Here is a 108,965-nt window from a genome sequence, read left to right as displayed (position 1 = left end):
GTGGCGCAACCGTGTCAGCCTCGCCCAGTACGATCGACACCGGCTGCCTCAGCGAGGACAGCTGTTCCGGCGCGAATGCCTGCACGATTGCTGGCGCCAGCAGGAATACCGCGCGCACGCCGGGGATCGCGCGCGATTCATTGGCGTGGGAGATCCATGGCGACAGTTCCGGCGAGCTTGCAGCGGCAATACGAGCCTCCATCGTGTGCGTGACGGCTTCCCGCTGGGGCCGGCAGACGCCGTCATCCGGATGCGCTTGGCAGAAGGCCAGAAGCCGCTGCAGATCGGGGCGTGCACCGGCGGCGAGCAGTGCGGTGTAGCCACCGGCGGAGAACCCGGCCACACCCAGCCGTTCGCGATCGACGTGTGGACCGAGCACGGGATCGGCCTGCACCGCCGCCAGCGCGGCGCGCAGATCATCCGCACGCAACCAGCTCAGCATGCTACCGGGCAGGGTCATCTCCTCCACGCCGTTGTTGCCGGGATGATCGACCGCGATCACCAGGTACCCGGCGTGTGCCAATGCCGTACCCAGCCAACCCATCATGCGCGCGCTGCCGCCGTTGCCGTGGGAGAGCAGCAGCGTTGGCAGGCGTGCACCCGCGACCGGCGCATCCAGTGCCGCGCGGCCGACGTCGAACAGCGGTGCATCGGGCGGACCGATTGTCAGGGCGGTTTCCCTGCTGCCAGCGGGCGCCGGATACCAGACCGTGTAGCGCAGGGCGTCGCGGTGTTGCGCATCGCGCACCACGGCGCTGGCCACCGTGGTGGTGCCGTGGCGTTCGCCTGCTTTCCAAGGCTCGCCAGCGCTGGCGCCCCCCGCGGAGGCCATCAGCATCATTCCCATCACAGTGGCTTTCATGCGCATCCTCAGCTCCTTGTCAGCGTGGGCGTTCGTCCACCGGCAGCCAGATCTCCACGCCGCCGTTGCCGGTGTGCTCGTCGAAGCGGGTGTCGTAGCGTTCCAGGTCTGGTGCATCGGCCAGGCTGAGGCCGGAGCTGGGCAGGTAATGATCCAGCAGCCAGAACCAGGTCGAGCGGATGGTCGAGATATGTCCGCCGTGCCAGGCCACAAGATAGCGACGCGCCGGCACGTCCACTCGTTGCCAGTGCGCCGGCACGGTCGGCAGCGTGCTGGCGGGCAGTGCGGCGATGTAATCAAAGCCGCCATCGTCGTCGCTGTTGCAGCACACACCGAAACTGATCGGTGCCGGCGTCGGCCATTCGCGGTTGAGCTGCGCCCATTGGCCGGGAATCGCACCGCCACTGTCGCGGGTATGCCGCATACCGATGCCCGCCACCTGGAAAGCGGGCGTGTCGAGCAGTCGCGGCGCCTCACCGCAGGCAGCCGGCGCATCCTCCACGCGGATCGCCTGTACCAGCGCCAGTCCATCGGTGCCCTGTTCGCGTACGCGCTCCGGCGTCTGCCCGAACTGTTCGCTGAAGGCGCGGGTGAACGCCGCATGGGTGGTGTAGCCCGCGCCCAGCGCGACCTGCAGGATGTCACCGGCCCCGTTGGCCAACCGCTGCGCAGCAGCGGTCAGGCGCCGTCCCCGCAGATAGCGCACCACCGAGGTGCCGGTGCGGGCCTGGAACAGGCGTGACAGATGGAACGGCGACAGCCCCGCTACGGCGGCGATATCGGCCAGCGCCAATGGCTGGTCCACATGGGTTTCGATGTACCACAACGCCTTGCCTGCCGCGCTCATCCTGCCGTTCCCCGATTCCGATGCCGGGCACAGTAGCGGATCCTCAGGCAGGGCGTTTAGCAGTTCTTGCGCTGCCGGGGCCTTGCGTCTGCCGGCGTACCGGCAACAATGTGCGCTTCATGGATGTGAGGGAGGGCAGGGAGATGCGATCGACGACGTGGGATGCCCGACCAGCGGAGCCAGGCCCATGATGGAACTGGTACTTGTCTACCTGGTGCTGCCCGCGGTGCTGACACTGGCCTTGCTGGTGCTGATGGTGAAGCGCGCGTCGCGCTGGAAGGGCAATCCCTGGCTTTATCGCGCCGGCTTCGCGTTCCTGGCCGGGTTGCTGTCACCCACGTTGCTGATGGGCGGTCACGGTGGGCTTCCCGGCCCGACCATCGGTGGGCTGGTGATGGTGCTGACGCGGTTGGAATGGATCGGTGACCTGCGTGCCAGCTTCATCGGGTTTGGCAGCAAAGACTTCGGGTTCCTGTCCGCTCCCTTCCTGGTGGTGTTCGCCCTCGCGATGTTTGTTCCGCTGCGAACGGCACGGCCGGCCCGCTTCGGTTTCGACGACGACAGCAACGGCTGACGCCGTGTGCGTGGCCATGAGGGACCGGGCGTGGGTCGGCGTTGCCCATCCACGCACGGCGTGGATCTACGGATGGGCTCTGGTAGCGCTCAACCCTGGTTGGCGCATCAAGTTGTCGCACTGACGTCATGGCTCCTTCACAGATCGCACCGAGACTGCGCGCCTTGTCCAGCCCTGTTGTTTCCGAACAGGTGCTGGCCCTGTCGCGTCCTCCCGGAGCCCTGCCGTGCATCGTTCGAAGCTTTCGCGTTCCATCCTCCTTGCCCTTTCCATGGCCAGCGCAGGAGGCGCGATTGCAGCGGAGGCCGATGCGGTCGATGCCATGGCGGGCAGCCGAGCGGCGCCCACCCAGCTCGATGCGATGCTGGTCACCGGTACCCGCGCCTCCAACCGCACCCAGTTCGAAACGCTGGCGCCGGTGGACGTGTTCACCAAGGAAGACATCACGTCGGTGGAATCCACCGACCTGAAGGACGTGCTGGCGCAACTGGTGCCGTCGTTCGTGGTGCAGCGCCTGCCGATGGCGGACGGCCAGGTGTTCGTGCGCCCGGCCACCCTGCGTGGCCTGTCGCCGGACCAGACCCTGGTACTGGTCAACGGTCGTCGCTTCCATCGCAGCGCGCTGCTCGGCAACCGCGGGGCGCAGGCAGCCGATCTGGCACAGATTCCGACCAGTGCGATCAAGCGCATCGAAGTGCTGCGCGATGGTGCCTCGGCGCAGTACGGCTCGGATGCCATCGCCGGCGTCATCAACATCATTCTCGAGGATGGCCCCGGCACCGAGATCACCGCCGGCTATTCGCAGTACGCACAGGGCGATGGCGCGTCGCGTGATTTCAGCGCACGTACCGGCTGGTCGCTGGGTGACTACGGCAGCCTGGTACTGTTCGCCGAATCGTCGAATTCCGACGCCACCTCGCGCACCCGCCAGCGCCCGGATGCGATCGCCTTCCAGGCCGCGCATCCGGATCTGGATGTGCCCAATCCGGTACAGCGCTGGGGCCAGCCGGAACTGGAAAGCCGCCGCGTCGGCTTCAATGTGAAGGCCAATGCCAGCGACACGCTGGAGCTGTATGCGCTCGGCCTGTACAGCCACAGCGATGGCGTCAGCGATTTCAACTGGCGCAACCCGGACACCACCACCGGTGCCTACCGCACCACGGCGATCTTCCCCGGCTGGAACCTGCGTTCGATCTATCCGGTGGGCTTCAGCCCGCAGTACGGCAACGTCCAGAACGACCTGCAACTGGTCGGTGGCCTGCGTGGCGAGATCACTCCGAAGCTGCGCTGGGATGTCAGCGCGTCGTATGGCCGCAACGCCATCGACTACAGCTTGAAGAACTCGATCAATGCCTCGCTCGGCCCGGCCAGCCCGACCGACTTCGATCTTGGCCGCCTGACCCAGACCGAGAAGAACGCCAACGCCGACTTCAACTACGAGTGGGAGGTGGGCGCGCTGTCCAAGCCGATCAACGTCGCCTTCGGTGGCGAGTTCCGCCAGGAGACCTACCAGGTGCGTGCCGGTGATCCGGCCTCGTACGCGGTGGGCCCGGGCGCGGCCGCGGGCCTGGAGGCCAACTCCAACGGTGCACCGGGCTTCTCGGCCAGCCAGGCCGGGCAGTGGAGCCAGCGCAGCAAGGCGGCCTACGTGGATATGGAAGTGCCGCTGGGCGAGCGCTGGAGCATCGGTGCGGCCAGCCGTTACGAGGACTTCTCCAGCTTCGGCAGCACGCTGGACGGCAAGCTCTCGGCGCGCTTCGCGATCACCCCGGACGTGGCCCTGCGCGGCACCGTGTCCACCGGCTTCCGCGCGCCGACGCCGGCGCAGCTCAACACCACCAGCACCACCCAGGGGTTGGATACGCGCACGCTGCAGATCTTCACCAGTGGCCGCCTGTCGCCGAACGATCCGCTGGCGCAGCTGCTCGGTGCCCGGCCACTGAAGCCGGAAGAATCGCGTACCGCGTCGCTGGGCCTGACCTGGCGCACCGACCTGGGCCTGTCCGGCTCGGTCGATGTCTACCAGATCAAGCTCACCGACCGCTTCAGCCAGTCGGCCAGCTTTGCCATTCCGGCAGGCACGCCGAATCCGCTGGGCTATACCTCGGTGAACTACTTCACCAACGATTTCGATACCACCACCACCGGCGTGGACGTGATCGGCAACTACCTGCGCGATCTCGGCGCCGGCCGCATGACGCTGACCCTGGCCTACAACTACAACCGTACCCGCGTGGACAAGGGCAGCACCTCGGTGGCCACCAATGAGACCCAGCGCGTGCTGTTCGAAGATCGCCTGCCCGAGCACAAGGGCAGCCTCACCGGCAGCTGGGACATCGGTGCCTGGTCGCTGATGGCGCGCATGCGCTACTACGGTGCCTGGACCGACTCCAGCGGCAATGCGGTGGGCGATATCTACCAGCGTTTCGGGGCGATGAGCTTCCTCGACCTGGCCGTCGGCTATCGCATCAACGAACACCACAGCCTGCGCGTGGGCGCGGACAATGTGTTCGACCGCTATCCGGACGAAGCCACCTTCCAGGCCAGCCGCGGCCTGGTCTACTCGCGCAACGCGCCGTACGACACCGACGGTGCCAACCTGTACGCGCAGTACCGGCTGAGCTTCTGATGGACAGCCGCCGCCGTAACCTGTTGCGTGCCGGCACCTTGCTGCCGGCCGCAGCTGCACTGTCTTCACTGCCCGTCATGGCCGCCACGCGTTACGCTGCGCCCATGCAGATTCCCGCAACGACCGTAGCGCCGGACGTGCTGGCCCGCGATGAAGGCTACTGGACCGCCGTGGCCAGCCACTTCGACATCACCGATGAAGTGAACCATCTGGAGAACGGCTACTGGGGGGCGATGGGCCGTGAGACGCTGGCCAGCTATCAGCGGCACACCGCCGAGGTCAACCGTGGCAACGCGTGGTATGGCCGTCGCGAGTTTCCGGCGCAGTACATGGCGGTGCAGCGGCAGGTGGCCGAGTTGCTGGGCGTGGGCGCCGACGAGATCGCACTGACCCGTGGCGCCACCGAGGCGATGCTGGCGCTGATCGGTGGCTACAACCGCCTGCAGCCCGGCGACCAGGTGCTCTACGCCGACATCGACTACGACAGCATGATCGGCGCGATGCGCTGGCTGCAGCAGCGTCGCGGCGTGCAGGTCGAGCGCATCGCGCTGCCGGCCGTGCCCGACCACGCGCAGATCCTGCAGGCCTACGAGGCCGCATTCGAGCGGCTGCCACGCCTGAAACTGGTGCTGCTGACACAGGTCAGCCATCGCCATGGGCTGGTGCTGCCGGTAGCGGAGATCGCCGAGCGTGCGCGTGCGCGCGGCATCGATGTGATCGTTGATGCGGCCCATGGGTTTGGCCAGATCGACTACGTGGTGCCGCAGCTGAAGGCCGATTTCGTCGGCATCAACCTGCACAAGTGGATCGGTGCGCCGGTCGGTGTCGGCGCGATGTTCGTGCGCAAGGGGCGCGTGGCCGACCTGGATCCCTACATGGGCGAAACCGACGATGGCCGGGTGGGCAGCCGTGTGCATACCGGTACGGTCAACTTCGCCGCCTACCTGGCACTGCCGGACGCCATTGCCCTGCATCAGCGCATCGGCGTGGCCAACAAGCAGGCGCGCCTGCGCTACCTGCGTGAGCGCTGGACCGTGCCGGCGCGGCAGATGGCACATATCGAAGTGCTGTCCTCGCCGGACCCGGCGCTGGCCAGTGCGCTGGCCAGCTTCCGCCTGCGCGGGCGCACCAGCGTGGCTGACAACCTCGCGCTGCAGAAGCGCCTGCTGGATGAGCATCGCGTGTTCACCACCCACCGCGACGGCCTCGATTCCGGCGCCTGCGTGCGGGTGACGCCGTCGGTGTTCACCCGACCGGAGCAGATGGATGCGTTGGTGAAGGCGCTGGTTGCATTGGGGTAGTGCCGGCCGCTGGCCGGCAACCTCATGATCCGTGCACGCCGTTGCCGGCCAGCGGCCGGCACTACCAGGCCTACCGTTCGATCGCCGGCAACGCATCCGACAACAACAAGCGGTCAATCCGCCGCAGCGCACTTTCCAGCTGCCGGCGGTCCGCCGCCAGCCCCAACGACAACCGCACGCCGTTCTGATGCACTACCCCCGGCGGGCAGAACGCCGATGACGGTGCGATCGCCAGGCCCTGCAGCTGTGCGGTACGCACCAGCGTGGCATCGGTCCACGGCGCCGGTACCCGGCACCAGGCATGCAGGCCCTCGGCACGCTGCAGCAGCGACGGCGCCAGCAGATACCGCGCCATGCGCATGCGCTCGCGTGCCTCGGTGCGCACCTGCGCCAGCAGTGACTGTGCCGAACCATCCAGCAGCAGCTGGCTTGCCAGCGCCGCCACCAGCGGATGCCCCATCAACCGGGTGGCGCGCAGGGCCGACACCATCGCCTCGGCATGCGCGGCGCTTGGGCAGCGCACGAAGGCGGTGCGCAGGCCGGGGCTGATCACCTTCGACAGCGTCGCCACGTGGAACACATGACGCGGTGCCAGCGTTGCCAGCGGTATCGGCGTCTCTTCGGCAAGGTGCCAGTACGGATCGTCTTCGATCGCCAGCAGGCCTTCGCATTCCAGCACACGTGCCAGCGCTTCGCGCCGCTGCAACGACAGGGTCAGCGCGGTTGGGTTCTGGCAGGTGGGATTGAGATAGACCAACCGCGCGCCACTCCCGCGAGCCTGCCGCACCAGCGCCTCGGGGCACATGCCGTGCTCATCGCATTCCACCGGTACAAGCCGCCGGCCGAGGGCCCCCGCGGCCTGCAGCAGCCCCGGGTAGACCAGCGTGTCGCACAGGATCGCGTCGCCATCGCGACCCTGGCTGACCAGGATGGCGGCCAACGCCACCTGCGCGCCTTCGGTCAGCAACAGACTGGCATCGTCCACCGCGCCCAGCATCGGCTGCAGCCAGCGCGCTGCCGCGTGGCGGTCGGTCGGGTTGCCGCCACCCAGATGGTAGGTCATCAGGTTCGGTGCGTTGCTGCGCGCAAGCACGGCGGCGGCACCGCGGCGCAGGGTCTCGGCCAGCGCATCGGCGTCGGGCACCGGCGGCACGTTCATGCTCAGGTCCACCACCTGGTCGAAGCCGGCCTTGGGCGGTGCGATGAAACTGCCCTGCGGACCACGCGCCTCGATCAGGCCGCGCTTGCGTGCTTCATCAAACGCCCGCGTCACCGTGGTCAGATCGACGCCAAGCTGCTGCGCCAACGCGCGCTGCGAGGGCAGGCGTTGCCCCGGTGCAAGACCACCGCGGCGCACCGTGCGTTCCAGCGAATTGACGATGCGCAGATAGATCGGCCCGTTGTGCGCGAGCACGTCCTGCACCCATTCGCGGGCTGCGACATCCGGTCGCGGCATGTACGGAGCATGTCGGGGCGTATCGTTGCTTCCAACGGCGGGAGCCTGTCCATAACCATCGGTCGGTTCGGACAGGTGACCGCCGTTGTTGTTTGCAGCGGCCGCACCGGCCAGCATCAGTGATGTCATTGCGCGTCCTCAGCGCTTGGCCTGCCAGGGGCAGTAGCAGCCCACGGCAAGCAGTCCTTTCGGGCGCACGGTTTCGCCGCGCACCAGTTTGTCCAGCAGTGGTTCGACGAAGCTGTTGGCTGAGTTGCAGACCATGCCGATGCTGTAAGGGCCGGCGTAGGCCAGATGGCCCTGCCGGTCCCAGATAGCGACAGCAGGGCTGGCCGGGATGTGTTCGATGCCATCGATGGTCGGCAGGTTGATCACCTTGTTGCGCAGCGGCGCGGGCAGCTCGCCCTGGGTACCCGGGCGGCGGATCGCATAGAAGTCGATGCCGGCGCGGCGGTACATGCTGATCAGGTAGCTCAGGTGCGCACCGGTCTCGCGGTTGCACACGGCGCAGGCCGGGTCCCAGAAATGCACCACGCGGATGCGGCCGGTGTCACCGGCGAGATCGGCCGGCAGGCGCAGCTGCGAGTCGTCGAAGACGATGGCCTGCTCGGTGAAGGTGGACTGCGCGCTGTAGCCGAAGTACTGCCACAGCGCAGCCGCGACGCCGGCCATGAACAGGCAGGCGAGGGCGATCATCGTCCGCAGCAGCCAGCGGCGACGCGGCGCAGCTGCGCCCATCAGGAATCTTCCCGGCCGAACTTGTGCACGTACTGCTTGCGCATCTCACGGCAGGAATCGGCCTGTGCGCGGCGCTGGATCTCGCTACGCGATGGATCCTCGCTGCGCTGCACGCACTGTTCGATGGCGTGGCGCTCGGCGGCCTGCACGTCCACGGTCTGCGGCTGCAGGCAGACCCAGGCCAGCGCAGCCAGCATCAGCACCACAAAGCCGCCACAGCCGGCCATCACCAGGTGGAACTTCAGTTTCTCGGCGCGCATCGGGGCACGTCCCTTCATCCATACATTGCATACAAAATATCATCTTGTATGGATGAAGTGCCATGCACCCGGTTCAGACGATGGCGTTGTGCCGTGCCTCGGGGGCCTCGGACAGGATCTCGTTCAGCTTGGCCAGCGCCCCGGCCAGCGCGCCCTGGTCGACCGCGCCGCCCAGCGACAGGCGGATCGCGTTGCCCGGCGGTGGCTCTTCCACGCTGAAGGCATCGGAGCTGGCGATGCCCAGCCCCTGTTCCTGTGCGGCCTGGATCAGCCGGTACTGGTCCAGCCGCGGCGGCAGTGGCAGCCACACATGCAGGCCGGCCGGATGCGCCTGGGCACGGGCCGGCAGGTAACGGGCGGCAATCGCCTGGCGCTCGCGCAGCTCCTGTTGGAAGCGCCGCACCATGTCCTCGGCCTGGCCGCTGCGGATCCATTGCGAGGCCACCGCCACCATCGACTGCGTCGGCATCAGCGCGATCGCACGCAGCGCGTCCAGCACCGGTTCCATCGGTTCGCCGGCCGGCACCACCAGGTAGGCGGTGCGCAGGCCCGGTGCCAGGCACTTGGACAGGGTGGAGATGTAATAGACCGGGCAGCCCGCATCGCGGTGTGCGGCCAGCGGCGGCGCGGCGTCTCCGGCCAGCAACCAGTAGGGATCGTCTTCGATCACGGTCAGGTCGTGGCGCTTCGCGACCGCCAGCAGCGCCTGCCGACGCTGTGCCGACATCGTCGCCGTGGTCGGGTTCTGGATGGTCGGCACCAGGTACAGCAGGCGCGGGCGACGCAGCTGGCAGGCCTCTTCCAGCGCTTCAGGCAGCATGCCTTCGGCGTCCATCGCCACCGGCACCACGCCCCGCTGCAGCACGCGCGCGGCGGCCAGCAGGCCCGGGTAGGTCAGCTGCTCGGCGGCGATCAGCTCGCCCGGCTGGGTGCGGGCCAGGATCAGCGCGCACAGCGCGGTCTGCGCGCCGGGGCAGATCACCACCTGGTCGGCGCCGACCGTGCCCAGCATCGGCGCCAGCCACTGCACGGCGGCGGCGCGGTCCTCGCGGGTGCCGGCACCGACGTGGTAGCTCATCAGTTCGCCCTGGCCCAGCTGCTGGCCGACGTGCTGGAGACCGGCCTCCATGCCCTGCGCGAACGGCGCGCTGCCCAGCAGCGGCGGGATGTTCATGCTCAGGTCGACCGAGGTGCTGCGGTTGCCGGCCGACAGTGCGATGAAGGTACCGCCGGCGCCCTGCGCATCGAGCAGGCCGGCCTGGCGCAGCTCGGCGAAGGCGCGGGTGACCGTGGTCAGGTCCACGCCCACCTGCTGGGCCAGGTCGCGCTGCGGCGGCAGGCGGTCGCCCGGGCGCAGCACCCCATCGTCCACCGCCTCGCGCACCTGCTGGGCAATCTGCAGGTACAGCGGGCCGGCGCCCTCGCGGAACGGGCGAACCCAGGTGCGATTGGGGTGCTTCAGGCGGCGGCCGGCGGCAGGTGGCGTCATCGGTCAGTTTTTTCCATACGTGCAGATGCACAAGTCCATACAATGATGTATCTTGTATGGGCTTGATTGGAGTGGTTCGCTTTTTTGTAGGCGACCTCGTACCCACAGTGTAGCCGCTCCACGCCCGGGCGCTGCGCGCAGGCGAGCCGGTCAAGCGCGCTTCTTCAACAGGGTTGACCTCCAATGAATATCTGCTGGAACCGCATCCGCCTGGCGCTGGTCGCCCTGGCCTGCGTCGGCCTGTCGGGCTGTGACTGGGTGCTGCTGGATTCGAAGGGCATGGTCGGGCTCGCCCAGCGCGACCTGATCCTGATCTGCATCGGCGTGATGCTGATCGTGGTGATACCGGCCATCGTGCTGACCTTCGTGTTCGCCTGGCGCTTCCGTGCCGGCAACACCAAAGCGAAATACACGCCGGACTGGTCGCACTCCACCAAGGTGGAGATCGTGGTCTGGGGCGTGCCGCTGCTGATCATCGCCGGTCTGGCGGTGATCGTGTGGAAGTCGACCCACGAGCTGGACCCGTACAAGCCGCTGGACGTGGCCGGTGAACCGCTGCACGTGGACGTGATCGCCACCGACTGGAAGTGGGTGTTCGTATACCCGGACCTGGGCATCGCCACGGTCAACCAGCTCAACTTCCCGGCCAACCGCCCGCTGGCGTTCAACATCACCTCCAACTCGACGATGAATACCTTCTTCATCCCGCAGCTGGGTGGGCAGATCTACGCGATGGCCGGCATGCGCACGCAGCTGCACCTGATCGCCAACGAGCCCGGCCAGTTCCGTGGCATGTCCGGCAACTACAGCGGGCATGGCTTCTCGAACATGAAGTTCATCGCCACCGCCAGCAGCAACGAAGAGTTCGAGCGCTGGGTGGCCGAGGTGCGCAGCGCACCACAGGCGCTGGATTTCAACCAGTTCAAGGCGCTGGCCGCACCGTCGAAGAACGCACCGGTGCAGCACTTCTCCAGCGTCGAACCGCTGCTGTTCAAGAAGGTCATCGACCAGTTCATCGGCGTCGGTGAGAACACCGCTGCTGCTACCCCGGCGGGTGCTGCCGGCGGTGCCCAGGTTTCCCAGGAGTAACGAACATGTTGGGTAAATTGACGTGGGAGGCCGTGCCGCTGCACGAGCCGATCGTCGTGGTCACACTGGCGGCCATGGTGCTGGGTGGCCTCGCGCTGCTCGGCGCGGTGACGTACTTCAAGCTGTGGGGCCCGCTGTGGCGTGACTGGTTCACCACCGTGGACCACAAGAAGATCGGCATCATGTACGTGGTGGTGGCGCTGGTCATGCTGGTGCGTGGCTTCGCCGACGCGCTGATGATGCGCGCGCAGCTCGCCGCGGCCGGGCCGGGCAGTGACGGCTTCCTGCCGCCGGAGCACTACGACCAGATCTTCACCGCGCATGGCGTGATCATGATCTTCTTCGTGGCCACCCCGTTCGTGGTCGGACTGATGAACATCATCGTGCCGCTGCAGATCGGCGCACGCGACATGGCGTTCCCGTTCCTCAACGCTTTCAGCTTCTGGATCTTCGTGGTCGGCGCCGCGCTGATGATGATCTCGCTGGGCGTTGGCGAATTCGCCATGACCGGCTGGGTGGCCTATCCGCCGCTGTCGGGCATCGAGTTCAGTCCAGGGGTCGGTGTCGATTACTACATCTGGGCGTTGCAGGCTTCGGGCATCGGCACATTGCTGACCGGCGTCAACCTGTTCATCACCATCCTGCGCATGCGTGCGCCGGGCATGACCCTGATGAAGATGCCGGTGTTCACCTGGACCGTGCTGGTCACCAGCGTGATCATCATCGCCGCCTTCCCGATCCTGACCGTGGCGCTGGGTGCGCTCACCCTGGACCGCTACCTGGACTTCAACTTCTACACCAACACATTGGGTGGCAACCCGATGATGTACGTGAACCTGGTGTGGGCCTGGGGCCATCCGGAGGTGTACATCCTGGTGCTGCCGGCGTTCGGCATCTTCTCTGAAGTCACCGCCACGTTCGCGCGCAAGAAGCTGTTCGGCTACAAGTCGATGGTCGGTGCCACGCTGGCGATCGGCATCCTGTCGTTCATCGTCTGGCTGCACCACTTCTTCACCATGGGTTCCGGTGCCAGCGTCAATGCCTTCTTCGGCATCATGACGATGATCATCGCCATTCCCACCGGCGTGAAGATCTTCACCTGGCTGTTCACCATGTACGGCGGCCGCGTCGAGTTCAGCGTGCCGATGCTGTGGACCATCGCATTCCTGGTCACCTTCACCATCGGTGGCATGACCGGCGTGCTGCTGGCCATCCCGGGCGCGGACTTCCTGCTGCACAACAGCCTGTTCCTGGTCGCGCACTTCCACAACACCATCATCGGCGGCGCGCTGTTCGGCTACCTGGCCGGTTTCGCCTACTGGTTCCCGAAGGTGTTCGGCTTCACCCTCAACGAGCGCCTGGGCAAGTGGTCGTTCGCCTGCTGGGTGATCGGCTTCTACCTGGCCTTCATGCCGCTGTACATGCTCGGCTTCATGGGCATGACCCGCCGCATGAACCAGTACGACAACCCGGCGTGGACGCCGTACCTGATCGCCGCCTTCATCGGTGCACTGTTCGTGTTCGCGGGCATCATCCTGATGCTGGTGCAGATCTACGTGAGCGTGCGCGACCGCAAGCGCAACCTGGACCTGACCGGCGACCCGTGGAATGCACGCACGCTGGAATGGGCCACGCCGTCGCCGCCGCCGTTCTACAACTTCGCCGTGGTGCCCAAGGCCGATGAGCTGGATGCCTTCCACGAAGCGAAGAAGCGTGGCCTGCCGCCGCCGCCGAAGAAGTACGCGCCGATCCACATGCCGAAGAACACGGGCGTGCCACTGATCCTCAATATCTGGATCCTGGTGTTGTGCTTCGCTCTGGTCTGGCACATCTGGTGGATGGCCGCGGCCAGCTTCATCGCGATGATCGTCACCCTGATCGTGCGGTCCTACGACGAGGACGTGGACTACTACGTCAGTTCCGAAGAGGTGGCGCGCACCGAAGCGGCCAGCCTGGCCAAGTTGAAGGAGGTACGCGCATGAACCTGTTGACCCGCCCGGAGCTGGCCAGCGACACGCAGGCGCAAGAGGACCACCACGAACACGACCATGGCCACGAACAGGGCGGCATGAAGGTGTTCGGCATGTGGGTCTACCTCATGTCCGACCTGGTGCTGTTCGGTTCGCTGTTCGCCTCGTACGCGGTGCTCAGCACCGCCTACGCCGGCGGCCCCACCGGCAAGGAGCTGTTCTCGCTGCCGTTCGTGATGGCCGAGACCTTCCTGCTGCTGGTCTCCAGCATCACCTACGGCCAGGCCGTGCTGGCGATGCATCGCCACGACACCTCGGCAGTGCTGCGCTGGCTGGGCGTGACCTTCGTGCTCGGTGCCTCGTTCATCGGCATGGAGATCTACGAGTTCTCGCACCTGATCCACGAAGGCGCGGGCCCGAGCACCAGCGCCTACCTGTCGGCGTTCTTCGCGCTGGTCGCCACCCACGGCCTGCACGTGGCCAGCGGCCTGATCTGGATGGCGGTGGTCATGCACCAGGTCTACCGCCGTGGCCTGACCCCGACCAACATCACCCGCGTGTCGTGCCTGAGCCTGTTCTGGCACTTCCTGGACCTGGTGTGGATCTGCGTCTTCACCTTCGTCTACCTGATCGGAGCCTTCTGACATGGCCCACGTCGAAACCTCGCGCGCCGGCAATGCGCACGGTTCCACCAAGTCCTACCTGATCGGCTTCGTGCTGTGCGCGCTGCTGACCGTGGTGCCGTTCGCACTGGTGATGAACCCGGTGCTGTCGCGGCCGCTCACGCTGTTCCTGCTGGTCGGCTTCGCGGTGGCGCAGATCCTGGTGCAGCTGGTCTATTTCCTGCACATGGACCGCAAGTCCGAAGGCGGCTGGAACCTGGCCAGCTTCGTGTTCACCCTGGTGATCCTGTTCATCGTCGTCGCACTGTCGGTCTGGATCATCTGGAGCATGCACTACCACATGATGATCAACTGAGCCTGCGAACCGTGAAAGGCATTGCGTTCCCCCAACGTGGCCTGCGGCTGGCCGCAGGCCTGCTGCTCGGCCTGCTGGCCGGCTGCAGCGCGCAGTCGCGCATGGACTTCTATTCCAAGGACATCGCCTGCGAAGAACTCGGCCAGCACTGGTCGATGCCCGACAGCCACGGCACCGTGCGTGGCCCGAACGACCTGCAGGGGCAGGTGACCTACCTGTTCTTCGGCTTCACCAGCTGCCCGGACGTGTGCCCGACCACGATGGTCGAGCTGAGCCAGGTGAAGCACCTGATGGGCAAGGATGCCGATCAGCTGCAGGTGGTGTTCGTCAGCGTCGACCCGGCCCGCGACACGCCGGAGGTGGCGCGTACCTATGTGGAAGCGTTCGACCCCAAGGCGATCGCGCTGGTCGGCAACGAAGCGCAGCTGGCAGCGATGGCCAGCGACTTCAAGGCGTTCTACGAGAAAGAGCCCGGCCAGGTACCGGATACGTACACCATGAGCCACATCGCCGGTGGCTACGTGTTCGACCGCCAGGGCCGCCTGCGCCTGTTCGCGCCGTACGGCATGCCGGTGGACAAGCTGTTCTCCGACGTGCAGCGCCTGCTGCTCGAGCCCGGCCACCCGGCCGCCGGCAACGGTCCGCTGGCCAGCTGCAGCCCAAGGCACAGCGACACACTCGCCGCCCGCTGACGCCACCTCTGCCGCGGTGGGTGCCGACCGTTGGTCGGCACACCCTGACATCAATCCCCCGGCCGGCCAGGAGAGCCAACCGGCCAGGGGCACCACTCAACGCCTTACTTGGTCTCTTCCCACTGCACCACGTCCGGCTCGGTGGCGCGGATACCGGCGGTGGACAGCAGCTTGGTGCTCGCATCCAGCGCCGCGTTCACCGACGGGTACTCCACGATGGCCTGGCCCGAAGCCTTCGACACCTTCACCACGGTGCCACCGGTGGCGGTGGCCGCGCGCTGGGCCGAGGCTGCATCGGTGAAGAACACCTTGACCCGCGACGTCGCCACCACCGGCGCTCCGTCACGGGAGACCGCCGCCGCGAACTTGCCGGCACCGGCATCAGCAGGCGCGGCCGCCGCGCTATCCAGCGAACGCTTGGTACGCGAGCTGGTGGTCGCCGCCGCCTGCGGGGTGATCGTGAACTGGCCACCGCTGGCCTGCTTCACCGTGGTCGAGGGAGACAGCTGGAAGCGCGTGCCGCCCACATCGAACGAGCGGCCCGTAGCGGACGCCTTCAGTTCCTGCGCATCCACGGTCGACAGGGTCCTGGCCGGAGGAGTCTGCCCCGAGCTCTGTGCCCAGGCAGGGGAGGTCATCGCCGCGAAGGCGAGCGTGCTCAACAGAATGGTCGTCTTCATCATCAGTGCCCCAGAACGCGGATCTTGAAGAATTCGAGGTTGCCGCGCGATGCTGCGGTCGCGGCCTGCCCCATGTCGGTCACTTCCAGCGTCCAGGTGCCGCTGGCATTCTCATCCAGGAAGGCATTGCTGGACAGCAGGTCCCAGCTGGTGAAGTTGCTCTGCGCGCCACCCGTGCCCGAACCGATCGCGGTGAACGCCGGTTGCACCACGCTGCGGGTACCGCTGGGCGACACCAGCACGAACTGCAGCTGGCGCGTGTTGCGGTGGTTGACCCGGAAGCCCAGCTGCACGCTTTCGATGTTGCGCGCGCCGTTGGCCAACTGGAAGGTCAGGCGTGCGGCGGCAGCCGAGGTGTTGCCGATGGCCACGGTACGCGTCGTGTTGCGCCAGCCACTGTCGACCAGCGGTCCCAGCGACTGGAAGTTCTCGGCGACCTGCACTGCACGCGCAGCGTTGACCACACCGAAGCCGTACCAGTTGCTGTAGGCACGGTTGGCCGCATTCACCGTCCAGCCCGGCACCAGCGTGCGCCCATCGGCCAGCGTCACCGCCGGCTGGTTCGGGTGGTTGCGGGTGGCGGTGGTGGCCAGGATGTACTTCACATCGCGATAGGACAGGTTCGGGTTGGCTTCCAGCACCAGTGCCGCCACGCCCGAGACCATCGGCGCCGACGCCGAGGTGCCGTTCATCTTGGCGGTGTAGTTGCAGGTGCTGTCGATGGCCGACAGGTTGCTGTCCAGCGTGTTCTGGCGGTTGGTGTTCTTGTTGCTGCCCTGCGCGCACCCGGTCACGTCGGTGGTGACGATGGCCGGGTCGTAGGCGCGTGCCACCAGGCCGGGGGCGTACTGCGCCTGCAGGCCGTACTCGCCGCCAAAGGCCGACACCCACAGGGCCGAGCCGGTGGAGGAGTACGACGAGCGCACGCCATCGGCGCGCACCGCGCCTACGGTGATCACGTTGAACAGGTTGTTGCGCGGATCGCGGCCGGCCGGCACGCAGCCGGTGTTGCGGTTCTTGGTGTCGGTGGTGCAGACATCCTGGGTCTGGCTGATCGAGGCATTGTTGAAGTTGTTGCCGGCCGACTTCACGTAGATGCCGCCGCGGCCACCACGCGTGCCTGACAGTGCCTGCTCGTACGAGCGAATCGTGTTTTCGCTGTACGCCAGCGGCAGGTTCGGATTGCCCGGGCCGGCGCCCCAGCTGTTGTTGAACACCTGCACGTCGGCCGATTCCGCGCCGTCCCACCAGGCGTACTCGATGTTGCTCTGCTGGTTGCCCAGGGCTGAGCGCGAAATCGGGTTGAAGCCTTTCAGTGTCGCCGCCGGAGCCACGCCGCGCACGCCCAGGTTGTTGGCGCCCACCGCACCGGCGATGCCGCCGACCATGGTGCCGTGGTTGTCGACATCCGGGTTGGTCGGGGTGGGGTTGTTCGAACCATTGGTGAAGTTCTTGCCGGCCACCGCCGCCACGTTGGCGGCCAGGTCCGGATGCGCGATCTGCAGGCCGTCATCGACGATGGCGATGGTGACGCCCTGGCCGCGGATGCCGTTGCGGAACAGGCCATCCACGTTCAGATCGTTGCCGGCCACCGGCAGCGTGTCGGCCGGGACCGTCTGCCCGGTGTTGAGCAGGTGCCACTGGATGCCCGCCAGTGGATCGGCCTGTTGGGCCTGGGCGGTGGCGGCCAGGCTGCCCAGCACCAGGGCAGTGGCAAGGGCCAGGCGCGCGGAGCGCGGAGGCGCGGAGCGTTGCGTGTGTCGCTTCATACACGAATCCTTCTGTTGTGAATCGGCATGGCAGGACGGCGGGGCGGGACTGCCCCATCGCAACGAGCCAAACGCGACACAACGAACAACCCCCTACCTCTTCACATAGGCAATCTGCAGATGTGCCAATTGCGTCACAAACACTTAGTACGTCTGGTTATGACAGTGCACACAAACATCTTCACGCCATCTTCGCGCGGTTGAATTTGAGTAGTGGGGAACAGGGAGAACTACTTGCAGATGACCACACACATGAAGAACGAACGGCAGCGCGGCCGTGCGCGCGCAGACCAGACCCAGCTCTCGGTCGCCGCCATCCGCAAGGTGGTGCTGGCCGTGCATACGCGCAGCCACGACTATGGCGACGATGCCGATATCGCCGAGTTGCTGCCCGAACTGGCAGCATTCGGCATCACCACGGTGAAGCCGCTGCGCCTGTTGATGAAGAAGCACCGTCGCGCGCTGCTGCAGGAGGAGCGGATCGTCATGCGGCGCGCGGAGACGCTGCATCTGCGCGCCGAATGGCGGCCCGGTGGCATCGACGTGCATGCCAACACCAGCCGCTACGCCATCGGCGGCCTGGTCCGCACCAGCATGGAACACGAATTCGGCTTCGAGACGATGCTGCCCTTCCACGAGGTGCGCGAGGACCAATCCACGTAGCGCGGTGCCCGTCCGGCGGGCGTGGCAGCCCCATCCCGGCGTCATCGCGCGCCCTCACATCGCGCTGTGCTACTACAGCCCGTGCACCCTTCCGCACGGAGCACGATGATGGTCAATCCGCTCGCCCAGGCCCATCGCGGCCTCGGCACCACGCTGTTCAGCCTGTTGAACCCGATACCCTTCGGCTTCTTCGTCGGCGCGCTGATCTTCGACGCGATCTATCTCAACAGCGCCGAGGTGATGTGGGGCAAGGCGGCCGCCTGGCTGATCACCTTCGGCCTGCTGATCGCCATCATTCCGCGCCTGATCAACCTGTTCGCGGTCTGGCGCCGCAACGGCACCGCCACCCGCATCGACCGCATCGACTTCTTCCTCAACCTGGTCGCGGTCGTGCTGGCCATCTGGAACGCCTTCGTGCACAGCCGCGATGCCTATGCCGTCGCGGTGCCGGGCACGATCCTGTCGGCGCTGACCGTGGCCCTGATCGCCCTGGGCCTGATCCTGCTGTCGATGCAGCCGCCGGTGCTGCAGGGAGGTCGTCATGGCTAAGCACATCCTGCCCACCGTGGGCGCCCTGGCGCTGGCCGTGATGCTGTCGGCCTGTGCCGGCAAAGCCGAATACCATCCCGCTGACCAGTCCGGTGCACAACCGCCGTTGCCGGCACCGAAGAACTTCCTGATGCCGCCGATGCAGGTGCCCACGGGCGTCGGCTGGGCCGAGGGGCAGTCGCCTACGGTGGCCGAAGGCCTGAAGATCGAGCGCATCGCCGCCAACCTGCTGCATCCGCGGCGGCTGCTGACCCTGCCCAACGGCGATGTACTGGTGGTGGAAGGCAACGGCCCCGGCGAAGAACCGGTCACCACGCCCAAGCAGTGGATTGCCGGCAAGGTGAAGGCACGCTCGGGCAAGGCCGGCAAGGGCGGCAACCGGGTCACCCTGCTGCGCCGCACGCCGGGCACGAACACCTGGACCCAGCACGTCTACATCGAAGGCCTGCATTCGCCGTTCGGCATCCAGCTGATCGGCGACACGCTGTACGTGGCCAACACCGGCAACATCGTGCAGTACCACTACGTACCCGGTGAAACCCGCATGTCCGACAAGGGGCGCGAGTTCACCGACCTGCCCAGCACCATCAACCACCATTGGACCAAGGAACTGCTGGCCAGCCGTGACGGCAGCAAGCTGTACGTGGGCGTGGGCTCCAACAGCAACATCACCGAGAACGGCCTGGCCGTCGAATACCGCCGCGCGGTGGTGCTGGAAGTGGACGTGGCCACCCGTGGCAGCCGTATCTTTGCGTCGGGCATCCGCAACCCCACCGGGCTGGATTGGGAGCCGAGCACCGGGAAGCTGTGGGCGGTGGCAAACGAACGCGACGAGATCGGTGCCGACCTGGTGCCGGACTACCTCACCTCGGTGAAGGAAGATGGCTTCTACGGCTGGCCCTACAGCTACTACGGCCAGCACGTGGACGAGCGCGTGCAGCCGCAGCGGCCGGACCTGGTGGCCAAGGCGATCGTGCCGGACTACGCCATCGGCTCGCACGTGGCACCGCTGGGCCTGCTGTTCTACTCCGGCCAGGCACTGCCGGCGCAGTATCACGGCGGCGCCTTCATCGGCGAACACGGCAGCTGGGACCGCTCGCCGCTGAGCGGCTACGAAGTGGTCTACGTGCCGTTCAAGGACGGCAAGCCGACCGGGCGGCCGCAGACCGTGGTCAGTGGCTTCGCCTCGAAGGACGAGAAGACGCTGATGGGGGCGCCAGTGGGTATGGCCATGGATGCCGAAGGCGCGCTGCTGGTGGCCGACGACGTGGGCGACGTGGTGTGGCGGGTGTCGGCACGATGAAGGCCGCTGGCCGGCACCGGATGAGCCGATGCTGGTCATTTCGTTACGATGCTCCCCGTCGATAGGGAGCATCGTATGAAGTTGAATCATGAAACGTCCAACGTGGCCGCGTTCAGCAGGAACCTGGAACGCGAGCTGGAGAACCTGGGGCATAGTGCCTACATCGCGCCAACCGACCATCAGGATGTTCGGCTGGGTGCGGACGTGCTTGCCTCAGATGGCCGGAACTTCTCGCTGATAGAGTTCAAGGATGAGAAGCGCGATGCAGTCACTGAAGCAAGAAAGCCGCGCAGGAAGAAGCTGTGCCGCCTCCTGGATGGGTGGTCTGACATCCATGCAAGCTGCCATCTGATCGGCTGGCGATCGACCCAGGGGGCCAATATCGAGTTTCCCGTGAGGAGCTACGGAACCTATGTCTGTACTCCCGAGATCATCCAACTTCCTCAGGCTGATATCACCTTCAGCAGCTCCATCTCCATCCATTGCGAGACGGTCCAGGCGTTTGCACAGGCGATGGTGTCGCAGAAGGTCGGAGTCGACTTTCAGAGTTTCAGGGACTACGTGCGATGGCTGCTGTCACTGGACGATGACACCGACGATAAAGGCGAAAGTGACGATGCCGACGACGTCGAACTGCTGATGTGTTGTGTCGTCGGCGGTAAGCTGTACACCAAGGAGTTCGCAAACCTCGCCGAACTCAAGCTCTGGATCGACAACGCGCCCGGCCCCAGCCCGCGTAGAACCTTTGTGATGTGATGTGACGTGCGTCCGCGCCCACCGTGGCGCGGCCTTGCCCGTATGCCCGACCCCGCAGCCGAGTATCAGATTGAGTTGCCACGCAGCCCGCTGAACACCGACTCGGCAGCAAACCCCACGCCGCCCAGCAGTACGCCGAAATACACCACCGTGGCCGCGACGAAGCCATAACCGGCTGCCACCGCCGCGCCATCGCGCTGGATGAAGCCAATCGCAAACGACATCAGCGCCAGCGCCGGCAAGGTATTGCTGAACGGAATCGGCCCGGCCGGCGCCATCAGCAGCAGGGTCGCGAACACCAGCATCAGGTTGTTCAGACGCATCATCTTCTTCGAGCGCACCATCACCGCCAGCCGCATCGGCCGCGACAGCCGCTCCATGCGGTGCACCCATTTCAGCGCACGGCCCAGGTTGGCCTTCAGCTTGTCGGTGGCGATCTCGCGGCGCGCCAGTTTCTGCGGCACCCACAGCGGGCGGTTGCGCACGCGGCTCAGGCCGATCAGCAGGATCGAGGCGCCAAACACCGTGCTCAGCCCGGGAATCGACACCGGAATGATGAAGATGGCCGAGAGCAGGATCACGATCAGCAGCAGGCCTTCATCGCCCAGCGCGCTAAGCAGGGTGCCGACGCGCACCTGGTCGCCGGGCAGCTCGTCGATCATCTGCTCGATCTGCTGGGCCAGGGGCGCGCTGTCATTGGTTTCGGGGGCACGGTAGGTCATGCGTCGCAAGGTTCTCCAGGGAAGGGCGGTCAATGGGCCGTCCTGCGGTGGGGGACGCACAGGCTCCCGCAGTATCCCGGCCAACGTGGGCAAAGAGGTGAACCGGGCATGAGGGGTTAAACTGGCGTGCCCCGCACGAGTTGAACGCAATGGACATGGGCCGCAGGCAATCGACCATCGAACTGGTCGCCATCGACATGGATGGCACCCTGCTGGACCCCAGCCACACGCTCACCGCGCGGGCCAAACAGGCGATCGCGCAGGCGCGCGCGCTGGGCGTGCACATCGTGCTGACCAGTGGCCGCCCGGTTCCGGGCCTGGAACCATTCCTGCACGAGCTGGGCATCACCGGCGACGACGACTACTGCATCGCCTGCAATGGTGGCCTGGTGCAGCGCATCGGTACGCGCGAAACCGTGGTCGAGTATCCGCTCAGCTTCGACGACTTCCTGTTCTGCGAGCAGGTGGCCCGCGACCTGGGCGTGCACTTCCAGGCGCTGGACAGCCAGCGCATGTACACGCCAAACCAGGACATCAGCTACTACACCGTGGCCGACTCGCATCTCTCGCGGATGCCGCTGTCGTATCGCCGCGTGGCCGACATGGACCCGTCGATGTCCTTCATCAAGCTGATGATGATCGACGCGCCGGACGTGCTGGATGCCGCCATCGCGCGCCTGCCCAGCGAGCTGACCGAGCGCTTCGCGGTACTGAAGAGCGCACCGTTCTTCCTGGAAGTGTTCGACCACCGCGCCGGCAAGGGGCCGAGCCTGCAGAAGCTGGCCGAGCACCTGGGCATCGAGCGCGCCAACGTGATGGCCATCGGTGACCAGGAGAACGACCTGACCATGCTGCAGTACGCCGGTACCAGTGTGGCGATGGGTAACGCCATCGATGCGGTGAAGGCGGTGGCGCGGTTCGAAACCACCAGCAATGCCGATGACGGCGTGGCACGCGCGATCGAGCGCTTCGTTCTGCAATGATCCGGCCTACATCATGAGCTGGACGTTGATGATGTTTGCCCAGTCCTTTGTCAATGAGCGGATGTCGGCACAGGTTTTCTCTCAGTCCTACATTGAGCTATGGAAGGTCGAGCGCGATCTTGACTTGCTGGCTTTGGATGACGCAGCGCTTTCAACGTGCCTGTCCAGCATCTTCTGTGCTGCCGACATGTATTGCGACGAAGAGGTAGATCGCCATGCGTATGAGCTTGATGCCGCCCAGCTGCATGCTGCCGTTGTGGCTCAGATCGATGAGTGGAAGCACTCCACGACTGCTCTCTAGCCTGACTTCGATGTATACCTGCGTATAGCCAATACATCCCCATCGCCATCGGCGCTGTACCACGGCGCAATGGCGAATGCGGCAGTGCGATGCAAGAATTTCGCACGTCGAAATCACCCCGCCGAATCCCGCAGCAGATGATCGTCCTCGTCTGCTGACCGGCGCGCACTGCGCCGTCGCTCCCTCAACGCAATCGCATCGCCAGCCAGGGCGCCGATACCGGTGCTGCAACGCGCTGGGCGTGCGCTTGCGCCGCTCTCTCCCTGCACCTGGATCTGCCGATGAACACCCCACCCACGACGCGCCTCGCCCTGGCCATCATCACGGCCATCACCGCACCTGCGTACGCCGCAGAAACGCACGACGCAGCACATGACACCCCCACCACCCTGAACGCCCTGCAGGTCATCGCCACCCCGCGCGGTGCGGCCGTTGCGCCCACCCAGGTGGTCGGTCCAAACCGCTACATCATCAAGGCCGAAGACCTCGACGCCATGGTCACCGGCAACAACGGCCTGGCCATGCTCAAGCAGGTGCCGGGCGCCAGCTACACCGCCACCGACGGGCTGGGCCTGGATATCTCCGCCACCAGCCTGTTCGTGCGCGGCTTCCGCATGAACGAAATGGGCATCACCTTCGAAGGCGTGCCGCTGAACGACAACGGCTTCCTCTCGCTTACCGGCACCAGCGTGGTGAACGTGGGCGTGCCCGATGGCATCGGCGCGATCACGGTCAGCCCCGGTGGTGCACCGGTCAGCGTGTTCTCCAGCAGCGTCAACGGCGGCAGCCTGGAATACCGGCTGCGCGAGCTGCAGGACACGCCCAGCCTGCGCGTGAAGCAGGGCGTGGGCAGCAACAGCACGCTGGTCACCACCGTGTCCGGCCAGAGCGGCCAGCTCGGTGAGCACGGCCCGAAGGTGCTGGTCGACCTGCAGCGCGTGTCCGCCGACAAGTACCAGGGCGAGGGCACGCAGAACTTCCTGCGCGGCGACCTGAAGCTGCAGCAGGACGTCGCCTGGGGCGATTTCACCGTGTTCCTGTCTGACAGCAAGGCCAAGGTCTGGGGCTACAACAACATTTCCTTCGACATGATCCGCAAGCTGGGCTGGAAGGTTGACATCTTCTATCCCGATTATGCGTGGGCGTGGTACGTGGCCTCGCCGGAGAATGCGGACAAATCCTGCGGTGCCTACACCTGCGGTGAGCTGTCCGAACTGATCCCGTACGACACCGGCCAGATCACCCGCGATCGCGTGTCCTCGATCAACCATCGCTTCCAGATCAGCCCGGCCCTGAGTGGCAACGTGCAGCTGTACAACGCCAACAGCCACACCCAGGCCACGCTCACCGACCCGACCGTGCCGTCGCCAAACGGCGCACCGTTCTCCGAACAGGTGCAGACGCCGCGTGTGAATCGGCTGGGTGGCATGTTCAACCTGCAGTTCGAGACCGGCGCGCACACGTTCACCGCCGGCTTCTGGCAGGAGAAGAGCAAGGCCGCGGCCAAGACCGAGTGGTACCAGCAGCCGCTGCTGGGCGAGGGTCCGCCGCTGAAGGCCACCGGTCCGTTCGATGTGTATGGCCCCGCGTTCAAGACCGACAACGCGTCGAGCTGGGTGACCCGCTCGCGCCAGTTCTACCTGCAGGACGACATCGTGTTGAACGACACGCTGAAGCTGGGTGTCGGCTTCAAGGCCGTGGACTTCCGCACCAGCGGTGGCGGCCTGGGGGATGCCAAGGACCGGCCGGTGAACGGCACGCTGGGGGCCAAGAGCAACTTCCTGCCGCACGTCTCGCTGTTCTGGAGCCCGACCGAATCCACCGACGCCTTCATCGACCTGGCCAACACCATGAACGGCTACCGCGTGGCCCAGCGCGGCAACATCGGCTACACCGCCTCGGCGTGGACCATCACCGACCAGGAAGAGTTCGACCGCGTGGCCGGCACGCTGCGCCCGGAAAAGAACTGGAACCTGACCGTCGGCGCGTCGCACCGCTTCGACCGGCTGACGATCACCGGCGACGTGTTCTACAACGACATCCGCAACCGCCTGCTGTCGGCCGCCATCGGCACCCAGTTCGCGCAGATCAACACCGTGCGGTTGATGCCGAAGATGCACGTGATCGGCGCCGACCTCGGCATCACCGCCGACCTGACCGACCACCTGCAGTTCTACCAGGGTGTGGCCTTGGCCCGTTCGTACTACGACAGCGATTTCGTGGTGGGCGACACGGTGTACCCGATCAAGGGCAACGCCCAGCCGGGCTATCCGCAGATCTCGCTGGTCAGCGACCTGTCGGCGCATTTCGGTGATTGGCGCTTCGGTGCCACCAGCACCTCCTACCTGCGCCAGCCCTTCACCTACGAGAACGACATCCGCGTGCCGACCTTCTGGCAGGTCAACACCTATGCCGCCTACCGCTTCGGTGCGGACAGCGTGGTGCCGGGGCTGGAGCTGCGGCTGGACGTGAGCAACCTGTTCAACCGCCACAACATCGGCACTGCCACCATCGCCGGCTCGTCGTTCTCGGGGGATTACCAGACCCTGCAGCGCAGCGCCCCCCGGCAGCTGATGTTCAGCACCTCGATGGCGTTCTGAGGCAAGGGGTGGCGGGGTCAGAGCCCTTTGCTGCGCAAAGGGATCCGACCCCGCAGCCATCCCGTGATCGGGGTCAGATCCCTTTGCGCAGCAAAGGGCTCTGACCCCCAAAACCCGGCTACAAACCTGCCTTGCGCAATCAACAGGGATTTTCTGGCGGCGACGCAAGGTTCCCACAATGTTGCTGGGTCATGCTGTCGGCATGGCACAGCACAACCCGCGAACCCCGCTGTTCGGCATCCGGGGCCCAGGACGGCCCCTGCAAGCGCTGTCCGTGGCGCCTGCAATCGACCTGCGGGCCGAATACCAGTTCTGGCAGGTCTACGAACGCGTGGTCCGCCCGCTGCCCGGTGGTGGGCTGCCGCAGGCGTGGCTGGTCTGCCAGAAGGTGTATCGCGACCGCTGGCAGCACCCGGAGGACAGCGAGGCGGCGGGGCTGTCGCGGGTGCTGTTCGGCGACAACATGACGGCTGGCCGGGCGTCGGAGCTGGCGGAGCTCCACGCGCTGGTCAGCCGTCGGGTGGCGTTGCTGGCGAAGCGGGGGCGGTTGCATTCGGCAGCCTGATGCCTGCCCTTGGTAGGGTCGACTGTCAGTCGACCGCTCTTCGCGCTCAACTGTAGGTAGAAGGCCGTGCGTGGTAGATGTACCTGCCGCATCCACTGCGGCGGATTGCAATGCTTGTCTCCCGTGCGGTAGCGTGGTCAGGTACACCCCGGTACCGTCTCTTTCCTTCTGGGCATGCGGCCGGGGTATTTTTTTGAGTGTTGCTGCTCCCGTGCGGACGAGGGCTCCAGGCAATCAGGCTCATGCATTTCCCCGATCCAACTGCCGATAGCCGATCGCCTCAGCCAGATGCGCGGTCTGGATATCCTCGCAACCCGCCAGATCCGCAATCGTGCGCGCCACCCGCAGAATCCGGTGCATCGCCCGCGCGGAAAGTTGCAGGCGTTCAATTGCCTGCTCCAGTAAGTCCTGATCGGCCTCGCTCAGCTTCGTGCATGCCCGCAGCGCCGCCGGTGGCAGATGGGCATTCAGCCCGCCACGCGCCTGCTGCCAGGCATGGGCGGCTTCCACCCGTGCACGTACCGCAACACTGGGTTCACCCAGCGGCGTACTCTCCCGCAGCTCCACCGCGTCCATGCGTGCCACGCTGATATGCAGGTCGATACGGTCCAGCAATGGGCCGGATACCCGCGCGCGGTAGCGGTTGATACGTTCGTCGCTGCACAGGCAGCGGTTGCTACGGTCCCCGGCCCAGCCACACGGGCATGGGTTCATCGCTGCCACCAGTTGGAACCGTGCGGGATACTGCACGCTCCGCGCCGCGCGGGCGATGCGGATGTGGCCGGACTCGAGTGGCTCGCGCAGGGTTTCCAACGCACTGCGGTTCCACTCCGGAAGCTCGTCCAGGAACAGCACGCCGTGATGGGCCAGCGAGATTTCACCGGGGCAGGGGGGATTGCCGCCACCCACCAGCGCTGCCGCGCTCGCACTGTGGTGAGGAGAACGGAATGGCCGTTGCCGCCAACGCCGTGGATCCAGCCCTTCACCACTCACCGAGGCAATCGCCGCCAGCTGCAACGCCTCCGCTTCCTCGGTATCCGGCAGCAGGCTGGGCAGGCGCGAAGCCAACAGCGTCTTGCCGCAGCCAGGGCTACCGATCAGCAATAGATGGTGCCCACCCGCAGCGGCGACCTCCAATGCACGCCGTGCATGCGCCTGCCCGCGCACGTCGGCCAGATCCGGCAGTGGCAACGGTGTCGTGTCCACGCGCTCCACGGGCGGCAGCAGGCGCGGATTGCCCAGACCGGCACAGCACTCCAGTAGCGTGCGCGCCACGCGCACATCCGCGTGCTCGGCCAGCGCCGCCTCGGCGGCATTGCCCGGCGGCACCACCAGGATGCGTCCGGCTTCGGCCGCCGCAATCGCCGCCGGCAGCGCGCCAGCCACCGGCCGCAGTTCTCCGGTCAGGCCAAGCTCGCCCAGGAATTCGTACTGCAGCAGCGACTGCGGATCGACCTGGCCACTGGCCGCCAGAATGCCGAGTGCGATGGCCAGGTCGTAACGCCCGCCCTCCTTGGGCAGGTCGGCGGGCGCGAGGTTCAGGGTGATGCGCCGCTGCGGGAAGTCGAAGCGCGCACAGAGCAGGGCGGCACGCACGCGCTCGCGCGATTCGCGCACGCTGGTCTCGGCCAGGCCGACAATCTGGGTGGCGGGCAGGCCACCAGAGAGATGCACTTCCACCCGCACCAGCGGGGCGTCGACCCCGGCGCGGGCACGGCTGTGGACCAGCGCCAGGCTCATGTGTGGTTTCCCGCAGAAAGACGCTTGATGGTGCGACAGGTAATCTGCGCGGGACTATCGGGAATTGCCGGCAATGCGTCTCGGGATATCTCTGCCTGCAAAGGGTGCAGCATTCGCATCAAGGGCAGTTGACCTGTGCAGCGCGGCGCTGCGATGGTGGTCTCGGAGGTCTTGCGTCAGACAAGGCGTACAACAGGGCAGTAAAGGAAAGGAGCGAGCTGAAATGCAGTGCATTCGAGTACTGATGGCCCTCTCGCTCGCCATGGGCCTGCCGGGGTGCCGGGATGAGGTGGAGAGTTCAACGTATCCCATTGGCCAGACGGGAGAGACGTGCACAGCCTACAAGGGCTTCGAGCGCCAGCCTCCTGAAGTAGTTGTGGCCGAGCTTGCCAAGCGAGGGTTGGATAGCAGCCGTTTGGTGCATAGGACAGTCTGCGGCCCGATCACAAGTTGGGACATTCTCCCCGCAGGGGCGTCGATCGATCGGATACCTCCGCCAGACGCATATGTAAGCGTCCACCTGCTGGAAGACGGCTCGGTTTCCGTCAGTACAGACCGCCCCTGACGTTGGCGCCGCCCTTGATGATCGAGCGGCGGGCGAACAGACAAAAGTACGGATGGGCTCGCAGGCGGGGCGAGTGGCACCCAGGTGGGCTGGAAGGGTGACAACGATGCGACCCTGCGTGCTGAGAGCGGCACCAGGACAGCGGCGGAGTAGACATTGAGTTTTCCACATGTCAGGAGTACCCGGGAAATGTACAGATTCAAGGCCGAAGTCGTTTCCATAGAGGAAGATGACTACTGCATCGTAGTTGGCTTGGCCGACAGCTCGACGAATCCGTCTCGTTACGTGGTATTGCAGAACGCGAAGGCGTATGACGACCAGGACGAAGAGTTGGGCATGGCGCACGCCCATATCGAGGTCGGTGGAGGTCTTGAGCCTTGCTATGGCGGTCTGGTGCATATCTCTCTGCGGCGCATGGAGCTTGAGCTGTCTCTCTCCGAAAGTGCACAGAGGAAGCTTGGGATCACTGGTGGGATTGCAGTGACACTGAAAACGTTGGAAAACGGCAGCAAGCTGGAGGCCGCGTTGCGGAAAATCTGTGTTGCGGAGGGTATTCCGCTTGATCTGAACTCGTCTGGACGGGATTGAGTTCATGCTGTGCCGCACTGCCTGCGAGAGGCGGGCTGAGCGGGGACAAAAGGCAGTAGGTCCGAACAGGCGAATGTGTTCTGGCTCATTTTCAAAGCCGGGGGAGTGGCATGAAAGCTGACGAATTTGTATCCGCTATCCAGCGCTATGTGCTTGAATCATCCGTGCGTAGTACGATCTCGAACCTGGGGTATCCACCGGGCCGTCGGGTGGCCCCAGACCTGTTGGCACGGTCCGAATGGTTCAACGGCTTGTCCGCTGTAGAAGCCGACATGTTGCGAGCCGTTGCCGGTGAAGCTGCCCGTTCGGCGGTCTTCGGGTTTCTGGCGGTGCTTGATGGCACCCGTGTCATCGATTCAGAGAAAGGCACCTTCGAGCTTCACCATGTGGGTCGCGAGAAGCGCCTGGTGAATCCGTCTGGCATCGATCTACACGACCTGATCGAATAGGTGCGGGATGCGCGCGCAGCACTGACATAGAGCGTGGGACTGATGAAACTGAACTTCGTGGCGGACTGCGACTGGGAGTCGCATGTTGGCAGGATAAAAAGTCATTACGTAGAGCGCTCCGCCACATTCGAGTCCAGGAGCTACGGGAACGAAGTGGCTTCTGTGGCATTGCTTTTCGTGTGTCGAGATCCCGAGCTGGATTTCAAGCGAAGAGTGCAGTTTCGACGAAAGAAGGCGGAGTTCTATACCGATGTGATGCTTGACCTGCCGACCATCGTTCCGCTCTCGATGAAGGAGAAAATGCGGTATGTCTCCCGCGAATTGCTTGAGCAGTTGGCGGAGCAACTGGGCAGGGTGAAGTTCAAGGACTTCGACCATGCAAGGTTTCTGATGGATCTGAAGGTATGGCTGGAGGACATCGATAGCCGTTACAACGGCCAATCGTCGGGTGCATGGCACTATGCCTCGGGCGAGGCGTCCTAGTCGCTCCGGAAGTCACCGATGCTCACTTGCTGGTCAATTTTCTCAACGGAATGAGGGATCCATTGCAGCGCTATCTTTGTGATCTGGATGTAACAGGCAATCTTTCGGCGGGCCGCGATGTCGAGCAGCTGCTCCCCGATCGATATGAGTTGGATCAGCGTGTGATTCGCTTTGTCTCCATTGAGCAGGCCAATCTGAACGCCTGGAGGGTTAGTCTTTGCGAAGTATTTGACAATGGAGCGCCTGGCTTCATCGATGTGTACGAGTTCGAGGCGGTGGATCCGGATCATCCCTTTGGTACCGAGTGGACGTTTGATTCGGTTGACGGCGCCTTGAGGTTCGCGCGGGACGTGCTGAGGACCAGTCAGGGGCGCTATGTGAACCAAGGACTGATTCAAGACGAGTACAAGGACCGCTATCATCCGGAATGGTGATACGCCTCTGGAACGAGTGGGCTATCCGCACATGAGTCAAGAATGCTCTGTGATCATTCTTTCAGATGGATGGACGAAGTTGTCATGAAGACACGCAGACTCATCTTGATTGCGCTGGGTATGTTGCCTGCAGCATCAGGCTTCCCCGCAGGGAATCCACGCGTGGACTTTGTATCGAAAGCCTTCCGCGATGGAAGTTTCATCCCGCATGTCTACAGCGAGAGGGATTTCCTGCGCCGCTATGGTGATGGCGAGCTGGTCGTGGACGCCACAGGACTGATGCGGCGTAGATACCTGGATCCCACTACCCGATTGGAGGTGCTGATCACCTCAAACCCTGACGTGGCTCCGCAGTTCCGAACCATTGATGAGATCCGCGTTTCATCGATCAGCGCGGCGCAACCCACTGCAGGTAGAACCGAGAGCCTGCGCGGCGTGAAGCTGAAAGGCGTTGCGATGGGTGATCCGGCGTCCGAGGCCATCGGCACAGCACGCAGATATGGCCAGGGGAAGACAGAGCAGGCAACGCTGGGGGGCTTCGATGTCGAGCGCATCTGTGGGTTCTCGGAGGGTGGATCGAGCATTTGCTTCTACGTTCGGGATGGGAAAGTGGTTGCGATGGCACTCGGGTTCGGCCCCTGACCGGTTGCCGTGCCCCTAGCGGTGCACGCGCAGCGCCACTACAAGCGTCAGCCTACGATGGCACTTCAGCGCGGACATGGTTGCTGGGATCGGCCTGGCGGTGGCCTGGGCCCCCAAGCAGACACCGCTGCTCATCAGGCACCAACCCATCGAAGCGCCCAAACCTCGCCTCAACCCACGAAGGCCCCGCGCTTTCCACAAGCAATCGCCCCTGGCTCTGGTGCAGATCCAGCCAACGCTCGAAGCTGCTGCGCAGGCGTTCGATATCCGGCGCCCGCCACCGTGCATCGGCAGGCATGCGGATCAGCACGCGCGAGGGTGCGTTCTCCACGTCCATCACCAGCACGCCCTTGCACCGGATCTCGAAGGACGTCGCTCCGGCATGGCGCGCATACAGTTCAAAGCCCTCGTATGCCTTCGCGGTAACGAAGCCGAGCGCATCACTGTGCAGCAGGCGGTAATCGGCCGGCCGCAGCTTCTGGTAGGCCCAGACCTGATCGCCCGCTGGCTCGGGCCACTCCACCCACATCGCGCCGATCACCGCGATGCACACCACCGCAGCGGCAAGGCCGTGCATCTTCATTCGTCACCCCGCACACAGGCAGAAAGGTCCGCGCCATAAGCGCGCTCAGTCCTTGGGTCGCATCCGCTCGTGGATGAAGGCGGTCAGCGCGAGGTCGGCCATCACCAGCCCCTCCATCACCCGGTCGCCCACGTACTGCTCCGGCTCGCCGTTCTGGCGCGTGCGCTCGGCCGCCAGCAGGATCTCCTGCACGATGCGTTGGCCGGTGAGTGCGCAGTCGGCGTCGGACAACGCCATCTGCCGGCTGCGTAGATGGTGCCGCTCGGGCCAGGGCTGGCCGTCGGCCGCAGCGCCCGCGCCGATGGCGTGCAGGATGGCGATGAGGCTGTTGGGATCCAGGGCTGGCGCGGCCGAGGGCGCTTCCTGGATGGGGCGCGGGGGCGGGGAGTGCGGCGTGGTCATGGCGGGCTCCGTGCATGCAGGCAGAAGCCGCCACCGATAAAGGTGGCGGGCAGAGCGTGGCTCGAAAACCGGATGTTGGGAACCGGCGGGTACAAGACCCCCACGCCCCGCCCGCCATAGCCGGCAGACGGATTGCCAGCCGGCACCACGCGCGGTGGTGCCGGCTGGCAAGCGCAAACTACTTCCCAACAAAACGGGCTTTCGAGTCCCGACCACCGATGCACGGTGGCGCAGTAACGATTACCTGCTGTTGTTCGGAATGCCAACGGGTAGGGGTCAATGCCGCCAAAACCCGAGACGTTTTCGGCATTGTCGCATAGCGTGGAAAGGGGCGAGAGCCTTGGTGTGCTAGGCGGAACGGCACTTCTGGAACGGAGTCGACAGAACCTTCCGTCAGAGATGTAAGGCGCGGCAAATGCGACAGCACTCACCCATCGGACATGTGTGATCGCTCATGTAACCGAACCGCTGCGACACCCGCTGGATGGCTTAAATGACTTCTTGCCTATTGAACCTACCGAGTGCCGCGCGCAATCTGACTACTGCTGTAGTCACTCACGATCGTCCTGCCCGCAGTAGGAAGGTTCTGCAGCGTTCGTCTGGATTCCACCCACTGGCGCAGGCCAAACAAGGACCACCGTACGTGTCACGCCGCAGCCGACTGCTTCTCTGCGCGGGTCTGGTCCCGCTTCCGTGGTTCCTGTTCTGGACCAGCGTTGCCGCCGTGTTCGCGCCGGGCTACAACCCGCTTGCACAGCACGCCAGCGAGCTGCTGCAGGCGCCGACGCTCGCAAGCATCTGCGGCAGGATCGCCGCCATCGGCTCCGGTGTCGGCTTCGTGGCGTTCTCCATCGGGGTATGGCGGGAGTCCGGCCGCCGGATTGCCGTAGGTGCAATCTGCTGGTTGGTCTTTGGCATCTCCATGCTGACCAACGGGCTCTGGCCCATGGGCCATCCGATGCACGGCTTCTACACCATCGGTATCGCAAACATCATTGCACCGGCGATGTCGCACATCGAACTGAGTGCGTGGTCTGCCAACCGAAGGGCGTACGCCGTGACTGCTGCGGTGAGCGTCGCGGGGATTGTCTATCTCTGGTTGAACGTGGTGGGAGCGGATCCGGAGGGGTTCAGGGGGCTGACACAGCGCCTGTTCTCGTCGATCAACTCGTTGTGGCCATTCGTGGTTGCGCTGTATCTGCTGCGCAGGGGTTCAAGCGCGCTGAAGGCGCAGCCGGCGCATTGATGGGGCGCGCGACAGGAGCATAGAGGACCGATCACGGACTTCTCGATCCAGCTCAAGGTGATCTTCTCGGGGCTCATGCCAGGGTTCTTACTGTTCAAGCCGTGGGCGCTTTTCCACTATCTGTTCCTTGAGGCTGGCACCTCGGGTGGCAAAGAGGGGAAAGGTCGTGCGCGTCTTCTGCTATAAGTAGCGCAACCGCGCCCAGAGGGCCTTCAGGAAGATAGTAGACTCATGGAGTTGTACTGGCGCTTGTTCACCAATTGCACATCGCAGCAGGCCGCTCTCAAGGTGGCGGCGCGGATCTTTGAGCAAGCTGGTCTTGAAGTCAGCAACCTCCACGCCGAGCCATATCACAAGGGCGGCTTCATGGTGAGTGCTCGCTCTCGTCATGCCGCACAATCGTGGCCTGAATTTGTGGTTCTTGCCCTGGCTTCGGCTCAATCCACCGGCCGCGGATGGCTCTTGAGTGGCTCAATTGCAGAAGAGCTGGATGCTTGGTCCAATCATTCCTTGGCTTCCAGTGTTTCGTCTATCCATATCCAGGCGGAAAGGCGGGAGTGACGAATCGCTGGAGGAGATGCCTGGTTTCGGCATGGAGCTGCTCCAGAGACCGGGGCCGCTAGCCGGTAATCATCTTGCAGTAGCGCGGCAAGGGGCAAGCTTGAGGATCGCGCATCCAGCTGGCCTGGCGGGGGCCATGCTCTCGCGCCGGTGTTCCTCGATCTGGAAGGCTCCTGCTCTTGCGATTGATGTCCGCTCCTGGCCGGAAGCGGACATCTACTGGGCCACTGACACCTACTGGTCCAAAGCTGAAGCCTGGGCCTCGGAGTGCAACCAGTGCCGGAACGTCATGACCTTGGGAAGCGATGCACACTCAGGGCGATAGACGATGTAGTAGGCAAGCGTCGCGGCAACAGAAATCTCCGGAAACAGCCTGACGAGGCGGCCGCTGGCGACATCCTCGCGCGCCATGACGCTACGCGCCAATGCGATACCCCTTCCTTCCACCGCTGCCTGTAGTACTGCTGCGGAGCTATTAACCTGCATGCCGCGCATGGCATCCACGTTGTCCGCAGCGGCACGGTGCAGCCATTCACTCCACGTCATGAAACCGGTTCTGCTGTCGACTGACAGATCATGAATCAGTGGCAGGCCAGCAAGCTGCGCTGGCTGCAGCAGGGGCCCGTGCGCCTCAAGCCAGCCTGCTGAGCAGACCGGGAAGATCTCCTCATCCATGAGCTTGTCAGCGGTCAGCCCAGGCCACTGTCCCTTGCCATAGCGGACGCCGATGTCGATGGCGTCCTGTTCGAAATCCACCAGGTTGAGACCGGTGTGGAGACGGACGTCGGTTTCAGGACATGCGGCCTGGAAGCGCTCCAGTCGGGGCAACAGCCACTTCGACGCGAACGCAGGGCTGGTGGTCACGGTCAGCAAGCCGCCTCTGGCACTTTCCTGCAGGCGCGACAGCCCGCGCGTAAGCCGGTCCAAGCCTGCGCGGATATCTGGCAACGCGCGCTCTGCCGCATCGGTGGGGGTCAGTCGACGGCTGCCGCTGCGCTCCCGCACGAACAGCTCGACGGAGAGGGACTCTTCCAGGCTCCGCACAAGCTGGCCTATCGCGGCTGGGGTTACGTGCAGCTCCGCGGCTGCGCCACTGAAGCTCTGATGCCGAGCAGCAGCTTCGACTGCCCGTAACGCGGTGAAATTCAGGTGGGTTTTCATCGCGGGATAGTTTTTCTTTGCGTCTTCCAAAGAATAAACCATTTGAGGGCGGCGGGACGCGAGCGGAAGATCCTGCCCATCTTCCCGCAACCCACGGCAGTGAACCGCCCCATGAACAGCCCGCGCATTACCTCTTGGCAGGACGGAGACCCAGTTCCCGCGAGCCTGCTGGCCGACATCCAGGCGCGCCGCCCGGACGGCCAGCTGATCGGCATCGATCGCCTGCTGCTGCGCAGCGCCCCTCTGGCCGAGGGCTGGAACGGCCTGATGCGCCGCGTGCGTGCCGAGTTTGAACTCACGTTGGAATACCTCGAGCTGATCATGCTCCGCGTCGCGGTCCTGAACGGCGCGTCGTTCGAGTGGGATGTCCACTACCCGGTTTACCTGCAGGCAGGCGGCACGGAAGCGAAGGCCGCTGCACTCCAGCAGCCTGAGCCAGACGCAGAGTTTTCCTCGCTAGAGAGACTCCTGATTGAGCTCACCGACCAGTCGACGCGAGGCGTGGTGGTGGAAGCCACGGTGATTGAAGCGCTCAAGCAGACCGTGGGGGAGCGCCAGGCCGTGGAGGCGGTGGCGACCGTCGCGGCCTACAACATGGTCTCCCGTTTCCTGGTTGCTCTGGACATCCGTTGAACCCCTGACGCGAGGCATTTGCCGCGCACCTACTTACATTGGAAACTCACATGAAAAATATCTTCGAAGGCAACAAGGTCCTGGTCGTCGGTGGCACCAGCGGTATGGGCAAGGAAACTGCACGTAAGGTGCTGGAAGGCGGCGGTCGTGCGGTCATCGTGGGCCACCGTGCCGATAAGACTGAGGAAGCGCGCGCAGAGCTGTCTGCGTTCGGTGCAGTAAGCGCCCTCACCGCCGATCTGACGTCCGAAGGCGGGCTCAAGGGCCTCATCGCGGACATCGAGAATTCCCATTCCGATGTGGATCTGCTGGTGAACGCGGCGGGTGTGTTCTTCCCCAAGCCGTTCCTGGAGCACACCGATGCAGACTATGACCAGTACATGCAGTTGAACAAGGCCTTCTTCTTCATCACGCAGAAGGTTGCGGCCAACATGATCGCGAACAATGTCGCCGGCTCGATCGTCAACATCGGCTCAATGTGGGCTCGCCAGGCGATCGCCGCGACGCCGTCCTCGGCCTATTCGATGGCGAAGGCTGGCTTGCACTCGTTGACCCAGCACCTGGCCATGGAGCTGGCTCCCCAGAAGATCCGCGTTAATGCGGTGTCGCCCGCCGTGGTTCAGACCCCGATCTACGAAGGCTTCATTCCCAAGGATCAGGTCCACAGTGCTCTGCAGGGTTTCAACAGCTTCCACCCGATCGGTCGTGTTGGTACGCCGCAGGATGTCGCCGAAGTTGTCGCGTTCCTGCTGTCCGAGAAGGCCGCGTGGGTTACCGGTGCCATCTGGGACGTGGACGGCGGCGTGATGGCTGGCCGCAACTGATCTCACCTTGAACCTTGCCAGGCCCATTGCGATGCAGCGGGCCTGGCGGGATCCAACCGTAAGAGTGCTTAGACATGATGAATGACTGGAACAACTATCGTGAGTCCTTGATTGAGAAGGTCGGGGAGTTTGGCAAGGTCAACCCGGATGTACTGCGTGGTCTGGGAACGATCGATGGCGCTGCGACAAAGAGCGGCCATCTTGAACCGAAGATCCATGAGTTGATCGCCCTGGCAGTGGCTGTAACCACCCGCTGCGACGGTTGCATCACGGTGCACACCGAGAAAGCCGTAGACCATGGTGCATCGCTTGAAGAAATCAGTGAGGCGCTTGGCGTGGCTATCGCCCTCAACGCGGGCGCCGCACTGACCTATTCGGCGCGCGTTCTCGAGGCGCGCGACCAATTGCTCGCGGGCTGAAGCGGCCCATTCCCCAGGAGAACCGCCATGGTCTATCTGCAAATTACCCTCGCCATTGCTGAATCCAACCGCGGAGCAGCTGCGGAGGTGTACACCAAGTACAAAGGCCCGTTCCTGTCCACTATCCCCGGCGCAAAGTCCAAAGACCTCCTTGTACGCAAGGAAGACGTTCAGGTGCTGCATGGCTTCGACAGCGAGCACGGCGCAAAAGCCTACCTGGCAAGCGCAATGTTCCAGAACGATGTAGTACGTGAACTTGGTCCGCTGCTGTCCGCAGATCCGGACGTGCGTATCTACAGCGCTGTCTGACAAAAAAACGCTGAATTACGGCCCCGGGAAACCTCCTGGGGCCGTGCTGTTGCCCCGATTCCGCCAACCCTTGCCTGACCCAAGCCATGCTGATCAACGCCGACTTCAATTCCATCGTGTTAGTGACTCCCGATGATTACATCTGGGTTGACTCGCCACAGGCCGGGGTGCAGCGCGTCATGCTTGATCGCATTGGTGCAGAGAAGGCCAGGGCAACAAGCCTGGTGCGATACGATCCTGGTTCGACATTTCCGCCGCACGTTCATCCGGGCGGCGAGGAAATTCTTGTATTGGAAGGCGTCTTCTCCGATGAGCTTGGCGATTGCCCGGCGGGCACCTACCTGCGCAACCCTCCCGGTTCACGGCATGCACCGGCCAGCCGGGATGGATGCTTGATACTGGTCAAGCTGCGGCAGATGAGTGCGAACGAGGAGGCGACCCTGAGGCTGGACACGAATGCCGCCCAGGTGTGGGAACACCTTACCGATCGTCGGTTGTGCAGGGTATTCGAGAGCCCGGAAGAGCGCGTTCGTATCGAGCAGGTGGAGCCCAGCCGGCCGCTGTTTCCTCAGATGCAGGCGCCCGCTGAGATCCTGGTCTTGGACGGCGAGCTGCAGCTCGCCGTCGGTAGCCGGACCCAAACCATTGCGGCTGGAACATGGTTGCGGGCAGGTGGACCGGATGCCAGCCGCTGCCTCGCGTCGATGGTGGCGGGAGCTCATGGCGTCACTGTCTACGTCAAACAGGGGACAGTGGTGGAGCGTCCGCACCTTACGGCTGCAGAGGCACTCTCATGACCACCGTGAACGTGATCATCGTCGGCGCTGGTCTTGCGGGCCTGCATGCCGCTCGACTGCTGGAAGCGGCAGGCGTCACTGACTATGCCGTGCTGGAAGGCCGCCCGCGCATCGGTGGGCGCATCCATGCGTTTGAGCCTGCTCTGCCGGGGTGCGTAAGCGGGAACGGGGGCTTTGACCTTGGCGCGACCTGGCTATGGCCCGGGTTCCAGCGTGAACTGGCGCTGTTGGTACAACAGCTTGGGCTGCCCGTCGTCCCGCAGGAAGAGGACGGTGACATGCTGTTCGAGCGTGCCGTCCACGAACCGACTGCGCGCTTCGCCGGCATGGCCGCGATGCCGCCATCGTTCCGCATCGTAGGCGGCATGGGGCAGTTGCTTCACGCTGTCGGTTCGGCCGTCCAGACGGAGAGGGTTCACCTGGGCACGTGTGTCGTTCAGATCCGTGCCGAAGCCGATGGGGTTATTGTCTCCGCAATCAGGAACGGCGTGCCGGTCACGTGGCATGCGCGAGGTGTTCTACTGGCACTACCTCCGCGCTTGGCGGTGGCCACACTGACATTCGATCCTCCGCTTCCCGCCGATGCTCACCACGCGTGGCAGTCCACCGGTACGCATATGGCTGCACACGCCAAGTACCTCGCGGTGTATCCCAGCAATTTCTGGCGGAATCGCGGCCTTTCAGGCGAGGCACGCAGCCTGGTTGGCCCGCTGGGAGAGATCCATGATGCGTCTTCGGACGGCCAAGCAGCACTCTTCGGCTTCTTTGCACTGCCTGCTGCTGAAAGGGCGCGTATCCCGGCCGAGGAGCTGAAGCATCGCTGCAGAAGCCAGCTTGCGCGTCTGTTTGGCGATGCTGCACGCGAGCCGCTCGCCGACGCTGTCCAAGACTGGAGCGCCGAGCCTTTCACCGCTACGCCAGCCTGCGCCGCCCAGACCGCCGGGCATGGCTGCATTCCCGGCTTATCACCCGGAGGCACGCCTTGGGTGGGGCGATTGTTCGGGGCCGGCAGTGAATGGTCTCCGTTCAACCCCGGTTATCTGGCGGGTGCGATCGAGGCGTCTACCCGTGCCGTGCAGGCATTCCTCTCTTTGACCCATTTCCGAGTACAGCCATGACGCAATCCACTGACTACGGCGCCATGGAATCGGCGGGTCCGGGGCTGCTCCGGTGGTCTCGGCGCCCGCGTCCCACGCCAGCAGACGATCAGGTGCTGTTGCAGGTCGAGGCGTGCGGTATGTGCGGCGCGGATGTCTCTGACATCGCTCGACCCGGCGCATCACACCAGCGTCGGGTGCCCGGCCATGAAGTGATCGGCAGGATCATCGATCGCGGCATTAACGTCCCGGCACGTTGGCAAGTAGGGCAACGCGTAGGCGTGGGCCGCCTGGGCGGGCATTGCAACGCTTGCGCCTACTGCCGACAGGGCCGATTCGCACTGTGCACGGATCAGAAAGTGCTCGGCGTTTCCCAAGATGGTGGCTACGCCGAGCTGATGCTTGCAACGTCGACCGGCCTGGTTTCCATCCCTGATGAAATGGAGTCCACGGCTGCAGCGCCCATCCTGTGCGCCGGCCTGGCGACGTTCAACGCCCTGCGGCGCTGTTGCGCAGCGCCCGGCGACACCGTTGTGATCCACGGTGTGGGTGGCTTGGGCCACATGGCCATCCAGTACGCTCGCCGCATGGGGTTTCGGGTCATTGCCGTGGGACGGGGAAATGACATTGCCGCTGGGGCCATCGAGCTGGGTGCGCACCACTATCTGGACACGAACCATGCAGATGCGGCCGTAGAGCTGCAGCGCCTGGGCGGGGCGCAGGCCATCATCACCTCTGTCGGTGACGCCGAGGCTGTGCAGCTGCTGCTGCCTGGGCTGGCCGCGGGCGGCACCCTGGTGGTGCTCGGGGTCGGCAAGACCCCGTTGTCCATTGCAAGTGGCTACTTGGTTGGGGGCGAGCGGACCATCCAGGGCTCGATTACCGGATCACCCGATGACAGCGAGCGGGCGTTGCGATTCAGCGAGCTGACCGATGCCATGCCCTGGATCGAATGCCTTCCTCTGTCCCAAGCGCAGCAAGGGCTGGAACGACTGATGTCCGGCGATGCAACGTTCCGCATCGTGCTGGTGCCCGATGAGCAGGCGTCGACGCGGGAGTCGAATAAGTGAGCCAGGAAACGATGGAGAGCGATACTGAGCTGCTGTCACCGGTCCAGCACCGCAGTAATGTATGGCGCTTGGCCCTGGCGCAGGCGCTCGCCGGTGCGAACTCCGTAGTGATCTACGCGACGGGCGCCGTGGTCGGCAGTGATCTGGCCCCCTCGCAGACGCTGGCGACGCTGCCCATTTCAGTCTTCGTGGTCGGCATGGCGCTCTGCAAATTGCCGGCAGGCTGGATCGCCGAGCATCATGGCCGCCGCACGGCGTTCTTCGCAGGCACTGCCGCCGGCGTCGCCGCCGGTGTCCTGTCCATGTTTGCGGTGCTGGCCTCCAGCTTCTGGCTGCTGTGTGCGGCTACATTCCTGGGCGGGGCGTATGCAGCCGTCGTGCTGTCGTTCCGCTTTGCCGCCGCTGATGGCGCACCGGCACAGAAGCGGGCGCGAGCGCTTTCCATGGTAATGGCGGGCGGCGTCGCCTCTGGGGTGGTGGGGCCGCAATTGGTGTCACTCACCATGCATCTCTGGCCTGGTCATCTGTTCGCAGCGACGTTCCTGTTCCAAGGCTTGGTCGCCGCAGTATCGGCCGGCCTGCTGGCCGGTGTGCGGCTGCCGCATGTCGCGCCGGCAATCGGCACGTCCCGCGAACCACTGTCCTCCGTCCTGCTCGACCCGCGTTTCATCGCTGCGGTGATCTGTGGCGCGGTGTCGTACATGCTGATGAATTTCATGATGACAGCGGCTCCGCTGGCCATGCACATGCACGGCCACGCGCAGGAGTCGTCCAACCTGAGCCTGCAATGGCATGTCATCGCGATGTACCTGCCAAGTTTCTTTACCGGCAAGCTGATCGCGCGCGTGGGTGCGAAGCGCGTTGCGGCTGCCGGCCTCGTACTGACGGGCGCCGCCGCTGTTGCTGGCTTGCATGGAATGGAAGTCTTCGACTTCTCCCTCAGCCTCATCCTGCTGGGGCTGGGCTGGAATTTCGGATTTCTGGGCGCGTCGGCGCTGGTGTTGGAATGCCATGGAAACGTGGACAAGCGGCGTGTCCAGGCATTCAACGATTTCCTGATCTTTGCGGTGATGGCGGTCGGCTCGTTCCTCTCGGGATGGATCCTCGCGCGCCATGGCTGGCATGTTGTCCTGTGGTCTTCGTTCGTCCCACTGGCGCTGGCCATGGCTGCCTTGCTGGTAACCGCCAGACCCAGACCGCTGGAGCGGAGCTGATTGCACGGCATACCGAGCAGCACGGAGTGCGCTAGCAGCGCCTGCAACGCGCCGCTGGCCTGCGCAGGCATGTCTGCTTCTGGCCGATAGCTGACCTGACGTCGATGAGACATATAGATTGGAAGAGATTTCGAAAAGAACAACTGGACTCCAATGGCAGCATTCGATCATTCCCTGGTAACCCTCCGATTCTTCGGGGACGACCTCCTGCCCGAAGAAGTCAGTGCCTTGCTCGGAGCGACCCCGACCGCTTCGCATCACAAAGGCCAGGAACTCAGAGGCAACCAATCAGGCACCGTGCGTATCGCCAGGACTGGCAGCTGGCAACTTGATGCGGAGCGTCGTGAGCCTGAAGATCTGGACGCTCAGATCTTCGAAATCCTCGATCAGCTCACCGGCGATCTCGCCGTATGGCAGTCTCTGGCACGCTTCCGGCCTGATCTGTTCTGCGGTCTTTTCATGGGTAGCAGCAACGGTGGTGTCTCGCTTTCGCCCCGCGCGCTGCTCGCCCTTGGTCAGCGCGGCATTGCGCAACGCCCAACGCCAACAGGTCATCAATTGATGATCTCCCCACTCCCCGAAGCAACAAACGCCCTCAACTGCCGAACGAACTCCGCGTCGTAGAGCTCCCACTCCACAATCTCCCCAACAACCCGCAACGGCTGCGCACTCCGATACGACCGCGTCGGGTTGCCGGGAAACTTCTTGTTGGTTACGTTCGGATCGTCCTCGAACGGCCCGGTGGGCTCCACCACATACACGCGCGGTCGCCCCTCACCCCGGGCCATCTCCGCAGCCAACCCAGCGCCCTTGGCAATCGTGGTGAAGTAGATGTGGTTCATCACCACGCTGTCGCGATAGTTGGAGCGAAAGCCCGCGCTCAGCAGTTCGCTCACCGCGAGGTCAGCGCGGGTGCCGTGATAGAACGGCCCGGCGACCTGGTGGCAGGTGTCATGCGAAACGGGTGTCCATTCGGTGTCCTGCGCCATCGGCACTGCCCCTGCGTGTCCTGCCGGATCGACAGGCCGGCGAGTCTAGGGCGCCCGGTGGGCCTTGCTGCAAGGCCCCATCCGGGAAATAATCTGTAAACGGGAGGCGCGGTGCGCCTCCTTTTTTCATTCTGCGGCGCCGCGCCCTTCCAGCTCGCGCACGGCGGTTTCCAGCGCGTCCAGCTTCTGGCGGGTCTTCAGCAGCACGGCGCGCTGCACTTCGAACTCCTCGCGGGTGACCAGGTCGAGCTTGGCCAGGCCGGCCTGCAGCGCGCTCTTGAAGGTGGCCTGCAGTTCCTCGCGCGATTCGCGCAGACCCGGCGGCACCAGGTCGCTGAGGCGACGGGCGAGGTCATCGATTTGGTTCAGGTCGATCATGGGGTGCTCCGTGGGGGTGGGCCCGTGCATCCGGCGCGGGCAGGCCGATCGGGCACAAGGATACTGCTGGCACCCATCGCCCGGACAGGCGGCAGCGGCTTCGCACGGGCCGCGTTCAGGCGCTATCCTCCACGCCGGAAGACAGGAGATAGACGATGAAGATGGTCATGGCGGTGATCAAGCCGTTCAAGCTCGACGACGTGCGCGAAGCGCTGGCCGAGCGTGGGGTCACCGGGATCACGGTGACGGAAGTGAAGGGCTTTGGTCGCCAGAAGGGCCATACCGAGCTGTACCGCGGCGCGGAGTATGTGGTCGATTTCCTGCCGAAGGTGAAGCTGGAAGTGGCGGTGACCGATGACCAGGTGGAGGCGGTGGTTGAGGCCATCGTGAAGGCCGCCGGCACTGGTAAGATTGGCGACGGCAAGGTGTTCGTGTACGACCTGGGCAGTGTGGTGCGTATTCGTACCGGGGAACTGGACGCGGACGCGTTGTAATCCGGTTTCTGTAGAGTCGAGCCATGCTCGACTGCGTTTCGCGCGATGCTGGAAGAGCAGTCGAGCATGGCTCGACTCTACAAAAGCAGTTACCGGCGCTTGGCCCACTTATAGAACCGCTTCCAGCCCTGGCGCACGGCGGCGACCCAACCCGGGTCGGCCACCAGTGCGGCCTGCGCGGCACTCGGCGCCTGGCCGGTCACGCGCTGGCGGATCTTCAGCAGGTTCTTCATGTCGCTGCGGCGCATCTGCCGGCTCAGCGGGCCGCGGCGCAGCCAGCGGGGTACGCGCTAGGCGGAGGTGAAATCCAGCAGCACCGGCACGCCGCCACTGACCACCACGTTGGTGCCATGCAGGTCGTTGTGGGTGATGCCGGCGGCATGCAGGCGGCTGAGCGCGTGCTGCAGCTGCTCGAACACGTCATTGCCGACGGCCTGCGCGGTGCTGAGGGTCTGGCCGGGGATGAACTCCATGCCCAGCGCCAGGCCGCCCAGAGTGCCGAGCAGCGCGGGGGCATGCTTCCAGCCGCCGAGGCGCTGCAGCATGCGGGCCTCGCGGCGCACCATCAGCCGCGCGATCAGCGAAACGGGGGTGCCGCGGTAGCGGGAGTAGTCCTTGATGACCGCCTCGCGCCCGTCCAGGCAGGTGCGGTAGACGTCGGGGGCCAGGAAACGCTCGCCGCGCTTGAGCAGCAGCGGGGAGGCGGCGTCATTGCCGCAGGAGGAGGGGGGAGAGCAGGAAGATACATGTCGGGGTCTCGGACGACCCGGTGGGTGGCGCAAAGCGTCAAGCGAACCGGTGTTACAGGGAGTTACTAAGTTTTCGTTAATTTTAGTACTCGCCAGTTCGCTATTCCACGATTTGTCGGAGAAATGTCGGGGTCGTGGCTGGAACAGTTCGTCACGCAGAATCGGACAATTCCGTCTCACTTATAAGGCTTGCCTTGTCGAATCAATGGGTTGGGCGCGCTTCCGGCGCATTCATCGGCGCCGCGCTGAACGCGACGCACGTCCGGCTTGACCCCGGCGCACGCCCTGCCGACCATAAGCCGTTAACCCGCGACATCGGCGGCCGCCCCCCTCCGGCACGTCCCCGTCCCCTGCCGCGTTCCCAACCGGTGCTGGCCGCCTGGCCGTGCATCGCCCCGTTTCCCGTTCCGGCCGCGGCTGGAGGAAAGTGCTTTGATCATCAAAATCGTCATTGCAGCGCTGTTCGTGGCCTGCGTGCTGTACATCCACTTCCGTGGCAAGGTCCGCGCGCGCTGGTCGCGCCAGCTGCTGGACCACTCCAGTTTCATGGCCCCGATCAACGTGGTCATGTACATGTTCTCGAAGGTGCCGACCACGCCGTTCCTGGACCCGGCGAAGGAGTTCCCGCAGCTGGAGCCGCTGCGCCAGAACTGGCAGATGATCCGCGACGAGGCGCTGGCGCTGCGCGATGCGCAGAAGATCGCCGCCTCCAGCACGTTCAACGATGCCGGCTTCAATTCGTTCTTCCGCCGTGGCTGGAAGCGCTTCTATCTGAAGTGGTACGGCCCGTCGCACCCGTCGGCGAAGGCGATGTGCCCGAAGACCACGGCGCTGCTGGAGTCGCTGCCGGATGTGCGCGCGGCGATGTTCGCGCAGCTGCCGTCGGGCAGCGAACTGCGCCCGCACCGCGACCCCTTCGCCGGTTCGCTGCGCCTGCACCTGGGCCTGGCCACGCCCAACAATGACGGCTGCTACATCGAAGTGGACGGCATCAAGAAGAGCTGGCGCGACGGCGAGTGGATGATGTTCGACGAGACCTACATCCACCACGCGCACAACGAGACGCCGGATGACCGCGTGATCCTGTTCTGTGACATCGCCCGCCCGCTGCGCTTCGGCCTGCCGGGTCTGTTCAACCGCGCGGTGGCGGCCACGCTGCTGGCCGGTGGTGCCTCGCCGAACCTGCCGGGTGACCCGACCGGTGGCGTCAACAAGGCGTTCGGCAGTGTCTACAAGGTGCGCCTGAAGGCCAAGGCACTGCGCGAGCGCAGCGTGGTGGCCTACCAGCTGATCAAGTGGGGCCTGGTGGTGGCGGTGATCGCCGGTATCTGGGCGCTTTGATCGTTACATGCGGTCGCCGGCCAGCGGCCGGCACTACCGGAACATGAAAAAACCCGCGCTGTTGCCAGCGCGGGTTTTTTGTTGGATCAACCCTTCAGTGCCGCCTGCACGAACGGCGGGGTCACCAGCACGCCGGTGTGCAGCGCGGCGGTGTAGTACAGGGTGTTGAAGGTCTTGGCGGCCGAGTCGGCCTGGCGGAAGTCGAAGCTGCTGTCGCCCTTGCGTGCCATGGTCACGCTCCACCAGCCGGTGGGGTAGCACGGCTGCGGGAACGGCAGGGTCTTGAACGAGCCGAAGCCGGCCTTGCCCATCTCGGTGCGCATTTCGTTGATCAGGTCCAGCTGCATCAGCGGCGATTCGGACTGCTGCACCAGAATGCCGTCGTCCTTCAGGGCCTTGAAGCAGCTCTCGTAGAAGGCCTTGTTGAACAGGCCTTCGCCCGGGCCGACCGGGTCGGTCGAGTCCACGATCACTACGTCCACGCTGCCGGCCGGGCAGTTGGCCATGTAGGCCACGCCGTCGTCGAACAGCAGCTCGGCGCGGGCGTCATCGTTGGAATCGCACAGTTCCGGGAAGTGCTTGCGCGCCATCACGGTGACCTGCTCGTCGATATCGCACTGGGTCACGCTCTCCACGCCCTTGTGCTTGAGCACTTCGCGCAGGGTGCCGCAGTCGCCGCCACCGATGATCACCACGCGCTTGGGCGCGGCGTGGGTGAACAGCACCGGGTGGCTGATCATCTCGTGGTAGAAGAAGTTGTCCTTGCTGGTCAGCATGATGGCCCCGTCGATGGTCATCAGGTTGCCCCAGTCGGTGGTCTGGAAGATCTCGATCTTCTGGAACGGCGACTGCACCTCGTCCAGCTTGCCGGTGATGCGGTAGCCGATGGCCGAGCCGGTGCGCTCGAAGTGTTCGATGTACCAGTTGTTGCTGTCAGTCATTGAAAACAGTCCTGTTCGGAGGGGTGAAGCCGGGCTGGCGGGCGGGGCCGCGTGGCACAGATGCCACATCCGGACGGATCGGCCCGTTCAGGTTGAAACCTGTCACGGGCGCGGGCGCGCATGATAACGAACCTGTGGGCATATAGGCGTTATCATGCCCCCCCTTTTATTGCCAACAAGGCCGACTGAAATGACCGATTGGTCCCTCGACCAAGCCCGCAAGACCTACTCGATCCCGCATTGGGCGGACGGTTACTTCGACGTGGATCAGGCCGGGCACATGGTGGTGAGACCGACCGGGGCGGACGGCCCGGTGGTGTCGCTGCCCAAGGTGGTGGACGCCGCCCGTGCGGCCGGCGCCAAGCTGCCGCTGCTGGTGCGCTTCCCGGACATCCTCGGCCAGCGCCTGGGCAAGCTGCAGGCGGCCTTCGGCCAGGCCCAGCAGGACTGGGAGTACAGCGGCGGCTACACCGCCGTGTATCCGATCAAGGTCAACCAGACCCGCGGCGTGGCCGGCACCCTGGCCAGCCACCACGGCGAGGGCTTCGGCCTGGAAGCGGGCAGCAAGCCCGAGCTGATGGCCGTGCTGGCGCTGTCGCGCCCGGGTGGCCTGATCGTCTGCAACGGCTACAAGGACCGCGAGTACATCCGCCTGGCCCTGATCGGCCGCAAGCTGGGCCTGCAGACCTTCATCGTCATCGAGAAGCCGTCCGAGCTGAAGCTGGTGCTGGAAGAGTCCAAGGCGCTGGACGTGAAGCCGGGCCTGGGCGTGCGCATGCGCCTGGCCTCGCTGGGCGCCGGCAAGTGGCAGAACAGCGGTGGCGACAAGGCCAAGTTCGGCCTGTCCCCGCGCCAGCTGCTGGACCTGTGGAAGTCGCTGCGTGACACCGAGTACGCCGACTGCCTGAACCTGCTGCACTTCCACATGGGTTCGCAGATCTCCAACGTGCGCGACATCGCCAACGGCATGCGCGAAGCCACCCGCTACTTCGTGGAGCTGTCGCGCCTGGGCGCGAAGATCACCCACGTCGATGTGGGCGGCGGCCTGGGCGTGGACTATGAAGGCACCCGTTCGCGCAGCTTCTGCTCGATCAACTACGGCCTGCATTCCTACGCCAGCAACATCGTGCAGCCGCTGGCCAATGCCTGCGAAGAATTCGGCCTGACCCCGCCGCGCATCGTCACCGAGTGCGGCCGCGCGATGACCGCGCACCACGCGGTGCTGATCGCCAATGTGTCGGAAGTGGAAGAAGCGCAGGAAGGCCGCGTGCCGGACCAGCACGACGACGAGCCGGCGGCGATCCGCCACCTGCGCGAGATCCACGACGAGCTGGACGTGCGCCCGGCGGTGGAGCTGTTCCAGGAGGCACAGCACTTCCACGCCGAAGGTCTGGCCAGCTATGCGCTGGGCCAGATCGACCTGCCGCAGCGTGCGCGCATCGACGATCTGTTCTACGCCATCGCCCACGGCGTGCGTGCGCGCCTGAGCTATGACGAGAAGAGCCATCGCCCGGTGCTGGACGAACTGAACGAGCGCCTGGTCGACAAGTATTTCGTCAACTTCAGCGTGTTCGAATCGATCCCGGACGTGTGGGCGATCGACCAGGTGTTCCCGATCGTGCCGATCGAGCGCCTGGACGAAACCCCGGACCGCCGCGGCATCATCGCCGACATGACCTGCGACTCGGACGGCATGGTGGAAACCTATGTCGAGAACGAGAGCCTGGACAGCTCGCTGCCGCTGCACAAGATGAAGCCGGGCGAGAGCTACCGCATCGGCTTCTTCATGGTCGGCGCCTACCAGGAGATCCTGGGCGACATCCACAACCTGTTCGGCGATACCGACGCGGTGGAAGTGCTGGCCGATGCCGATGGCTATGCCATTACCCAGCAGCGCCGTGGCGACACCACCGATGTGATGCTGGATTACGTGGGTTACCGCCTGGACGAACTGCGTGCGACCTATGCGCAGCGCGTGGCCGAGGCGCAGCTGTCGCCGGAACGCGCGCAGGAGCTGTCGGAGGCGCTGGAAGCCGGCCTGACCGGTTACACCTACCTGTCCGACGAACCGCTGGTCTGATGGACGGTGCCGGGCCTGCCCGGCGCCACCGTTGCCGATGAGCGCGCGCGCGATCTTCCACCTGTTCCTGCATGCCGCCGTGCCAGCGCTGCTGGCATGGCTGTTCTGGCGCAAGCGCTTCGCCTCGGCGTGGCTGCTGATGCTGCTGGGCTGGATCATTGATCTGGACCACCTGTTGGCGGATCCGATCTACGCACCGAACCGCTGCAGCATCGGTTTTCATCCGCTGCACACCGCACCGGCCATCGCGGTCTATGCCGGGCTGTGCGTGCCGAAGAAAACGCGGTTGTTCGGCATCGGTTTGATGATCCACATCGTGCTGGACGCGATTGATTGCTGGTGGATGCATCACCGTTGATGCTGGGTGCGTGTCGACCAAGGTCGACACCTACCGGGGGCACGGCGACCGGTCGGATTGGCGCTTGGTAGAGCCGGCCGCTGGCCGGCTTCCGCAGGGTGTTCCCGATGACCGCGTGGTTGCCGGCCAGCGGCCGGCACTACCCACCGTCAGGTTGGTCGCTTCACGCCACCGGCAACCACAACGTTGCGCGCAGGCCGGGCTGCGCATTCTCCAACGCCACGTGCCCGCCATAACTGGCGGCGATATCGCCCACGATGGCCAACCCCAGCCCACTGCTGCCCTCGCGCTCATCCAGCCGCACGCCGCGCTGGGTGACCCGTTCCAGCGCATCTGCAGCCAGGCCGGGACCGTCGTCGCGCACTTCGATGCGCAGCTGCCCTTCGCTGCTTTCCGCTTCGACAGTGACCTGCCGTTTCGCCCAGCGCCCGGCGTTGTCCAGCAGGTTGCCCAGCATTTCTTCCAGATCCGCACTGGCACCGGCGAACTGCAACGCCGGATCGATGCCTTCCGCCGTGAATGTGATGCCACGTTCGCCATGCACGCGTGCCATCAGCCGGCACATCGCCTGCGCGACGGCCGCCACGTCGGTGCGCTGGCGATGGTCGGCAGCCAGTCCTGCAGCCAGGTAACGGTCGACACTGGCCTGCATGCGCGCACTCTGTTCGCGCACGGCGGCACGCCAGTGCGTGCCGTCGCCGTCCGCTTCGGTGGCCAATACGCTCAGCGGGGTCTTCAGTGCATGCGCCAGATCCTGTGCACTGGTGCGTGCGCGCGCAACCATGCGTTGCTGGTGGTCCAGCAGCGCGTTGAGTTCTTCCCCCAGCGGTGCGACTTCCGCGCCCAGTTCCTGCGTGTCGATGCGTTGCGCGTCGCCGCGGCGTACCCGTTCCAGCTGCTCGCCGAGGCGATGCAGTGGGCGCAGGCCGAAGTGCACCTGGCTGGCCAGCACCGCCAGCCACGCCGCAACCAGTACGCCCAGGGCGATGGCGGTGCGTTTGCGGAACGCGGCAACATCCGCATCCAGTGCGCTGCGATCGGTGGCGACCACCGCCACGAACGGTTCGCTCGCGCGCGGCAGGCGCACCTGCTGCACGCGTGCGCGCAGGGATTGCTGCAGCGGTCCGGGCAGATTGCGCGTGGCCGGCCCGGCAGCCGGCGCCGGCAGGGTTTCATCCCACAGCGAGCGCGACTGCAGCAGCACGCGGCCATCGGCACCGGCGATCTGCCAGTAGGCACCGGAGAACACACGCTGGAAGCGCGCGTCATTGGGTTCCTGGCGCAGCCGCAGCTGTCCTTCCGGGTCCACTTCGGCCTGTGCCAGCAGGGTCAGCATGTCCTGCTGTAGTTCGTGGTCGAGGCGGTCGCGCGCGCTGCGCTTGAACAGCTCGCCCAGCAGTGCGCTGGCCAGCAGCGAGACCAGCAGCAGGCCGACGCCACCGGCCAGCAGCAGGCGCCGCCGCAGCGACGGTTGCCGGTTCATGGCGCGGCCAGCCGCCAACCCTGGCCGCGCACGGTCTGGATCAGGTCGATGCCGAGCTTGCGGCGCACCCGTCCGAGCAGCACATCCAGTGCGTTGGAGTCCGGGTCATGGCCGCCGTCGAACACCTGTTCACCCAGCCGGTCGCGGCCGATCACCTGACCGCTGTGGTGGATGAAGTAACTGAGCAGGCGGAATTCCTGCGGACTGAGGGGCAGCGCCTGCCCATCCAGCTCGAAGCGGCCTGCATTGACGTCCAGTTGCAGCGGGCCGCAGTGCAGGCGAGGGCTGGCGTGGCCGTGGCTGCGGCGGATCAACGCGCGCAGGCGCAGCACCAGTTCGTCGGCCTGGAACGGTTTGGTGAGGTAATCGTCGGCACCGGCATCGAAGCCTGCCAGCTTGTCGTGCCAGCGCCCGCGCGCGGTCAGTACCAGCACCGGGAAGTCGCGGCCGTTGCCGCGCCAGCGCTCGATCACGCTCAGTCCGTCCAGCCCGGGCAGGCCGAGGTCGACGATGGCGGCCTGCAGGTCCTCGATCTGGCCGATCTCTTCGGCCTCGCGGCCATCGGCGACCACGTGCACCACATAGCCGGCCTGTTCCAGCAGGGGCACCAGGCGCTGTGCCAGTGCGGCATCGTCTTCGGCCAACAGGATGCGCATCAGTCGTCGAGCTCCGTCTTCAGCAGCTTTCCGCTGCGCGCATCATAGTCCAGCTCCACCACTACGCCGTCGCCGCGCAGGATCTCCACCTCGTAGACGCCGTCGTCCAGCTCCACTTCCAGCAACTGGCCCGGGTAGCGCTTGAGTGCATCGCGCACCACGCTTTCCAGCGGCACGTAGCGGCCCTGCTGCACGGCGCGGCGCGCGACCTGCTGCGCCGGGTCCTGTGCGGGCGCGGCGGCGGTCGGGGCGCTGGCCAGGGCCAGCAGCAGGGGCAGGGTGGCGAGCATGCGGGCACGGAAGGAGGGGAACAGGCGCGAGTGTGGCGGGGATGACTAACAGCCGGCTAACAGCCACGGCTAAGGCGCTGTTAACCGGGGCATGCATCGTGGCGTTGCCGGGATGGTCCGGCCACGAACACGAACAGGAGAACCCCCATGTTGAAGTCGCTTGCCCTCGCCACCGTTACCCTGCTGGCCATCGCACCGGCCGCACAGGCCGCGCCGCTGGGCATGGCCCAGGTCGAACAGACCCTGCGCAAGGCCGGCTATACCCAGATCCACGAGATCGAACGCGATGATGGCCTGTGGGAAGCCGACGTGAGCCGCGCCGATGGCCGCTTCAGCGAGGTCTACGTGGACCCGAAGACCGGCGAGATCTTCGATGAGCACAGCGGCCGCGCGCTGCTGACCACCGAGCAGGTGCTGGCACGTGCACAGGCGCATGGCCTGCGCGAGATCCATTCGCTGGAACGCGATGGCGCGACCTGGTCGCTGGAAGCCCGCAATGCCCGCAACCAGAAGGTGGACGTGCGCCTGAGCGGTTATGACGGCCGCATCTTGCACAGCGAGCGCGATGGCTGGCTGGATTGACCTGCTGGTAGTGCCGGCCGCTGGCCGGCAACCCATGATCGCTTCCAGCCCCGCGAGTCGCCGGCCAGCGGCCGGCGCTACCGCGCGGTTACCAACCGGGCATGGACTCGGCTCTACAGGGGTGGCTTACCAGCCGTACGGCGGCGGGTAATCCCAGCCCGGGCCACGCCCGTAGTAGCCGCCATACGGGCCGAAGAAGCCCGGGCCCTTGCCTTCACTCACGTGGATGTTGAGGTTGACCCCGTGGGTCTTGCCTTCATCGGTGGTGTAGTTCTTGCTGAGGTTCAGCGTGGCCGCGTTGTAGTGGCTGTTGCCGCCGTTCTTCGAATAGCCGATGCCGGTGGTGAAGCTGCCGGACACCTTGACCTTGTCGTCGGTCACGTCGGCGATCTTGGCGTCGTCGTGCACGCGCGGGCCGCTCTTGTCACCGTAATAGGTGCCGGGCGGGTCCTGCTGCAGGGCCGGGTCGTTGAGGTAGCGCATCGGCGCCTGCGGCAGCGTCAGGTCCAGGCCGGCAGCCTGCGGCGCGGTGGCGCCAGCGGCGGACTGGGCCAGCACGGTTCCCGGCAGGGCCAGGCACAGCAGCAGGGTCAGGGGGCGGATCATGACGGCGCTCCAGCGGACAGGTGGCCACGCAACACGCGGCGGTACAGGCCGACGCTAGCAGGGGTTGCTTGAATGATGCCTGTCGGCGCCGGATTGGGGTAGAGCCGGACGCTGCCGGGCTGCGCGCTACAGCCGCCCGAACCCGAACAGCCCTTCCAGCGCATGCCTGCGCCGCTCGATCCGGGCCCGCAGCAGCTGGGCGCCGATCATCGAATAGGTGATGCCGTTGCCGCCGTAGGCCATGGCGAAATGCACCCGCGGGCCCCACTGCGCGTGGGGGCCGAAGAACGGCAGGCCGTCCGCCGTCTCGGCGAAGGTCCCGGCCCAGGAGAAGGCCGGCACCGGGTCCAGCCGCGGGAACCAATGCAGCAGCTGTTTCATCAGCTTGTCGGCCTTGCGCTGTACGCGCCGGTCGCGCCGGGCCGGGATATCGATGGCGTCGTCCAGCCCGCCCACCAGCAGGCGGCGGTCGCCGGTGGCGCGCAGGTACAGGTAGGGGCGTGCGCTCTCCCACACCATCGTGTTGCGCAGCCTGCCCAGCACGTCCGCATCGATGGGATCGGTGATGAAGGCATAGCTGCTGCGGTTGCGCGCGACCCGCTGCTGCAGCCATGTCTGGTTGGCATAGCCCATTGCCAGCACCACGTGGCGGGCGTGGATGGTGGCGCCGCCCTCGGTGAGGGCGCTCACGCCGCGCGCGGTGGGTGTCAGCGTATGCAGCACCGTGCGGTCATGCACATTGCTGCCGCGCCGGCACACGCGTTGCAGCAGCGCATAGGTCAGGCGGTAGGGATCGACCCGCGCGGCCTGCCGGGTCAGCAGGGCCCCGCCAGCGTCCACGTTGAAGCGTTCCCGTAGTGCCTCCGGGCCCAGCCAACGGGCATCCAGGCCGATGCCGCGCCGCGCCTCGCCCTCGGCCATCAGGCGCGGCACGTCGCGAAGGCGGCTGGCCAGGTACAGGCTGTCCATGCGCTGGAAATCCACGTCCTTCACCCCGCGCGCCACCTCGGCCAGTGCCGGGATTGCCTCCGCGCAGGCCCGGTACGCCAGTGCAGCGGCGTCCTGCCCGTAGCGCTCGGCCAGTTCCAGCAGATGGGTATCGATCTCGTACTGCAGCAGGGCGGTGCTGGCGGCGGTGCTGCCCCAGCCGATGTCGCGCTGTTCGATCACTGCAACGTCGTGGCCATGCTGGGACAGCTCGTCGGCGATCAGCGCACCGGTGATGCCGCCGCCGACCACCAGCACGTCGCAGCGCAGGTTCTGCTGCAGCGGCGGGAAGGCGTGGATCAGGCCGTTGCGCACCGCCCACCACGGGTAACCGCTCTTCAGGTCCATGGCCGTGCGTGGCTCAGGCCGTGGGCTGGCCGGTATGCGGCGTCTGGATCAGTTCGGACAGATCGAAGCCCTGCAGGCGGGCCGCCGCCAGATAATGGTCCTGCACGGTCGCGTCCAAGCGCGGCTCGCGCGCCAGCAGCCACAGGTACTTGCGGTCCGGGCTGCCGACCAGCGACACGCTGTAGTCCGGGGCAACCTGGATCACCCAGTAGTCGCCCTTGGCGAACGGCAACCAGCGCAGGCCCTTGGGCAGGAAACTCACCTCCAGGCGCGCGCTGTCGTTGTCGACGGCGCAGGCCTCGCCGGTGGCTTCCTCGATCTCGCCGTCCATGCGGCAGCGGTTGGTGACGCCGACGTTGCCGTTGTCGAGCAGGGTGTAGTGCGCAGACACGTCGGTGCAGCCCTCCGGCTCGTGGCGCATCGGCAGGCGCGCGATCTCGTACCAGGTGCCCAGGTAGCGGGGCAGCTTGAGGTCAGCGACGGTCTTCAGCGGCGGGTGGTCGGTCATCGGCGGTCGTGGCAGGGGTGGGCCTCCACGATGCCGATGGCCTTGCCATGGGCGGGTGAAGCCGGGGCGATGGCCGTGTCCAGAACGTTCCGTCGCCCCGGCGGAGCGCCCGTTGTCACCGGCGTGGCGGTATCCTGCCGCCAGCGCCGTGTTTTCCTGATCCAACCGAGGTGGAGGTGCCGATGTACCAGGTGATCCTGTTGAAGAGTGAATCCGCGTTCGCGCGCGAACAGTGGCCGCAGGTCGACGACCTGGTCGACTACGAGGGCGTGGCCTACAGCCTGCGTGCCGGCCCGCGGCAGCCGCTGCCGACCGACCACGACTGGCACCCGGTGGCGGTGTACGCGCCCGATGAGATCACCGAGGAAGAGTTCCAGGACTGGTACGCGCTGCAGCAGCCGACGGTGGAAGAGCTGCGCCTGAAGTACTGATGCGCGACGCTGGCGGGGGCGCCCATCCGGCCTTGACCGCCTCTGCCGTATAGTCGCGCGCAGGCGCGGTGGTCCGCGCGAACCGGTGTGGCTGCGTGTCTTCTTTCCTGCGATCGATCCGTGCACGGGGGGCCTGGTGGGTCCTGCTGCTGTGCACCGCCTTCCTGCTGTCCGCGCCGGTGCTTGCGCAGGATGAGGACCCCACGCCGAAGCAGCAGCTGGCGGATATCGATTCCAGCCTGAAGGATGTGGAGCGCAAGCGTGGCGATGCAGAAGCCACCGAGACGCTGGCGATGCTGTCCGAGAATGCCTCGCAGGCACGGCGTGACGCCGAGGCGCTGGAAAAGGCGCTGCAGCCACAGTTGGATCGACTCAACGAACAGCTGGCGCAGCTGGGAACGCCGGCAGAAGGCGCCACTGAGCCGCCGGAGCTGGCGGCGCAACGGCGCACCCTCACCAAGCAGCGCGACGGCCTGGCCGCTTCGGTGGTGCAGGCCAAGGCCAGTGCCGTGCGTGCGCAGCAGCTGGCGGCGGACATCGAGCAGCAGCGCACCGCACAACGCACGGAAGAACTGGGCCAGAAGGTCGCCTCGCCGCTGTCGCCTGCGCTGTGGAGCAAGGTGGCCGAGCGCCTGCCGATCGATATCGCGCGCGTTGCGCCGTTGGCCGAGCAGGGGCGCGACGCGCTGGTCGCCGGCATCCGCACCCATGGCTGGGGCACGCCGTTGCTGGGCCTGCTGGCCGCGCTGGTGATGATGTTCCCGCTGCGGCTGTGGCTGCGCGCGCTGGGACGCAGGTTCGCCGCGTCCGAGCGCGCGCCTGACGGTCGCCTGCGCCGGTCTGGCCTGGCCATGTGGCTGCTGCTGGTGGGTACGCTGCTGCCTGGTTATGCCGTGGTGGTACTGATGGCGGCGCTGGATGCCATCGATGCGATCGCGCCGCGCCTGCAGGTGGTGGCCGACGGCCTGGAGACCGCCACCTTCCGTGCGGCCTTCATTGCAGCGCTCAGCGCCTGCCTGCTGGTGCCCAAGCGCCCGTCATGGCGGCTGTTGAACCTGGACGATACCGCCGCGCTGAAGGTGCGCAAGTACGCGTGGGGCGCGGCGGCGCTGGCCTGGCTGAGCACGGTGCTGGTGGCCCTCGACCAGGCCACGCGCACCAGCGATGTCACCACGGTGGCGTTGGACGGCTTGATTGCGCTGACCTACCTCGGCCTGATCATGGCCATGTTGGTGACCCTGGCGCGCCTGCATCGGCGGCAGACCGCCGAGGCCGAGGCTAAGCTGGAAGCACAGGCCGATGGCCTTGGCGTGAGTACGCCAGTGCGCCGCAGCAGCTGGCTGGTACTGGCCCGGGTAGCGGGCAATATCGCCGTGGTGGCCGCCATCATTGCCACGTTGCTGGGCTACCTGAATTTTGCCAAGTTCGTGAACCAGCAGCTGATCGGCGGCAGCATCGTAGTGCTGGCCGCGACCCTGCTGTTCAAGTTCGTCGACGACCTGAGCACGTGGATGCTCAACGCCGACAGCAAGGTCGGCCAGACCATCCTGCTCAGCACCGGCCTGAGCGTGTCGCGGCTGGAACAGGCGGGCGTGCTGCTGTCGGCGGCGTTGCGCACGATTGTCGTGCTGCTTGCACTGCTGGCGCTGGTGGCGCCGTTCGGCAACATCGGCGCGGTGGTGGAGCGCTTTTCTTCGCTGTTCACCTCTGGATTCGATATTGGCGGAACCAAGCTGGAGCCGGTGCGCATCGTGCTGGCGGTGTTGGTTCTGCTGGCTGGCCTGGCCGTTACCCAGCTGGTACAGCGCTGGCTGACCGACACCTACCTGCCCAAGACCGAGCTGGACCTGGGTGCGCGCAATTCGGTGAGTACCGTTGCCCGTTACGTGGGCATCATCATCGCGGTGATCTGGGCGCTGAGCGCGATGGGCCTGCAGCTGAGCAAGCTGGCGTTGCTGGTCAGCGCGCTGTCGGTGGGTATTGGTTTCGGCCTGCAGGTGATCACCCAGAACTTCGTGTCCGGCCTGATCCTGCTGGCCGAGCGCCCGGTGAAAATCGGCGACTGGGTGAAGCTGGGCGACCAGGAAGGCGACATCCGCCGCATCAGCCTGCGTTCGACCGAGATCCAGGTGGGCGACAAGTCGACGCTGATCGTGCCCAACTCCGAGCTGGTCACCAAGACCGTGCGCAACATGACGATGGGCAACAACCAGGGCCGCATCCAGATCCAGTTCGCGGTGCCCCCCAGCACCGATGTCGGCAACCTGCGGCAGGCGCTGCTGGATGCGTATACCGCGCACACCAACGTGCTGAAGCAGCCGGCACCGACGGTCTACATCGACAGCATTGCCGGTGGCCAGATCACCATCAACAGCTTCGCGTACGTGGCCAGCCCGCGGCAGGTGTATGCCACCCGCAGCGATCTGTACTTCAGCCTGCTGCAGATCCTGGCCGAGCGGAACATTCCGCTGTCGACCCCGACCGACATCCACATCACCCGCGATCCGCAGGAGTAGGGGGTTCTTTGCAGGGCTGCGCCCTGCACCTGCTACGAGCCGGAGCAAAGGCAACAGCAACCGCAACCGCAACCGCAACCGCAACCGCAACCGCAACCGCAACGGCAAAAGCTGGTTTCCTGTGGGATGGCGGGGTGGGGCCGGTTGCGGGAGGCGCCGTAAACCCATCCCTGGGGGCTTGGCCGCGGCATCCATGCCGCGGACACTCCCGCAACCGGACCCACCCCGCCTTTGACAATTTGCCGCGATCTGTCGGAATGGCATGGCGTGCTCTTGGTGGGTGTTGACCTTGGTCGACACGTAGATCCACGCCATGCGTGGATGTTCTTCGATCAATTGTCGAAATATTCGATTTCGATGGAGATTCATCCACGCATGGCGTGGATCTACCAGATGCTAGGAATCTGTCAGAGGTGAGGCGGTGTGGGGTGGCAGGACCGTTGGCGCCACGGATGGCGCCATCGAGCCCCCATGGACGGGTTTACGGCGTGTCCTGCCACCCCACACCGCCCCGCCATCCCACGGAATGCCCGCTGTTGCTGTTGCTTCTAAGGTTGCCGGCCAGCGGCCGGCACTACCACGGGCGCAGGGCGCAGCCCTGCAAAGAAACCCCTATCCTCGTGGTCGGCTGCGCGAGGGCACCAGTGCGAACGTGTCCACCGCCAGCTTCTCGGCGTGGTTCAACCACGCGCGGATCTCCAGATCATCCACTTCGTGGTCCAGACCGAACGACACGTTGATCTTGCCGTTGGCATCGGGCTGCACCCACTGCTGCGCCAGTACCACCTTGCGCTGCGAGGACACCGCCTCGATCCAGAAACCACGATCCGGGCGCGTGCTTGCCACCAGCTGCAGCATGTACTGGCCGGCACGGGTACGGCGGCCCTTCTGGGTGATCATGTGTGCCTGGCGCACGCTCGGGCGCGGGCCCTGGAACGCATCCAGCGGTGCATCCACGGCAATGCCGCCACGCAGGTCGTTGTCGCGGTACAGCTTGATGCCATTGTCACGGTTGACCAGCAGGGCGCACCAGTCACCGTCGGCCGAGCCATCCTCGAACGCGGTGCAACGGTCGACGTAGGCCAGGGTGTTGTCCGGACTGGCATCATCGAACTGGCGCGAGGTGTTTTCCAGGTACACGGACTTCAGACTCCAGTCCTTGTCGTACTCCAGCAGCACCGGCGGCTGCACGTGCTGCAGGCCGACCACCACCTGGTCATCGCCGTCGATCTTCAGTTCGCGGGTCGGTTCGCCCAGCCACAGCGAACGGGCGAACGCCAGGTACTGCGGGTAATCGCGGCCGCCATCGCGCTGGGTGGCCACGCTGGCGCTGGGTGCGCGCTGGGTATCGATCAGCGAACGGCCGAAGCCCATCGTCTTCAGGTTCGGGTCCAGCAGGCTGAGCAGGGTCGCACCCGAATCCAGGGTGGTGCCGGCCTCGGTGCTGAGCTGCTGCGGGGCAATGCCATCCCCCAGGAACAGCAGCAGGTTCTCGCGCTTCTGCCGGGTCAGGATGTGGGTCAGATCGTTGGGCATCGCCAGGTGGTCGGAGGCGATCACGATCAGCGTGTCCTTGCCGTACGGGCTGGCCTGGATGCGCTGCACCAGCTGCGAGATCAGCCGGTCGCTGCACTTGAGCGCGTTGAGCATGTTGATGTTGCCGTACTGGCTCTGGTAGCGCTCGCCCTTGCACGACACCGGCAGGTGACCGGCCGGGTGGTGGGTGTCCATGGTCAGCGTGGTGAGCATGAACGGTGAGCCCGCACGCGAGAGCTGTTCGAAGCGCTGGTAGGCGGTGTCCAGCAGCACGTCGTCGTGCACGCCCCAGGCCGAGTAGTGGATGCGGCCGATCTTCTTCTGCTGCTTGAACCACGCCAGGTCATGCACTTCATCGAAACCGTGGCTGGCCAGGAACTGGCCCTTGCCGGCGAACTGGCCGTTGGCACCGCCCAGATAGTGGTTGGTGTAGCCCTGCTGCTTCAGGTAGTCGCCCAGGCACACCGCCTTGGGCAGGAAGCTGCCCATCCGGTCCATGCTGTTCTCATCGCCCTGCGAGGTGGTCAGCGGCACGCCGCACATCGACGAGACCAGACCGGCGATGGTCCAGCCGCTGCCCTCGGCCGAGGCCAGCCCACGCACGTCCAGCGACTGGCTGGCGAGGCGATTGAGGTTGGGCATCAGGCCCGGGAACACGTTCTCGTCCAGGTAGGTGCGTTCCAGGCTTTCGCCGTAGATCCAGACGATGTTGCGCGGGCGTTGCAGCGGCTGCGTCGGTACCTGGTACTCGGGGGCGATGCGGGCGAAGTCGACCGGGCGCAGCTGCTGGTACAGGCGCTGGCCGTCGCGGGCCAGCGGGCTGATCATGATCGTGGCCACCCACACGGCCGCGAAACCGGCGAACAACGCGCCACCGTGACCGGGCCGGCGCCAGCGTTTGACCCGCGTGGCGAACAGCGGCAGCAGCGAGACCAGCGCCAGCACGATGAAGCCGGCGATATAGCCCTTGAAATCGGAGACACCGGCGCCTTCCATGTCGGCGCCCAGGTGGTACAGGGTGGCGGCATTGAGCCCATCACCGGACAGCTTGTCGATCAGCCACCACGCGCTGAGCGTGAGCAGCAACAGCGAGAACGCACCGGCCTTCCACCTCACCCATTTGCCGGACGCGAGGAACAACCAGCACAACAGCAACAACGACAGCAGCAGTATCCAGAGCATAGGCAGCTTCGGCAGTGACGGGGTGGTGGTGATGGACGTCGTACCGACGCGTGTCCATCCGACCGGCGCTGCCACAAGCACATGCACATGACAGGCCGATGACCCGATAGTGCATGCACGAACCTGACTGAAATGTTTGTTGAAATAACGCGCGCGCAATCGCGCTCAGAAGGTAAAACGAGCGTGAAAGGGTTCGTTGGATTGCATTAAAAACCGCATGAATACGGGAGTTTTCGTCGATGCGCTAGCGATGCCCACGTTCTTCCCGTGCCCGCGCACGACGGTCGAACAGCAATGCGCTGGTTACGATGCCCAAGCCGAGCACCACGCCGATGAACAACAGGATCAGGGCGATGAGCGGGTAACCGAACAGGTGCCAGCCGGTGTCGATCTTCATCATCATCGCGGCGGCCATGATCAATGCGGCGCTGATGATGCCGGCCGCCACGCGGTTGGCGATCTTCTGCAGGTTTTCCATCAACCGCGATTCTTCCAGGCCGGTGACCTTCATCTGCAGGCGGTTTTCGGCCAGCAGCGCCATGATGTCCGACAGCTTGCGCGGTCCATCGCGCAGCAGCTGCTGCAGCTCCATCGCCTCGCTGGCGATGTTGGCGGCCGACAGCGATTTCTTCAGGCGTGCGCGCATCACGTGCTGCAGCTGGCGCTCGACGATGCGGCGGGTTTCCAGCTCGGGTGCAAGCAGCCGGCACACGGTTTCCAGGTTGAGCAGGGCCTTGCCCAGCAGGCTCAGTTCCGGCGGCGTGCGCAGGCCGCAGGCGGTGGCGATGCGCACCATGTCCAGCACCACGCGGCCTTCGGAGAAGCTGCCGCTGGCGGCGTAGCGCGCGATCAGCTGGCCGGTCTCGCGCAGGTAGCGTTCTTCATCGAACGCCTCCAGCCGCGTGCTGATGCTGATCAGGTCGTCGGCCACTTCTTCGCCGCGGCCATCGACGGCAGCGAACAGGATCTTCAGCAGCCGCTCGCGCAGGCGCGGCGGCATGTGCGCGACCATGCCCAGGTCGAAGATCGCCAGCCGTCCATCGGGCATCACCCGCAGGTTGCCCGGGTGCGGATCGGCATGGATTTCGCCGTGCACGAAGATCTGGTCCAGGTAGCCGCGGATCAGCGCCGCCGCCAGCGGGTCCATCGATTGCTCGGTGCGGCGCACATCGGGAATCGCATCCACGCGCACGCCGGTGGCCAGTTCCATGGTCAGCACGCGCTGGCTGCTGTAATCCCACAGCGGCTGCGGAATCCACAGGCGGCGGAACGGCTTCAGGTGTCGGCCGAACCGGGCCAGGTTCTCGGCCTCGGCGTGGTAGTCCAGCTCCTGCATCAGGGTCTTGGCGAACTCGTTGAGCCAGTCGCGCAGGCGCACGCGGCGGCCGACCTGGGTCAGGTGGTCGGCGGCCAGCGCGAAGCTGCGCAGCGCCTCCAGGTCCGAACGCAGCTGTGCGGCCACCTCGGGCTTCTGCACTTTCACCGCCACCTGGCGGCCATCGTGCAGCACCGCGCGATGCACCTGCGCGATCGAGGCACAGCCCAGCGGCTCCGGATCGAACGCGGCGAACAGCTTGTTCACCGGCGCGCCCAGTTCCTGCTCGACGATGGCGTGGATGCGCTCGACCGGGATCTCGGCCACCTTTTCCTGCATGCGCTCCAGCGCGGTGGCGAATTCCACCGGCACCATGTCCGGGCGGGTGGACAGCATCTGGCCCAGCTTGACGAAGGTCGGCCCCAGCGCTTCCAGGTCGCTGACGAACTGTTCCGGGTTGCCATCGGCGGGCACGTCGGCCTGGTTGCTGGCCGCGTCCAGGTTCATGCCCGAGAACACGCCCGAATGGCGGTAGCGCATCAGCAGGCGCAGGATCTGGCTGCGCCGGTTCATGCCTTTGACCAGCGGAGGGTTGCCATTGGCGGTGGGCGGATTGCTCAAGCGACACTCCCATGCGACGAATACAGGTAGTGCCGGCCGCTGGCCGGCAATGTCCGGATTCCGCAGTGTCGCCGGGGGGCGGTAGGCACGCGGTGAATCCGGCCGCTTCCGCAGCTGCCCCGGTATCGGTCAGAATCCGCTCATTCCCTTTCTTGGACGCCCCATGGCCGGTGCCAGCCTGTTTGCCCTGCTCGACGATATCGCCTCCCTGCTCGACGATGTCTCGGTGCTGACCAAGGTCGCGGCAAAGAAGACCGCAGGCGTGCTGGGCGACGATCTGGCGCTGAACGCGCAGCAGGTGACCGGGGTGAACGCCAACCGCGAACTGCCGGTGGTGTGGGCGGTGGCCAAGGGCTCGCTGGTCAACAAGGTGATCCTGGTGCCGGCGGCCCTGGCGATCAGTGCGCTGGAAGCCTGGCTGCACAGCCGCGGCTGGAACGTGCCGCTGATCGTGCCGCTGATGATGATCGGTGGTGCCTTCCTCTGCTTCGAGGGCGTGGAGAAGCTGGCGCACCGCTTCCTGCATTCGGCTGACGACGATGCCGAGCGTCTGGCCGAGCGCCGCAAGGCGCTGGCCGATGCCGAGGTGGACATGGTGGCGTGGGAGAAGGACAAGGTGAAGGGCGCGATCCGCACCGACTTCATCCTTTCGGCCGAGATCATCGTGCTGACCCTGGGCGTGGTCGCCACCGCGCCGTTCACCAACCAGCTGATCACTCTGGCGGTGGTGGCGCTGGCGATGACGATCTTCGTTTACGGACTGGTGGCGGGCATCGTCAAGCTCGATGACGTTGGCCTGTATCTGTCGCGCAAGGGCGGCGCCATTGCCGCCTTCGGTCGCGGCCTGGTGGCGTCGGCGCCGTGGCTGATGAAGTTCCTGTCGGTGGCCGGCACCATCGCCATGTTCCTGGTCGGCGGCGGCATCCTGGTGCACAACGTGCCGGCGCTGCACCACGCGGTGCAGGCGCTGGGCGGCGAGGGGCAGTGGGGCTGGCTGATCGGTGCGGTGGGCAACATGGTGGTCGGCATCATCGCCGGTGCCATCGTGCTGGCAGCGGTGACCGGGTTCCAGAAGCTGCGCGGGAAGTAAGCGGCGGCCCATTGCCCGGTAGAGGCCGACCTTGGTCGGCGCTTTGTTTCCACGCGTGCCAACCAAGGTTGGCACCTACCGAAGCGTTTTCGGTGTACCGGAGAACTACCCCGCCTGCACCCGGTTCTTGCCCTGCCGCTTGGCCGCATACAGCGCATCGTCCGCGCGGCGCAGCAGGGTCTCGGTATCGTCGCCGGGCTGCCATTGCGCCAGCCCGGCACTGAAATGCACCGGCACGCGCCGGTCCTGCACGGTCAGCACGCGGTGCGCCAACGAACGCTGCAAGCGCTGCACGGTGGCCATGCTGTCGGCGCCCTGGGTCTCCGGCAGCACCAGCACGAACTCGTCGCCACCCAGCCGCGCGATGCCATCGGTGGCGCGCAGCAGCAGCTTGCAGACGGCCACCAGGTGCTGCAGCAGTGCATCGCCACCGGCATGGCCATGTGCATCGTTGGTCTGGTGGAAATCATCCAGGTCGATCACCGCCACGCCCAGCGGGGAGTTGTTGCGTGCGGCACGGGCCAGCTCGCGTTGCAGCAGTTCGTCCAGACCACGGCGGTTCAGTGCCTGGGTCAGCGGATCGATGCGCGCCAGGTCACCAGCGGCGCGCAGTTCCTGCTCCAGCTCGGCGATGCGCTGCTCTGCTCGCTCCACTTCCTGGCGCGCGTTGGCCAGGTGATCGCGCGCCTGTGCGGCCTGCTGCTGCACCTTGCCGGTGTCGCGCATCACGTCCTGCAGCAGCTGGTTGAGGTCGGCGATGCTGCGTGCCTCGCGCAGCTGCAGCGCGTAGCTGCCGATGCGGTCGTGGTACTCACCTGTGCTGGTGGCCATGCCATCCATGCGCTCGATGAACTCGCCCATCAGCCCGCGCATCGCCGCCTTCGAATCGTCGATGCCCTGGCGCAGCAGGCCCTGCTTATAGATCACTTCGCGCAGCTCGGCGCGGGTGCGCTCGACCGCTTCAGCTTCCAACGGCCCGTCCAGCAGCTGGCGTACGGCCGCGATCTGGCCCTGCAGCCAGCTGCGGTCATCCAGCAGCTCGCTCACGTTCTCCAGCAGCAACGCAAACAGTTCCAGCAGCAACGCCTGCTGCTCCTGCCAGCTCTCGGCGCGCACGCCGACCTGGTGGCCGAGTTCGCGCACGCCTTGTTCGATCGGTTCCAGGGCCGTGCCGGGCTGCCACTGCCGCAGGCGCGTGGCCAGCGCCTGCGCCTGTTCGCGCAGGTCCGGGTCGTGCTGCAGCAGCGCGACCACCGCGCCGCCCAGCAGCAGCCGCAGCTGCTCGGACAGGCGCAGGCTTTCCGGCTGCCCGTCCGGCGAATGCTGCTCGATGGTGCGGATGTACTTGTCGATCAGCTGCCGCATCGCGCGCCCGTAGCGCGGCCAATCGGCGCTGGCCTGTGCCGACTGCAGGCGATCGCCCATGTCGCCCAGTTCGCCGGGCAGGGTGGCCATGCCGTTGGCGAACGCGGCCAGCAGCGGCTCCGGTGCGTCGGCCCCGGCGAACAGCTGCTGCAGGGCCACGCCACCGCCACCCTGCAACACCACGCGGTCGCCCAGCCCGTCATCCACCACCGCGCGGACGCGTGCCGGCGGCCCAAGGGCGGTACCGGGGGCAGGGCGGTGGTCGGGCTGGTCCGTCATCGAGCAAATCCTGGGGCTGGCAGGGACTGGTTCCAGCATATCGGCGCGGCCGCCGACGGCTTGAACGGCTAGGATGGGCGACAGGATGCCGCAGTGGAGGTGGTGATGCGCGTGATGTTGCTGGGGGCGACCGGGCTGGTCGGCGGGCTGGCCCTGCCGATGCTGCTGGACGACCCGCGCTGCCGTGCCGTGGTGGCCCCGACCCGACGGGCGCTGACCCTGGCCCACCCGAAGCTGTACGCCCCGCTGCTGCAGTTCGACGCCCTGCCGGAGGCGCCCGACTGGGCGCAGGTCGATACGGTGATCTGCGCGCTGGGCAGCACGATGGCCCAGGCGGGGAGCCGTGAGGCCTTCCATCGCATCGACCATGACTACCCGCTCGCATTTGCGCGGCTGGCACGCGGCCAGGGTGCGCGCGCCTTCGTACTGAATTCGGCAGCAGGGGCCAATGCAGGCTCCGCGATCTTCTACAACCGGGTGAAGGGTGAACTGGAGCGCGATCTGCGCGCGCTCGAGTTTGCTTCGCTCACTCTGGTGCGGCCCGGCCTGATTGGCGGGCAGCGGCAGCAGGTGCGCCGTGGCGAACACTTCGCCCTGCGGGTGCTGGGCGTGTTGGGGCCGGTGTTGCCGCGGGCGTGGCGGATCAATCCGGCCGAACGGATTGCCAGGGCACTGGTGGATGCCGCGCTGGCTCCGCCGCCGGGCGAGCACGTGGTGACTTCCAGCGCACTGGTCGGTTGATGTCGCGTGCGCTGCGCCTGACCCAGCTTCAACAGCTGCTGCGCCGCCATCGGCGGCCGGTCGCGGGGCAGGTGCTGGCCGAAGCGCTGGGCATCAGCCTGCGGACGCTGTACCGCGATATCGAGACCCTGCGCGAGCAGGGCGCCGACCTGCGTGGTGAGGCCGGCGTCGGCTACCAGCTGGCACCGAGCGATACCCTGCCGCCGATGACCCTGCCACCCGCCGAGATCGATGCACTGGTGCTGGGCCTGCGCTGGGTTGCGGCGCGCACCGAGCCTGCGCTGGCCGAGGCCGCGCGTGATGCCCTGGCGCGCATCGCGCATGTACTGCCTGCAGCACGGCGCGAAGCGCTGCGTGACAGTGGCCTGCGCGTGGGACCTTCGCGAACGGCGGCCAAGGTGCCGGCGGCGCGCCTGCAGGCTGTGCGCGAAGCGGTGAGCGCGCAACAACGACTGCAGTTTGGCTACCAGGATGCGCAGGGCCAACGTACCGAGCGCATCGTCTGGCCGTTCGCGCTGGGCTATTTCGATGAAGTGCCGATGCTGGCGGCGTGGTGCGAGAGCCGCGAGGATTTCCGTCATTTCCGCCTGGATCGCATCCGCCAGGTGCGTGTGCTGGAGGATCACTACCTCGTGCCACGCGCCACCCTCCTGCGGCGCTGGCAGAAGGCACAGGGCATCGCTCCGGACTGGTTGGACCGTTCGTAGCATCGAGCTTGCTCGACTGCTTCTGTGCTTCGCTTCCTGCTTCTGGGGGAGGGCGGCCTTCGTTCTTCGTTCCTGGTAGGGGTCGAGCTTGCTCGACCGCCTTTGATCTTCGCGAACAGCAGTCGAGCAAGCTCGACCTCTACCAGGGCAGGGGCAACAGCAGTCGAACACGCTCGACGCTACTGACAGAATCTGTCAGCAGGGCCGTACCACCATGAACGCTCCCAACAACGGAGGTTCCCCCATGTTCACGCCCAGCACCCTGCTGCAGTACGTGCGCGACGTCGCCACCAGCGCCACTTTCTACAGTGGCATTCTCGGCAAGCCACCGGTCGAGCAGTCGCCCGGCTTTGCCTTGTTCCTGCTCGGCGATGGCGCTGCGCTGGGTCTGTGGCAACGCGACGACGTGCAGCCGCCGGTGTCCGCACAGGCCGGTGCCGCCGAACTGGCGATGGTGGTCGCCAACCCGGAGACCGTGCAGCGGATGCACGATGCGTGGCGCGGGCTCGGCGTGCAGATTCTGCAGGCACCGGTGACACTGGAATTCGGCCACACCTTCGTCGGTGCCGACCCTGATGGTCACCGCCTGCGCGTGTACAGCCGCGCCGAGGGCATGGTGGCGCGCGATTGATCGCCCACATTGTGTAGATCCACGCCATGCGTGGATGGGTGCATAAAAAAACGCCGGGCATTGCCCGGCGTTTCTTTCAATTCATGTGCCAACCATGGTTGGCACCCACCTGATCAGCTGGCCAGCGCCAGGTCGTCCATCATCGCGCGCAGGAAGCGGGCCGCTTCACCACCGGTGGCCGCGCGGTGGTCGAAGGTGACCGACAGCGGGATTACCTTGTGCGCTTCCACGCCGCCCATCACCGGGGTCATCTGGTGGCGGGCACGGCCGGCACCGACGATGGCCACGCACGGCGGCACCACGACCGGGGTCGCGTAGCGGCCGGCGAACATGCCGAAGTTGGACAGCGAGATGGTGTAGCCGCTCAGTTCCGAGGCGGCGATCGAACGTGATTCCACCTGCTCGCGCAGGCGGTTGACGCCTTCGCGGATGCCGCGTGCATCGAGCATGTCGGCATTGCGCAACGCCGGCACGAACAGGCCGTCGTCGGTGTCCACGGCGATGCCGATGTCCACCTGCGCGTGCAGGGTGCGGGTCAGCGCTTCACCGTCGAACCAGGCGTTCATCGCCGGCACCTTCTGCGCGGCGACCACGATCGAGCGCACCAGGCGTGCGGTCACGTCGTTGCCCGGCAGCCAGGCGTGGATGTCGGCGTCGTCGTTCAGCGTGGTCGGTACGACCTTGCTGTGCGCATCGGCCATCACGCGGGCCATGTTGCGGCGCACGCCCTTCAGTGGTTCCGGCTGGCCCTTGGCGACCACGCCCGGCGGCTGGGTGCGCATCGGCTTGCCGGCGGCAGACAGCGGGGTGCGTGCTTCGCTCTGCACCGGGGCAGACACCTGCGCGGGGGCCGGCGCGGCATACGCAGCCGCGGCGACCGGCGCCGGAGCAGCGCCGAGCTTGGCGGTGCCGTTGGCGGCGGCCTGCTTGACGTCGGCCATGGTCACCGCACCAGCGGTGCCGGTAGCGGCCACGCGGCTCAGATCGACGCCCAGCTTGCGCGCCATCGCACGCACGGCCGGCACGGCCTTGACACCACCGACGGCCAGCGCCTGTTCGGCGTGCACGGCATTGGAGCTCTGCATCGCGCCGACCACGGTACCGGCGTCATCGCGCTCGGCCGCGGCGGGCTTGGCTTCTTCCGTGGCGACCGGTGCGGCAGCGGCGGGAAGCGGCGGCGGGGTCGGCGCGGCAGCGGGTGCGGCGTGACCATGGCTGTGGCCGGTGTCCTGGCCATCGGCGCGCTGCGGCAGGTTCGGGTCCAGCTCGAAGCTGGCCAGCACCGAGCCGGTCGGGATGATGTCGCCTGCGGCGCCGGACAGCTTCAGCACCTTGCCGGAGAACGGCGAGGGCACTTCGACGACGGCCTTGGCGGTCTCCATCGACACCAGCGGCTCGTCCAGCTTGATCACATCGCCTTCCTTGACGAACCACTCGACGATGGTCGCGTCCGGCAGGCCTTCGCCCAGGTCGGGCAGGTTGAAGTTCTTGGTCTGGCTCATTTGCAGTTCTCTTCCAGCAGTTCCAGTTCGCGGGCCGGCAGCCAACCCGTCGCGCCATTGGCGCGCTCGGACCACCACCACCCGCCGTGTTCGTGATGAAGCTTCACCATCTCGCCGCTTTCCACATCCAGCTCGCGGGCGTCGTAGTCGCACAGCGCTTCGGCGCGACCCTCGTCCAGCAGCTGCAACCAGGCGATGGGCGCCCATCCAGCGCGCCCATCGTTGGTGCGTACCCAGGCAAACGCCGGCCATTCCTCGTCACGGACACCTACTTCGACGATCTGGCCGGTGTGGAACCGGAGCGGGTTGGGATACTGGCTGCGGTAAGCCCCCAGAAGGCGGGCCCGCATGTCAGCCGGCCGCCACCGCGCGCTTGGCCGCAGCCACGATCCGCTCAACGCTCGGCAGGTACTTCATTTCCAGGCGGAACAGCGGAATGTGGGTGTCGTAGCCAGTGACGCGCTCGACCGGGGCCAGCAGGTCGTAGATCGATTCCTCGGCCAGGCGCGCGGCGATCTCGGCGCCGAAGCCCGCGGTCTTCGGGGCCTCCTGCACGATCACGCAGCGGCCGGTCTTGGCCACCGATTCGGCGATGGTGGCGAAGTCCAGCGGACGCAGCGTGGCCACGTCGATGACTTCGGCACTGATGCCTTCACCGGCCAGCTTGTCGGCCGCTTCCAGCGCTTCCTTCACCTGCGCGCCCCAGGTCACCAGGGTCACGTCGGTGCCATCGCGCAGCACGAAGCAGACGTCCAGCGGCAAGGCTTCGCCGTCGTTGACGACCACTTCCTTGTACTGGCGGTAGATGCGCTTGGGCTCCATGTAGATCACCGGATCCGGTTCGCGGATCGCGGCCAGCAGCAGGCCATAGGCACGCTGCGGCGACGACGGCAGCACCACGCGCAGGCCCGGCACGTTGGTGAAGATCGCCTCGTTGGCTTCGCTGTGGTGTTCCGGCGCGCGGATGCCACCGCCCCACGGCACGCGCAGCACCATCGGGCAGTGCAGGCGGCCGCGCGTGCGGTAACGCAGGCGGGCGGCGTGGCAGACGATATGGTCGACCATCGGGTACATGAAGCCGTCGAACTGGGCTTCGGCCACCGGCTTCATGCCCTGTGCGGCCAGGCCGATGGTCAGGCCGGCGATGGTGGTTTCGTCCAGCGGGGTGTCGAGGATGCGGTCCGAGCCGAAGCGCTGCTGCAGACCGGCGGTGGCGCGGAACACGCCACCGTTGACGCCCACGTCTTCGCCCAGCACCAGCACCGACGGGTCGTGTTCCAGCTCCCAGGCCAGCGCCTGGGTGATGGCTTCGATGAGGGTGATCGGGGTGGTGGTCATGCTGTCATCTCCGCGCGCGACAGCAGCGCTGTCGGCGGCGTTGGTGTGCGCGCCGGGCGCGCCGTTCTTGATCTCATCCATGGCGCTTCTCCAGGGCGATCGCCTGGGCACGCTGGGCCAGCAGGTCCGGCGGCGGATCGGCATACAGGAAGTCGAACATCGCCTCGACCGGCTGCACCGGCGTGTTGAGGTACAGGTTCACTTCCTCGTCCACGCGCGTGCCGCACTCGGCGGTCCAGGCGGCCTCTTCTTCCTCGCTCCACACGCCGGCGTTGATCAGGTACTTGCGCAGACGCAGCATCGGCTCGCGCTGCCAGGCATCCTTCACTTCGGCGTCGTCGCGGTAGCGGCGCGCGTCGTCGGCGGTGGTGTGGTCGGACAGGCGGTAGGTCATCAGTTCCAGCACGGTGCCACCGTCGCCGGCCAGCGCACGTTCGCGCGCCTGTTCCATCGCCGCCAGCACTGCGATCAGGTCGTTGCCGTCCACCTGCAGGCAGTGCAGGCCGCCGGCCAGGCCCTTCTGCGCCAGCGTTTCGGCACCGGTCTGGGCCGAACGCGGAACCGAGATGGCCCAGCCGTTGTTGACGATGCACAGGATCAGCGGCAGCTTGTAGGCGCCGGCCGAATTCAGTGCCGCGTAGAAGTCGGTCTTGGAGCTGCCGCCGTCGCCGCACACCGCAACGGCGATCTGCGGTTCCTTGTTGAGCTTGAACTTCAGCGCGGCGCCTGCGGCATGCAGGCACTGGGTGGAAATCGGCACGCAGAACGGGAAGTCCTTGGCCGCGTTGCCGCCGTAATCGTTGCCGCGTTCGTCGCCGCCCCAGTACATCAGCACGTCGTGCGGGCGCACGCCACGCATGAACATCGCGCCATACTCGCGGTACGAAGGTGCGAACACGTCGTCCTTCTGCATCGCAGCGCCGATACCCACGTGCGCGGCTTCATGGCCCAGGCAGGCGGCATAGGTGCCGAGCTTGCCGGTGCGCTGCAGCGCAATGGATTTGCTGTCGAACGTACGTACGAACAGCATCTGCTTGAACAGCGGTACCAGGACCTTGGGGTCGCGCAGCGACGCGGGCAGGTCATCGCGGACGAGCTTGCCGTCCGCGTCCAGGTACTGCAGGTATTCGATCTTGAATTCAGCGGCAACCGTCATTGCGTACTGCACCTTCGACAGAGAAGTTACAAATGATATGAATCGCCATGTTAAGGAACGCGTACGGAATAGCCTTCCTGCGCCGCAACACGGCGATTCCCCGTTTTACCCCTGCCGGCGGGTGGGGGGCCAATAACAACAACGTATTCAGTCGTTGCTGCAAAGCATCAGAATACGCCTCTGGCTGACCGCCAGTACAACGGCCTGGACGGTTCCACGCGCAGGCCCGGCATCGGCCGATGCTCCACGACCAACCGCACGCCCCGGTATGGACCCGGCGGCTGCCAGCGCGGCGGCAACGCGCTACCCTTGCCGCCCCCGATCTGGTCCCGCCCATGTCCGTCGACAACAACCAACGCGATCTCGAAGCCGGCATCCACACCGACCTGCAGGGACGCCTGACCTACGGCGGCTACCTGCGGCTGGACCAGCTGCTCAGCGCGCAGCAGCCGCTGTCCAGCCCGCCGCACCACGACGAGATGCTCTTCATCATCCAGCACCAGACCTCGGAGCTGTGGCTGAAGCTGCTCGGCCACGAACTGCGCGCGGCGATCGGCTTCCTGCAGCGCGATGAAGTCTGGCAGTGCCGCAAGGTGCTGGCGCGCAGCAAGCAGGTGCTGCGCCAGCTCACCGAGCAGTGGTCGGTGCTGGAAACGCTGACCCCGTCCGAATACATGGGTTTCCGCGACGTGCTGGGCCCGTCTTCGGGCTTCCAGTCGCTGCAGTACCGCTACATCGAGTTCCTGCTGGGCAACAAGAACGCGCAGATGCTGCAGGTGTTCGAGCACGACCCGGCCGGGCAGGCGCAGCTGCGCATCGTGCTGGAAGCGCCCAGCCTGTACGAGGAATTCCTGAAGTACCTGGCCCGCTTCGGCCATGCCGTGCCGGCGGTGTACGAATCCCACGACTGGACCCAGCCGCATGTGGCCGACGACGCACTTCAGCCGGTCTTCGAGCGCATCTACCAGGACACCGATCGCTATTGGCGCGAGTACTCGCTGTGCGAGGACTTGGTGGACCTGGAGACCGCCTTCCAGCTGTGGCGATTCCGACACATGCGCACCGTGATGCGCGTGATCGGCTTCAAGCGCGGCACCGGCGGCTCGTCCGGCGTGGGCTTCCTGGCCAAGGCGCTGGAGCTGACCTTCTTCCCCGAACTGTTCCAGGTGCGCACCAGCCTGCAGGCCGCGCCCCCCGCAGAACGGGGCTGACCCCCATTCAGCTTGGACCCCGGCCATCGGCTGGATCGTTTCAGATGCAAGTTCAGCGAGCAGGCCGTGACCTGCCTCAAACGGCGTGTATTTGACGTGAACGCCAGAAGTCGGTGATCCTCGCGCGTTGCTTCAACTGCACAGCGGACGTGCTCGTCATCCACCGAACCAGGAAATCCGCATGAGCCTAAACGCCACTGCGAACACCCCAGAGCCGGCGCTGCCGGACTTCAAGACCACGATGGGCCATCCGCGCCCGTTGTGGATGCTGTTCATGACCGAGTTCTGGGAGCGCTTTGCGTTCTATGGCATCCGCTGGGCCTTGGTGCTGTACATCGTCGCCCAGTTCTACAACGGCAGCGCTGCCGGTGAAGGCGACGCCAGCCGCATCTATGGCGCCTACCTGGCCCTGGTGTACGCCGCGGCGATCTTCGGTGGCTACGTGGCCGACCGGGTACTGGGTTACCAGCGCTCGATCCTGACCGGCGCGATCATCATGGCCGCCGGCCTGTTCATGATCTCGCTGCCGCAGGAGCACATCTTCAAGCTCGGCCTGGCCACGATCATCGTCGGCAACGGCCTGTTCAAGCCCAACATCTCGACCATGGTCGGCAAGCTGTACGGGCTGAAGGATGAGCGCCGCGACTCGGGCTTCACCATCTTCTACATGGGCATCAACATCGGCGCGATGATCGCCCCGGTGCTGACCGAGTACCTGGCCCGCAAGGTGTTCGGTACCGATGCGATGCCGTCCTACAAGGTCGTGTTCATCGCTTCGGGCGTGGGCATGCTGATCTCGCTGGTGTGGTTCTACATCGGTCGTGCCGGCCTGAAGGGCATCGGTGCACCGCCGGCCGGCGCTGAAGGCTTCGGCCGCATCATCATGGTGCTGGCCGGTGCCGTGGTCGCCATCCCGGTTGCGTACTTCCTGCTGGCTACCGGCGCCACCGCGCTGGCCTGGATCCTGGGTGCGATGTTCACCGCCCTGGCCATCCTGCTGCTGGTCGAGGGCGTCCGCGAGGGCAAGGTACAGCGCGACCGCGTGATCGCCATGCTGATCATCTTCGCCTTCAACGTGATGTTCTGGATGTTCTTCGAACAGGCCGGCAGCTCGTTCACCTTCCTGGCCGAGAACATCGTCAACCGCCAGTTCGGTGACTGGACCTTCCCGACCGCGTGGTTCCAGTCGGTCAACTCGGTGGCCATCATCACCCTGGCGCCGATCATCGCCTGGATCTGGGTGGCCATGGGCCGCGCCAATCCGTCCATTCCGCGCAAGTTCGGCCTGGGCCTGCTGTTCAACGGCGCTGCCTTCGCGCTGCTGATGTTCGCCCTGTCGCAGATGGTCGTGGACGGCAAGATCCCGTTCTGGACCCTGTTCATGGTCTACGTCATCCAGTCCGTGGGTGAGCTGTGCCTGTCGCCGATCGGCCTGTCGATGGTGACCAAGCTGGCCCCGGTGCGCCTGGTCGGCTTCGGCATGGGTGGCTGGTTCCTGTCCACCGGCATCGGCAACAACCTGTCGGGCATCTTCGCTGGCGTGGTCAGTGGTGAAGGCGGCATGACGGTCGAGTCGGCCCTGAAGGGGTATACCTTCGGGTTCTGGGCCCTGATCGGCTCCGGCGTGGTGCTGTTCCTGGTCGCCCCGCTGATCAACAAGCTGATGCACGGCGTCAAATGATGATGAGAGGGTAGAAGGCATGCGCAGCAAGCTCGGTAGTGCAGTGGTGGTGGTCTGTGCGGCGCTGATCGGCGCCTGTTCCGAACCGCAACCGCCTGCCGCTGCCGAGCCTACGCAACCCCTGGATACCCGACCCACCGAGCCACCGGTCGCTGACCCCAGCGAACCGGTGGCCTCGGGCAACACTCCGGTGGCGGCGGACATCGCCGCCATCGCCGGGCTCGGCGCGCAGTTCGACCCGGCCCGCGACCCCGCCGACGATCTGGCCACCGCCAAGGTGGAAGCCCAGCGCGGCAAGAAGCGCATCCTGCTCGAGGTCGGCAACGCCGCCTGCGATCGCTGCCAGGCGCTGGACGAGATGGTGGAAGGCAACGGCGACCTGCGCCGCTTCCGCGATGCCCACTACGTGTGGGTGAAGGTCAACGCCAGCGACGAACAGCCCAACGCTGCCTTCTTCGCCCAGTACCCGGTGATGGAACGTGACTACCCGTACCTGCTGGTGCTCGACGCCGATGGCGGCCTGCTGGTGTCGCAGGCGACCGGCGAACTGCGCAAGGGCGAAGCTTTCCAGCCCGCACGGGTGACCGCCTTCCTCAAGCAGTGGGCGCCTGACAAACCGGAATAGGGTAGTGCCGGCCGCTGGCCGGCAGCTTCGGTGGGTGCCGACCGTTGGTCGGCACTGATGTTGGGTCGCATCCACGCATGGCGTGGATCTACTGTGGTTGCGGTCACATTCCCGGAATCGGCATCTCAATATCGCACCGCGCTCGCCGTTACCGGCAAGGACCTCAGTCGACGCCCCGTCGACGCAACCTACCGGAACGCCCATGCACAGCGACCACGCCGAACGATTGCCCGAACCTGCCAGCGACCTGGCCGAGGGTGGGGCAGGCGAGGGCGTGACCCTGCCGCCGCAGGAGGCATTGCTGGATGACGCCGGTACCGGCGAGGACACCGTTGAACTGGCACCGCCGCGTCACCGGCTGCCGCAGATCGCGCTGCCCGACAACGTGGTGCTGAAGGGCGCGGTGCAGAAGCTGGTCGAGCAGAAATCGAGGCTCGATGCATTGGCTGCCGAAGGCCAGCTGGCCGGGTTGCTGCCGCCGGAATGGCAGGGCCACGGCGTGCGTGCCATCGATCTGTCCATCTTCATCCAGGGCGTGCTGCCGTTCCTGCAGCCGGGCGAGCGGGGTGAGACCGCACCGGCGCGGCTGCCGGTACGCCACGTGCTCGGTGACGACAGCCGCTGGGGCCTGGAGGATGTCTCCGAACCTAAATCACTCGCGTGGTATCTGGCCAGTGACGAACGCGCCACTGCCGGCAGCAAGGACGTGGCAGAAGCCTACCTGGTGGGTGCACTTGGCCTGGCGTGGATGCAGGAAGGGCGCAGCCGCCCGGGCTTCCTGCGTGCGATGGGCCAGGACAGCCTGGCCGCGCGGGTGACCATGCTCGGCTATCCGCCGGCCAACGAACTGGCGCTGTACAGCGTCACTGCGCACGGCCAGCCGCAGATCTGGTGCGTGCACGGTCGCCGCCGCATGCGCCCGCTGGTGGCGCCATGGCTGAGCGTGCCGCTGCTGACCGCCTATGGCGTGCCGGCCCCCGTCGCGTGGCCATCCAGTTTCCCACCGGTGGAGGCGGTTGCGGAGCTGCTGGCGACCGCGCGCCTGGGGCGCGCGCTGCCGGAAGTGGACCTGGGCAAGGTGGTGGCGAAGATCGCCGAGGATGCCGCGTCGGATGCCTGGCAACCGGTCAGCCTGCTGCAGCTCAACACCTGGTCACCCCGCTGGCACTTCTTCCTGGGCACCTTCGTCGGCCTGCCGTCGCTGCTGCTGGTGGCCGCGGCGCTGGCGCTGCCGGGGGCAGTCGAAGCCGCCACGGTTGCCGCCTCGCTGGGCTTCGCCGGCGGTGCCATCGCAGCGCTGGCCGTGCCGTGGATCCATGCACGGCGCAAGCACCTGAGCTGAAAAAAGGGGACGGAGGGGATTAAGTCGTATCAGGCACACATGTGCTGATTACGACTTAATCCCCTCCGTCCCCTATTTCCTTCAGACCCCTTCGCCCATCCGCTCCAGGCCTTCGCCGGCCAGGCGCAGGATCAGCTTCTCCAGCACCTGCTCTTCCTCGTCGCTCAGCACCGACATCAGCTTGCGGGTGATCTCGATCACCATCGGCGCGATGGTCTCGTACACCTCGAAACCCGCCGCCGACAGCGCCAGCACCGAGCGGCGGCGGTCGTCGCCGTGGGTCTCGCGCTTGATGAAGCCGCGCTCCAGCAGGCGGGCCACGGCACGGCTGACCGCCACCTTGTCCATCGCCGTGCGGTCGGAGACCTCGCTGGCCGACGAGCCCGGGTACAGCGCCAGGATGGTGATCACCCGCCACTCGGGGATCGCCAGACCGTAACGATCGCCGTATAGCTTGGCGATGTTGCCGCTGACCCGGTTGGACAGCACGCTCAGCCGGTACGGCAGGAACTGTTCCAGGTCGAGCAGGACGTGCGAGGCACGCAGGCGGGTCGAAACGGGATCGGCGGGGCTCATGTTGCGGTGCACCTTGCTGGTGGTTTCAAGTGTAACTATAAGGGGTGGGTCCAGACCCTGCATTCTCGCCGGGTCCCTACCTGCCCGCACCTGGTTTGTACCGATGCGGTACCGATTCGGAGCCACGCCATGAATACCGCAGTCCCGACCGCCTCGCATCCCAACCCCGGCATGCAGGTCACCACCTTCGAGAACCCGATGGGCATCGACGGCTTCGAGTTCGTCGAATTCGCCGCCCCGGCCGGCCGTGGCCAGGAGCTGCACGAGTACTTCCGGAAGATGGGCTTCAGCGCGGTGCTCAAGCACAAGCAGCGTCCGATTACCGTCTATCGCCAGGGCGACGTCAACTTCCTGGTCAATGAAGACCCGGATTCGTTCGCCTCGGACTTCGCCGAAAAGCACGGCCCGTGCGCCTGCGGCTTCGCCATCCGCTTCAAGAAGCCGGGCGCGGAGGTCTACCAGACCGCGCTGGGCAACGGCGCCGAAGCCATCGCCTTCAAGCCGGACAGCAAGGCGGTCAGCGCGCCGGTCATCAAGGGCATCGGCGATTGCATGCTGTACCTGGTCGACCGCTACGGCAGCGCCGGCAGCATCTTCGACGGCGACTACGAGCCGATCGCCGGCGCCGACCTGCACCCGGTGGGCTTCGGCCTGACCTTCATCGACCACCTGACCCACAACCTGTACTTCGGCAACATGCAGCAGTGGTCGGACTACTACGAGCGTCTGTTCAACTTCCGCGAGATCCGCTACTTCGACATCAAGGGCCTGAAGACCGGCCTGGTGTCCAAGGCGATGACCGCGCCGGACGGCATCGTGCGCATCCCGCTGAACGAATCGTCCGACCCGAAGAGCCAGATCAACGAGTACCTGGACGCGTACAAGGGCGAGGGCATCCAGCACATCGCCTGCTTCACCGAGAACATCTACGAGACCGTCGAAGCGATGCGCGCGCAGGGCGTGGACTTCCTCGACACGCCGGAGACCTACTTCGACGTGATCGACCAGCGCGTGCCGAACCACGGTGAAGACGTGGCGCGCCTGGCGAAGAACAAGATCCTGATCGATGCCGATCCGGAAACCCACCAGCGCAAGCTGCTGCAGATCTTCACCCAGAACTGCATCGGCCCGATCTTCTTCGAGATCATCCAGCGCAAGGGCAACGAAGGCTTCGGCGAAGGCAACTTCACCGCGCTGTTCGAAAGCATCGAGCGCGACCAGATCCGCCGCGGCGTGCTGTAACGTTCAACGGTAGCGCCGGGTCAAGCCCGGCGCCTGCTCATCTGTAGAGCCGAGCCATGCTCGGCTGCTTTCCGTTCCGGTCCCGCCGTACCCAGGAGCCCTCATGTCCACCGCCCTCACCGCCCGCGGCTACCAGTCCGGTTTCGGCAACGAATTCGCCACCGAGGCCGTGGCCGGTGCACTGCCGGTCGGGCAGAACTCGCCGCAGAAGGTGGCCCACGGCCTGTACGCCGAACAGTTGACCGGCACCGCCTTCACCGCGCCGCGTGGCAGCAATCGCCGCAGTTGGTTGTACCGGATCCGCCCGGCGGTCACCCACGGCGAGTTCACCCCGTTCGCGCAGTCGCAGCTGCAGTGTGATTTCGGCGCACAGCCGGCCTCGCCGAACCAGCTGCGCTGGAGCCCGCTGCCGTTGCCGGAGCTGCCGACCGACTTCGTCGAAGGCCTGTACACCATGGGTGGCAACGGCTCGCCCGATGCGCATGCCGGCGTGGGCATCCACCTGTACGCGGCCAACCGCGACATGGTCGGCCGCTACTTCTACAACGCCGATGGCGAGCTGCTGATCGTGCCGCAACTGGGCGCGCTGCGCCTGCTGACCGAGCTGGGCGTGATCGAGATCGAGCCGCAGCAGATCGCGGTGATCCCGCGTGGCGTGCGCTTCCGGGTGGAACTGCCTGACGGCCCGAGCCGCGGCTACATCTGCGAGAACTACGGCGCGCTGCTGAAGCTGCCTGACCTCGGCCCGATCGGCTCCAACGGCCTGGCCAACCCGCGCGACTTCGAGACCCCGCATGCGGCGTTCGAGGATGTCGATGGCGATTTCGAACTGATCGCCAAGTTCGAGGGCCGCCTGTGGCGTGCGCCGATCGACCATTCGCCGCTGGACGTGGTGGCCTGGCACGGCAATTACGCGCCGTACCGCTACGACCTGCGCCGCTTCAACACCATCGGTTCGATCAGCTACGACCATCCGGACCCGTCGATCTTCCTGGTGCTGCATTCGCCCAGCGACACGCCCGGCACCAGCAACATGGACTTCGCGATCTTCCCGCCGCGCTGGCTGGTGGCGCAGAACACGTTCCGCCCGCCGTGGTTCCACCGCAACATTGCCAGCGAGTTCATGGGCCTGGTGCATGGTGCGTATGACGCCAAGGCAGAGGGCTTCGTGCCGGGTGGCGCATCGCTGCACAACTGCATGAGCGGTCACGGCCCGGACGCGCCCACCTTCGACAAGGCGTCCAATGCGGACCTGTCCAAGGCGGACGTGATCAAGGACACGATGGCCTTCATGTTCGAGACGCGCGCGGTGATCCGTCCGACCGCGCAGGCATTGGCGGCCGGCCATCGCCAGGGCGATTATCAGCAGTGCTGGAACGGCCTGCGCAACAACTTCCGGTCGTCGCGCTAGCGTGGTGGGTGCCGACCTTGGTCGGCAAGGATCCTGATCGCATCCACGCATGGCGTGGATCTACCGAAAGGCGGTCGTGAGGCAGTAGATCCACGCCATGCGTGGATGATTACCGCCGGAACCTGCGCTTACGCCGCTTCGGCGAACGCGCCGCAATGCTCCAGCGGCAGCGCTTCCAGCAGGCGTTGGCGCACGCGCTGGCAATAGCCCTCCGAGGTCAGCCCGGGCAGCATCTGCATCGCCGAGTGCAGCACCTGCAGTACTTCACCTTCGGCGCGTGCCTGCTGCAGGTCGCGGAACAGCGCCGCCGCCTGCGGATGGCGCTGCATTTCCAGGATGCCCAGCACGTAGATGCGCGCAGCTACCAGCGAGCGGCGGCGCTCCACTGCGGTGGCCGGAGTTGCCGCAGGTGCTGCGGCTGGTGGTGTGGGCGGAACCGGCGCTGCCGCGGGTGCCGGCGACGGCGGTGGGGCCGCGGCGGCGGTACCGGTGCTCAGGTAGCCGGCCTGCACCAGCTGGATGACCATGGCCGGCGCGTCCTGGCCGAGCAGACTGGTCAGGTCGGCAATGCTGCGCTGGCCGTCGCACAGGATCAGCAACCGGCGCTGGCGCATGTCCAGCGGCGCGCGGTGGGCCTGCAGCGCGGTTCGGGCGAGATCGGTCTTGCGCGGTTGCATGGAAGGGACAGCCAAGTCGGTGCACGCCGAGCCTGAACGAGGGCGATGAAACCGCGATGACAATGCAGCATCTGCACGCGTGCTGCGCTAGCGTGCAGCTACTTTCGTGCCAGGGAACCGCACCGATGAAGCACCTTCCGATTGCCGGTCTTTTGCTGCTGTCGCTCACCGCCTGCAACCGCAGTGCCGAGGCCCCGTCGCCGACCATCGCTGGCCCCAGTACGGGCGCCGCAGCCACGCCTGCACCGATGGCCCCGGCCGCCGCGCAGGGCCCGGCGCGCCTGGATGGATTCGCTGGCGCAACGCTGGGCGCTGGCATCGCAGAGGTCCGCAGTGGTTTTGGCACACCGCTGCAGGGTCTGGGCACCGACGCCAGTGGCAAGCCGTTGCCGGCTGACGACGGTAACGACGGCTGTTATTTCCTGCGCCCGCAGGATGCCGAAGACCCCCGCCTGATGATCGAAGGCCGCAAGCTGGTGCGCTACGACGTGCGCAGCGCCGCCATCGCCGCACCGGGCGGCGGCAAGGTCGGCATGACCCTGGGCGAGCTGCAGGTGCTGTACCCCGAGCGCGGTGACGTCGGCCCTGACAAGTACGACGAGAAGGCCCAGCACCTGCGCGTGCGTCCGGTGCAGGAGGGTGGGGCGGTGATCGACTTCGCGCTCGGTGCCGATGGTCGGGTCAATGCCTGGCGCGTCGGGCAGACCCCGCAGGTCGATTATGTGGAAGGCTGTGGCTGATCCTTGATCCACGGCCCAGCCATGCGCGCGGGGCCAGCGTAGAATCGCGCCACGACCGCTGGGGGAGTGCTCGATGATCGCCATTGCCATTGCCTGGTTCCTGCTCGGCCTGCTGTTGCTGGCGCTGGGCGGGGACTCCATCGTCAAGGCCGTGTCCGGCCTGGCCCAGCGCTTCGGGGCCAGCCCGTTCACTGCCGGACTGCTGCTGCTCGGGGTGACCACCTCGTTGCCGGAACTGGCGGTCAACGCGCGCGCGCTGGCGGTCGGCCAACCGGAGCTGGCACTGGGCAATGCCGTCGGCAGCAGCATCGTCAACCTGGGCTTGACCCTGGCGCTGGCGGCGATTGCCGCGCCCCTGCTGCTGCGCGCGCGCCTGCAGACGGTGCTGTGGTGGTCGCTGCTGGCGGCCGGCGTGCTGCTGATCCTGTTCGGGCTGGATGGTCGCCTGGCGCGCTGGGAAGGCGGCGTGCTGGTGGCGGGCTTCATCGTCGTGCAGGTACTGCTGCTTCGCCGCGGCCGTTTCGAGAGCGCCGAGGTGCAGGCGGCCATCGCCGAATCCGCGCTGAGCCGTACCAGCCTGCCGTTGAACGTGCTGCGGGTGCTGATCGCCGCGCTGACCCTGTACTGGGGTGCGCGCCTGGTGGTGGGGGCCGCAGCGGACTTCGGTGCCGCGTTGGGCTGGACGCCGCTGCTGGTCGGCCTGCTGCCGGTGGCGATCGGCACCGCATTGCCGGAGGTCGCCACCGCCATCGCCGCCGCGCGTCGCGGTCACGGCGACATGGTGCTGGGCCACGTGCTTGGCTCCAGCGTAGTCAACCTGCTGCTGGTGATCGGTGCGATGGCGATGCTGCAGCCGTTGGCGTTGCCGGCCTCGTTCGTGCGCCTGGAACTGCCGGCGCTGCTTGCCTTCGCATTGGTGCTGTACCCGATGCTGCGTGGCGACCTGAAGATCAGCCGCAGCGAAGGCGGAATCCTGCTGGTCGCCTTCGTCGGCTGGTTCGTGCTGGAACTGCTGCTGGTGGGCGCACCGGCGTTGTAGATCCACGCCATGCGTGGATGCGGTTGATTTCGTGCCGACCAACGGTCGGCACCCACCGGGCATCACCCTGCCGGCCAACGGCCGGCACTACCGATTCTGCGCGTGCTCTTCTTCCCGCACCGGTTCCGGCGGCGGCAGCTGCTCTTCGGCGGCCGGTTCGTTGCCCGGCAGGCTGGGGCGGGTTTCCATCAGCAACGACAGCGCGGCCTTGGCCATCATGTGGGCGCTGATCGGCGCGGTGATGAACAGGAACACGGTGATCAGCAGCTCGCGCGGCTGCGGGTCCTGGCCGAGGAAGATGTGGTAGCACACCGAACACACCAGCACGCAGCCCACGCCCAGCGTGCTGGCCTTGGTCGGTGCATGCAGGCGCTTGAAGAAGGTGGACAGCTTCACCAGCCCGAGTGCGCCGACCAGGATGAAGAAGCAGCCGAACAGCAGCAGGATCGACAGGCCGATCTGGATCGCGGTGATCATTCGACGATATCCCGGCGCAGCACGAACTTGCTCAGCACCACGGTGCTGCCGAAGCCGAGCATGGCGATGACCAGTGCGGCTTCGAAGTAGATCGCGGAGTTGAGGTACATGCCGAACAGCATCAGCTCGGCGATCGCGGTCACCGACAGGGTGTCCAGTGCGAGGATGCGGTCGGGCACGGTCGGCCCGCGCAGCAGGCGCCAGGTGGCCAGCAGCATGGCCAGGCCGACCACGTGCATGCACACCACCAGCGTGGTCTGGATGATCTGGAATCCAGTCATGGGAAGATCTCCATCAACGGCGCCTCGTAGCGGCGCTTGATCGTATCGATCAGGTCCTGTGGGTCCTCCAGGTGCAGCACGTGCACCAGCAGGAACTTGCGGTCGTCGCTGAGCGCGGCCGAGACCGTGCCCGGGGTCAGGGTGATCATGCTGGTCAGCGCGGCGATGCCGTGGATGTTGGCGATGTCCAGCGGCAACCAGATGAAACCCGGGTGGATGTTCTTCTCCGGGCCCAGTACCTGGATCGCCACGCGGATGTTGGACATCAGGATGTCCCACAGGGTCACGCACAGCAGTTTCGGCAACGGGCGCAGCGTGCCGATGCGGGCGAACTCGCGGTCCAGGCGTGCGGCGAAGAGCGGCACCACCACGCCCAGCAGCAGGCCCAGCACGATCTGGCCGAGGGTGAAGCTGTCGGACATCAGCAGCCAGAACGCCACCACCATGATGCTGAGCATCGGCGAGGGAATCAGGCGACGGAACAGGGAGCGCTGGGCGGTCATGGCTGGCGGATCTCCGGTGCGGTCGCGCGCAGCTGCTGCACGTACTCGCTGGGTTGCAGCAGCTGTGCAGCGGTGGCGTCGGTGTAGCGCATCAGCGGCGCGGCGGCCAGGGTCATGCCGATGCCGTAGGCCAGCAGGATGCAGGCGGCGTACAGCTCGACCCTTCGCAGGCGTGCCTTGCGCGGCTTCGGTGCATCGGCCTCGACCGGCGGCACGCGCCAGAACAGGCGGATGCCGCCGCGGGTCAGGCCCATGATCACCAGCAGGCTGCTGACCAGCACCGCGGTCCACACCGGACCGGTGTACTGCGCCGGCATGCCGGCCAGCAGCGCGGCCTTGGCCAGGAAGCCGGACAGCGGCGGCAGGCCAGCCACCGACACCGCGCCGATCAGGAACAGCACCGCCGGCGTTTCCTTGCCCGGCATCGGCGCGACCACTTCCTTGCGGTCGCTGGCGCCACCGCGGCGGCGACGGATCAAGTCGGCAACCAGGAACAGCGCGGCGGCGACGAAGCTGCTGTGCGGCAGGTAGTACAGACCGGCCGAGAGCACCTGCGGCGTGCCCACCGAGAAGGCGATGAACAGCGTGGCCGCCGACACGATCACCAGGTACGAGATCAGCACGCGCAGGCGGGTCGCGGCCAGGGCGCCGAGGCCACCCAGCACCAGCGTGGCCACACCGGCCCACAGCAGCCAGTCGCGGCCGTAGCCGGCCATCGCGCCGGCGTCATCGCCGAACCACAGCATCTGGATGCGGAGCACCGAATACAGGCCGACCTTGGTCATGATCGCGAACAGCGCGGCCACGGCCGCCGGTGCACGCGAATAGGCCTCCGGCAGCCACAGGTACAGCGGCATCAGCGCGGCCTTGGCGCAGAACACCAGCAGCAACAGGCCCATCGTCGCCTTCACCAGGGTCAGCTGCGCCGGCGGCACCTCGGCGATGCGCTGCGACAGCTCGGCCATGTTCAGCGAACCCAGCGAGGCGTACAGCAGGCCCAGCGCGATCAGGAACAACGTCGAGGCGGTGACGTTGAACACCACGTAGTGCAGGCCGATGCGCATGCGCAGGCCGCGGCCGCCACTGAGCAGCAGGCCGTAGGAGGCGATCAGCATCACCTCGAAGAACACGAACAGGTTGAAAATGTCGCCGGTCAGGAACGCACCGTTGAGGCCGACCAGCTGGAACTGGAACAGGGCATGGAAGTGCGGTGCGCGCCGGTCCCAGCCCGAGCAGGCATGCAGCAGGCAGGGAATGGCCAGCAGCAGGGTGGTCAGCAGCATCCATGCCGACAGGCGGTCGGCCACCAGCGCGATGCCCAGCCGCGACGGCCAGTCGCCGAGCAGGTAGACGTTGATGTCACCGCTGGCGGTGGTGGCGAACAGCAGGCCCACCGCCAGCGCCAGCGCCGACAGCGAGGTCCAGGCCACCGCGCGCTGCACCCTGGGCCCATAGCGGCGGTGTTCGACGAACAGCGAAAGCGCGGCACCCAGCAGCGGAATCAGGATCGGCAGGATCACCAGATGGTTCATGCGCGGTCCTCGCCCTGGCGCGGCGGCACACCCTCATCCTGCAGGTCGTCATCCGGCTCGTGGGCGTCCACGTGGTCGCTGTGGTTGTCGCTGCGGCTGCGCATGGCCAGCACGATGCTCACGGCGGTCATCGCGAAGGCGATCACGATCGCGGTCAGCACCAGCGCCTGCGGCAGCGGATCGGTGTAGTTGCCGAGGTGGCTGTCCACGCCCTCCTGCAGCACCGGCGCCTTGCCCAGCACCACGCGGCCACCGGCGAAGATCAGCAGGTTGGTCGCATAGGACAGGAAGGTCATGCCGAGGATCACGTCGAAGCTGCGCGCACGCAGCAGCAGGTAAACGCCGATGGCGGTCAGCACGCCGATCGCGGAGGCCAGGGCCAGTTCCATCAGTGCATCTCCCCGGTGCGTGCCGAGCGGCGTTGCAGGTCGATCTCGCCCTTGCGCGCGGTGCGGGTACGAGAGGGTTTCACGGTGGCCATCATCGACAGCATCAGCATCGCGCCACCGAACACCACCAGATACACGCCGATATCGAAGCCGATCGCGCTGGCCAGCGGCACGTCGCCGATCAGCGGCAGGTGCAGGTCGAGGTGGCCGCTGGTCAGGAACGGCACGCCGAACAGCATCGACGCGCTGCCGCTGAGGATGGCGATCAGCAGGCCCATGCCGATGCAGCGGATGTAGTCGAAGCCGAAGCGCGATTCCACCGATGCGGTGCCCTGGATCACGTACTGGATCAGCAGCGGCACCGCCAGCACCAGGCCGGCGATGAAGCCGCCGCCCGGCGCGTTGTGGCCGCGCAGGAACAGGAAGATCGACACGGTCAGGGTCAGCGGGAACATGATCTGCGCCAGGTCGGCCGGCACCGGCAGCTTGATCGGCGGGCCGGGCATGATCTGCTCAGGTGCCATCCGCGTGCGCCGCAGCAGGGCATGGACCACCAGCGCGGCGATGCCGAACACGGTGATCTCGCCGAAGGTATCGAAGCCGCGGAAGTCGACCAGGATCACGTTGACCACGTTCTGGCCGTAGGCCTCGGGCAGCGCCCGGCCCAGCAGTTCGCCGGCCATCGTGTTCGGCGGAAGGGTCATCGCGGAGTACGCCAGCGCGCCAAGGCCGGCACCGGCGATGATCGCGATCACCGCGTCACGGCGCTTGCGCCAGCGCGGCCGCTCCGGCCCGGACTGCGCAGGCAGGTAGTTCATGCCCAGCAGCATCAGCACCAGGGTCACCATCTCCACCAGCAGCTGGGTCAGGGCCAGGTCCGGCGCGGACAGGAACACGAAGGTCAGCGCCACCATCAGGCCGACGCCGCCGACCAGCAGCACCGCCAGCAGGCGCTGCTTGTAGACGCGCAGGGTGGCGACCGCGCAGGCCATCATCACCAGCCACAGTGCCCAGCCCAGCAGCGGAATCGGCTGCGGTGCGGTCCAGTTCGGCGAGGCCGGGTTGGCCACGAACGGCGCGGCGGCGACCACGATCGCCACCAGCACCAGGCCCAGCAGCATGCGCTGCAGGCTGCCATTGGCGATGCCGTTGGTCAGGCGCATGGCGAGCGCGGAGATCGCATCCAGCTGCGCATGGAACACGTTGCGGCCGGTGGTGCGGGTTTCCACGCCGTGCAGGTTGATCAGCTTGCGCAGGCCGAAGTACAGCGCCACGCCGCCGACCACGCCGATCGCGCTCATCGCCAGCGGCAGGTTGAAGCCGTGCCATACCGCCAGGCTGTACTCGGGCATGGCATTGCCGAGGATCGAGGCCGCGGCGGCATGCAGCACCGGCGCCACGGTCAGCGCCGGGGCCACGCCCACCGCAATGCAGATCACCACCAGCAGTTCCACCGGCACCTTCATCCAGCGCGGCGGCTCATGCGGCACGCGGTCGAGGTCGTGCGGGCCGGGGCCGAAGAAGGTGTCGTGCACGAAGCGGAGGCTGTAGGCCACGCCGAACACACCGGCCAGCAGCGCCGCGATCGATACGGCCGTGCGCATCGCGCCTGGGCCGCCGCCAGCGGTCAGCGCTTCGGCGAACAGCATTTCCTTGGACAGGAAACCGTTGAGCAACGGGATGCCGGCCATCGCCAGCGAGGCGATGATCGCCAGCGCGCTGGTGAACGGCATCAGCCTGCGCAGGCCTCCCAGCTTGCGCATGTCACGGGTGCCGGTCTCGTGGTCGATGATGCCGGCGGCCATGAACAGCGAGGCCTTGAAGGTGGCGTGGTTGAGGATGTGGAACACGCCGGCCACGACTGCCATCGGCGTGGACAGGCCGAACAGCAGGGTGATCAGGCCCAGGTGGGAAATGGTCGAGTACGCCAGCAGGCCTTTCAGGTCGTGCTGGAAGATCGCGTTCCAGGCACCGATCAGCAGGGTCAGCGCGCCGATGCCGCTGACCGTGTAGAAGAACAGGTCGCTGCCGGCCAGTGCCGGATGCAGGCGCGCCAGCAGGAACACGCCGGCCTTCACCATGGTGGCCGAGTGCAGGTAGGCCGAGACCGGGGTCGGCGCCGCCATCGCGTGCGGCAGCCAGAAGTGGAACGGGAACTGCGCGCTCTTGGTGAAGATGCCGGCCAGCACCAGGAACAGGGCATACGGGTAAAGCGCGCTGGCGCGGATCTGCTCGCCGGCGGCCAGCACCACGTCCAGGTCGAAGCTGCCGACGATGCGGCCGATCAGCAGCACGCCACCGAGCAGGGCCAGGCCACCGCCACCGGTGATCACCAGCGCCATGCGCGCGCCTTCGCGGGCGTCCTGGCGGTGCGACCAGAAGCCGATCAGCAGGAACGAGCTGATGCTGGTCATTTCCCAGAAGATCATCAGCAGCAGCAGGTTGCCCGACAGCACCATGCCCAGCATGGCGCCCATGAACAGCAGCAGGTAGCAGTAGAAGCGGTGCGCGTTGTCCTGCTGGCTCAGGTAGTAGCGCGCATACAGCACCACCAGCGCGCCGATGCCGAGCACCAGCCCGGCGAACATCCAGGCCAGGCCGTCCAGGCGCAGGGTGAAGTCCAGGCCGATCTGCGGCAGCCAGGGCACCAGGGTGCGGACCACCTGGCCATCGAGCACTGACGGGGTCAGCCAGCCGAGGATGGCCAGCCCGCCCAACGGCGCCAGCGCCGCCAGCCAGGCAGCAGTCGAGCGCGAACTACGGGGGAAGGCCGCAACAGCCGCTGCCATCAGGAACGGCAGGGCCAGCAGCAGGGGCAGGCTGGGGAGCATGCAGGGAATCCATGATTCACGAGCAGGTCAGGGAGGATAACAGGCTGCGAAATGTCGCCGAAACCCATCGAACAGCGATCAATTGCATGTAACGTTCGCTGATTCATTTTTTCTGCGGCGCAACATCACGTTCCTGCATCACTTCCCTGGTTGCCCTCGGGGGACACCCTACGCCCACGCAGGGAGACCGCAGGCCCTGTCGCACAGGGGCTGCCGTCGACGGGCGGGCGATGGGGAGCGGATCACCGGCGCAGGCTGGCAGGGCTCCCGTGGACTACGGGTGACGGAATCCGCCCGTTCAGGAAACGACGGCCGCTGTCGGCCGCCGCCAGGTCAGTAGCGCCAGTCGAGCTTGCGGTAGAACTTGGCCATCACCCAGGCCGGTCCGATCAGCAGATAGGTCAGGTCGGTCAGGAAGCTGGGCTTGCGGCCCTCGAACTTGTGGCCGATGAACTGCGCGATCCAGGCCACCACGAACACGCCCACCGCCAGCCAGCGCAGGGCTTGGATGCCGATCTCGGCCTCCAGCAGCCGGCACAGGCAGCCGAACACGAAGAACTGGATGAGCATGCCGATGCCCAGCGGGCGCGACAGTTTGTTGTAGAAGCACCAGGCGCTGAACATCGCGAACGCCGACCAGATGCCGTACTGGAACCAGGTGATCAGCGGCGGCAGGCACCACAGCAGGGCCACCACCGACCACAGGATCGCCGGGACCGCCACCACGTGGATGCGCTGGTTGATCACATTGCGGTGGTCGTCGGAGTAGCTGGCGAAATAGCGGTCGATCGGCCGCGCAAGCTCGGTGGATGTCTGCATGCGGCCAGCATACTCCCGCCGGAGCCGTCAGTAGAGCCAGGCCATGCCTGGCTGCAGGCTTGCGGGGTCGCCGGCCAGCGGCCGGCACTACCCCCAGGCAACCTGTAGTAGAGCCAGGCCATGCCTGGCTGCAGGCTTGCGGGGTTGCCGGCCAGCGGCCGGCACTACCCCCAGGCAACCTGTAGTAGAGCCAGGCCATGCCTGGCTGCAGGCTTGCGGGGTTGCCGGCCAGCGGCCGGCACTACCCCCAGACAACCTGTAGTAGAGCCAGGCCATGCCTGGCTGCAGGTGTTCGCTGAGGTTGCCGGCCAGCGGCCGGCACTACCGCATTCAGAACGCCCCCCGCCTTTCCGGCCGGGGGGCGCAGGCGGATCAGTCGACGCTGATCCCGGCCAGGCGCTGCAGCGCCTCGGCGTACTTGGCGCGGGTGCGCTCGATGATCTCGGCCGGGATGCTCGGGCCCGGGGCGGTCTTGCCCCAGTCCAGCGTCTCCAGGTAATCACGCACGAACTGCTTGTCGTAGCTCGGCGGGCTGGTGCCCACTTCGTACTCGTCGGCCGGCCAGTAACGCGAGGAATCCGGCGTCAGCATCTCGTCCATGATGTACAGGCGGCCATCGGCATCGGTACCGAATTCGAACTTGGTATCGGCCAGGATGATGCCGCGCTCGCGGGCGTAATCGGCGGCGAACTTGTAGATGCGCAGTGTGGCGTCGCGCACGCGCTCGGCCAGGTCCGCACCGACCTGCTTCACCATCGCATCGAAATCGATGTTCTCGTCATGGTCGCCGACGGCGGCCTTGGTCGAGGGGGTGAAGATCGGCTCCGGCAGCTGCTCGGCCTGGCGCAGGCCATCGGGCAGGTCGATGCCGCTGACCTTGCCGGTGCGCTGGTAGTCCTTCCAGCCGCTGCCGATCAGGTAGCCGCGGGCGATCGCTTCCACCGGCACCGGCTTCAGCTTGCGGGTGACCACCGCGCGCTTGGCGTACAGGGCCGGGTCCACGCCTTCGGGCAGAACGCTGGCCACGTCGATGCCGGTCAGGTGGTTGGGCATCAGGTGCGCGGTCTTGGCGAACCAGAAGTTGGAGACCTGGCAGAGCATCTCGCCCTTGCCCGGAATCGGGTCGGGCAGGACCACGTCGAACGCCGACAGGCGATCGGTGGCCACCATCAGCAGGTACTCGCCCGGCGGGGTTCCGGCTGGCAGCCGCTCGCGCGGGATATCGAACACATCACGCACCTTGCCGCGATGGCGCAAGGGCAGGCCGGGGAGATCGGATTGCAACAGCGTGGTTGGCACGGGCACTCCTGGGGCGTTGTCGATACGGCTGCTGCCCAACGGACCCGGCGGGCCCGCTGACCAGCGGGCGGCCTAGTGTAAAGCGGTCCGGGCCCGCTGTGACGTAAAATGAGCGTCCATTTCGTCGGTCGACCCCGGAGCGCCATGCGCTGGTACGGAAAACTGCTCGGATTCATCGCCGGCGCCCTGCTGTTCCGGCCCAATCCGCTGTTTGGCGCGATGGTCGGCCTGTTGATCGGCCACGCCTTCGACTCGGACTGGTTCCGCCTGAACAAGGAGAACCCGTACCGGGAGCTAGGGCTGACCTCCGAGGCCACCGATGCCGAGGTCGAGCGCGCCTACCGCAAGCTGATCTCGCAGTACCACCCCGACAAGCTTGGCGGCGCCGCCCCCGAGCTGCAGCAGCAGGCCGAGCAGAAGTCGCGGCGGATCAATGCCGCCTACGACCGCATCAAGACCCTGCGCAAGCGCTGATTCCAGAGTCCCGCCTGCGGGCGGGAGAACCTTTTCCCCGTTCCGAAGGCCCCGGCCATGTCCAACTGCCTCATCGCCCCCTCCATCCTGTCCGCCAACTTCGCCCGCCTCGGCGAGGAAGTCGACAACGTCCTCGCCGCCGGTGCCGACTGGGTCCACTTCGACGTGATGGACAACCACTACGTGCCGAACCTGACCATCGGCCCGATGGTCTGCCAGGCGCTGCGCAAGCACGGCGTCACCGCGCCGATCGACGTGCACCTGATGGTCGAGCCGGTGGACCGCATCATCCCGGACTTCGCCGAAGCCGGTGCCACCTACATCAGCTTCCACCCGGAAGCGAGCCGCCACGTGCACCGCACCATCCAGCTGATCCGCTCGCTGGGCTGCAAGCCGGGCATCGTGCTCAATCCGGCCACGCCGGTGGACATCCTCGACTGGGTGCTGGACGACCTTGACCTGGTGCTGCTGATGTCGGTCAACCCGGGCTTCGGCGGCCAGGCCTTCATTCCCTCGGCGCTGGACAAGCTGCGCGTGGTGCGCAAGATGATCGATGCCAGCGGCAAGGACATCCGCCTGGAGATCGACGGCGGCGTGAAGGCCGACAACATCGGCGAGATCGCCGCCGCCGGCGCCGACACCTTCGTCGCCGGTTCGGCCATCTTCAACGCCAAGACCAGCTACCAGGACGTGATCGCGCAGATGCGCGCCAACGTCGCCGCGGCACGCTGACAAAAAGGGGGCGGAGGGGATTAAGCTCGCTTGGTCCCCTCCGTCCGCTTTTTCGCCCATGGCTCTGTTGAATATCCGCCCGGCCACCGTCGCCGATGCGGGCCTGATCCTGCATTTCATCCGCGAGCTGGCCATCTACGAGAAGGCCGAGCATTCGGTGCAGACCGACGAGATCGGCATCGCCGAAAGCCTGTTCGGTGCCGATGCCACGGCGCGCGCGCTGATCTGCGAAGCCGACGGCGAAGCGATCGGCTACGCGGTGTATTTCTACAACTACTCGACCTGGCTGGGCCGCAAGGGAATCTACCTGGAAGACCTGTACGTCAGCCAGGAAAAGCGTGGTGTGGGCGCCGGCAAGGCGCTGCTGAAGTACATCGCACGCCAGGCCGTGGCCGAAGGCTGCGGTCGTTTCGAATGGTCGGTGCTGGACTGGAATACCCCGGCCATCGAGTTCTACACCGCCGCTGGCGCCACGCCGCAGGACGAGTGGACCGTGTACCGGTTGCAGGGCCAGGCGCTGCACGATTTCGCCAACGGTTGAGGCGCACTCCCAGCACACCCCAAAAAAAAGCCACGCCAATCACTGGCGTGGCCTCGCTGCATGCGTGGGAGGCTGATCCTGCCTCCATCCGTCGTCCCTGCTATGGCCTTCCATTCTCCAGCAGCTGAATGACACCTGCGTGACATTCACTGCGGACAAACAGCGCATTGCTAGCCTGTGCCGCCCCCTCCTGGAAGCTCCGCATGACCGCACCGCGCTGGCGCCTGATCCTCAATGGCAAATCCGCAGGCAACGAGGAACTGCGCGAGGCTGTCGGCCATTGGCGCGGGCAGGGCGTGCAGCTGGACGTGCGGGTGACCTGGGAGGACGGTGATGCCGAGCGCTACGTGGCCGAGGCCATCGATCACGGCGTGGACGTGATCGTTGCCGCCGGTGGCGACGGCACGCTCAGTGCGGTGGCCGAAACCCTGGCGCACCGTGAGGAAGCGGCGGATGCGTTGCCCTCGCTGGCGCTGATCCCGATGGGAACCGCCAACGATTTCGCCACGGCTGCGGGTATTCCGACCGAGCCAAAGGCGGCCTTTGCATTGATCGGACAGTCCACGCCGCATGCCATCGATCTGCTGCGCGTGGACGCCGATGGCACGCCCTGGTGGTGCGCCAATCTCGCAAGCGGTGGCTTCGGCACGCAGGTGACGGTGGAGACCGATGCCGGCCTGAAGAAGATGCTGGGCGGGCTGGCCTATGTGATCACCGGCATCGCCAAGCTGGGGCGGATCGAGCCGATCCATGCACGCCTGTCGGGTCCGGATTTCGCGTGGGAAGGCGACTTCATCGCGCTCGGCATCGGCAATGGCCGGCAGGCCGGCGGTGGCCAGCAGTTGTGCCCGCAGGCACTGATCGACGATGGGCTGCTGGATGTAACCGTGCTCCCGGAGCTGGAAGGTGAGGTCACCGCCACCCTCGGCCAGATGCTGAAGTCCGGCACCCAGGCGGCGCTCGAACAGCTGGCCACGCGCGCGCGACTGCCGTGGCTGCAGGTGGAATCCGAGCGCCCGTTGACGCTCAACCTGGACGGCGAACCGGTTCAGGCCCGCCAGTTCCGCATCGCGTGCGTGCCGGGCAGGGTGCGGATGCATCTGCCGGCCAGCTGTCCGCTGCTGGGCGGGGTCTCCGCTGCGAACGCCCCGGCGTAGCGCCGGTCACTGCGGCTGCCCCGGCGTGCCGTGGTTCAGTTTGGCGGGGTTCCCCTCCCGCCCCGGCTGCGATACAGTCAAGGGGTGTCCAGCCTGACGACCCCGCATACCCTTTCTTCCGCACGCCGTTGGTGGCGATGGTGGCCCGTTGCCGTCGTCCGCCCCCATAACGCTGTGTCCCGGAAGGAAAGTCGTCTTGAACTCGCACGCTCAGTTTCAGCTGCAGGCCGCTGAAGGCCACACCCATATTCCCGTCGTCCGTGAAGTGCTGTCCGACCTGGACACGCCGCTTTCGGTCTATCTGAAGCTCGCCGACGGCCCCAATACCTACCTGTTTGAATCCGTCGAAGGCGGCGAGCGCTTTGGTCGTTACTCGATCATCGGCCTGCCGGCGCGCCGCGTGTACGCCTTCCATGGCCACACGCTGACCGTGCGCGAAGACGGCCAGGTGGTGGACACCCGCGAGGTGGCCGACCCGTTCGCCGAAGTCGAGGCGCTGCGCAGCGCCCACTCGGTGCCCAAGCTGGAAGGCCTGCCGGGCTTCACCGGCGGCCTGGTCGGCTGGTTCGGTTTCGAGTGCATCGGCTACATCGAACCGCGCCTGGCGCCGCCGGCCGGCCGCGATGAGCTGGGCACGCCGGACATCCTGCTGCTGGACTCCAACGAGCTGGCGGTGTTCGACAACCTCAAGGGCCGGTTGTACCTGATCGTGCATGCCGACCCGCGTGTCGACGGTGCCTTCGAGCAGGCCCAGGCGCGCCTGGATGCGTTGACCGCCAAGCTGCGCGCACCGGGTGCCGGCTATCCGGCGCCGCTCAACAGCGACGTGCTGGACGAATCCGATTTCGTTTCCGGGTTCACCCGCGAAGGCTTCGTCGATGCGGTCCAGCGCAGCAAGGAATACATCCGTGCCGGCGACATCTTCCAGGTGGTGCTCAGCCAGCGCCTGAGCGTGCCGTTCAAGGCGCGCCCGGTGGATGTGTACCGCGCGCTGCGCGCATTGAATCCCTCGCCGTACATGTATTTCCTCGATGTCGGCGACCTGCAGGTGGTCGGTTCTTCGCCGGAAATCCTGGTGCGCCTGCAGGATGGCGAAGTCACCGTGCGTCCGATCGCCGGCACGCGTCCGCGCGGTGCCACCGTCGAGCAGGACCTGGCGCTGGAAGCCGAGCTGCTGGCCGATCCCAAGGAACGCGCTGAGCACCTGATGCTGATCGACCTCGGCCGCAACGACGCCGGTCGCGTGTCGAAGGCCGGCACCGTGGAAGTGGGCGAGCAGTTCGTGATCGAACGCTACAGCCACGTCATGCACATCGTCAGCGAAGTGACCGGGCAGCTGCAGCCCGGCCTGAGCTATGCCGATGTGCTGCGTGCCACGTTCCCGGCCGGCACCGTCAGCGGCGCGCCGAAGATCCGCGCGCTGGAAGTGATCCGCGAGCTGGAACCGATCAAGCGCAATGTCTACGCCGGCAGCATCGGCTACATCGGCTGGCACGGCGATGCCGATACCGCGATCGCGATCCGCACTGCGGTGATCAAGGATGGCCGCCTGTACGTGCAGGCCGGCGCCGGCATCGTCTACGACTCGGACCCGGACAAGGAATGGGACGAGACGATGAACAAGGGCCGCGCGCTGTTCCGCGCCGTCGCCCAGGCCGCCAAGGGCCTGTGAAGTTCCCCGTGCCGTGGCCTGCGCCGCGGCACCCTCCGCTGTTCCCATTCAAGACAAGGAGTACCGCATGAAGCTGCTGAGCGCATTGCTGTGGTCGTCACTGCTGGCCACGATGGCCCCGTCTGCGTGGGCGCAGGCCAACACCATTCCCTCGCAGCCGCATCTGCTGGTGAAGGGCGAGGCGCGCCGCGAGGTGATGCCTGACCGGTTCGGCCTGCAGTTGAACATCGAAGAGACCGACATGGACGCAGATGCGGCGCGGCGCCGCGTGCAGGACAACGTTGCCCGCGCGCTGGCGCTGTTCAAGCAGAACAAGGCGGTGGAGGGCAGCGTGCGTGCGGACAACCTGCGGATCGGCCCGGCGACGCGCTATGAGCAGAACCGGCAGGTCTTCATCGGCACCCGCGTGTCGCGCCAGTTGCGTGCCAGCTTCGCCAGCGTGAAGGCGATGCAGGACGTGCTGGGCGCGCTGAAGGCCAACGAGAACGTGCAGGTCAGCAGCGTGGCCCCGATCTACTCGGGTGAAGTGGCGCTGCGACGTGAACTCAAGGGCGAGGCCGCGGCCAAGACCCGCGAGTCCGCGCAGGGGCTGGCCAAGGCCTATGGAACGAAAGTGCGTGGCCTGTACAGCATCTCCGACGTGGCGCCGGACTTCGCCTACGGCATCCAGGCCGGGCAATGGCCGCAGCCGGGCGAGGATGGTGAGTATCTGGACAGGATCTCGGTGACCGGCAGCCATGCACCGGCCTCGGCACCTGCGCCCGGTGCACCGGAGTCCATCGAAGCCGGCCCCATCACCTACACCGAAAACGTATACGCCATTTTCCTGATAAGCGACGGAACCTGACCATGTTGTGGATGATCGACAACTACGACAGCTTCACCTACAACCTCGTGCAGTACCTGCAGACGCTGGGCGCCGAGGTGAAGGTGGTGCGCAACGATGCGATGAGCGTGGACGAGATCGCCGCGCAGAAGCCCGAGCGCATCGTCATTTCGCCCGGCCCGTGCACGCCCAACGAAGCGGGCGTGTCGCTGGAGCTGATCCAGCGCCTGGGCCCGACCACGCCGATCCTCGGCGTGTGCCTGGGCCACCAGGGCATCGGCCAGGTCTACGGCGGCACGGTCATCCGTGCCGGCAACATCATGCACGGCAAGACCTCGCCGATCCGCCATGAAGGCAAGGGCGTGTTCGCCGGCCTGCCGGACCGCTACCAGGCCACCCGCTACCACTCGCTGGTGGTGGACAAGAACCGCCTGCCGGACTGCCTGGAAGTGACCGCCTGGACCGAGAACGACGACGGCTCGATCGAAGAGATCATGGGCCTGCGCCACCGCCAGTTCCCGGTGGAAGGCGTGCAGTTCCACCCCGAATCCATCCTCACCGAACACGGCCACGCCCTGCTGCGCAATTTCCTGCAGCGCCCGGCGGCCTGATCCAAGGAGCATTCCCATGAGCTTCTCCCCCCAGGAAGCCCTGCAACGCACCATCGAGCACCGCGAAATCTTCTTCGACGAAATGGTCGACCTGATGCGGCAGATCATGCGCGGCGATGTATCGCCGATGATGACCGCCGCCATCCTCACCGGCCTGCGCGTGAAGAAGGAAACCATCGACGAGATCGCTGCGGCGGCCACGGTCATGCGCGAATTCGCGCTGGCGGTGCCGGTGGCCGACAGTACCCACCTGGTTGACATCGTCGGCACCGGTGGCGACGGTTCGCACACCTTCAACATCTCCACCTGCGCGATGTTCGTCGCCGCCGCGGCCGGTGCGCGCGTGGCCAAGCATGGCAACCGCAGCGTGTCATCCAAGTCCGGCAGCGCCGATGCGGTGGAAGCACTGGGCGCGACCATCGAGCTGCAGCCGGCCCAGGTGGCCGCGGCGATCGAGCAGACCGGTATCGGCTTCATGTTCGCGCCGATCCATCATCCGTCGATGAAGGTCGTCGCGCCGGTACGCCGCGAGATGGGCGTGCGCACCATCTTCAACATCCTCGGCCCGCTGACCAACCCGGCCAGCGCGCCGTCGGTGCTGATGGGCGTGTTCCATCCCGATCTGGTGGGCATCCAGGCGCGCGTGCTGCGCGAACTGGGCACCGAGCGCGCCATGGTGGTCTGGGGCCGCGACAACATGGACGAGATCTCGCTGGGTGCCGGCACGCTGGTCGGCGAGCTGCGCGACGGCAAGGTGCGCGAGTACGAGATCCACCCGGAGGACTTCGGCATCGCCATGTCGGCCAGCCGCAACCTGCGCGTGGACAGCCCGGAACAGTCCATTGCGATGCTGCGCGCGGTGCTGGACAACGAGCCCGGCCCGGCGCTGGACATCGTGGCCCTGAACGCCGGTGCCGCGCTGTACGTGGCCGGCGTGGCCAGCGACATCGGCGACGGCCTGGCCCGCGCTCGTGCCGCCATCGCCAACGGCAGCGCCCGCCAGCGCCTGCAGCAGTATGTGGAGACCACCCGCGCGCTGGTTGCCTGAGCGCGCGGTTCAGCCTGACCCCCTTGATGGCCGATAATGGCCGTCCTCACCGCCCCCGCACCGAACCGAAGACGATGAGCGACATCCTGCAGACGATCCTGGCCCGCAAGGCCGAAGAAGTGGCCCAGCGCCGCGCCCAGCGCCCGCTCGAGGAGCTGCAGGCCGCCCTGGCCAGTGCCCCGCCGGTACGTGGCTTCGTGCGCGCCTTGCAGGCGGCGGTGGCCAACGGTGACCCGGCGGTGATCGCCGAGGTGAAGAAGGCCAGCCCGTCCAAGGGCGTCATCCGCCCCGACTTCCGCCCGGCCGACATCGCGGTCAGCTACGAGTTCGGTGGCGCCAGCTGCCTGTCGGTGCTGACCGACGTGGACTTCTTCCAGGGCGCCGACGCCTATCTGCAGCAGGCGCGCGAGGCGTGCACGCTGCCGGTGCTGCGCAAGGACTTCGTCATCGACGACTATCAGGTGTACGAGGCACGCGTGCTGGGCGCCGACTGCATCCTGCTGATCGTGGCGGCGCTGGACGACACCCAGCTGGCCACGCTGTCCGAACTGGCGCTGTCGCTGGGCATGGACGTGCTCGTGGAAGTGCACGACATCGATGAACTGGAGCGCGCGCTGCAGGTACCGGCGCCGATGATCGGCATCAACAACCGCAACCTGCGCACGTTCGAGGTGTCGCTGCAGACCACGTTGGACATGCAGAACGCCGTGCCGCGTGACCGCCTGCTGGTCACAGAGAGCGGCATCCTCGGCCCGCAGGACGTGGCGCTGATGCGTGACGCCGGCATCCACGCCTTCCTGGTGGGCGAAGCCTTCATGCGCGTGGAAGAGCCGGGCGAGGGCCTGCGTCAGCTATTCTTCGCGGCATGACAACGCACTATCCAACGCCGCGCGAGGATGCGCCGCTGGTGGTCTTCGACTTCGACCACACCCTCTACGACGGCGATTCAGGCACCCACCTGTTCGCCTCGCTGATCAAGCGCAACCCGCTGCGCATGCTGGCGGCGCTGCTGGTCACGCCGATCGCCGGGCCGATGGTGGCGATGCTGCCGACCCGTCGCGCGGGCATCTCGGTCTATGTGTGGATCGGCAGCTTCGGCCTGCACCGTGCGCGTGACTTCAACAAGGTGATCGACGCCTACGTGCTGCGCAACCAGGCGCAGATGCGCGCCAAGCTGCTGCCGCAGGCGCTGGAAGTGTTCGCCGCGCACCGCGCCAAGGGCGACCGCGTGGTGGTTGCCACGGGTGCGCCGCCGGAGCTGGCGCGCGCGATCCTGGCTTTCGTCGCCCACCAGGACGTGCCGGTGATCGGCACCGAGGTCGGCCCGCGGCTGGGCGGCGTCGGCCCGACCCGCCACTGCCACAACGAAGAGAAGATGCGCATGCTGCGCGAGCGCGGCTATGGCGACATCGACATCGCGTATTCCGACAGTACTGCCGACCTGCCGCTGCTGCTGGCCGCCAAGGCGCCGGTGGTGGTGAACCCGAAGCCGGGCCGCGTGGACTTCTTCCGCCGCGTGCTGCCGGCCGGCACCCGCATCCTCAACTGGGGCTGCGTGGACCGTGGCGGCGACAAGGCGTAGCCCGGGGTCAGATCCCCGTAGGGGCTCTGACCCCATCGCACGGTGATGGATCTGCCGGCCAGCGGCCGGCACTACCCCTTTTCCGTCCAGGTAGTGCCGGCCGCTGGCCGGCAAGCATTCAGCGCGCCAGATACCCGGTCAGTGCATGGCCGATCTGGAACAGGCTGATGCCCAGCACCAGCACACCAACGGCCACCAGTACCCAACGCTCCTTCAGGCGCTTCACCAGCAGGGCGGCCACCGGTGCGGCCATCATGCCGCCGATCAGCAGGCCGGCCACGATCTGCAGGTGATGCAGCCCCATCGACAGCAGGAACGTTGCCGAAACCGTCAGGGTGACCACGAACTCGGCCGCGTTCACCGTGCCGATGGTGGTGCGCGCCTGGCCGCCGCGGGCGAGCAGGGTGGAGGTGGCCACCGGGCCCCAGCCACCGCCGCCGCTGGCATCCAGGAAGCCGGCCACGAAGCCCAGCACCGGCACCCGCTTGACCTCGCCCTTGGGCATCAGTCGGCCGGCGGCGCGTGCCAGGATGATGATGGCCAGCACCAGCAGGTAGAGATAGATGAGCGGGCGGATCACCTCGCCGGGCAGTTGGGTCAGGCCGTAGGCACCTACGGCGCCGCCCACAGCGCCGGGCAGCGCCAGGCGGACGAACAAGCGCTTATCGACATTGCCGGCGACCAGATGCGACACGCCGGAGGCGCCGGTGGTGAACACCTCGGCGGTGTGGATGGCGGCGCTGGCCTGCGCGGGCGGAATGCCCATGGCCAGCATTACCGACGACGACACCAGGCCGAACGCCATGCCCAGCGCGCCGTCGACCAGCTGGGCGCCGAGGCCGATGAGGATGAACCACCAGAATGCGCTGCTCAGTTCCATGTACCGAGCCTAGCGCGCGAAGGAGTGCGGACCAAGGTCCGCACCCACCGGGTGCTCAACGGTCAACGGGTGCCGTACAGCACCACGGTCTTGCCGCGGGCATGCAGCAGGCCGTCGGTCTGCAGCTTCTTCAGCACACGGCCGGCCATTTCACGCGAGCAGCCGACCAGGCGGGCCAGCTCCTGGCGGGAGACGCGCAGCTGGCTGCCCTGCGGATGGCTCATCGCCTCCGGTTCCTGCGCCAGGTCGTGCAGGGTGCGCACGATCCGGTCGGTAACGTCCAGGAATGCCAGGCGGCTGGCCTTGCGGCTGGTGTCGAGCAGGCGCTTGGAGATCTGCTGGCCCAGCGCGTACAGCAGGCGCGGGGCATCGGCCGACAGCGGGCCGAGGAACAGCTGATGCAGGCGCTCGTAGCTGATTTCAGCCAGCTCGCAGGCGGTACGGGTCCGCAGGATCACCTCGCGGCGGTCCGATTCGACGAACAGGCCCATCTCGCCGACGAACTCGCCGGCACCGAAGTAGCCCAGCACAAGCTCGCGATCGTCATCTTCCTCGGCCATGATCGAAACCGAGCCGCTGATGACGTAATACAGGGTTCCCGCCGGGTCACCGGGTCGGAAGACGTCGGTACGGGTGGGATATCGCCGCCTGTGGCTGTGCGCCAGGAAACGATCGATTGTGGCGATATCCAGGGCCAGTGGACTGCTAGCTAGGCGCACGGTTGACACGATAGGGGCGCTCCCTCTGCGCATGAACGGATTCACGGGGTCGATAGCGGAGCTTAACCAGCGCAATTGTTAAGGGCAAACAGTGTGCCAGAACTCTTGCGTCTTCACGTTCCCCCCGAGGGCAGTTTGCCCCATAATTCCTCCTTTCCCTTCTTACACAGGAATCGACCGCCGTGGTCAAGCCGTTGCCTCGCCTGAGGCTGCAGGGTTTCAACAACCTCACCAAGGCGCTGAGCTTCAACATCTATGACGTGTGTTACGCGCGCACCGAAGAGGAGCGTCAGCGTTACATTGAATACATCGATGAAGAGTACAACGCCGACAGGCTGACTCAAATCTTGACCGATGTCGCCGAGATCATCGGCGCCAACATCCTGAACGTGGCCCGCCAGGACTACGACCCGCAGGGTGCCTCGGTGACCATCCTGATCTCCGAAGAACCGGTGATCGACAAGAAGCAGGCCGGCAAGGAGCTGATCTCCGACGCCGTGGTCGCGCACATGGACAAGAGCCACATCACCGTCCATACCTACCCGGAAACCCATCCGCAGGAAGGTATCGCGACGTTCCGCGCGGACATCGACGTGGCCACCTGTGGTGTCATTTCGCCGCTGAAGGCCCTGAACTACCTGATCGAAAGCCTGGAATCGGACATCGTGATCATGGACTACCGTGTCCGTGGCTTCACCCGCGATGTGAAGGGCAAGAAGCACTATATCGATCACAAGATCAACTCGATCCAGAACTTCCTGGCCAAGAACATCAAGTCGCGTTACGAGATGTTCGACGTCAACGTCTACCAGGAAAACATCTTCCACACGAAGATGCACCTGAAGGACTTCGACCTGGACCAGTACCTGTTCGAGGAAAAGGCCAAGAACCTGTCGTTCAAGGAACGCATGAAGATCGAAGCGCTGCTGAAGCGCGAGATCGAAGAGCTGTTCCACGGCCGGAACCTGTCCGAGTAAGCCCCATGCGCGATGCCTGCAGGCATCGCCGCCCAGGCGGGACGACCCGCCCCGTGGAACCAGTGCCCCGCACGCGTTACAGTTCCACGGTGATGTACCGACCCACGGCCCGGTGTGAAAACACCGGGCCGTTTCGTTTTTCTCAAAAAAGGTAAGGAGCCCCCACCCATGCCCTGGATCTACCTGCTGCTGGCCGGCCTGTTCGAGATCGGTTTCGCCCTCGGAATGAAGTACTCCGAAGGCTTCAGCAAACCCCTGCCCACCGTTGCCACGGTGGTGTCCGCCCTGATCAGCCTGTATCTGATGAGCCAGGCGATGAAGAGCATCCCGGTCGGCACCGCCTATGCGATCTGGACCGGCATCGGCGCCATGGGCGTGGCGGTGCTGGGCATCTACCTGTTCAACGACAGTGCGTCGCCGGCCCGCCTGGCCTGCGTGGGCCTGATCGTGGCCGGCGTGATCGGCCTGAAGCTGGTCTCGCCCAATTAATCGGTAGTGCCGGCCGCTGGCCGGCAACCTCCTGATCTTCTGCGGCGCCCGCGTGGTTGCCGGCCAGCGGCCGGCACTACCTGGCGGTCACAGCCGGTAGGCGATGGTCTTCATCACCTTGGAGGCCAGCGCCATCGCGCCCGGGATCGGGAACGGCAGGCGGCGTGCGCCGGCCTGCTCGGCGTGCTCCGCGTGGCGGGCCTCGTCTTCCTTCATCACCTGGATGACCGCGCGGCTGCGCAGGTCGCCGGCCGGCAGGTCGACCAGGTGCTCGTCCAGGTGGGCTTCCACCTGGCGCTCGGTCTCGACCACGAAGCCCAGGTTCCAGCCATCGCCGCGCAGCCCGGCCAGGGTGCCGATGGTGTAGCTGCCGGCGTACCACAGCGGATTGAACAGGCTGGGGCGGCTGTCCAGTTCACCCAGCCGGGTGGCGCACCAGGCCAGGTGGTCGGTCTCTTCCTGGGCCGCTTCCAGCAGGTGTTCACGGGTGGCCGGGTCGCGGGCCACGGCCGCCTGGCCGAAGTACAGGCCCTGTGCGCAGACTTCGCCGACGTGGTTGATCCGCATGAGGCCCGCCGCGTGGCGGCGCTCGGCGTTGTCCATGCCCGGCTCGCCGGTGTCCGCAGCCGGGTAGGGGCGGGCCGCCGGTGGATTGCCGAACACCGTGTCCAGGGCGCGCTGCGCTTCGGTCAGCAGGTGGTCCAGCGGAGTGGTCTGGCGGAGCACGGTCATGGCGGTACGCGGTGGGGCGGAAGACCCGCCGATTCTCGCCCGCCCCCGTCCCCCTGCCAACCCGGGGCAGGGCCAGCTTGCACCGGGGGCTTGACCTGCGTACAATCCCGCCTCTTACGCTTCACCTTTCACAACGCGTGGCAGAGTTCCGGCGAGTCGTTCGCCGCAATGAGCCCGACCTAACCTAGAGTTCTTCATGAGCACTTTCACTGCCAAGAACGAGACCGTCCAGCGCGACTGGTACCTCGTCGACGCCGAGGGCAAGACCCTGGGCCGTCTCGCCACCGAGCTGGCCCGCCGTCTGCGCGGCAAGCACAAGCCGGTCTACACCCCGCACGTTGATACCGGCGACTACCTGGTCGTCATCAATGCAGAAAAGATTGCCGTCACCGGCAAGAAGCTGCAGGACAAGATGTATCACCGTTTCACCGGCTACATCGGCAACCTGAAGACCGAGTCCCTGGCCCAGGCGCTGGAGCGCCACCCGGAGCGCGTGATCGAGATCGCCGTCAAGGGCATGCTGCCGAAGGGCCCGCTGGGTCGCCAGATGTACCGCAAGCTCAAGGTCTACGCCGGCACTGAGCATCCGCACGCCGCACAGCAGCCGCAGGTTCTGGATATCTAATCATGGCTATCACTCAAAACTACGGCACTGGCCGCCGCAAGTCCTCCACCGCTCGCGTGTTCCTGCGCAAGGGTTCGGGCAACATCACCGTCAATGGTCGTCCGCTGGACGAGTTCTTCGGTCGTGAGACCGCGCGCATGATCGTGCGCCAGCCGCTCGAGCTGACCAAGAACACCGAAAGCTTCGACATCCTGGTCACCGCCGCTGGCGGCGGCACCACCGGCCAGGCCGGTGCGATCCGTCTGGGCATCGCCCGTGCTCTGGTCGAGTACGACGAAACCCTGAAGTCCGAGCTGCGCAAGGCTGGCTTCATGACCCGTGACGCCCGTGAAGTCGAGCGTAAGAAGGTCGGTCTGCACAAGGCCCGCCGCGCCACCCAGTTCTCCAAGCGCTGATTCACCGCGCCTGGTTGGGCTCCTTCGGGAGCCCGCTGGTTGGAAAAGCAAAAGCCCGGCTTCGGCCGGGCTTTTGTCGTTTCGGGGTGGGGCATTTCCGGATTGCCGGCCAGCGGCCGGCACTACCCGTGGTCCGCATGTCTGACCCCGGTCTCTGTCTGGAGGAGAGCCCCCTTGATGTTCAAGGGGGCGCGCCGACAGGCGCGGGGATAAGGTGGAATGCGCGACCAAATTAAAAGCAAAAGGCCAGATCTTTCGATCTGGCCTTTTGCTTTTAATTTGGCTGCCCCGGATGGATTCGAACCACCGAATGCCTGAGTCAGAGTCAGGTGCCTTACCGCTTGGCGACGGGGCAAAACGTGCAACTATTTTCTCACTTTTCACACTGAAAAACAACTTGATTTTCAGTGTGGTGGCTATGGGTGGACTCGAACCACCGACCCCAGCATTATGAGTGCTGTGCTCTAACCGGCTGAGCTACATAGCCTTGGTGAGCCCGCTATTCTGCGGATGTGTATCGCCCCTGTCAACATTTTTGTGTCGTGCTTGTGGGCCGACAGAGGGCATGGGATAGTCCCGACCAGTAGATTTTTTAGGAGTCCGCATCGTGATCGATCCGGACGGCTATCGACCGAACGTCGGCATCGTGCTGATGCGGCAGGATGGTCAGGTGTTCTGGGCACGACGCGTGCGCCGGGACGGCTGGCAGTTCCCGCAGGGTGGCATGAACACCGACGAGACGCCTGTCGAGGCCATGTATCGTGAACTGCAGGAAGAGACCGGCCTGCTGCCTGAGCATGTGGAAGTGCTCGGGGCGACACCCGGCTGGCTGCGCTACAAGCTGCCGGCGCGGGCCATCCGCCGCAACGAGCGGCAGGTCTGCATCGGCCAGAAGCAGGTCTGGTTCCTGCTGCGCCTGACCGGTGACGAATCCCACGTGAAGCTGGACCACACCGACTCGCCCGAGTTCGACCACTGGCGCTGGGTGGACTTCTGGTACCCGGTAGAGCACGTGGTGATGTTCAAACGCGGCGTCTATGCGCGTGCCCTGCGACACCTGGCGCCACTGGCGCGCGGCGTGGCCGGGCAGGGCGTCACCGCCATGCCCAAGAGCGCCGCCGAGGCCTGGATGCCGGGCCACACGGCCGGGCACGACCGCCCGCGCAAGCGCCCGCGGACCCGGGGCTACTGGCCGAAGAAGGCCACGGGCGACGGCCCGGCCAGCTGACCGGCTGAACGGTATCGAGAATGGTTCAGGTCTCTGATTGACAACCATTCTCGTTTCTATTGGAATAGCCAACAGGCCGCTTCTGGCCTGTCAGCCCGGTTCCCGCCTGTGTACGTCTGCATCTGCAACGGAGTCACCGACCACCAGATCCGCGAAGCCGCCAGCCATGGCGTCAGCACGGTGGCCGAACTGACCATGCGTACCGGTTGTGGTGCCACCTGCGGTTCCTGCCTGGACATGGCCGGCGACCTGCTGGCCAAGGCACGTGCGACCCATGATCTGCCGCTGCCGGTATTGGGCCTGGCCCAGGTCGCCTGATTGCCTTTTCGCGGCGCGTTGACGCCGCGCTTTCGCATCCTTCACGTGCGGCCGCGCAGGCCAATGCGCACGATTCGCGTTCCTTCACGACCGCACGCAAGGCGTTAAAGTGCCTGCGTTTTCAGCGTGCAGGAGCACCCCCATGAAGGGCGACACCAAGGTCATCGAATTCCTCAACAAGGTCCTCTACAACGAGCTGACCGCGATCAACCAGTACTTCCTGCACGCCAAGATGCTGAAGAACTGGGGCATCAAGGAACTGGCTGAACACGAGTACAAGGAATCGATCGACGAGATGAAGCATGCCGACATGCTCGCCGACCGCATCCTGTTCCTTGAAGGACTGCCGAATTTCCAGGCGCTGGGCAAGCTGCGCATCGGCGAGAACCCGACCGAGATCCTGCAGTGCGACCTGTCGCTGGAACGCGATGGCGTGGTCACCCTGCGCGAGGCGGTGGCCTATTCCGACTCGGTTGGCGACTACGTCAGCCGCCAGCTGTTCGTGAAGATCCTCGACTCGGAAGAAGAGCACATCGACTGGCTGGAAACCCAGCTCGACCTGATCGAGCGCATCGGCGAGCCGAAGTACCTGCTGAGCAAGCTGGAAGAGTGAGTCAGCCGCCCTGGCCGGCGCGATGCTGTGCCAGGTAGCCCGTCAGCGCCACGCGCGCGCGGGCGAATTCCGCAACCAGCAGCGCCACTGCCACGGCGGGGCGCTGCAGGCTGCCGCTGCGGGCTTCATGCTCGATCCGCTGCGCGATCGCCGAAAGCGACAACGCGCCCACGTTCGCACTCGATGACTTCAGGCTGTGCGCAACGGCCTGCAAGCGCGGCTCATCGCCGTTCTGCGCGGCCAGCTGCAACTGCTGCACCATCACCGGCGCATCTTCAAGAAAGACCGCAACGATCTGGGTGGCAGCGTCGCCGATCACGGCGTGCAGTTCATCCAGCACGTCGCGGTCGAGCACCGGTTTCGGCATCGCGCCGACCCGGCTGTCATCGCCTGGTAGAGCCGAGCCTTGCTCGGCTGGCAGGACCCGACGGGCCACGGGTGTGTCGCCATCGAGCAAGCGCGATGCCGCGACATCGCGCGATCGCTGCACCCAACGCTGCAACAGCGCATGCAACGTGGCGCGCGCGATCGGCTTGGACAGGTAATCGTCCATGCCCGCCTGCAGGCAGCGCTCGCGGTCACCGGCCATGGCATTGGCGGTCATTGCGATGATCGGCAGCCGCGCACGCCCGGTCTCCGCTTCTTCGGCGCGCCAGCGGCGCGTGGCGGCATAGCCGTCCAGCACCGGCATCTGGCAATCCATCAGCACGATGTCCACGTCGCCTTCGCGCAGGGCGGCCAGTGCCTGCTCGCCATCGGCGGCGTTGCGCACTTCGCACTGGAACACGCGCAGCAGCTGTTCGGCCACCATCCGGTTGACCGTATTGTCCTCCACCAGCAGCACACGCAGATGCAACGGCGGCAGCGTGGCAGCCGGTTGCTCGTTGTCCGCGCTGGCCAGCAGCGCAGCGGGGCGGGCGGAGGCAACCGGTGCAGCCAGCAGCGCATGCAGGGCCGCATCGTCGAAGTGCGGGGGCAGCTGGCGCTGGCGCGGGCGTTGCGGAAGTGCGCCCTCCTGCAGCCACAGCACCTGCAGTGCATCGTCGTCACCGCGATCATTCAGCGCCAGCTGCAGCGTGGCCTCACCGTTGCGGCGTGCGCGGGCATCGACCAGCAACCATGCCGGTGCCGGTTGCCCGGGCCGCGCGGGAGCGCGCAGGCGCTCGACCAAGGCATCCAGCTGCGCCAGCACCTGCACCTGCAGCCCATGGTGGGCGGCGATGCGCTCGATACGTGTCTGCAGCGTTGCGTCGGCACTGAACAGCAGCAGTGGTGCCGGCGCGCGCGCCATCGCCGGCAGGTCGCCAGGGACCTTCAGCAGCGGGATCTCGAACCAGAAGGTCGCGCCCTGGCCCGGCGTGGACTGCACGCCGATGTGCCCGTGCATCAGGTCGATGATGCGCTTGCAGATGGCCAGGCCCAGGCCGGTGCCGCCATAGATGCGGGTGGTGGATGCGTCGGCCTGGCTGAAGGACTGGAACAGGCGTGCCTGCAGCGCGTCGTCAATGCCGATGCCGGTATCGATGATCTCGAAGCGCAGCTGGTGCTGCGCGGCACCTTCGCCCAGGCGCAGCACGCGCAGCTGCACCTGGCCGCGGGCGGTGAACTTGATGGCGTTGGCCAGCAGGTTGCTCAGCACCTGGCGCAGGCGCACCGGGTCGCCGCGCACCGGCAGGCGCACCGATGGATCCAGTTGCAGGCCCAGGGCCAGGCCCTTGGCGTCGGCGGCGCGCTGCATCAGCTGCACCACGCCATCGAGCAGGTCGCGCAGGTTGAAGCTGGTGATCTCCAGTTCCAGCGCCTGCGCTTCCAGCCGGGAGTAGTCGAGGATGTCGTCGACGATGCGCAGCAGCTGCTGCGAACTGGCCGAGGCGGTCGCCAGCATCTGCCGCTGGTCTTCGCCCAGCGGTCCGCGCGCGATCAGCTCCAGCATCGGCAGGATGCCGTTGAGCGGGGTACGGATCTCGTGGCTCATCGTGGCCAGGAACTCGCCCTTGGCCAGCACGGCCGCCTCGGCGGCCTGCTTGGCCTGCAGCAGCTGTTGTTCCAGCTGGCCCTGGCGTTCGGTGGTATGGCGAAGCTGGTCGCGTTCGGCGGCCAGCGCATTGTGCGTGCGCTGCAGCTGGGCCAGCGCATGGTTGCGCGCGCGCAGGCGCAGGCCCAGCAGCAGCGCGATGGCGGCCGCAGCAAGGGCAACCAGCAGCACGCCCCACAGCGGCACGTCAGAGCACCGCGTTGTGGAAGTCGAAGTTCAGGTCGCTGCCGGCCGACTGCACCATGTTGCCCTGGATGTAGTCGACGCCGCCGACCCACATCGCTGCTGCAGCCTGCGGATCCTCGATCTGCTGGCCGATGATCTGCAGCCCGGCGGCATGGGCCTGTTCGATCGCCTTGCGCAGTTCCTCGCGCGTGGCCGGATTGGAATGGCTGCTGGAGAAGCGCGCAGCCATGCGCACGAACGACAGCGGCAGCTGGGTCAGCAGTGCATCGGCCTCGCCGCTGGGTTCGAACTGGCTCAGGCAGAAGCGCACCCCGGCACCGGCCATGCGCTGGCAGAACTGCTGCAGCGGGACGGTGTGGATCAGTGCGTCGGGCAGGCGCACGTCGATCACCAGCGCACTGCCGGGCAGGTCACGCTGCTGCAGTGATTCCAGCAGCCAGTCGGCGAAGGCATCGCGCTGCAGGGTACGCAGCGACTGCGAGACGAACAGGTTCAACGGCTGCGTCGCGTGCCGGTACAGATCCAGCAGGCCCAGCGCGTGGTCCATCACCTGCTGGTCGAGGTCGGCGATGCGCCCGGCGGCTTCCGCGGCCGGGATCACCTGGCCGGCTGCCAGCACCGTGCCATCGGCCTGGCGCAGGCGCAGCAGCAGCTGGTATTGCGCGGTGTTGCCACCTGCCACGGCGACGATCGGCTGGTAGGCCAGTTCCAGCTGGCCTTCCAGCAGCGCCAGGTGTTCCTGTTCGTTGACCGCCTGGCGATGCACGTGGCCCGCCACGCCGGCGCTGAGCAGGCGTGCCTGCAGGGTGGTGCGCTCAACCGCTTCCAGCGCACTGTTGGCATCCTCGAAACCCGGCGACAGCGGCGCATAGCCGACCACGCCGCGCAGGTGCACGGATTCGTCGTCGCGGATCACGAAGGCGCGTGCCGACAGCTGCTCGCGCAGGGTGGCGGCGATGCCTTCGAGGGCGTCCTCGTCGGCGTTGCGGGCCAGCAGCAGGAAGCTGTTGTCGTTCAGGCGAGCCAGCAGGTGCGGATGGCCGGCTTCGGCCAGGCGCTGCCCGGCCTGCACCATCAGCCGTTCAAACGCCGCATAGCCATAGCGTTCGCGCAGGCCCAGCGCACTGGCTACTTCGATGAAGAACACGCCGCCCTGATCGCGGTGGGCGAGTGCGGTGTTGAGCTGCTGCAGCACGTGGTGGCGCGTCGGCAGGCCGGTTTCCGGATTGCTGGTGGCTGGTGCGCCGGTAGCGCCCGGCAGGGTCGCGGCCTGGGCACGTGCGCGGCGGATGCGGTTGGCCACCGCTGCGATCAGGTGGCGGGGCCGGATCGGCTTGCTCAGGTAGTCGTCGGCGCCGCTGTCGAGCACCTCGAACTGGCGCTCCGGATCCGGATCGCCGCTGAGGAACACGATCGGCAGCAGCTGCAGGCCGGGCTGCTGGCGGATCAGCGCGGTCAGGCGCATGCCGTCCAGCCCGGGCAGGTGCAGGTCCATCAGGATCAGGTCGGGGCGGTGCTCCTTGATCGCCTGCAGCGCGGCATCGGCATCGCTGTGCACGATCGCCTGCATGCCGGCGCCGTGCAGCACGCTCTGCGCGAACAGGGCCTGCGCGCGATCGTCTTCAACGATCAGCACGCGGTAAGGCGAGTCCGATGGCGGTGGGGCCAGATCGTTGTTGCCGGCTTCGGCCAGTGCGATCGGGCCGGGCAGCGGCGGCGGTGCGCTGTTGAGCGGCGCCGGGGCATCGGTCGCGATGGGCCGCGGGGTCGCAACCGTCGGTGCGGCCACAGCGGGGTTTGCCGCCTCGGGCGCCCAGCGTTGCCAATGATCGGCCGGAGGGGTTTCAGCGCGTCCCGGGCGGGCGCCCGCGGGGGATTCGTTTGCGGCCATCGGTGCTCCTGGTGTTCGCGTCCATTATGCGACAAGCCCGGCGCTCAACCGGTACCGGTGTGCCCTGGCGGTGGTGCCGATGCACCGTGCGCCAGCCAGCGCACGCCCTTCCACAGTGCGCGCCAGACCAGCCACACCAGCAGTGCGCCGGCCAGGCTGCAGGCCAGCACCACCACCAGCGCGATCCACGGATGCGCCAGGGCCAGCGCCAGTCCGCCGATCACTACGGTGTCTTCGGCGGCGGAGGCGACCCAGTTGCTGGCCGGTTCCGGCGAGGTGTTGAGCAGGGCGCGGGTACCGGCCTTCAGGCCATGGCTGGCCAGAGCGACGCCGGCACCGGCGGCGAGCGCACCGGTGCCCAGCTGG

112 protein-coding genes, 2 tRNA genes and 2 pseudogenes (2 of these 116 only partly in view) are annotated in these 108,965 nt (G+C 66.2%); 68 read left to right on the top strand and 48 right to left on the bottom strand.

Translation table 11 applies throughout. The features are described 5' to 3' along the window. Window positions 1-868: the 5' portion of an alpha/beta hydrolase family protein gene (locus tag ACUZUJ_RS20700; RefSeq protein WP_458220674.1), read on the bottom strand. It extends 212 nt beyond the left edge of the window; 868 of the gene's 1,080 nt are visible here — the first part of the coding sequence; its start codon is at window positions 866-868; its stop codon lies off the left edge, out of view. A 13-nt stretch (window positions 869-881) separates the two neighbouring features. Beyond that, on the bottom strand, window positions 882-1,709 hold the full coding sequence (locus ACUZUJ_RS20695; RefSeq protein WP_101766242.1) for an AraC family transcriptional regulator: 828 nt from the start codon (window positions 1,707-1,709) through the stop codon (window positions 882-884). Window positions 1,710-1,896: 187 nt separating this feature from the next. On the opposite strand from ACUZUJ_RS20695, the gene ACUZUJ_RS20690 reads away from it, so the two are divergent. From ACUZUJ_RS20690 to ACUZUJ_RS20680, 3 genes are all read left to right on the top strand, one after another. Further along, on the top strand, window positions 1,897-2,283 hold the full coding sequence (locus tag ACUZUJ_RS20690) for a hypothetical protein (protein ID WP_049444120.1): 387 nt from the start codon (window positions 1,897-1,899) through the stop codon (window positions 2,281-2,283). A 226-nt stretch (window positions 2,284-2,509) separates the two neighbouring features. Further along, window positions 2,510-4,912, top strand: coding sequence for a TonB-dependent receptor plug domain-containing protein (locus ACUZUJ_RS20685; protein WP_458220675.1), 2,403 nt, complete (start codon window positions 2,510-2,512; stop codon window positions 4,910-4,912). Then, complete coding sequence (locus tag ACUZUJ_RS20680; RefSeq protein ID WP_458220676.1) at window positions 4,912-6,213, top strand: aminotransferase class V-fold PLP-dependent enzyme; 1,302 nt, start codon at window positions 4,912-4,914, stop codon at window positions 6,211-6,213. The genes ACUZUJ_RS20685 and ACUZUJ_RS20680 overlap by 1 nt, the downstream gene beginning before the upstream one ends. Window positions 6,214-6,283: 70 nt before the next feature. Here the strand turns inward: ACUZUJ_RS20680 and ACUZUJ_RS20675 are convergent, their stop codons facing one another. Genes ACUZUJ_RS20675 through ACUZUJ_RS20660 form a run of 4 tightly spaced genes read right to left on the bottom strand, consistent with a single transcriptional unit; the run spans window position 6,284 to window position 10,156 of the window. Continuing rightward, on the bottom strand, window positions 6,284-7,798 hold the full coding sequence (locus tag ACUZUJ_RS20675; protein ID WP_049444114.1) for an aminotransferase-like domain-containing protein: 1,515 nt from the start codon (window positions 7,796-7,798) through the stop codon (window positions 6,284-6,286). A gap of 9 nt (window positions 7,799-7,807) precedes the next feature. Next, window positions 7,808-8,407 (bottom strand): DUF6436 domain-containing protein, encoded by a 600-nt coding sequence (locus tag ACUZUJ_RS20670; protein ID WP_458220677.1) that lies wholly within the window; start codon window positions 8,405-8,407, stop codon window positions 7,808-7,810. Then, window positions 8,407-8,685 carry a hypothetical protein gene (locus tag ACUZUJ_RS20665; RefSeq protein ID WP_235434874.1) on the bottom strand — a complete coding sequence of 93 codons (279 nt, stop codon included), beginning with the start codon at window positions 8,683-8,685 and terminating at the stop codon, window positions 8,407-8,409. The genes ACUZUJ_RS20670 and ACUZUJ_RS20665 overlap by 1 nt, the downstream gene beginning before the upstream one ends. A 55-nt stretch (window positions 8,686-8,740) precedes the next feature. Further along, window positions 8,741-10,156 carry an aminotransferase-like domain-containing protein gene (locus ACUZUJ_RS20660; protein WP_049444112.1) on the bottom strand — a complete coding sequence of 472 codons (1,416 nt, stop codon included), beginning with the start codon at window positions 10,154-10,156 and terminating at the stop codon, window positions 8,741-8,743. A gap of 183 nt (window positions 10,157-10,339) precedes the next feature. On the opposite strand from ACUZUJ_RS20660, the gene cyoA reads away from it, so the two are divergent. The 5 genes from cyoA to ACUZUJ_RS20635 are packed head-to-tail and all read left to right on the top strand — an operon-like array spanning window position 10,340 to window position 14,885. After that, window positions 10,340-11,245 carry a ubiquinol oxidase subunit II gene (cyoA, locus tag ACUZUJ_RS20655; RefSeq protein ID WP_049444111.1) on the top strand — a complete coding sequence of 302 codons (906 nt, stop codon included), beginning with the start codon at window positions 10,340-10,342 and terminating at the stop codon, window positions 11,243-11,245. A gap of 5 nt (window positions 11,246-11,250) precedes the next feature. Beyond that, entirely contained in the window at window positions 11,251-13,227 is a 1,977-nt protein-coding gene (gene cyoB, locus ACUZUJ_RS20650; RefSeq protein WP_014038802.1) for a cytochrome o ubiquinol oxidase subunit I, read from the top strand. Then, a complete protein-coding gene (gene cyoC / locus ACUZUJ_RS20645; RefSeq protein ID WP_080347486.1) occupies window positions 13,224-13,859 on the top strand; it encodes a cytochrome o ubiquinol oxidase subunit III in 636 nt (211 codons plus the stop codon). The genes cyoB and cyoC overlap by 4 nt, the downstream gene beginning before the upstream one ends. A 1-nt stretch (window position 13,860) precedes the next feature. Then, complete coding sequence (gene cyoD / locus ACUZUJ_RS20640) at window positions 13,861-14,193, top strand: cytochrome o ubiquinol oxidase subunit IV (protein WP_006399830.1); 333 nt, start codon at window positions 13,861-13,863, stop codon at window positions 14,191-14,193. A gap of 11 nt (window positions 14,194-14,204) precedes the next feature. Continuing rightward, on the top strand, window positions 14,205-14,885 hold the full coding sequence (locus ACUZUJ_RS20635; protein WP_049444101.1) for an SCO family protein: 681 nt from the start codon (window positions 14,205-14,207) through the stop codon (window positions 14,883-14,885). Between the two features lie 104 nt (window positions 14,886-14,989). Here ACUZUJ_RS20635 and ACUZUJ_RS20630 read toward each other — a convergent pair whose 3' ends face one another. Then, a complete protein-coding gene (locus ACUZUJ_RS20630; RefSeq protein WP_014038800.1) occupies window positions 14,990-15,568 on the bottom strand; it encodes a hypothetical protein in 579 nt (192 codons plus the stop codon). After that, window positions 15,568-17,334, bottom strand: coding sequence for a S8 family serine peptidase (locus ACUZUJ_RS20625; RefSeq protein WP_014038799.1), 1,767 nt, complete (start codon window positions 17,332-17,334; stop codon window positions 15,568-15,570). The genes ACUZUJ_RS20630 and ACUZUJ_RS20625 overlap by 1 nt, the downstream gene beginning before the upstream one ends. 252 nt (window positions 17,335-17,586) lie before the next feature. On the opposite strand from ACUZUJ_RS20625, the gene ACUZUJ_RS20620 reads away from it, so the two are divergent. From ACUZUJ_RS20620 to ACUZUJ_RS20605, 4 genes are all read left to right on the top strand, one after another. Further along, entirely contained in the window at window positions 17,587-17,997 is a 411-nt protein-coding gene (locus ACUZUJ_RS20620; RefSeq protein ID WP_458220678.1) for a hypothetical protein, read from the top strand. 108 nt (window positions 17,998-18,105) lie between these two features. Beyond that, complete coding sequence (locus tag ACUZUJ_RS20615; protein WP_014038797.1) at window positions 18,106-18,546, top strand: DUF2231 domain-containing protein; 441 nt, start codon at window positions 18,106-18,108, stop codon at window positions 18,544-18,546. Further along, on the top strand, window positions 18,539-19,849 hold the full coding sequence (locus ACUZUJ_RS20610; protein WP_458220679.1) for a PQQ-dependent sugar dehydrogenase: 1,311 nt from the start codon (window positions 18,539-18,541) through the stop codon (window positions 19,847-19,849). Before ACUZUJ_RS20615 ends, ACUZUJ_RS20610 begins: the two co-directional genes overlap by 8 nt. Before the next feature lie 75 nt (window positions 19,850-19,924). Continuing rightward, window positions 19,925-20,605 carry a hypothetical protein gene (locus tag ACUZUJ_RS20605; protein ID WP_458220680.1) on the top strand — a complete coding sequence of 227 codons (681 nt, stop codon included), beginning with the start codon at window positions 19,925-19,927 and terminating at the stop codon, window positions 20,603-20,605. 65 nt (window positions 20,606-20,670) lie between these two features. Here the strand turns inward: ACUZUJ_RS20605 and ACUZUJ_RS20600 are convergent, their stop codons facing one another. After that, window positions 20,671-21,327: an exopolysaccharide biosynthesis protein gene (locus ACUZUJ_RS20600; RefSeq protein ID WP_458220681.1), complete on the bottom strand. Its 657-nt coding sequence runs from the start codon at window positions 21,325-21,327 to the stop codon at window positions 20,671-20,673. A 149-nt stretch (window positions 21,328-21,476) separates the two neighbouring features. Between ACUZUJ_RS20600 and yidA the strand changes: the two genes are divergently transcribed. The 4 genes from yidA to ACUZUJ_RS20580 all read left to right on the top strand — a co-directional run bounded on the left by yidA (window position 21,477) and on the right by ACUZUJ_RS20580 (window position 25,776). Continuing rightward, window positions 21,477-22,310, top strand: coding sequence for a sugar-phosphatase (gene yidA / locus ACUZUJ_RS20595; RefSeq protein ID WP_458220682.1), 834 nt, complete (start codon window positions 21,477-21,479; stop codon window positions 22,308-22,310). 13 nt (window positions 22,311-22,323) lie between these two features. Continuing rightward, window positions 22,324-22,611: a colicin immunity domain-containing protein gene (locus tag ACUZUJ_RS20590; RefSeq protein WP_458220683.1), complete on the top strand. Its 288-nt coding sequence runs from the start codon at window positions 22,324-22,326 to the stop codon at window positions 22,609-22,611. Window positions 22,612-22,892: 281 nt separating this feature from the next. After that, on the top strand, window positions 22,893-25,211 hold the full coding sequence (locus ACUZUJ_RS20585) for a TonB-dependent receptor (RefSeq protein ID WP_458220684.1): 2,319 nt from the start codon (window positions 22,893-22,895) through the stop codon (window positions 25,209-25,211). Between the two features lie 178 nt (window positions 25,212-25,389). Then, window positions 25,390-25,776, top strand: coding sequence for a hypothetical protein (locus ACUZUJ_RS20580; RefSeq protein ID WP_458220685.1), 387 nt, complete (start codon window positions 25,390-25,392; stop codon window positions 25,774-25,776). 240 nt (window positions 25,777-26,016) lie between these two features. Here ACUZUJ_RS20580 and ACUZUJ_RS20575 read toward each other — a convergent pair whose 3' ends face one another. After that, the gene (locus ACUZUJ_RS20575) at window positions 26,017-27,516 is read right to left on the bottom strand and encodes a YifB family Mg chelatase-like AAA ATPase (protein ID WP_458220686.1); all 1,500 of its coding nucleotides are present in this window, start codon (window positions 27,514-27,516) and stop codon (window positions 26,017-26,019) included. A gap of 754 nt (window positions 27,517-28,270) precedes the next feature. Here ACUZUJ_RS20575 and ACUZUJ_RS20570 point away from each other — a divergent pair. The 5 genes from ACUZUJ_RS20570 to ACUZUJ_RS20550 all read left to right on the top strand — a co-directional run bounded on the left by ACUZUJ_RS20570 (window position 28,271) and on the right by ACUZUJ_RS20550 (window position 30,677). Continuing rightward, window positions 28,271-28,669, top strand: a complete 399-nt coding sequence (locus ACUZUJ_RS20570) for an Imm10 family immunity protein (protein ID WP_101766221.1) — start codon at window positions 28,271-28,273, stop codon at window positions 28,667-28,669. Between the two features lie 110 nt (window positions 28,670-28,779). Beyond that, complete coding sequence (locus ACUZUJ_RS20565) at window positions 28,780-29,118, top strand: hypothetical protein (RefSeq protein WP_152682134.1); 339 nt, start codon at window positions 28,780-28,782, stop codon at window positions 29,116-29,118. Window positions 29,119-29,160: 42 nt separating this feature from the next. Further along, complete coding sequence (locus ACUZUJ_RS20560) at window positions 29,161-29,601, top strand: Imm44 family immunity protein (protein ID WP_049441965.1); 441 nt, start codon at window positions 29,161-29,163, stop codon at window positions 29,599-29,601. A 26-nt stretch (window positions 29,602-29,627) separates the two neighbouring features. Then, the gene (locus ACUZUJ_RS20555; RefSeq protein WP_458220687.1) at window positions 29,628-30,035 is read left to right on the top strand and encodes a hypothetical protein; all 408 of its coding nucleotides are present in this window, start codon (window positions 29,628-29,630) and stop codon (window positions 30,033-30,035) included. An 84-nt stretch (window positions 30,036-30,119) separates the two neighbouring features. Next, entirely contained in the window at window positions 30,120-30,677 is a 558-nt protein-coding gene (locus ACUZUJ_RS20550) for a hypothetical protein (RefSeq protein WP_458220688.1), read from the top strand. Between the two features lie 52 nt (window positions 30,678-30,729). On the opposite strand, the gene ACUZUJ_RS20545 is transcribed toward ACUZUJ_RS20550, so the two are convergent. Both ACUZUJ_RS20545 and ACUZUJ_RS20540 read right to left on the bottom strand, forming a co-directional pair. Continuing rightward, window positions 30,730-31,260 (bottom strand): cold-shock protein, encoded by a 531-nt coding sequence (locus ACUZUJ_RS20545; protein ID WP_458220689.1) that lies wholly within the window; start codon window positions 31,258-31,260, stop codon window positions 30,730-30,732. A 45-nt stretch (window positions 31,261-31,305) separates the two neighbouring features. Next, window positions 31,306-31,662, bottom strand: coding sequence for a hypothetical protein (locus tag ACUZUJ_RS20540; protein WP_088027709.1), 357 nt, complete (start codon window positions 31,660-31,662; stop codon window positions 31,306-31,308). Window positions 31,663-32,305: 643 nt separating this feature from the next. On the opposite strand from ACUZUJ_RS20540, the gene ACUZUJ_RS20535 reads away from it, so the two are divergent. Both ACUZUJ_RS20535 and ACUZUJ_RS20530 read left to right on the top strand, forming a co-directional pair. Then, on the top strand, window positions 32,306-32,908 hold the full coding sequence (locus ACUZUJ_RS20535; protein ID WP_458220690.1) for a DUF998 domain-containing protein: 603 nt from the start codon (window positions 32,306-32,308) through the stop codon (window positions 32,906-32,908). A gap of 231 nt (window positions 32,909-33,139) precedes the next feature. After that, entirely contained in the window at window positions 33,140-33,469 is a 330-nt protein-coding gene (locus ACUZUJ_RS20530) for a hypothetical protein (RefSeq protein WP_458220691.1), read from the top strand. A 234-nt stretch (window positions 33,470-33,703) separates the two neighbouring features. Here ACUZUJ_RS20530 and gcvA read toward each other — a convergent pair whose 3' ends face one another. Next, window positions 33,704-34,630, bottom strand: a complete 927-nt coding sequence (gene gcvA, locus ACUZUJ_RS20525) for a transcriptional regulator GcvA (RefSeq protein WP_458220692.1) — start codon at window positions 34,628-34,630, stop codon at window positions 33,704-33,706. A gap of 111 nt (window positions 34,631-34,741) precedes the next feature. Between gcvA and ACUZUJ_RS20520 the strand changes: the two genes are divergently transcribed. The 9 genes from ACUZUJ_RS20520 (at window position 34,742) to ACUZUJ_RS20480 (ending at window position 41,617) form a co-directional block, all read left to right on the top strand. Then, entirely contained in the window at window positions 34,742-35,263 is a 522-nt protein-coding gene (locus ACUZUJ_RS20520; protein ID WP_197587312.1) for a carboxymuconolactone decarboxylase family protein, read from the top strand. Window positions 35,264-35,313: 50 nt separating this feature from the next. After that, window positions 35,314-36,087: an SDR family NAD(P)-dependent oxidoreductase gene (locus tag ACUZUJ_RS20515; RefSeq protein ID WP_049443994.1), complete on the top strand. Its 774-nt coding sequence runs from the start codon at window positions 35,314-35,316 to the stop codon at window positions 36,085-36,087. A gap of 77 nt (window positions 36,088-36,164) precedes the next feature. Continuing rightward, window positions 36,165-36,506, top strand: a complete 342-nt coding sequence (locus tag ACUZUJ_RS20510) for a carboxymuconolactone decarboxylase family protein (protein ID WP_458220698.1) — start codon at window positions 36,165-36,167, stop codon at window positions 36,504-36,506. Between the two features lie 27 nt (window positions 36,507-36,533). Beyond that, window positions 36,534-36,815 carry a hypothetical protein gene (locus tag ACUZUJ_RS20505; protein ID WP_458220693.1) on the top strand — a complete coding sequence of 94 codons (282 nt, stop codon included), beginning with the start codon at window positions 36,534-36,536 and terminating at the stop codon, window positions 36,813-36,815. Window positions 36,816-36,901: 86 nt separating this feature from the next. After that, window positions 36,902-37,612 carry a cupin domain-containing protein gene (locus ACUZUJ_RS20500; protein ID WP_197587314.1) on the top strand — a complete coding sequence of 237 codons (711 nt, stop codon included), beginning with the start codon at window positions 36,902-36,904 and terminating at the stop codon, window positions 37,610-37,612. Then, window positions 37,609-38,730, top strand: coding sequence for a flavin monoamine oxidase family protein (locus tag ACUZUJ_RS20495; RefSeq protein WP_458220694.1), 1,122 nt, complete (start codon window positions 37,609-37,611; stop codon window positions 38,728-38,730). The genes ACUZUJ_RS20500 and ACUZUJ_RS20495 overlap by 4 nt, the downstream gene beginning before the upstream one ends. Next, complete coding sequence (locus tag ACUZUJ_RS20490; RefSeq protein ID WP_049443984.1) at window positions 38,727-39,779, top strand: zinc-binding dehydrogenase; 1,053 nt, start codon at window positions 38,727-38,729, stop codon at window positions 39,777-39,779. Before ACUZUJ_RS20495 ends, ACUZUJ_RS20490 begins: the two co-directional genes overlap by 4 nt. Beyond that, the gene (locus ACUZUJ_RS20485) at window positions 39,776-40,993 is read left to right on the top strand and encodes an MFS transporter (RefSeq protein ID WP_458220695.1); all 1,218 of its coding nucleotides are present in this window, start codon (window positions 39,776-39,778) and stop codon (window positions 40,991-40,993) included. The genes ACUZUJ_RS20490 and ACUZUJ_RS20485 overlap by 4 nt, the downstream gene beginning before the upstream one ends. 153 nt (window positions 40,994-41,146) lie before the next feature. Continuing rightward, window positions 41,147-41,617, top strand: coding sequence for a DUF4279 domain-containing protein (locus ACUZUJ_RS20480; RefSeq protein ID WP_458220696.1), 471 nt, complete (start codon window positions 41,147-41,149; stop codon window positions 41,615-41,617). On the opposite strand, the gene arr is transcribed toward ACUZUJ_RS20480, so the two are convergent. Continuing rightward, the gene (gene arr / locus ACUZUJ_RS20475; RefSeq protein ID WP_458220697.1) at window positions 41,548-41,982 is read right to left on the bottom strand and encodes an NAD(+)--rifampin ADP-ribosyltransferase; all 435 of its coding nucleotides are present in this window, start codon (window positions 41,980-41,982) and stop codon (window positions 41,548-41,550) included. The two genes, ACUZUJ_RS20480 and arr, sit on opposite strands and share 70 nt — an antisense overlap. A 126-nt stretch (window positions 41,983-42,108) precedes the next feature. Then, entirely contained in the window at window positions 42,109-42,360 is a 252-nt protein-coding gene (gene ubiK, locus ACUZUJ_RS20470; RefSeq protein WP_005419983.1) for a ubiquinone biosynthesis accessory factor UbiK, read from the bottom strand. Between the two features lie 155 nt (window positions 42,361-42,515). Here ubiK and ACUZUJ_RS20465 point away from each other — a divergent pair, with 155 nt between their 5' ends. Then, window positions 42,516-42,854 carry a P-II family nitrogen regulator gene (locus tag ACUZUJ_RS20465; protein ID WP_005411374.1) on the top strand — a complete coding sequence of 113 codons (339 nt, stop codon included), beginning with the start codon at window positions 42,516-42,518 and terminating at the stop codon, window positions 42,852-42,854. A gap of 89 nt (window positions 42,855-42,943) precedes the next feature. Here the strand turns inward: ACUZUJ_RS20465 and ACUZUJ_RS20460 are convergent. Beyond that, a pseudogene (locus tag ACUZUJ_RS20460) lies at window positions 42,944-43,602 on the bottom strand (RIO1 family regulatory kinase/ATPase domain-containing protein). 436 nt (window positions 43,603-44,038) lie between these two features. On the opposite strand from ACUZUJ_RS20460, the gene ACUZUJ_RS20455 reads away from it, so the two are divergent. Beyond that, entirely contained in the window at window positions 44,039-44,944 is a 906-nt protein-coding gene (locus tag ACUZUJ_RS20455) for an aspartyl/asparaginyl beta-hydroxylase domain-containing protein (protein ID WP_024957655.1), read from the top strand. A gap of 86 nt (window positions 44,945-45,030) precedes the next feature. Here the strand turns inward: ACUZUJ_RS20455 and speE are convergent, their stop codons facing one another. Beyond that, the gene (gene speE / locus ACUZUJ_RS20450) at window positions 45,031-45,885 is read right to left on the bottom strand and encodes a polyamine aminopropyltransferase (protein ID WP_008268330.1); all 855 of its coding nucleotides are present in this window, start codon (window positions 45,883-45,885) and stop codon (window positions 45,031-45,033) included. Window positions 45,886-46,075: 190 nt separating this feature from the next. On the opposite strand from speE, the gene speA reads away from it, so the two are divergent. Together speA and ACUZUJ_RS20440 are read left to right on the top strand one after the other, a co-directional pair. Next, window positions 46,076-47,965 carry an arginine decarboxylase gene (gene speA, locus ACUZUJ_RS20445; RefSeq protein WP_012512349.1) on the top strand — a complete coding sequence of 630 codons (1,890 nt, stop codon included), beginning with the start codon at window positions 46,076-46,078 and terminating at the stop codon, window positions 47,963-47,965. Window positions 47,966-48,002: 37 nt separating this feature from the next. Then, on the top strand, window positions 48,003-48,323 hold the full coding sequence (locus tag ACUZUJ_RS20440) for a DUF6122 family protein (protein ID WP_006474656.1): 321 nt from the start codon (window positions 48,003-48,005) through the stop codon (window positions 48,321-48,323). A 163-nt stretch (window positions 48,324-48,486) separates the two neighbouring features. Here ACUZUJ_RS20440 and ACUZUJ_RS20435 read toward each other — a convergent pair whose 3' ends face one another. The 3 genes from ACUZUJ_RS20435 to ACUZUJ_RS20425 are packed head-to-tail and all read right to left on the bottom strand — an operon-like array spanning window position 48,487 to window position 50,752. Next, the gene (locus ACUZUJ_RS20435) at window positions 48,487-49,806 is read right to left on the bottom strand and encodes a sensor histidine kinase (RefSeq protein WP_119007007.1); all 1,320 of its coding nucleotides are present in this window, start codon (window positions 49,804-49,806) and stop codon (window positions 48,487-48,489) included. Further along, the gene (locus ACUZUJ_RS20430; RefSeq protein WP_119006857.1) at window positions 49,803-50,462 is read right to left on the bottom strand and encodes a response regulator transcription factor; all 660 of its coding nucleotides are present in this window, start codon (window positions 50,460-50,462) and stop codon (window positions 49,803-49,805) included. The genes ACUZUJ_RS20435 and ACUZUJ_RS20430 overlap by 4 nt, the downstream gene beginning before the upstream one ends. Next, complete coding sequence (locus ACUZUJ_RS20425; RefSeq protein WP_099589012.1) at window positions 50,462-50,752, bottom strand: PepSY domain-containing protein; 291 nt, start codon at window positions 50,750-50,752, stop codon at window positions 50,462-50,464. Before ACUZUJ_RS20425 ends, ACUZUJ_RS20430 begins: the two co-directional genes overlap by 1 nt. 147 nt (window positions 50,753-50,899) lie before the next feature. Here ACUZUJ_RS20425 and ACUZUJ_RS20420 point away from each other — a divergent pair, with 147 nt between their 5' ends. Then, a complete protein-coding gene (locus ACUZUJ_RS20420; RefSeq protein ID WP_119006856.1) occupies window positions 50,900-51,334 on the top strand; it encodes a PepSY domain-containing protein in 435 nt (144 codons plus the stop codon). 126 nt (window positions 51,335-51,460) lie between these two features. Here the strand turns inward: ACUZUJ_RS20420 and ACUZUJ_RS20415 are convergent, their stop codons facing one another. From ACUZUJ_RS20415 to ACUZUJ_RS20405, 3 genes are all read right to left on the bottom strand, one after another. After that, window positions 51,461-51,940, bottom strand: a complete 480-nt coding sequence (locus tag ACUZUJ_RS20415) for a hypothetical protein (protein ID WP_014038776.1) — start codon at window positions 51,938-51,940, stop codon at window positions 51,461-51,463. Between the two features lie 126 nt (window positions 51,941-52,066). Then, window positions 52,067-53,275, bottom strand: coding sequence for an NAD(P)/FAD-dependent oxidoreductase (locus tag ACUZUJ_RS20410; protein ID WP_101766210.1), 1,209 nt, complete (start codon window positions 53,273-53,275; stop codon window positions 52,067-52,069). Window positions 53,276-53,288: 13 nt separating this feature from the next. After that, the gene (locus ACUZUJ_RS20405) at window positions 53,289-53,783 is read right to left on the bottom strand and encodes a lipocalin family protein (RefSeq protein WP_049443962.1); all 495 of its coding nucleotides are present in this window, start codon (window positions 53,781-53,783) and stop codon (window positions 53,289-53,291) included. 182 nt (window positions 53,784-53,965) lie between these two features. On the opposite strand from ACUZUJ_RS20405, the gene ACUZUJ_RS20400 reads away from it, so the two are divergent. Further along, entirely contained in the window at window positions 53,966-54,214 is a 249-nt protein-coding gene (locus ACUZUJ_RS20400) for a hypothetical protein (RefSeq protein ID WP_006399378.1), read from the top strand. A 95-nt stretch (window positions 54,215-54,309) separates the two neighbouring features. Next, complete coding sequence (locus ACUZUJ_RS20395) at window positions 54,310-56,730, top strand: DUF3772 domain-containing protein (protein ID WP_049443959.1); 2,421 nt, start codon at window positions 54,310-54,312, stop codon at window positions 56,728-56,730. A gap of 612 nt (window positions 56,731-57,342) precedes the next feature. Here the strand turns inward: ACUZUJ_RS20395 and ACUZUJ_RS20390 are convergent. Next, window positions 57,343-59,448, bottom strand: a complete 2,106-nt coding sequence (locus tag ACUZUJ_RS20390; RefSeq protein WP_049443956.1) for a phosphoglycerol transferase I — start codon at window positions 59,446-59,448, stop codon at window positions 57,343-57,345. Window positions 59,449-59,692: 244 nt separating this feature from the next. Beyond that, window positions 59,693-61,339 (bottom strand): annotated as a pseudogene (locus tag ACUZUJ_RS20385) (ABC1 kinase family protein); the annotation flags it as partial. A 208-nt stretch (window positions 61,340-61,547) separates the two neighbouring features. On the opposite strand from ACUZUJ_RS20385, the gene ACUZUJ_RS20380 reads away from it, so the two are divergent. Beyond that, complete coding sequence (locus ACUZUJ_RS20380) at window positions 61,548-62,474, top strand: DUF808 domain-containing protein (protein ID WP_049443955.1); 927 nt, start codon at window positions 61,548-61,550, stop codon at window positions 62,472-62,474. A gap of 105 nt (window positions 62,475-62,579) precedes the next feature. Here ACUZUJ_RS20380 and ACUZUJ_RS20375 read toward each other — a convergent pair whose 3' ends face one another. Continuing rightward, on the bottom strand, window positions 62,580-64,118 hold the full coding sequence (locus ACUZUJ_RS20375; RefSeq protein ID WP_014038768.1) for a GGDEF domain-containing protein: 1,539 nt from the start codon (window positions 64,116-64,118) through the stop codon (window positions 62,580-62,582). 105 nt (window positions 64,119-64,223) lie between these two features. Here ACUZUJ_RS20375 and ACUZUJ_RS20370 point away from each other — a divergent pair, with 105 nt between their 5' ends. From ACUZUJ_RS20370 to ACUZUJ_RS20360, 3 genes are all read left to right on the top strand, one after another. Next, a complete protein-coding gene (locus ACUZUJ_RS20370; protein WP_049444066.1) occupies window positions 64,224-64,859 on the top strand; it encodes a Rossmann-fold NAD(P)-binding domain-containing protein in 636 nt (211 codons plus the stop codon). Further along, on the top strand, window positions 64,859-65,566 hold the full coding sequence (locus ACUZUJ_RS20365; RefSeq protein ID WP_049443952.1) for a helix-turn-helix transcriptional regulator: 708 nt from the start codon (window positions 64,859-64,861) through the stop codon (window positions 65,564-65,566). The genes ACUZUJ_RS20370 and ACUZUJ_RS20365 overlap by 1 nt, the downstream gene beginning before the upstream one ends. Before the next feature lie 244 nt (window positions 65,567-65,810). Further along, complete coding sequence (locus ACUZUJ_RS20360) at window positions 65,811-66,197, top strand: VOC family protein (RefSeq protein WP_049443950.1); 387 nt, start codon at window positions 65,811-65,813, stop codon at window positions 66,195-66,197. A gap of 113 nt (window positions 66,198-66,310) precedes the next feature. Here ACUZUJ_RS20360 and ACUZUJ_RS20355 read toward each other — a convergent pair whose 3' ends face one another. From ACUZUJ_RS20355 to pdhA, 4 genes are read right to left on the bottom strand one after another with little or no spacing between them, the layout of a single operon-like run. Further along, on the bottom strand, window positions 66,311-67,699 hold the full coding sequence (locus ACUZUJ_RS20355; protein ID WP_458220657.1) for a dihydrolipoamide acetyltransferase family protein: 1,389 nt from the start codon (window positions 67,697-67,699) through the stop codon (window positions 66,311-66,313). After that, window positions 67,696-68,049 carry an SH3 domain-containing protein gene (locus tag ACUZUJ_RS20350; protein WP_005411349.1) on the bottom strand — a complete coding sequence of 118 codons (354 nt, stop codon included), beginning with the start codon at window positions 68,047-68,049 and terminating at the stop codon, window positions 67,696-67,698. The genes ACUZUJ_RS20355 and ACUZUJ_RS20350 overlap by 4 nt, the downstream gene beginning before the upstream one ends. A gap of 1 nt (window position 68,050) precedes the next feature. Further along, the gene (locus ACUZUJ_RS20345; protein ID WP_005419896.1) at window positions 68,051-69,118 is read right to left on the bottom strand and encodes an alpha-ketoacid dehydrogenase subunit beta; all 1,068 of its coding nucleotides are present in this window, start codon (window positions 69,116-69,118) and stop codon (window positions 68,051-68,053) included. After that, window positions 69,111-70,193 carry a pyruvate dehydrogenase (acetyl-transferring) E1 component subunit alpha gene (gene pdhA, locus ACUZUJ_RS20340; protein ID WP_049443946.1) on the bottom strand — a complete coding sequence of 361 codons (1,083 nt, stop codon included), beginning with the start codon at window positions 70,191-70,193 and terminating at the stop codon, window positions 69,111-69,113. The genes ACUZUJ_RS20345 and pdhA overlap by 8 nt, the downstream gene beginning before the upstream one ends. A gap of 335 nt (window positions 70,194-70,528) precedes the next feature. On the opposite strand from pdhA, the gene ACUZUJ_RS20335 reads away from it, so the two are divergent. From ACUZUJ_RS20335 to ACUZUJ_RS20320, 4 genes are all read left to right on the top strand, one after another. After that, window positions 70,529-71,404, top strand: a complete 876-nt coding sequence (locus ACUZUJ_RS20335; protein ID WP_014038762.1) for a tryptophan 2,3-dioxygenase — start codon at window positions 70,529-70,531, stop codon at window positions 71,402-71,404. A 181-nt stretch (window positions 71,405-71,585) separates the two neighbouring features. After that, complete coding sequence (locus ACUZUJ_RS20330; protein WP_101766206.1) at window positions 71,586-73,085, top strand: peptide MFS transporter; 1,500 nt, start codon at window positions 71,586-71,588, stop codon at window positions 73,083-73,085. A 19-nt stretch (window positions 73,086-73,104) separates the two neighbouring features. Next, window positions 73,105-73,710 carry a thioredoxin family protein gene (locus ACUZUJ_RS20325; protein ID WP_049443942.1) on the top strand — a complete coding sequence of 202 codons (606 nt, stop codon included), beginning with the start codon at window positions 73,105-73,107 and terminating at the stop codon, window positions 73,708-73,710. Between the two features lie 202 nt (window positions 73,711-73,912). Then, window positions 73,913-75,052 carry a hypothetical protein gene (locus tag ACUZUJ_RS20320; protein ID WP_049443940.1) on the top strand — a complete coding sequence of 380 codons (1,140 nt, stop codon included), beginning with the start codon at window positions 73,913-73,915 and terminating at the stop codon, window positions 75,050-75,052. A gap of 81 nt (window positions 75,053-75,133) precedes the next feature. Here ACUZUJ_RS20320 and ACUZUJ_RS20315 read toward each other — a convergent pair whose 3' ends face one another. Beyond that, entirely contained in the window at window positions 75,134-75,628 is a 495-nt protein-coding gene (locus ACUZUJ_RS20315; protein WP_042359011.1) for a MarR family winged helix-turn-helix transcriptional regulator, read from the bottom strand. A gap of 129 nt (window positions 75,629-75,757) precedes the next feature. Here ACUZUJ_RS20315 and hppD point away from each other — a divergent pair, with 129 nt between their 5' ends. Together hppD and hmgA are read left to right on the top strand one after the other, a co-directional pair. Continuing rightward, window positions 75,758-76,870: a 4-hydroxyphenylpyruvate dioxygenase gene (gene hppD, locus ACUZUJ_RS20310; protein WP_014038757.1), complete on the top strand. Its 1,113-nt coding sequence runs from the start codon at window positions 75,758-75,760 to the stop codon at window positions 76,868-76,870. A gap of 103 nt (window positions 76,871-76,973) precedes the next feature. Continuing rightward, window positions 76,974-78,281: a homogentisate 1,2-dioxygenase gene (gene hmgA / locus ACUZUJ_RS20305; RefSeq protein ID WP_049443937.1), complete on the top strand. Its 1,308-nt coding sequence runs from the start codon at window positions 76,974-76,976 to the stop codon at window positions 78,279-78,281. 128 nt (window positions 78,282-78,409) lie between these two features. Here hmgA and ACUZUJ_RS20300 read toward each other — a convergent pair whose 3' ends face one another. Next, window positions 78,410-78,958 carry a hypothetical protein gene (locus tag ACUZUJ_RS20300; protein WP_049443935.1) on the bottom strand — a complete coding sequence of 183 codons (549 nt, stop codon included), beginning with the start codon at window positions 78,956-78,958 and terminating at the stop codon, window positions 78,410-78,412. A gap of 56 nt (window positions 78,959-79,014) precedes the next feature. On the opposite strand from ACUZUJ_RS20300, the gene ACUZUJ_RS20295 reads away from it, so the two are divergent. Next, window positions 79,015-79,698 carry a hypothetical protein gene (locus tag ACUZUJ_RS20295; RefSeq protein ID WP_458220658.1) on the top strand — a complete coding sequence of 228 codons (684 nt, stop codon included), beginning with the start codon at window positions 79,015-79,017 and terminating at the stop codon, window positions 79,696-79,698. Window positions 79,699-79,771: 73 nt separating this feature from the next. After that, window positions 79,772-80,737 carry a sodium:calcium antiporter gene (locus tag ACUZUJ_RS20290; protein WP_049443929.1) on the top strand — a complete coding sequence of 322 codons (966 nt, stop codon included), beginning with the start codon at window positions 79,772-79,774 and terminating at the stop codon, window positions 80,735-80,737. An 87-nt stretch (window positions 80,738-80,824) separates the two neighbouring features. Here the strand turns inward: ACUZUJ_RS20290 and ACUZUJ_RS20285 are convergent, their stop codons facing one another. The 8 genes from ACUZUJ_RS20285 to ACUZUJ_RS20250 form a co-directional block, all read right to left on the bottom strand. Beyond that, a complete protein-coding gene (locus ACUZUJ_RS20285) occupies window positions 80,825-81,214 on the bottom strand; it encodes a Na+/H+ antiporter subunit G (protein WP_049443927.1) in 390 nt (129 codons plus the stop codon). Further along, entirely contained in the window at window positions 81,211-81,495 is a 285-nt protein-coding gene (locus ACUZUJ_RS20280) for a K+/H+ antiporter subunit F (RefSeq protein WP_006399171.1), read from the bottom strand. Before ACUZUJ_RS20280 ends, ACUZUJ_RS20285 begins: the two co-directional genes overlap by 4 nt. Further along, window positions 81,492-81,998 carry a Na+/H+ antiporter subunit E gene (locus ACUZUJ_RS20275; RefSeq protein ID WP_014038751.1) on the bottom strand — a complete coding sequence of 169 codons (507 nt, stop codon included), beginning with the start codon at window positions 81,996-81,998 and terminating at the stop codon, window positions 81,492-81,494. Before ACUZUJ_RS20275 ends, ACUZUJ_RS20280 begins: the two co-directional genes overlap by 4 nt. Then, window positions 81,995-83,530, bottom strand: coding sequence for a monovalent cation/H+ antiporter subunit D (locus ACUZUJ_RS20270; RefSeq protein WP_101766201.1), 1,536 nt, complete (start codon window positions 83,528-83,530; stop codon window positions 81,995-81,997). The genes ACUZUJ_RS20275 and ACUZUJ_RS20270 overlap by 4 nt, the downstream gene beginning before the upstream one ends. Then, a complete protein-coding gene (locus ACUZUJ_RS20265) occupies window positions 83,527-83,919 on the bottom strand; it encodes a Na+/H+ antiporter subunit C (protein ID WP_014038749.1) in 393 nt (130 codons plus the stop codon). Before ACUZUJ_RS20265 ends, ACUZUJ_RS20270 begins: the two co-directional genes overlap by 4 nt. Further along, window positions 83,919-86,750 (bottom strand): monovalent cation/H+ antiporter subunit A, encoded by a 2,832-nt coding sequence (locus ACUZUJ_RS20260; RefSeq protein WP_049443920.1) that lies wholly within the window; start codon window positions 86,748-86,750, stop codon window positions 83,919-83,921. The genes ACUZUJ_RS20265 and ACUZUJ_RS20260 overlap by 1 nt, the downstream gene beginning before the upstream one ends. Window positions 86,751-87,083: 333 nt before the next feature. Continuing rightward, window positions 87,084-87,569: an Mpo1 family 2-hydroxy fatty acid dioxygenase gene (locus ACUZUJ_RS20255; RefSeq protein ID WP_014038747.1), complete on the bottom strand. Its 486-nt coding sequence runs from the start codon at window positions 87,567-87,569 to the stop codon at window positions 87,084-87,086. Between the two features lie 372 nt (window positions 87,570-87,941). After that, entirely contained in the window at window positions 87,942-88,868 is a 927-nt protein-coding gene (locus ACUZUJ_RS20250) for a phosphoribosylaminoimidazolesuccinocarboxamide synthase (RefSeq protein ID WP_014038746.1), read from the bottom strand. Window positions 88,869-89,012: 144 nt separating this feature from the next. On the opposite strand from ACUZUJ_RS20250, the gene ACUZUJ_RS20245 reads away from it, so the two are divergent. From ACUZUJ_RS20245 to ACUZUJ_RS20200, 10 genes are all read left to right on the top strand, one after another. Then, on the top strand, window positions 89,013-89,342 hold the full coding sequence (locus tag ACUZUJ_RS20245; RefSeq protein WP_458220659.1) for a J domain-containing protein: 330 nt from the start codon (window positions 89,013-89,015) through the stop codon (window positions 89,340-89,342). A gap of 57 nt (window positions 89,343-89,399) precedes the next feature. After that, window positions 89,400-90,074, top strand: coding sequence for a ribulose-phosphate 3-epimerase (gene rpe, locus ACUZUJ_RS20240; protein ID WP_032127160.1), 675 nt, complete (start codon window positions 89,400-89,402; stop codon window positions 90,072-90,074). A gap of 58 nt (window positions 90,075-90,132) precedes the next feature. Further along, window positions 90,133-90,615, top strand: a complete 483-nt coding sequence (locus tag ACUZUJ_RS20235; protein WP_049443914.1) for a GNAT family N-acetyltransferase — start codon at window positions 90,133-90,135, stop codon at window positions 90,613-90,615. Between the two features lie 203 nt (window positions 90,616-90,818). Next, entirely contained in the window at window positions 90,819-91,772 is a 954-nt protein-coding gene (gene yegS / locus ACUZUJ_RS20230) for a lipid kinase YegS (RefSeq protein WP_049443912.1), read from the top strand. 196 nt (window positions 91,773-91,968) lie between these two features. Then, window positions 91,969-93,444 carry an anthranilate synthase component I gene (gene trpE / locus ACUZUJ_RS20225; RefSeq protein ID WP_049443910.1) on the top strand — a complete coding sequence of 492 codons (1,476 nt, stop codon included), beginning with the start codon at window positions 91,969-91,971 and terminating at the stop codon, window positions 93,442-93,444. A gap of 67 nt (window positions 93,445-93,511) precedes the next feature. Beyond that, window positions 93,512-94,291 (top strand): SIMPL domain-containing protein, encoded by a 780-nt coding sequence (locus ACUZUJ_RS20220; RefSeq protein WP_119006841.1) that lies wholly within the window; start codon window positions 93,512-93,514, stop codon window positions 94,289-94,291. 2 nt (window positions 94,292-94,293) lie between these two features. Continuing rightward, window positions 94,294-94,881, top strand: coding sequence for an anthranilate synthase component II (locus ACUZUJ_RS20215; protein WP_100474204.1), 588 nt, complete (start codon window positions 94,294-94,296; stop codon window positions 94,879-94,881). A 16-nt stretch (window positions 94,882-94,897) separates the two neighbouring features. Then, window positions 94,898-95,929, top strand: coding sequence for an anthranilate phosphoribosyltransferase (gene trpD, locus ACUZUJ_RS20210; protein WP_458220660.1), 1,032 nt, complete (start codon window positions 94,898-94,900; stop codon window positions 95,927-95,929). A gap of 74 nt (window positions 95,930-96,003) precedes the next feature. After that, window positions 96,004-96,798, top strand: coding sequence for an indole-3-glycerol phosphate synthase TrpC (trpC, locus tag ACUZUJ_RS20205; protein WP_101766197.1), 795 nt, complete (start codon window positions 96,004-96,006; stop codon window positions 96,796-96,798). Beyond that, window positions 96,795-97,511, top strand: coding sequence for a haloacid dehalogenase-like hydrolase (locus tag ACUZUJ_RS20200; RefSeq protein WP_075676001.1), 717 nt, complete (start codon window positions 96,795-96,797; stop codon window positions 97,509-97,511). Before trpC ends, ACUZUJ_RS20200 begins: the two co-directional genes overlap by 4 nt. A gap of 118 nt (window positions 97,512-97,629) precedes the next feature. On the opposite strand, the gene ACUZUJ_RS20195 is transcribed toward ACUZUJ_RS20200, so the two are convergent. Both ACUZUJ_RS20195 and crp read right to left on the bottom strand, forming a co-directional pair. Next, a complete protein-coding gene (locus tag ACUZUJ_RS20195) occupies window positions 97,630-98,391 on the bottom strand; it encodes a sulfite exporter TauE/SafE family protein (protein ID WP_458220661.1) in 762 nt (253 codons plus the stop codon). Window positions 98,392-98,453: 62 nt separating this feature from the next. After that, entirely contained in the window at window positions 98,454-99,143 is a 690-nt protein-coding gene (gene crp / locus ACUZUJ_RS20190) for a cAMP-activated global transcriptional regulator CRP (RefSeq protein WP_010482649.1), read from the bottom strand. Window positions 99,144-99,292: 149 nt separating this feature from the next. Here crp and speD point away from each other — a divergent pair, with 149 nt between their 5' ends. Beyond that, window positions 99,293-100,087, top strand: a complete 795-nt coding sequence (gene speD, locus ACUZUJ_RS20185; RefSeq protein WP_006473908.1) for an adenosylmethionine decarboxylase — start codon at window positions 99,293-99,295, stop codon at window positions 100,085-100,087. A gap of 168 nt (window positions 100,088-100,255) precedes the next feature. Continuing rightward, complete coding sequence (locus ACUZUJ_RS20180; RefSeq protein ID WP_005419816.1) at window positions 100,256-100,576, top strand: DMT family transporter; 321 nt, start codon at window positions 100,256-100,258, stop codon at window positions 100,574-100,576. Window positions 100,577-100,663: 87 nt separating this feature from the next. Here ACUZUJ_RS20180 and coq7 read toward each other — a convergent pair whose 3' ends face one another. Then, the gene (gene coq7, locus ACUZUJ_RS20175; RefSeq protein ID WP_049447257.1) at window positions 100,664-101,308 is read right to left on the bottom strand and encodes a 2-polyprenyl-3-methyl-6-methoxy-1,4-benzoquinone monooxygenase; all 645 of its coding nucleotides are present in this window, start codon (window positions 101,306-101,308) and stop codon (window positions 100,664-100,666) included. Window positions 101,309-101,504: 196 nt separating this feature from the next. Between coq7 and rplM the strand changes: the two genes are divergently transcribed. Together rplM and rpsI are read left to right on the top strand one after the other, a co-directional pair. Beyond that, the gene (gene rplM, locus ACUZUJ_RS20170) at window positions 101,505-101,933 is read left to right on the top strand and encodes a 50S ribosomal protein L13 (protein ID WP_005414692.1); all 429 of its coding nucleotides are present in this window, start codon (window positions 101,505-101,507) and stop codon (window positions 101,931-101,933) included. Window positions 101,934-101,935: 2 nt separating this feature from the next. Next, window positions 101,936-102,328 carry a 30S ribosomal protein S9 gene (rpsI, locus tag ACUZUJ_RS20165; RefSeq protein WP_005411311.1) on the top strand — a complete coding sequence of 131 codons (393 nt, stop codon included), beginning with the start codon at window positions 101,936-101,938 and terminating at the stop codon, window positions 102,326-102,328. Between the two features lie 280 nt (window positions 102,329-102,608). On the opposite strand, the gene ACUZUJ_RS20160 is transcribed toward rpsI, so the two are convergent. Next, a tRNA-Gln gene (locus ACUZUJ_RS20160) sits at window positions 102,609-102,683 on the bottom strand. A 55-nt stretch (window positions 102,684-102,738) separates the two neighbouring features. Next, window positions 102,739-102,815: transfer RNA gene (locus tag ACUZUJ_RS20155), tRNA-Met, on the bottom strand. Window positions 102,816-102,935: 120 nt separating this feature from the next. Here ACUZUJ_RS20155 and ACUZUJ_RS20150 point away from each other — a divergent pair. From ACUZUJ_RS20150 to bfr, 3 genes are all read left to right on the top strand, one after another. Then, complete coding sequence (locus tag ACUZUJ_RS20150) at window positions 102,936-103,556, top strand: RNA pyrophosphohydrolase (protein ID WP_005411310.1); 621 nt, start codon at window positions 102,936-102,938, stop codon at window positions 103,554-103,556. A gap of 108 nt (window positions 103,557-103,664) precedes the next feature. Beyond that, a complete protein-coding gene (locus tag ACUZUJ_RS20145; RefSeq protein ID WP_005411309.1) occupies window positions 103,665-103,874 on the top strand; it encodes a (2Fe-2S)-binding protein in 210 nt (69 codons plus the stop codon). A gap of 142 nt (window positions 103,875-104,016) precedes the next feature. Further along, a complete protein-coding gene (gene bfr, locus ACUZUJ_RS20140) occupies window positions 104,017-104,487 on the top strand; it encodes a bacterioferritin (RefSeq protein ID WP_005419804.1) in 471 nt (156 codons plus the stop codon). A 1-nt stretch (window position 104,488) separates the two neighbouring features. On the opposite strand, the gene ACUZUJ_RS20135 is transcribed toward bfr, so the two are convergent. The 3 genes in view from ACUZUJ_RS20135 to ACUZUJ_RS20125 are tightly spaced (at most 44 nt apart) and all read right to left on the bottom strand, a layout consistent with a single transcriptional unit that may run on beyond the window. Then, a complete protein-coding gene (locus tag ACUZUJ_RS20135) occupies window positions 104,489-106,708 on the bottom strand; it encodes an ATP-binding protein (RefSeq protein ID WP_458220662.1) in 2,220 nt (739 codons plus the stop codon). Window position 106,709: 1 nt separating this feature from the next. Beyond that, the gene (locus tag ACUZUJ_RS20130) at window positions 106,710-108,599 is read right to left on the bottom strand and encodes an EAL domain-containing protein (RefSeq protein ID WP_458220663.1); all 1,890 of its coding nucleotides are present in this window, start codon (window positions 108,597-108,599) and stop codon (window positions 106,710-106,712) included. A gap of 44 nt (window positions 108,600-108,643) precedes the next feature. Then, window positions 108,644-108,965, bottom strand: partial view of a DUF4126 domain-containing protein gene (locus ACUZUJ_RS20125; RefSeq protein WP_049447262.1) — the 3' portion only. The gene runs 296 nt beyond the window's last position; only the last 322 of its 618 coding nucleotides appear in the window; its start codon lies beyond the right edge, outside the window; it ends in the stop codon at window positions 108,644-108,646.

The organism is Stenotrophomonas sp. S4, assembly GCF_054187805.2.
The sequence above is the reverse complement of the archived record's forward strand: the minus strand, read 5'-3'. Positions and strand labels throughout refer to the sequence as shown.

Excerpts from the sequence above, each read along its gene's own strand:
- ACUZUJ_RS20695 (WP_101766242.1), bottom strand. The coding sequence starts at position 1,709 with ATGAGCGCGGCAGGCAAGGCGTTGTGGTACATCGAAACCCATGTGGAC.
- ACUZUJ_RS20690 (WP_049444120.1), top strand. The coding sequence starts at position 1,897 with ATGATGGAACTGGTACTTGTCTACCTGGTGCTGCCCGCGGTGCTGACA.
- ACUZUJ_RS20680 (WP_458220676.1), top strand. The coding sequence starts at position 4,912 with ATGGACAGCCGCCGCCGTAACCTGTTGCGTGCCGGCACCTTGCTGCCG.
- ACUZUJ_RS20675 (WP_049444114.1), bottom strand. The coding sequence starts at position 7,798 with ATGACATCACTGATGCTGGCCGGTGCGGCCGCTGCAAACAACAACGGC.
- ACUZUJ_RS20670 (WP_458220677.1), bottom strand. The coding sequence starts at position 8,407 with ATGGGCGCAGCTGCGCCGCGTCGCCGCTGGCTGCTGCGGACGATGATC.
- ACUZUJ_RS20665 (WP_235434874.1), bottom strand. The coding sequence starts at position 8,685 with ATGAAGGGACGTGCCCCGATGCGCGCCGAGAAACTGAAGTTCCACCTG.
- ACUZUJ_RS20660 (WP_049444112.1), bottom strand. The coding sequence starts at position 10,156 with ATGACGCCACCTGCCGCCGGCCGCCGCCTGAAGCACCCCAATCGCACC.
- cyoA (WP_049444111.1), top strand. The coding sequence starts at position 10,340 with ATGAATATCTGCTGGAACCGCATCCGCCTGGCGCTGGTCGCCCTGGCC.
- cyoB (WP_014038802.1), top strand. The coding sequence starts at position 11,251 with ATGTTGGGTAAATTGACGTGGGAGGCCGTGCCGCTGCACGAGCCGATC.
- cyoC (WP_080347486.1), top strand. The coding sequence starts at position 13,224 with ATGAACCTGTTGACCCGCCCGGAGCTGGCCAGCGACACGCAGGCGCAA.
- cyoD (WP_006399830.1), top strand. The coding sequence starts at position 13,861 with ATGGCCCACGTCGAAACCTCGCGCGCCGGCAATGCGCACGGTTCCACC.
- ACUZUJ_RS20630 (WP_014038800.1), bottom strand. The coding sequence starts at position 15,568 with ATGATGAAGACGACCATTCTGTTGAGCACGCTCGCCTTCGCGGCGATG.
- ACUZUJ_RS20625 (WP_014038799.1), bottom strand. The coding sequence starts at position 17,334 with ATGAAGCGACACACGCAACGCTCCGCGCCTCCGCGCTCCGCGCGCCTG.
- ACUZUJ_RS20620 (WP_458220678.1), top strand. The coding sequence starts at position 17,587 with ATGAAGAACGAACGGCAGCGCGGCCGTGCGCGCGCAGACCAGACCCAG.
- ACUZUJ_RS20615 (WP_014038797.1), top strand. The coding sequence starts at position 18,106 with ATGGTCAATCCGCTCGCCCAGGCCCATCGCGGCCTCGGCACCACGCTG.
- ACUZUJ_RS20610 (WP_458220679.1), top strand. The coding sequence starts at position 18,539 with ATGGCTAAGCACATCCTGCCCACCGTGGGCGCCCTGGCGCTGGCCGTG.
- ACUZUJ_RS20605 (WP_458220680.1), top strand. The coding sequence starts at position 19,925 with ATGAAGTTGAATCATGAAACGTCCAACGTGGCCGCGTTCAGCAGGAAC.
- ACUZUJ_RS20600 (WP_458220681.1), bottom strand. The coding sequence starts at position 21,327 with ATGACCTACCGTGCCCCCGAAACCAATGACAGCGCGCCCCTGGCCCAG.
- yidA (WP_458220682.1), top strand. The coding sequence starts at position 21,477 with ATGGACATGGGCCGCAGGCAATCGACCATCGAACTGGTCGCCATCGAC.
- ACUZUJ_RS20590 (WP_458220683.1), top strand. The coding sequence starts at position 22,324 with ATGAGCTGGACGTTGATGATGTTTGCCCAGTCCTTTGTCAATGAGCGG.
- ACUZUJ_RS20585 (WP_458220684.1), top strand. The coding sequence starts at position 22,893 with ATGAACACCCCACCCACGACGCGCCTCGCCCTGGCCATCATCACGGCC.
- ACUZUJ_RS20580 (WP_458220685.1), top strand. The coding sequence starts at position 25,390 with ATGTTGCTGGGTCATGCTGTCGGCATGGCACAGCACAACCCGCGAACC.
- ACUZUJ_RS20575 (WP_458220686.1), bottom strand. The coding sequence starts at position 27,516 with ATGAGCCTGGCGCTGGTCCACAGCCGTGCCCGCGCCGGGGTCGACGCC.
- ACUZUJ_RS20570 (WP_101766221.1), top strand. The coding sequence starts at position 28,271 with ATGTACAGATTCAAGGCCGAAGTCGTTTCCATAGAGGAAGATGACTAC.
- ACUZUJ_RS20565 (WP_152682134.1), top strand. The coding sequence starts at position 28,780 with ATGAAAGCTGACGAATTTGTATCCGCTATCCAGCGCTATGTGCTTGAA.
- ACUZUJ_RS20560 (WP_049441965.1), top strand. The coding sequence starts at position 29,161 with ATGAAACTGAACTTCGTGGCGGACTGCGACTGGGAGTCGCATGTTGGC.
- ACUZUJ_RS20550 (WP_458220688.1), top strand. The coding sequence starts at position 30,120 with ATGAAGACACGCAGACTCATCTTGATTGCGCTGGGTATGTTGCCTGCA.
- ACUZUJ_RS20545 (WP_458220689.1), bottom strand. The coding sequence starts at position 31,260 with ATGAAGATGCACGGCCTTGCCGCTGCGGTGGTGTGCATCGCGGTGATC.
- ACUZUJ_RS20540 (WP_088027709.1), bottom strand. The coding sequence starts at position 31,662 with ATGACCACGCCGCACTCCCCGCCCCCGCGCCCCATCCAGGAAGCGCCC.
- ACUZUJ_RS20530 (WP_458220691.1), top strand. The coding sequence starts at position 33,140 with ATGGAGTTGTACTGGCGCTTGTTCACCAATTGCACATCGCAGCAGGCC.
- gcvA (WP_458220692.1), bottom strand. The coding sequence starts at position 34,630 with ATGAAAACCCACCTGAATTTCACCGCGTTACGGGCAGTCGAAGCTGCT.
- ACUZUJ_RS20520 (WP_197587312.1), top strand. The coding sequence starts at position 34,742 with ATGAACAGCCCGCGCATTACCTCTTGGCAGGACGGAGACCCAGTTCCC.
- ACUZUJ_RS20515 (WP_049443994.1), top strand. The coding sequence starts at position 35,314 with ATGAAAAATATCTTCGAAGGCAACAAGGTCCTGGTCGTCGGTGGCACC.
- ACUZUJ_RS20510 (WP_458220698.1), top strand. The coding sequence starts at position 36,165 with ATGAATGACTGGAACAACTATCGTGAGTCCTTGATTGAGAAGGTCGGG.
- ACUZUJ_RS20505 (WP_458220693.1), top strand. The coding sequence starts at position 36,534 with ATGGTCTATCTGCAAATTACCCTCGCCATTGCTGAATCCAACCGCGGA.
- ACUZUJ_RS20500 (WP_197587314.1), top strand. The coding sequence starts at position 36,902 with ATGCTGATCAACGCCGACTTCAATTCCATCGTGTTAGTGACTCCCGAT.
- ACUZUJ_RS20495 (WP_458220694.1), top strand. The coding sequence starts at position 37,609 with ATGACCACCGTGAACGTGATCATCGTCGGCGCTGGTCTTGCGGGCCTG.
- ACUZUJ_RS20490 (WP_049443984.1), top strand. The coding sequence starts at position 38,727 with ATGACGCAATCCACTGACTACGGCGCCATGGAATCGGCGGGTCCGGGG.
- ACUZUJ_RS20480 (WP_458220696.1), top strand. The coding sequence starts at position 41,147 with ATGGCAGCATTCGATCATTCCCTGGTAACCCTCCGATTCTTCGGGGAC.
- arr (WP_458220697.1), bottom strand. The coding sequence starts at position 41,982 with ATGGCGCAGGACACCGAATGGACACCCGTTTCGCATGACACCTGCCAC.
- ubiK (WP_005419983.1), bottom strand. The coding sequence starts at position 42,360 with ATGATCGACCTGAACCAAATCGATGACCTCGCCCGTCGCCTCAGCGAC.
- ACUZUJ_RS20465 (WP_005411374.1), top strand. The coding sequence starts at position 42,516 with ATGAAGATGGTCATGGCGGTGATCAAGCCGTTCAAGCTCGACGACGTG.
- speE (WP_008268330.1), bottom strand. The coding sequence starts at position 45,885 with ATGACTGACAGCAACAACTGGTACATCGAACACTTCGAGCGCACCGGC.
- speA (WP_012512349.1), top strand. The coding sequence starts at position 46,076 with ATGACCGATTGGTCCCTCGACCAAGCCCGCAAGACCTACTCGATCCCG.
- ACUZUJ_RS20440 (WP_006474656.1), top strand. The coding sequence starts at position 48,003 with ATGAGCGCGCGCGCGATCTTCCACCTGTTCCTGCATGCCGCCGTGCCA.
- ACUZUJ_RS20435 (WP_119007007.1), bottom strand. The coding sequence starts at position 49,806 with ATGAACCGGCAACCGTCGCTGCGGCGGCGCCTGCTGCTGGCCGGTGGC.
- ACUZUJ_RS20430 (WP_119006857.1), bottom strand. The coding sequence starts at position 50,462 with ATGCGCATCCTGTTGGCCGAAGACGATGCCGCACTGGCACAGCGCCTG.
- ACUZUJ_RS20425 (WP_099589012.1), bottom strand. The coding sequence starts at position 50,752 with ATGCTCGCCACCCTGCCCCTGCTGCTGGCCCTGGCCAGCGCCCCGACC.
- ACUZUJ_RS20420 (WP_119006856.1), top strand. The coding sequence starts at position 50,900 with ATGTTGAAGTCGCTTGCCCTCGCCACCGTTACCCTGCTGGCCATCGCA.
- ACUZUJ_RS20415 (WP_014038776.1), bottom strand. The coding sequence starts at position 51,940 with ATGATCCGCCCCCTGACCCTGCTGCTGTGCCTGGCCCTGCCGGGAACC.
- ACUZUJ_RS20410 (WP_101766210.1), bottom strand. The coding sequence starts at position 53,275 with ATGGACCTGAAGAGCGGTTACCCGTGGTGGGCGGTGCGCAACGGCCTG.
- ACUZUJ_RS20405 (WP_049443962.1), bottom strand. The coding sequence starts at position 53,783 with ATGACCGACCACCCGCCGCTGAAGACCGTCGCTGACCTCAAGCTGCCC.
- ACUZUJ_RS20400 (WP_006399378.1), top strand. The coding sequence starts at position 53,966 with ATGTACCAGGTGATCCTGTTGAAGAGTGAATCCGCGTTCGCGCGCGAA.
- ACUZUJ_RS20390 (WP_049443956.1), bottom strand. The coding sequence starts at position 59,448 with ATGCTCTGGATACTGCTGCTGTCGTTGTTGCTGTTGTGCTGGTTGTTC.
- ACUZUJ_RS20380 (WP_049443955.1), top strand. The coding sequence starts at position 61,548 with ATGGCCGGTGCCAGCCTGTTTGCCCTGCTCGACGATATCGCCTCCCTG.
- ACUZUJ_RS20375 (WP_014038768.1), bottom strand. The coding sequence starts at position 64,118 with ATGACGGACCAGCCCGACCACCGCCCTGCCCCCGGTACCGCCCTTGGG.
- ACUZUJ_RS20370 (WP_049444066.1), top strand. The coding sequence starts at position 64,224 with ATGCGCGTGATGTTGCTGGGGGCGACCGGGCTGGTCGGCGGGCTGGCC.
- ACUZUJ_RS20365 (WP_049443952.1), top strand. The coding sequence starts at position 64,859 with ATGTCGCGTGCGCTGCGCCTGACCCAGCTTCAACAGCTGCTGCGCCGC.
- ACUZUJ_RS20360 (WP_049443950.1), top strand. The coding sequence starts at position 65,811 with ATGTTCACGCCCAGCACCCTGCTGCAGTACGTGCGCGACGTCGCCACC.
- ACUZUJ_RS20355 (WP_458220657.1), bottom strand. The coding sequence starts at position 67,699 with ATGAGCCAGACCAAGAACTTCAACCTGCCCGACCTGGGCGAAGGCCTG.
- ACUZUJ_RS20350 (WP_005411349.1), bottom strand. The coding sequence starts at position 68,049 with ATGCGGGCCCGCCTTCTGGGGGCTTACCGCAGCCAGTATCCCAACCCG.
- ACUZUJ_RS20345 (WP_005419896.1), bottom strand. The coding sequence starts at position 69,118 with ATGGATGAGATCAAGAACGGCGCGCCCGGCGCGCACACCAACGCCGCC.
- pdhA (WP_049443946.1), bottom strand. The coding sequence starts at position 70,193 with ATGACGGTTGCCGCTGAATTCAAGATCGAATACCTGCAGTACCTGGAC.
- ACUZUJ_RS20335 (WP_014038762.1), top strand. The coding sequence starts at position 70,529 with ATGTCCGTCGACAACAACCAACGCGATCTCGAAGCCGGCATCCACACC.
- ACUZUJ_RS20330 (WP_101766206.1), top strand. The coding sequence starts at position 71,586 with ATGAGCCTAAACGCCACTGCGAACACCCCAGAGCCGGCGCTGCCGGAC.
- ACUZUJ_RS20325 (WP_049443942.1), top strand. The coding sequence starts at position 73,105 with ATGCGCAGCAAGCTCGGTAGTGCAGTGGTGGTGGTCTGTGCGGCGCTG.
- ACUZUJ_RS20320 (WP_049443940.1), top strand. The coding sequence starts at position 73,913 with ATGCACAGCGACCACGCCGAACGATTGCCCGAACCTGCCAGCGACCTG.
- ACUZUJ_RS20315 (WP_042359011.1), bottom strand. The coding sequence starts at position 75,628 with ATGAGCCCCGCCGATCCCGTTTCGACCCGCCTGCGTGCCTCGCACGTC.
- hppD (WP_014038757.1), top strand. The coding sequence starts at position 75,758 with ATGAATACCGCAGTCCCGACCGCCTCGCATCCCAACCCCGGCATGCAG.
- hmgA (WP_049443937.1), top strand. The coding sequence starts at position 76,974 with ATGTCCACCGCCCTCACCGCCCGCGGCTACCAGTCCGGTTTCGGCAAC.
- ACUZUJ_RS20300 (WP_049443935.1), bottom strand. The coding sequence starts at position 78,958 with ATGCAACCGCGCAAGACCGATCTCGCCCGAACCGCGCTGCAGGCCCAC.
- ACUZUJ_RS20295 (WP_458220658.1), top strand. The coding sequence starts at position 79,015 with ATGACAATGCAGCATCTGCACGCGTGCTGCGCTAGCGTGCAGCTACTT.
- ACUZUJ_RS20290 (WP_049443929.1), top strand. The coding sequence starts at position 79,772 with ATGATCGCCATTGCCATTGCCTGGTTCCTGCTCGGCCTGCTGTTGCTG.
- ACUZUJ_RS20285 (WP_049443927.1), bottom strand. The coding sequence starts at position 81,214 with ATGATCACCGCGATCCAGATCGGCCTGTCGATCCTGCTGCTGTTCGGC.
- ACUZUJ_RS20280 (WP_006399171.1), bottom strand. The coding sequence starts at position 81,495 with ATGACTGGATTCCAGATCATCCAGACCACGCTGGTGGTGTGCATGCAC.
- ACUZUJ_RS20275 (WP_014038751.1), bottom strand. The coding sequence starts at position 81,998 with ATGACCGCCCAGCGCTCCCTGTTCCGTCGCCTGATTCCCTCGCCGATG.
- ACUZUJ_RS20270 (WP_101766201.1), bottom strand. The coding sequence starts at position 83,530 with ATGAACCATCTGGTGATCCTGCCGATCCTGATTCCGCTGCTGGGTGCC.
- ACUZUJ_RS20265 (WP_014038749.1), bottom strand. The coding sequence starts at position 83,919 with ATGGAACTGGCCCTGGCCTCCGCGATCGGCGTGCTGACCGCCATCGGC.
- ACUZUJ_RS20260 (WP_049443920.1), bottom strand. The coding sequence starts at position 86,750 with ATGCTCCCCAGCCTGCCCCTGCTGCTGGCCCTGCCGTTCCTGATGGCA.
- ACUZUJ_RS20255 (WP_014038747.1), bottom strand. The coding sequence starts at position 87,569 with ATGCAGACATCCACCGAGCTTGCGCGGCCGATCGACCGCTATTTCGCC.
- ACUZUJ_RS20245 (WP_458220659.1), top strand. The coding sequence starts at position 89,013 with ATGCGCTGGTACGGAAAACTGCTCGGATTCATCGCCGGCGCCCTGCTG.
- rpe (WP_032127160.1), top strand. The coding sequence starts at position 89,400 with ATGTCCAACTGCCTCATCGCCCCCTCCATCCTGTCCGCCAACTTCGCC.
- ACUZUJ_RS20235 (WP_049443914.1), top strand. The coding sequence starts at position 90,133 with ATGGCTCTGTTGAATATCCGCCCGGCCACCGTCGCCGATGCGGGCCTG.
- yegS (WP_049443912.1), top strand. The coding sequence starts at position 90,819 with ATGACCGCACCGCGCTGGCGCCTGATCCTCAATGGCAAATCCGCAGGC.
- ACUZUJ_RS20220 (WP_119006841.1), top strand. The coding sequence starts at position 93,512 with ATGAAGCTGCTGAGCGCATTGCTGTGGTCGTCACTGCTGGCCACGATG.
- ACUZUJ_RS20215 (WP_100474204.1), top strand. The coding sequence starts at position 94,294 with ATGTTGTGGATGATCGACAACTACGACAGCTTCACCTACAACCTCGTG.
- trpD (WP_458220660.1), top strand. The coding sequence starts at position 94,898 with ATGAGCTTCTCCCCCCAGGAAGCCCTGCAACGCACCATCGAGCACCGC.
- trpC (WP_101766197.1), top strand. The coding sequence starts at position 96,004 with ATGAGCGACATCCTGCAGACGATCCTGGCCCGCAAGGCCGAAGAAGTG.
- ACUZUJ_RS20200 (WP_075676001.1), top strand. The coding sequence starts at position 96,795 with ATGACAACGCACTATCCAACGCCGCGCGAGGATGCGCCGCTGGTGGTC.
- ACUZUJ_RS20195 (WP_458220661.1), bottom strand. The coding sequence starts at position 98,391 with ATGGAACTGAGCAGCGCATTCTGGTGGTTCATCCTCATCGGCCTCGGC.
- crp (WP_010482649.1), bottom strand. The coding sequence starts at position 99,143 with ATGCGCAGAGGGAGCGCCCCTATCGTGTCAACCGTGCGCCTAGCTAGC.
- ACUZUJ_RS20180 (WP_005419816.1), top strand. The coding sequence starts at position 100,256 with ATGCCCTGGATCTACCTGCTGCTGGCCGGCCTGTTCGAGATCGGTTTC.
- coq7 (WP_049447257.1), bottom strand. The coding sequence starts at position 101,308 with ATGACCGTGCTCCGCCAGACCACTCCGCTGGACCACCTGCTGACCGAA.
- rplM (WP_005414692.1), top strand. The coding sequence starts at position 101,505 with ATGAGCACTTTCACTGCCAAGAACGAGACCGTCCAGCGCGACTGGTAC.
- rpsI (WP_005411311.1), top strand. The coding sequence starts at position 101,936 with ATGGCTATCACTCAAAACTACGGCACTGGCCGCCGCAAGTCCTCCACC.
- bfr (WP_005419804.1), top strand. The coding sequence starts at position 104,017 with ATGAAGGGCGACACCAAGGTCATCGAATTCCTCAACAAGGTCCTCTAC.
- ACUZUJ_RS20130 (WP_458220663.1), bottom strand. The coding sequence starts at position 108,599 with ATGGCCGCAAACGAATCCCCCGCGGGCGCCCGCCCGGGACGCGCTGAA.